Source organism: Silvimonas soli, from assembly GCF_030035605.1.
GTDB lineage: Bacteria > Pseudomonadota > Gammaproteobacteria > Burkholderiales > Chitinibacteraceae > Silvimonas > Silvimonas soli.
On the sequence record NZ_CP106736.1, the window covers coordinates 57,672 to 173,014 of the forward strand.

The following is a 115,343-nucleotide window of genomic DNA, read 5'->3' on the forward strand; positions in this document are numbered from 1 at the left end:
CATGCCCAGACAAATACCCAGATACGGGATATTGTTTTCGCGAGCGTATTTCACTGCGCGAATCTTGCCTTCCACGCCACGCTTGCCAAAGCCGCCCGGTACCAGAATTGCGTCCACGTTCTTGAGCGCGTCCAGCGATTCGGTTTCCAGATTTTCGGAATCGATAAACTGGATCTTCACTTCGCTACCGGTATGAATACCAGCGTGCTTGAGCGCTTCAATCAGCGATTTGTACGATTCGGTCAGATCGACATATTTGCCAACCATGGCGATATTGACGGTCTGCGTCGGATTCTGGATTGCATTGACGATTTTGTCCCACACCGCCAGATTGGCTGGTGGCAAAGTCAATTCCAGTTGCTTGCAGATAATGTCGTCAATACCCTGATTGCACAGCACGCGTGGAATCTGGTAAATCGACGGCACGTCCGGACACGACACAACTGCCTTGAGCGACACATTGGTGAACAAGGCAATTTTTTTGCGTTCTTCTTCCGGCACGACGCGATCAGCGCGGCAAATCAGCACATCTGGCTGAATACCGATTTCACGCAATTCTTTCACGCTGTGCTGGGTTGGCTTGGTTTTGATTTCACCGGCCGCGGCAATGTATGGCACGTAAGACAAGTGCACAAAGCAGGTGTTTTCTTTGCCCAGCGTCACGCCCATCTGGCGGATAGCTTCAAGGAACGGCAAAGACTCGATATCACCGACGGTGCCACCGACTTCAATCACGGCCAGTTCAGCATCGCCCGCACCTTGTTCGACGAAATGACGGATTTCATCGGTAATGTGAGGAATAACCTGAACGGTTTTGCCGAGGTAGTCGCCACGGCGTTCTTTTTTGATCACCGAGTCATAAATCTGACCGGTGGTGAAGTTATTGCGCTTGTTCATCTTCGAATGGATGAAGCGCTCGTAATGACCCAGGTCCAGGTCGGTTTCTGCACCGTCTTCGGTAACAAAAACTTCGCCGTGCTGCATGGGGCTCATGGTGCCCGGATCCACATTGATGTATGGATCGAGCTTCATCATGGTGACTTTAAGGCCGCGAGACTCAAGAATTGCGGCCAGTGACGCGGCGGCGATGCCCTTCCCCAAAGAGGAGACAACGCCACCGGTTACGAAGATGTACTTGGTCATGGCAGTGGGTACAGATTGGAATTCCGTATTCTATACGAACACCCCCTTCCCCTCAATTCTGGACAAGCACAACAACTTGTGATTTCAGCGCCAAATACCTGCCACCACAGGATTTATTTATTTTTCCGACCGTAGGCATACCCAGGTTCGTCTCCGCCGGCCTTCAATAGAATCCGGTCCAGCAAGGCTGTCGGTAGCAGGCGTTTGAGATACCAGAATACCTTGGCCGGCACGGTTACCTGATAGCGAGCCAACGGGGTGTCGGCGGCCAGTACCTGTTCGACCACTGTCAGCACCGCTTCAGCTGGCAGCGTAAACGGCGCCGCCGGGCCGGGTTTGGCCAGACGCTTTTGCATGGCCTCATATGCCGGGCGATGAAAGCTGCCCGCTGCGTCTATCCAGCGTGTGAATTGCTGCTGGGCATTGGGGCGAAAACGACTGGTGATTGGCCCCGGCTGTACCAGGACCACTTGCACACCACTGCCATGCAATTCCTGGCGCAAGGTATCGGCAAAACCTTCGAGCGCAAATTTGCTCGCGTTATAGGCGCCGCGATACGGCATGGCAGCGTACCCCAGGACCGAACTGTTAATAACGATTCGCCCGTTGCCTTGGCGGCGCATGGCGGGCAAAACCGCATTGGTCAGTTCAATGGTGCCAAAGACATTGGTTTCAAACTGATGTCTTAGCGCATCCCGACTCAGATCCTCCACTGCGCCCGGCACCGCAAAACCGGCATTATTGAACACCGCATCCAGCGTGCCGCCCGTGCGCAGCAAGACCTCCGCCACACAGTGACGAATGGATTCGCCATCTGCTATATCCAGCTGCAAAGCTTCCAGCCCCTCTTGCTCCAGCCGGGCCACGTCGTCGGCCTGGCGTGCGGTGGCAAACACCCGCCAACCCTTGCGAGCCAGCCCGTGTGCCACGGTGTAGCCAATGCCGGTTGAGGAGCCACTCACCAGAATCGTGCGAATTTTTTTAGACAATTCACTACCTTGGATCATTCAACATGTCCTTTGCGCCAAGAGGGTCTTATTATGAGATTGGTTGCCCGCGACAAACGAAGCAACCAGACCGGAACAGGATTGTGCCGGAATCCGCGAGGTGATTCCGAGCTTAAAACAATGAGGAGAACATCATTATGGCCAAAGTCGCACTGGTAACTGGCGGCATGGGCGGGATTGGCACCGCCATTTGCAAGGCACTCGCCGACGCCGATTTTACCGTGGTTACTACCTACTCACGCCCAGGAAAAGAACAGCAATGGCTGGAAGAAACGCGCGCGGCGGGCTATCAATTTCACGCTTTTGAGTGCGATGTCACCAGCTTTGACGCCAGCGTCCGGCTGGCGGCGCAAGTTCGCGATACCGTCGGCGAGGTTGATGTGCTGGTCAATAACGCCGGCATCACGCGCGACGCCAGCTTTCGCAAGCTGACTCAAGTGGATTGGGACGCCGTTATGTCGACCAATCTGGACTCGGTTTTCAATGTCACCAAACAGTTTGTCGATGGCATGAGCGAACGCAATTGGGGACGAGTCATCAATATCTCGTCGATCAACGGGCAGAAAGGTCAATTTGGCCAGACCAACTACTCTGCGGCCAAGGCCGGCATGCACGGCTTTACCATGGCTCTGGCGCAAGAAGTGGCCCGTAAAGGCGTAACCGTTAACACCATCAGCCCCGGTTATATCGCGACCGAAATGGTTATGGCGGTGCCGGAAGAAGTGCGCGGCAAGATCGTGGCGCAGATTCCGGTTGGGCGGCTGGGCAAGCCTGAAGAAGTGGCAGGATTGGTGACTTATCTGGCTTCTGATTTGGCCGGATTCGTCACCGGCGCCAACATCGCCATCAATGGTGGGCAGCACACGGGCTGAGGTCTGCCCGAGTCGTTCATCAAATGTAAAAAACGGCGTGATGATCTCACGCCGTTTTTTATTGGGTCATCAAAGTAACCGTTTCAAGCCAGATGCATTGCTCGCAGGAAGAAATCCACCACTTCGCTTACTGCCACACTCTCATTGGCGGGGTCGGGCGCATCGTCGCCAAACATCATGCCCAGACGCTCCTGACTGGCCAGTAAATCCAGCAACATGCTGGCCGTACGCAGCGGGTTTTCACGACGCAGCTCGCCACGTTGCATGGCTTGCTCCAGTTCTTGCGCCAACTGGCTGGCGCAGCGCTGGATGCAGTTTTGATAAAAGTGCCGGGCCAGCTCCGGAAAGCGCGGCGCTTCGCTGGTCAATACGCGATGCAGGCTCACCGATTCTGGCGTCAGTACGCGAGCGCGAAACCCCGTACCGAAGGCAACCAGTCGATCACGCAAGCTGGCATTGCCATCCTCCAGCACCGACAGCATCTCCGCCACTTTGGCCGATAGTGCCGACTCAAATAGCGTCTGTTTGCTGCCAAAGCGGTTGTACACCGTTTGCCGCGCCACGCCCGCCCGGCTGGCTACCAGATCAATACTGGCGCGATAGCCCGACTCGCAAAAGACCTGCATGGCAGCCTCGAGCACGCGCTCGGCGCAATCGTGAGTGGGTGTTTCTGACGACATGAACAAGATGGGCGCTCGATACAAATAATTGCTTGTGGATTAGACGATCCAGTCCATTTTAGCCCGCTTATCTGTCCGCTTCACCTATTTTGATATACCAGGTTGATCAATTACGAGATTCACGACAAACCGCCCCGCAACATGGCCGGTTACCCGTCAAACGGTTTGCGCCGCGTATTCACTTCCCACCATCAAGCGCACGATTTCTTCACCGTGGGTATCGCGAGTCAGTCGCTCACCCGCCGCCTCGCCCCGGCGCAAGACAAAAATGCGGTCAGCCACGGCAAAAATGTCGTGCAGATTATGCGAGATCAGCAATACCGCTACGCCCTGCGCTTTAAGTGTCTGGATCAACTCCATGACTTTGCGTTGCTCCGGCACGCCCAGCGCGGCGGTGGGTTCGTCCATGATCAAGACGCGGGCGTTCCAGTAAATGGCGCGGCCGATGGCGATGGCCTGGCGTTGTCCACCCGACAACATCTGCACTGGCCCCGCCAGTTTGCGCTCTGGAATCACGATATCCAGTCGATCCAGCACCTCGCGCGCCACTTTGCGCATGCGTTCGCGATCGATTACCGGCAAGCCCAGCTTGCGCCGCATGGGTTCGCGGCCCAGAAAAATATTGCCGCCCACATCAAGGTTGTCGGCCAGCGCCAGGTCCTGATAAATGGTTTCGATACCTTTGCTGCGCGCATCTTGCGGGTCTTGCATCGACAACGGCTTGCCATCAAAAAACAGCTCGCCTTCTTGCGCCCGGTAAACGCCGGAAATGATTTTGATCAGTGTTGATTTACCAGCGCCATTGTCGCCCGCCAAGGCGAGCACCTCACCCGGAAACAAGGCCAGCGAAATGTTTTTAAGCGCCTGCACACCGCCAAAGCGGATGGAGATATTGCGCACTTCCAGAATCGGCACCAACGTCATCAGCCTTCCCTCCCCAGTCGCTCTTTGTACTGGTCGATCAGCACCGAAAGAATGATGACCACGCCCACCGCGATAAATTGCCAGAACGCGTTCACGTCGATAAAAATCAGCCCAAACTGGATGACCGCGATGATCAGCGCGCCAATCAAAGTGCCGATGACATTGCCGGTGCCACCAAACAGGCTCGCTCCGCCAATGACCACCGCCGCAATCGAATCGAGCAGCATGGACTCGCCCGCGTTAGCGGCACCTGCAGCAAAACGGGCGGTATAGATGATTCCGCCAATCGCCGCAAACAGTGAAGCCAGCATGTACACCACGGTGAGATGGCGCTTGACGTTGATCCCGGCCCGGGCGGCGGACTGCAAGTTACCGCCGATGGCATAGGTGTATTGGCCAAACCGAGTGCTGGACAACACAAAATGCATGACCAACAGCAATACCACGGTGATGATCACTGGCACCCATCCTGTGCCGAGCCAAACCAGGCCGGCGTGGTTAACCGAAACGGTCATGCCGCTGCCCGCTGCCAGAAACCCGGCGCCTCGCGCTACGCCGTACATGCCGAGCGTGCCAATAAACGCAGGCACACCCATGCGGGCAATCAGCACACCATTTACATATCCAGGAATAAGACACACTAGCATCGACAGCGCCGACGCCCCCACCAGCGAGGCTACGGAACCGCCGCCGAGCAAGGTGAATTGCGCAACGCACACCGCGGACAAACCCATTACAAAACCCACGGAGAGATCAATCCCGGCCGTGATGATGACAAAAGTCTGGCCAATGGCCAGCAACAACGGCGCACTGGCGGCCAGAGAAATCGACTGCAGATTGTAGGCATTGAACAAGAACGAGCGCTTGGCCACGATTTGCGCCCATATCTCAAAAAACACCAGCAACGCCCCCAAGAACAACCACGGCCAGACCTTGGTGATCAGGGCCAACCTATCCATTCGCTTGCCGGATTCATCCATTTACCGATTCCATCAGAGGTGAGTCGGGTGATCTGACGCAATCCACCGTGATTTGCCGCACCGGCACCAGGCAAATTGCGTCAGAAGAACAGCGGGCGGTGGCTTAGTTGGAATAGATGTACTGCTTGCCCTCGCCATCGATATTGCTCTTGTCCAGCACCACAAATCCGGTGCCCTTGATGGCCGGAATCTTCTTGCCACGTGCCGCATCAGCGCCGTATTTCACGCCGAAATAACCCATTTCTGCTGGCTTCTGGGCGATTGCAATATCAACCAGACCACTCTTGATGTCTTGATCAATACCCGGCACGGCATCAAACACCACTACTTTCACCTTGCCTTGCTTGCCCGCTTTTTTCACGCCCTCTGCGGCGCCTTTGCCTGAGAACGTATTGGCGCCAAATACGCCGGCCAGATCGGGGTTACGCGCCAGAATGGCGGCAATATGCGCTGCGGCTTTATTGGCATCGTCCTCGTTGTATTGGGTATCCAGCACCTTGATGTTGGGGTGCTTTTTCATTTCATCCAGAAAACCCTCTACCCGCGCGTCGGTACTGGAAATGCCCGGCTTGTTGTCTTCGCAATAAACCTCGCCTTTGTCACCAATGGCTTTGGCCAGCGCCCGCGCGGCAATGCGCCCGCCTTCGGCGTTGTCCGAGGCAATATAAGACAGGGGGAAGTCGGCATCGCCTTTGCCTGTTTGATATTTGCCGTCACCGATATAGGTATCGACGGTAATCACTTTGATGCCGGCAGCAACCGCCTCTTTCAGCGGCTGGATCAACTGCTGTTTATCGACTGGGGAAATCAACAATACATCGGGTTTTTTGGCGATAAAGGCCTTCAGGATCGGTACTTGCTCGGTGGTATTCCAGGCTTTGGGCACCTGAAACAGCAACTCCACGCCCTCTTCTTTAGCGGCCTTCTCGGCTCCGCGGTGCATGGTGAAATAAAACGGATCAACCACGCCAGGCAACAACGCAATCACCGGTTTATTGGCGTCAGCCCACGCTTGCGCTGACAACATGCCGCCAAACAGCGCGGCCAAGGTTAATTTCAGAACAGTTCTACGCGTATTCATACCGATATCACTCCACAAATGGGTTAACCCGTGAGCGAACAAGGCATGGAAAAGCGGTATCAATACCGACAACGCAGTCGCGTGCTGAAAGCAAGCCATAAGTGCGGATTGCCCATTTGTGCGCAGTGTCGTACACCGGATTTCCAGTGTCTTTTTATAAAGATGGCTTTTATTTTCAAGCGCATCCAATGCCGGCAAAAACGCTTCAAGCAACAAAGCATTTCGCCGGGCGTGTTCTTATCTATATGCAGTTAAATCAGGCAGGTCAATTCTGCAGTGCAATATCGCCAGCCCTTGGAAAACAGCGCAAGACAGCAACAGCGCGACCTGCGGCCACGTTGTAATCGTCGGGGAAAATAAAAATAAACTGCCGCCACTTAATAACAACCCGGCGCAAAGCAAAAACCGGCCGGATTCTCGAGGATTCCGGCCGGTCTCTGGTTGATGTAAATGAAACGAACAACTACACAGCAACTTACATCGGTTACTTCACGCCAGCCTGCACTGCCACCGGCAGATCTCGACTGCGGTAATGCCTGGCTACAGCGCTGAGTAACAAAATCAGCATCAGGCAAAACTCCGCACCCAGTCCGGCCAGCGTTGCGTCCAGATAGTGCCCGGAATAATGCAGTGTTTGCGCAAACACCGCGCCCAGCAGCGCCGAACCCAAGCCAAAGGACGCCTGTTGCAAAGTCGCCAGCATGGCGCTGCCCGCGCCCGCCTGTTCCGCTGGCACATCGGCCAGACCAATCCGGAAGAAACAGCTCACGATAAAGGCCTGGCCAAAACCCATCAGTAACGTGGCGGGGGCAAGATTGAGAATGCCCGGGTGTGGCCAGACCCGGTTAAAGGTGGCCATAACCAGTAGCAAACCACTCATCTGGATCAGACAACCGAGAATCAAGGTGGGAGTACGCCCCAGTTTGGCCACGACGCGAGTGCTCAGTAACGAACCGGCGAAATACGAAGCGCCCAACACGATAAAGGCGTTGCCGGAATGCACCGGCGACAGGCCGGCGCCCGATTGCAGGGCCAGCGCCACCACAAACATGAAACCGCTCCAGCAAGAGAAAAACAGAATGGCAATCAGCAAGCCAAACCGCACGCTGGGCAGACGCAGCAGCGACGGCGGCAACAGTGGAAAAGCACCCCGCTGCTCTTGCCGCAATTCAGCATTCCAAAGCATTCGCAACAACGGCACGGCTGCCGCCAGCAAGGCGAAGCACGGCCACGACCAGTGCAAGGATGGTCCGAGCGAAATCGGCAGCAGGATGCAAAGCACTACGGCGGTCAGCAGTAACGTACCGGGCCAGTCGATATGCGCGGCATGCTCCCGACGGGTATCGGGCACCCAACGGCGAGAGCAAGCCAGGATGGCGGCACACACCGGCAGATTGATCAGAAACACGCTACGCCAGCCGGTACCCGCAATGTCTGCCGACACCAGGAATCCGCCCAGTACTTGCCCGACAATGAAGGCCAGCCCACCAATCGCCCCGTAGAAACCCAGCGCGCGGGAATGGGCGTGCCCGGTCAGGCTGACGTGAATCGTCGCCAGAATCTGCGGCACCAGCAACGCAGCCGCAATGCCTTGCAATGCGCGGGCGGCCAACAAAAACCAGATTGATGTGGCCAATCCGCATAACAACGAAGCCACACCAAACAACAGCACGCCAAAATTGAATAACTTCAGTCGGCCAAAATTGTCGCCCAGACGCCCGCCCATCGCCAGGCACACCGCAAACGCCACACCATAAACCGCGACCAGTAATTCCAGTTCGGTTTCTGTGGCATGCAGTGAATGTGCGATGGCATCCAGCGCGACGTTAACGATAGAGAAATCGATCTGCGGCAACAGTTGCCCGGCCAGCAGCACATAGAGCCCGAACTTGCCCAGACGCGAATGATTAACGGACGTTGTCATCACAAATCCTATTCATGAATAAACATAAAATATGCCAAATGGGAGGCAACGGAGGGGAGTATGCTGGCCCTTTTAGACTGGTACCAGCGTCTGTTTAGCCTGGTATAAAATGTGCCAGTCTATGAAGGAGAAGCGTCGTGACCACCAGTTCGAATACCGGCCAGAATCAGGAAACCAGCGGTAAAGAGTTTGCGGAAAGCAGTAGCGCCCACGCCTTAGGCACTTTTCTGCGCGTTCGGCGTGAAAGCCTTGATCCGACTCGTCTGGGCTTGCCTCGCACCGGTCGCCGCCGCACGCCTGGCCTGCGGCGGGATGACGTCGCCATGCTGGCAGATATCGGTATTACCTGGTACACCAAGCTGGAACAAGGTCGACCGATTCGCGTGTCCGCCAAGGTATTGAGCGCGATTGCCGTCGCCTTGCAATGTAGCGATGCTGAAACACGCCACTTGTTTGCCCTGGCTGGCATCGCCAAACCTGCTGCGGACACCGTTACCGCTGTCTATTGCGAAGCCCTTTCCGCCACCAGCCAGTTAATTCTGGATCAACTCGACCCGATTCCCGCGCTTATCCAGAACGCCCGCTTCGACATCATTGGCTTTAACCAGTCATTCTGCCGCCTGGTTGGCGTAGATCTGCAGCAGATTGCGCTGGAAGACCGCAATTGCATTTATCTCGCCATTACCAACCCAGCATGGCGCGCCAGTCTGGCGCAGAGCGTGGATTCGTTGCCGCGCATGGTGGCATTGTTCCGGGCCGCCATGGCCGAGCATTTGCATGAGCCGGTGTGGGAGCAAAAACTGCAGCGGTTTCTGTCCGCTTCGCCCGAATTTCGCGAGGCATGGCAGCGTTACGAAGTACGTGGCATCGAAAACCAGATCAAGCGCTTTTGCAATCCACTTGTTGGAACCATCGATTTACAGCAGACCAACTGGTGGTCTGCGCCCAAAAATGGCGACCGCTTGATGGTGTACGCGCCAGCAGACGAGCACGCCAAACAGGCGTTGCTGCGTCTGGCGGAGCAGTAAACCCCGTTGCGACGGTTAGTGCACGTCGACCGTGCTGTCGCCAGTGGTGCTTTCTGCCTCGTGTTGCTGCATGGCCCACAGCCGCGCGTAGGCACCGTTGGCGGTCAGCAGGCTGCGATGATTGCCGCGCTCGATAATGCGTCCGCCTTCCATCACCAGAATCTCGTCAGCATCGGCGATGGTGGACAAGCGGTGAGCAATCACCAAAGTGGTGCGGTTGGCGGAAATTTCTTTCAATTCAGCCTGAATGCCGCGTTCGGTTCTGGAGTCCAGCGCCGAGGTGGCTTCGTCAAAAATCAGAATGGGCGGGTTTTTGAGAATGGTGCGAGCGATGGCTACGCGCTGTTTCTCGCCGCCGGACAACTTCAGGCCGCGCTCGCCCACTTTGGTATCAAAGCCGTCCGGCAAGCCCATGACGAAATCGTAAATGTGCGCTGACCGGGCGGCGTCGATCACTTCCTCGCGGCTGGCTTCCGGTCGACCGTAGGCGATGTTGTAGTAAATGCTGTCGTTAAACAGCACCGTATCCTGCGGCACGATGCCGATATGCTGGCGTAGCGAAGCCTGGGTGATTCCGCGCAAATCCTGGCCATTGATGGTGATCTTGCCCGCGTTCACGTCGTAGAACCGGTAAAGCAAACGCGACAAGGTCGATTTTCCCGCGCCCGAACTGCCTACTACCGCCACCGTATGGCCCGCAGGCACGGCAAAGCTCACCGAGTGCAAAATCTGCCGATTGCTTTCATAGCCGAAATCTACAGCTTCAAAGCGGATATCTGCGCGCTGGGTAATGAGCGGCACAGCGTCGTGCTGGTCTTTGATTTCCGCGTTCTGACCCAAGAGCTTGAACATTTTTTCCATGTCAGCCAGCGAGTTCTTGATTTCGCGGTACACAAAACCCAGAAAGTTAAGCGGTGCATACAACTGCAGCAAAAAGGCGTTCACCAGCACCAGATCGCCCAAGGTCATTTTGCCGTCGACGACTTCTTGCGCGGCCAGTCCAACCAGCGCCGTGACGCCCAGTGCAATAATCCCTGCCTGCCCGGCATTCAGGAATGACAACGACACCTGATTTTTGACCGAGGCTTCTTCCCATTTCACCAGACTTTTGTCATAGCGCTCAGATTCCCAGCGCTCATTACCAAAGTATTTAACCGTCTCGTAGTTAAGCAAGCTGTCCACGGCGCGGGTACTGGCTTCGGAATCCATATTGTTCATGGTGCGGCGAAACACCATGCGCCATTCGGTAATGCCCAGCGTAAAGCTGATGTAGATAACAATCGTGCCAAAGGTAATGGCGGCGAAATACCAGTCGTATTTCTTCAGCAAAATACCGGCGACCAGAACGATTTCCACCAGCGTTGGCAGGATATTGAACAGCGTAAAATTAAGTAGAAACGCAATGCCTTTAGAGCCACGATCAATATCCCGACTCATGCCGCCGGTTTGCCGCTCCAGATGAAAGCGCAAAGACAAAGCGTGTAAATGATCAAACACTTGCAGCGCTACGCGACGAATTGCGCCTTGCGTCACTTTGGCAAACACGGCGTCGCGCATTTCCCCAAATACCGACGCACACAGTCGCAGCAAGCCATACGCGGCAACCAGTGCCAGCGGCAATACCACCACACCTTTGTTGCCATCCAGATGATCGACAATGCCTTTGAGCACCAATGGCACGCCAACGTTGGCGACCTTGGCCGCAATCAGCAGCACCATGGCCAGGATTACGCGGTTTTTGTACTGCCACAGATAAGGCAGCAAGGTGCGCAGCGTTTGCAGGTCGTTGCGGCGGGCGGGCGTTGAGTCGGAGGGATTCATGAGTTGGGCACTTGTCTGGACTTGCCAATAATGAGGCCGCGAATGCAAATAACAAGCAACCGCAGCAAACATTGGATTGTAGGCGCTTTGCGCTTTACCTATGTCGTTCCCATGCAATCCGGTTGATGGACGAATGGCATGGTCAAATAAAAACGACCCGCGATTTGCCGGGTCGTTTTTATTGCAAAGGATGCGCAAGAGCCGGAATTAGAAGTCTACGCTGGCGCTCACGGAGAACGTGCGTGGCATCCCGACCGTCAAGTAGCCATAACCAGGGTAACCGCCAACCGAAGACCAGTAGTCGCGGTTAAACACGTTATCGACTCGGGCGCGCAGCGTGACCGGACGGTTATTGATATCCATCAGGTAGCGTACACCCAAGTCCAGCCGTGTCCAGCTTGGCACTTCCAGCGTGTTCAGATCATCGGCATAGCTGGACCCGGTGTAAACCACGCGGGCATTCAGGGCCAGACCTTCCAGTTGCTGGACTTCCCATTCCATGCCCAGGTTGCCCTGAAAGCGCGGCACACCGATCACGCGGTTGCCATTGGTCAAATCAGAGCCCGTGTTCTTCTGTGTGGCGTTCAGCCAGGTTACGCCGCCCAATACGCGCAGGCCGGGTGCGGCCAGACCAAAGAAATTCAGCTCCGCCCCACGATGCTGGTCTTCGCCGGAATCAGAGAAATGATTGTCTGAATCCACAACGCCGCGTGGTTTGTCGGTACTAAACAGCGCCAGACCGGCGCCCAGACGGCCGCCGTCATACTTTACGCCCACTTCTTTTTGCCTGGAAACATATGGGGCCAGCATTTCGCCAGGGTTGGTTACGTTGGCTGGCGCGGTATCGCCCTGCGCCAGGCCTTCAATGTAATTGGCGTAAACCGAAACCTGTTTCACCGGCTTGTAGACAATGCCGACCGCCGGACTGGTACGACCCTTGGTGTAGGCCGCGCTCGCGATGCCGGTATCGTAGGCGTAGTTGGTAATGTCAAAGTGCTGGTAGCGAGCACCCACCGTCAGCAGCAGCGACTTGTCGAACATCGACAGCGTATCGCCCACCGCCACGCTGGTCAGGCGGATAACGCCATTCAAAGCCGGGCTATCCAGGTCATTGCCAGTAAACGCTGTTGCGGAAATCGCCGGTTGCGCGTAGGACGTCGGGTGATACAGGTTGGTATCAAACGTGTTGAAGAAGTCCATCGCATAAGCATTGCTCTTCTTCAGTTCGAAGAAGTCGCCCGCCAAGACCCACTCGTGACCAACCGGGCCGGTTTGCAGCTTGCCGCGTACGCCGACTTCGCCGGTATCCACCTTGTCGTCACGCGTATTGTCAAAGCGATAGAAATTGCCATCGCCGTTGTCACTGGTTACCGTTAGGTTGGCCAGCGAGTTGGATTCATGACTGCGACGCAAGCCGTAGGCCGCCCAACCTGTGATGTCCTGGGTGAAGTCATATTCAGCGCGCAGCGTGCCAAACACATCGCGTTCGTTGGAATACGACCATGGTTGCGCAAAGTTTTTGCTGGCATCGGGTGCATCTGGAACGCGTGTTACGCCTGCGCCGAGCGTGACTTCCGGGCGCGTTGCATTGAGGCGGTTGTCTTGCGCGCCAATATCGGCCGAGACGCGGGCGTTTTCGCCGCGCCAGTCCAGTCCCACCGAACCCACGCTGGTTTGGGATTTTTCATCATCCACACCGGTGCCGCCATCGCGATAACCCGCATTCAGACGCAGGCCAAAACTCTTGTCCGGACCAAACCGGCGCGATACGTCGGCAGATGCGTTGCCACTGCCACCGCTATCCACACCGACGGTGACGCGGTTCAGGTCTTCGTTGGTGGCGCGCTTGGGCACAAGATTGATCGAACCACCGATACCGCCGCCGTTAGGCGCCGCGCCCATCAAGAAGCCAGTCGCGCCCTGCAGCACTTCAACGCGCTCGAACAGTTCGGTGGCAATGTACTGGCGTGGCAGCAAGCTATACAAGCCGTTGTAGGCAACATCGTCCGAGCTCAGCACAAAGCCGCGAATGAAGTACGACTCCTGAAAATTGCCGAACCCCTTGGCTACACGCACGCCGGAATCATTCTGCAATACGTCACCCACGCCATGGGCTTGCTGATCCTGGATCAAATCGTTGGTGTAGCTGGTGATGCTGAACGGGGTATCCATATTGTTTTTGGTGCCCAAAATGCCGGCGCGACCGCCCTTCGCCACCTGGCCGCCCGCATAGGCTGGCTGCAGACCGTCTTTGGATGCATCGGCACTCGCAGTAACAGTTACGGTGCCCAGATCGGTAATTTGCGAATTTGCGGCGGATGGTGTGGAGGCGGCAACGGGAGCGGGCTCGGCGGCATAGGCCTGCGGCAAGGAGCAAGCCATGGCGATTGCCAGGGCCATCGGGGTCATTTTTTTCATTTGAATTCCGGGCAGATAAAAATCTGCCACCGCGTCAACCTGCGGTGGCAAGCACTAAAGCGTTTTCTTATTAGTAATAAGAATTATACTCATTAACATGTAGAAAAAGTTGCTTTAACGTAAGATTCATCAAGAACGCCGGAAAACTGTGGCTAAACCCGGGAATTTCTTACTGAAATTCGCCTGATTTGCCGGAACATTCAGAAAATTCACCACCATCCGTTATTGATTCGTAAGTATTTACACCACAACACAAGACCAAAAAGTCAGTCAGCGCCATTTGGGATGGTTAACAAAAAGGCCCGCACCCGGATTTGTTGTCTGGGTGCGGGCCTTTTCAGGTCGCCATATCGGCGAATGGACATGCCGGGCTAATTGACGCTTGCAGGCGCCTGTATGGTGCTTTGAGTGTCGTCCACCTGGGGCTGTGTGGTGGATTGATCCTGGCGGATGATCACGTCATCGCTGTTGTCTTTGTTGTACGGTGTCATCGCCGACTGACTGGTATCCCAAGTGTTCAGCCGTGGGGCATTATTATAAAGCCCGTTGCGATACCCGCGTTCACCCGTGGCACCTGCAGATGCCAGTGCCGAACCGGCAACAAGCGTAGTGGCAACAGTACAAAGTGTGATGAGTGCCTTTTTCATGACAGTCTCCTGTAGTGGTTAAGCATGAATATGGCCCTGAAGGTCATGCCTTCACTCTACCAAAGACTGATTTGCGCCTATGTCGGTCAGGCAGGCGGATTGGCGTCAGTCAGGCGCTACCGGGCTGTCGGCCTTCGCTGAGGGCGGCTTCCCACAAAAAAACCCGCCAGCAGGCGGGTTTTTGATGTTACAGGGCACGTAGGCCGCCATCTGTTAAAGACGTAGTTCGCGCCGCAAAAACTGGTGAAAGTGCTGCATGCCGTCTTCCATCGGCGACTGGTACGGCCCTACTTCATTGCGGCCAGCCGCGTGTAGCGCCTCGCGACCCAATTCCATGCGTCGGATGATTTCGCCATCTTCTACCGCGGTTTCCATATAAGCCGCTTGTTCGGCAGCGATGAATTCCGGCTCGAAATAAGCGATGTCTTCCGGGTAATAGAATTCGACCACGTTTTTGTAACTGCGCGGCCCGGTCGGAATCAGTGTGGAAATCACCAGCGTATGCGGATACCACTCCACCATAACGTTGGGATAGTAAGTCAGCCAGATCGCGCCATAAGGCGGCTGCTCGCCGCGATTGTACTCAAGCACCTGCTTGTGCCAATGCTCATAGGTCTTTGAGCCGGGCTTGGAGAGCGCGTTGTGTACACCCACCGTCTGCACCGAATACCAGTCGGCGAACTCCCACTTCAGATCGTCGCAAGTCACAAACTTGCCCAAGCCTGGGTGGAATGGCTCGACGTGATAGTCCTCCAGATAAACCTCAATAAAGGTTTTCCAGTTGCCTTCGTATTCATCCACGCTAACGCTATGAAAGACGTAGTTGGAGAAATCGAGATCTTTGGCTACGCCGAGATTTTTGAGGTCACCTTCGATGTCGCGACCATTTTTCTCAAACAACAACCCGTTCCAGTTCTGCAGTTGGGTTTCTGGCAGATGCAGGCACGGGTTGTCGTCAAAATGCGGTGCACCGAGCAAATGACCGTCATTGTTGTACGTCCAGCGATGCAATGGGCAAACGGTGTGTGAGCCATTGCCGCGCCCTTCCAGCATCAAAGCCTGGCGATGCCGGCAGACGTTGGAAAGCGCTTTGACGCCAGAGGCGGAACGTTTCAGGTAGCGAGCGCCGTTGGTGGCTTCAAGGACGTGGTAATCACCGACCTCTGGCACCATCAGTTCATGACCAATATATTTGGGGCCATGCTCGAACAGGAGTTCAAGTTCACGCTGATACAGGGCTTCGTCGAAGTATGCCGAAATCGGCAACTGGGTGGACATGTCCAGCTGCATGGACGCAGCCGTAGCCAGAATATTCATAGTATCCCACACCCCCTGGGCTAGAAGGTCTAAGACGTCTTGCCACTTTGCTGACGCAAAGTGCGCAGCGGATGGGTGGGCAAGCCATCAAGCATTAATCAAATTCGGAGCGCAAAACCCCGAGCCACGAGAGGCCGAATTCTGCCCGCAACGGGGGCTTTACGCAAGTGTCATGGGATTGGAAAGCTTCTAAAAATCAGGAATTTGATAACAGAAGTGAGTCTGCGCGCCTGCGAAAACAGGGGTTGGCGTGGCCGTTTTCAGTCTTCAGAGTGCGGGCTGACTGCAGGTCGGTTGGCGCAATTTCCAGTCAGAAAAGCAATGCCTGACGCCGCACTGTACAATGCTCTATTGAGTTGCACATTGCGCGCCCGGTTTTCCAGGGCAAAACAGTCCGCAGCACCCTATTCTTTGGTCGTGATCAGAACGGATATATCTATTTGTTTTGTCACGGCCTTTCCCGGCAACGCCGCGCAATGCCTTGCCGGGCAAGAACGACACAGGAACACACCATGATCAATAACGACGTAATGCGCAGCGTGCGCTACATGCTGGATCTGAGCGACAAGCGCATTGTCGACATCCTCAAGCTGGCCGACTTTGAGGCACAAAAAGAAGACGTGGCCGCATGGCTGAAGAAAGATGAAGAAGAAGGCTACGCGGAGTGCGACGACAAAACCATGGCGCACTTTCTGAATGGTCTGGTGATTTTCAAGCGTGGTAAAGACGACACCCGCGCGCCGCAGCCTACCGTCTGGCCAGTCACCAACAACACAGTTCTGAAAAAACTGCGTGTGGCTTTTGAACTGAAAGAAGACGACATGCACACCATTCTGGCGGCATCGGGATTCGAGGTATCCAAGCCAGAATTGAGCGCACTGTTTCGCAAAGAGGGTCAGAAAAACTACCGCGCCTGTGGCGATCAGTTGCTGCGCAACTTCCTCAAGGGTTTGACGCTGCGGGTGCGTGGTCCGAATTAAGTCGGGCCGCAGGCCATATGACTGTGTGCCAACTTGATGGTTGTGTTGGCACCAGCAAAAAAATAGCCCGCACATTGATGCGGGCTATTTTTTGCATGCATTCAGTGAATGGCTGTCAGTCTTCCTGCTCGCGCATATTGCGACCCAGCGGACTGGGCTGATTGCGGGCCTTGGCCAGTTCAATCTGCTTTTGCCGCTCACGCGCACCGGCGCGGGTTTTCTCGCTGAGACTGTTCCAGCAATGCGGGCAGCTAATGCCGGGCACATAATGTGGCGATTTGCGTTCTTCTACCGACACCGGCTCGCGGCAGGCGTGGCACAACTCAAAATCGCCTTCGCTCAAATCGTGGCGCACGGTGACGCGGTTATCAAACACAAAACAGTCGCCCTTCCAGCGGGATTCTTCCTGCGGCACGGTTTCCAGGTATTTCAGAATCCCGCCTTTCAGGTGGAAGACCTCTTCAAAACCTTCACCCAACATATAACTGGATGCTTTCTCGCAACGAATGCCGCCGGTGCAGAACATGGCGACTTTCTTGTGTTTGGCCGGGTCGAAATGTTCTTTGATGTACTCGGGAAACTCGCTGAAGCTGGTGGTTTGCGGGTCAACGGCGCGCTCGAAAGTACCAATCGCCACTTCATAATCGTTGCGGGTATCGATCACTAGTACTTCCGGATCGGCAATCAGCGCATTCCAGTCTTGCGGCTCAACGTAAGTGCCAACTTTTTTGTTGGGGTCCACGCCGGGCACGCCCAAGGTGACGATCTCTTTTTTGAGTTTGACCTTGGTGCGATAGAAAGGCTGCTCGTCGCAATACGATTCTTTGTGATCGATATCGAGCATGCGCGGATCGTTCTTGAGCCAGGTCAGCAAGCCATCAATCGCCTCACGCGTGCCAGACACGGTGCCATTGATGCCCTCTTGGGCCAGCAGCAGCGTGCCCTTCACGCCCAGGTCTTTCATGCATTGCTGCAGCGGCTCACGCAGTTCAACGTAATCAGTCAGCGTGACGAACTTGTATAGCGCAGCCACCACGATGGGATGCGCGGTATTTTGAGTCATTCAGAAAATCTCCAGGTGGTCGTCCACGTAAAGGACGGACCCGATAAAAAGGCCGGCCAGCGCCGGAAGCCGGAATGTACCCGCGTCGCAAAATTGATTCAACCGACTTTCACGTAAAGCAAACATGAAATGCGATGCGCGGCTAATGGCAAATACGATTCGTCTATTCACCGCATTTACCTTGGTATCCCGTGAAAACTCCCCGACGATGCGTTTCTCGCAACGCAGGGAGTATTTCAATCATGAAAAAACATATTTCGTTGTCCGCCTTGGTTCTGTCTGCCGCCTTCACCATTCAAGCTGCTCCCGCTTTCAGTGCCGACGCTGCTTCTACCGTAATCGGCTCTGGTGCCATGTCGGTCGCTTATGCGCCTGTGCTATCTGTAACCGGACATCCATTTGAAGCTTCAGCAGCTGCGGGCGGAGGCAGTGCCATGATCGTTGCCGGTCTGGTTATCGGCACGGGCGACGTGATTGAAGTATCGGTGCAGAAAGTTGCCGATGGCAGCAAAGCAACCGTGGCTGTCTCTGCCGACGTCGTCAAAAAACTGGGGGTTGCGGTTGGCCAGACCGTGACCGCAGTTTCTGAGGCTACCGGTTATTCCTTGATCTATTCCGGTCAGATTCTGGCTTTTGTACCCAACGCCGCCGGCCAATCCTTGCTGGAACACAGCCGCGTTAGCGATGCGAGCGCCCCCGCTGCCGCGGCAGGTCACTAAAGATGGCGAATCGCAAATTCCCCCGCATTTGCGCACTGATTTGTGCAATGGTGCTTGGTATATCCAGTACGGCGTGGGCGGGTCAGACCTGCAGCGACGCACCCATTGACGGCACCGTTGTCCGCAACGCCCTGGAAGCGGGCTTGCAGGCCTCCCGGGCTCTTGATGAGCTGCAACCCAAAGTGGCCTTGATTGCACGCATTGGCTCGGACCTTTCCGAGTACGGCCTGCGTTATTCGCACCTCGGGTTCATCTCACGTGAAGCACCGGGACAGCCTTGGCGCATGACCCATTTGCTCAATGAGTGTGGCTCGGCCACGTCAGAGTTGTGGCATGAAGGTTTGGGTAATTTCTTCATGGATGACATGTTCTCGTTTGATTCCTTGATCATGATCCCTGATGCAAAAACCCAGGAGGTACTGTGGGGCTTGTTGCACAATCCCGTTGCGCTGGAGCAGATGCATTCGACCAGCTATAGCGTTGTAGCCTACCCGTTTTCAACGCTGCACCAGAATTCAAACCAATGGGTGCTGGAGGTGCTGGCTGAGGCACAAGGCGGCAAGGTCATCAATGGCCGTGAGCGTGCTCAAGCCTGGCTCAAGGCTAATGGGTATCAGCCCAGCACGCTTAAGATCGGCATGTTCAAGCGCCTGGGTGGGCGAATGTTCAAGGCCAATGTTGCGTTTGACGGGCAACCGGGCGATCGGCGGGCTGCTGGCCTGATTGATGTGGTCACGGTGGATTCCATTCGCCAGTTCATGAAGTCGCTGGAGATCGAGCAATCCGAACGTGAGGTAATTGCCAAGGGTATTGTCGTTGTACCAGCAACAAAGGGCCGCTGACCTTCGGTATTTCGCAGGCAAAGGGAATGAAAAAAGCCGACTGGATACAGTCGGCTTTTTTGTTACTACATTGTTCGTCCAGAATCAGACGGTCGCTTTATCCGCTTGCGCCTGGTAGGTATCGATCTCATTAAAGTTGAGGTAGCGATACACTTCTTTGCTCTTGGAAGCCAGCACGCCTACATCGGTCATATATTCCTCAACTGTCGGAATACGACCCAGGCGCGAAGCAATTGCGGCCAGTTCGGCGGAGCTCAGGAACACGTTGGTGTTCTTGCCCAGACGGTTCGGGAAGTTACGGGTGGAAGTCGAAACCACGGTCGCGCCTTCACGTACTTGCGCCTGGTTACCCATGCACAGCGAGCAGCCTGGCATTTCGGTACGAGCGCCAGCAGTGCCAAAGGTGCCGTAGTAGCCTTCTTCGGTCAGTTGCTGTGCATCCATCTTGGTCGGCGGTGCAATCCACAGTTTGACCGGGATATCGCGCTTGCCTTCCAGTAATTTGCCTGCGGCACGGAAGTGGCCGATGTTGGTCATGCAAGAGCCGATGAATACTTCGTCGATCTTGGTGCCAGCAACTTCGGACAACACTTTCACATCATCCGGATCGTTCGGGCAAGCCAGGATCGGCTCTTTCACGTCGGCCAGATCAATCTCGATTACGGCGGCGTATTCTGCGTCGGCATCCGGCTCGATCAGGTTCGGGTTGGCCAGCCAAGCTTCCATGGCCTTCACGCGACGAGCGATGGTCTTGGCATCGCCGTAACCGTTGGTGATCATGGACTTCAACAGCACGATGTTCGAATTGAGATATTCGATGATCGGGGCTTTATCCAGACGCACCGAACAACCGGCGGCCGAACGCTCGGCCGAAGCATCAGTCAGTTCAAATGCTTGCTCAACCTTCAGGTTAGGCAGGCCTTCGATTTCCAGAATGCGACCGGAGAAGATGTTCTTCTTGCCAGCCTTCGCGACGGTCAGCAAACCTGCCTTGATGGCGTACAGCGGAATGGCGTTGACCAGATCACGCAGGGTGATGCCAGGCTGCAGTTCGCCCTTGAAGCGCACCAGTACGGATTCCGGCATGTCCAGCGGCATTACGCCGGTGGCAGCACCGAACGCGACCAAGCCAGAGCCAGCCGGGAACGAAATACCGATCGGGAAACGGGTGTGGCTGTCGCCGCCGGTACCAACGGTATCGGGCAGCAGCATACGGTTCAGCCAGGAGTGGATCACGCCATCGCCAGGTTGCAGCGACACGCCGCCACGGTTGCGGATAAATTCTGGCAGTTCGTGGTGGGTTTTGACGTCCACTGGCTTCGGATAGGCCGCAGTGTGGCAGAACGATTGCATGACCAGATCAGCCGAGAAACCCAGGCAAGCCAGGTCTTTCAGTTCGTCGCGAGTCATCGGGCCGGTGGTATCTTGCGAGCCAACCGAAGTCATGCGTGGTTCGCAGTAGGTGCCCGGACGCACGCCCTGACCTTCCGGCAGGCCAACTGCGCGGCCAACCATTTTCTGTGCCTGGGTGAAACCCTTGGTCGAAACGACTGGAGCGGTCGGCAGGCGGAACAGTGTGGATGCGGGCAAGCCCAGCGACTCACGCGCCTTGGCAGTCAGGCCACGGCCAATAATCAGGTTGATACGGCCACCGGCACGCACTTCATCAAACAGCACATCAGACTTGAGAGCGAACTCGGTCACGACTTCGCCGTTCTTCAATACTTTGCCTTCGTACGGGCGCAATTCAATCACGTCGCCCATGTTCAGACTGGATACGTCCACTTCAATTGGCAGCGCGCCGGAGTCTTCTTGCGTGTTGAAGAAGATCGGAGCGATCTTGCCGCCGAGGCAGTAGCCGCCAAAACGCTTGTTCGGCACGAACGGGATGTCATCGCCAGTCCACCACAGCACGGAGTTGGTTGCGGACTTGCGGCTGGAGCCGGTGCCGACCACATCGCCAACGTAGGCAATCAGATTGCCTTTTTTGGCCAGATCCTGAATGAACTGGATTGGGCCGCGTTTGCCGTCTTCTTCCGGCGTAATGCCAGGACGGGCGTTTTTGAGCATGGCCAGGGCGTGCAACGGAATATCCGGGCGCGACCAGGCATCCGGCGCGGGCGACAGATCATCGGTATTGGTTTCGCCGGTGACCTTGAATACGGTCAGCGTTACCGATTGCGGTACTTCCGGACGGCTGGTGAACCATTCAGCATCGGCCCAGCTCTGGATCACTTCTTTGGCGTTGGCATTGCCCGCGTCAGACAACTCTTTGACGTCGTGGAAGTAATCAAACATCAACAGGGTTTTCTTCAGGCCGGCAGCGGCCACGGCGCCGACTTCGGCATCGCCCAGCAGATCAATCATCGGCTTGATATTGAAGCCACCCAGCATGGTGCCCAGCAACTCAACCGCTTTGGCGCGGGAGATCAGCGTACAGGTATCTTTGCCTTGCGCAACGGCAGCGAGGAACGCCGCTTTGACCTTGGCGGCATCGTCCACGCCAGGCGGTACGCGATGGGTGATCAGATCAAGCAGGAATGCCTCTTCGCCGGCGGGCGGGTTTTGCAGCAATGCGACCAGATCAGCAGTTTGCTGGGCGGTCAGAGGCAGCGGAGGAATGCCGAGAGCGGCGCGTTCTGCGACGTGCTGGCGATAGGCTTCAAGCATGAGAATTGTCCTGTATGGAAGCTGTAAAACAAAACCGACCTGATTGATCGTTCCTGACGGGGTAAAACGGGCCTGTGGCAGCACTTGCCGACCACAACGACCTGCCTTTCTGTAGCGCAGAATACGCGGATTACACAGCGTCTTCAAACGAGTAATTGCTACAGTAGCTGTGAGGTATACTCACAGGATGAGCCAGTCACTTCCACCACTGAACGCATTGCGCGCATTCGAGTCTGCCGCTCGTCTGGAGAGCTTTTCTGCCGCCGCACACGAACTTTTCGTGACGCATGGCGCTGTGAGTAAGCAGATCAAGCAGTTAGAAGAATGGCTTAACGTCAAACTGTTTGAACGCGCCGGTGGTCGGGTCAAGCTGACCGACGCCGGCTGGCGCTATCTGGTGCAGGTGCAAGACGGGCTGGACTTGATCTCGAGCGCCACGGCGCAACTACTGCAGCCAGATCGTCAGCGTCGCCTGGTGATCAACTCCACACCCACTTTGGCGTTGCATTGGCTACTGCCGCGACTGGCCGGTTTTCGTACGCAGCACCCGGATATTGATCTGCGCATCATGACGTCCGACCGCGACATCAGCCGGATTGATACGCCGTTTGATCTCGCCATTCGCCGTGGCCCGGGCGACTGGCCCGGCCATGTTGCCAAGCCTTTTCTGGAAGAGCGCGAAGTTTTGTTGTGCAGCCCGGAGCTACTACAACGTATTGCACTGGATAAACCGGCCGACCTGGCTCGGCACACGCTGCTGTATGCCGATACTCGCCCTACGGCGTGGCAGCGCTGGCTGACCCTGGCTGGCGTGCCCGACCTAAAACCAGCCGCCACACTGCAGTTTGACCACTTCCACTTCACCTTGCAGGCAGCCATGGACGGGCTTGGCGTCACGCTCGGGCCGCTGCCAATGATGCAAGGTGAACTGGATCGCGGCGGTCTGGTCATCGCCCTGCCCGCGCCTGTGGTTCCCGTGCGTGACTACTACTGGGTGGTGCCGCGATTATTAATGGATGATCCGGCGATTGGGGCATTTTGCCAGTGGCTGGAAAGCGCAGGCTGAACCAGCCCGAACCCGGTAACCGCCACAAATCATAAGGAAAAATGCGATGGGTAAAGTTAGTCGGGCTTTGCTCCTGCAGGCCATCAAAGCCATCGTTCTGGTTGGCGGGTTATGCCAGAGCTCTGTCGCCCATGCCGATTATCCCGAGCAAGTGATTGACGTAAAAACCCGCCCCGACGTGACCCAGCGCTTCTTGTATATCGAACCGCCATCACCCAAGGCCGTGGTTGTGCTCTATGCCGGAGGTAATGGCGGTCTGCGCATAGACACCAGCGGACACCTTGGCTCAGGCAACAATAATTTTCTGGTGCGTACTCGCCAGCAATTTGCGAGCTCGGGATTTGCAGTAGCCGTGATTGACGCCCCGAGTGACCGACAAGACCCGCCTTATCTGAACGGTTTCCGGCAAAGCGCCGAGCACGCCACTGACAGCGCGGCGGTGATTGCATGGATACACGAACACACCAAGACCCCGGTCTGGCTGATCGGCACCAGCAGAGGCACGCAATCGGTCGCCGCCGCGGCCATTCGCCTCGCTGGCAGTGGCGGGCCGGACGGCATCGTGCTCACCTCAACCATTCTGACCGATGACCGCAGCACGCCGGTTCCGGCCATGGACCTGACCAGTCTGCGCATTCCGGTGCTGGTTGTGCATCACCAGCAAGACGGCTGCATGCATTGCCCGGCCAGCGCTTTGCCCGGCTTCATGGACAAGCTCGTGAACACGCCGCGCAAAATGTTGATTATGGAAACCGGCGGTCAGGATAAGGGCGATGCCTGTGAGGCGCTGGCGCACCACGGCTTCAATGGCATTGAAGCCAAAGTTGTGCAGGATATTGCAGACTGGATCAGTCCTCACTAGCTCGACAAGTGATGACGGCGCTCTGCCGCAAAACTCAATCCAGCTCTTGCGCCATCACTTCCATGATTTGCTCGCGCAGCCAACGCAGACCTGGGTCTGCCTGATTTCGCGGGTGCCAGCCCATCTCCATCGAAAACCGGGGCACTTCGCAGGGCGGCGCCAATATAGCCACGCGCCCCTGCCAGGTCGCTGCCATATGTGCAGGCACAGTGGCGATCAAATCACTCGCGGCCACCAATGACGGAACCAACAAAAAGCTGGGCACCGACACCAGCACCGTGCGCGAGCGCCCTAGCGCCGCGAGCGTCTCGTCGACAATGCCGTAGAAGCCACCGCCCACCGGCGATGTCAGCAAGTGAAACATACTGCAGAACCGATCCAGGTCAAGTGGTTCACGCGCAGCCGGGTGATCCAGGCGCAATACGCAGACATAGTTTTCCCGGTACAGCTCGCGGGTTTTGAGTTGTTCCGGCATGGATGGATGCGAGGCGATAACCAGATCGATTTCACCGGTACTCGTCAATTCCGGCAAAGCCGCCAGCGGCGGCTGCAACAAAGACAACTGACAGCCCGGCGCTCGCTCGCGCAAACGGCGCAACAAACCCGGCACCACTACTGAGTGCATGGCATCCGACGCGCTGATCCGCCAGGTGCGCTGGGCGCTGAGCGGATCAAACCCCTGCTGTTCCGCCACCAGCGCCAGCAACTGCGCCAGATAGTCACGCAACGGTTCTTGCAGCGCCTGCGCTCGTGGCGTTGGTAGCATGCCGCGCGCGCCACCCGGAATCAGCAGCGGATCATCAAACAAGGCACGCAACTGCTTGAGCTGGCTGGACACCGCTGGCTGCGACAGATTCAGCCGCGCCGCAGCGCGGGTTACGTTGCGCTCGGCCAGTAGTACGTCCAGCGACTTCAGTAGATTCAAATCAAGTCGGTTCAGATTCATGACTATTCAACGGTTAAATACCTTGAATAAGGATAATCCATTTCACGAATAACTCAGCAAAACTTAAGCTGGCTTCACGTTTTCAACAACCCGAATCGTGGAGCACATCATGAAAAACCTGCAGCAACAACGCGTTCTGATTATTGGCGGCAACACCGGCATGGGTCTGGCCACTGCGCAACGGCTGGCTCTGGCTGGCGCAGAAGTCATCATTGCCGGGCGCTCGCAAGCCAAGCTTGATGCGGCACTGGCCACCATCAAAGGCATCGCCAGTGCCTATACCGTGGACTTTTCCAGCGAAGAATCGCTGCAAAACCTGTTTGCCCGAGTGGGTCATATCGATCACCTGGTGGTAACGGCCTCCAGCAGCGCCGCTTGGGGTTCGATCCGCGATATCGATGGCGCCGCATTGCTGAAGGCATTTGAGCAAAAGGCCGTCGGTTACTGGCGCTCGATTCGCGCCGCCCTGCCTATGCTACGCAAAGATGGCTCCATCACCCTGCTAAGCGGCGCCGCATCGCGCACGGCCATTGCCAATACGGCTGGGCTAGCGGCGGTTAATGGCGCAATCACCCAGATGGCGCAAACGCTGTCGCATGAGCTGGCACCGCTACGCGTCAACGTCATTTCGCCGGGGCTGATCGACACCCCGGCCTACGACGATTTACCCGCCGATGCCAAAGCCGGGTTGTTTGCCGATATTGCAAAAAACCTCCTGGTTGGGCGTACGGGTCATTCGGATGAAGTGGTCGACGCCATTGAATTTGTGATCAGCAACGGCTTTACCACCAATGCGCTGATTGACGTTGATGGCGGTGCGCGCTGAACCGGCGCTCGCCAACAGGAGAACCCATCATGAAAGTATTACTGGTCTACGCCCACCCTGAACCCAATAGCTTTAACGGCGCCCTACGCGACATAACGGTACAGGCGCTGCTCGCCGCCGGACATGAAGTACGGGTAAGCGACCTTTACGCCATGCAGTTCGATCCGGTTTCTGATCGCCGCAACTTCAAGACCGTGAAGAACCCGGCGTTCCTGAAGCCGCAAGCCGAAGAAGTTTATGCCACCGAACAGGACGGCTTCGCTCCCGAGCTGGAGGCAGAAATCCAGAAGATATTGTGGTGCGATCTGATGATCTGGCAGTTCCCATTATGGTGGTTTGGCTTGCCCGCCATCCTCAAGGGCTGGGTGGATCGGGTTTTTGCCATGGGTCGCGTTTATGGTTATGGCCATGTTTATGAAACCGGCCTGCTGCGCGGCAAGCGGGCGTTGCTGTCGCTCACCACGGGCGGGCCGCAGGACAACTACATCGCCGGGGGTTTGAATGGCGATATGAACGGCATCCTGCGCCCCATTCATCGCGGCATGCTGCAGTTCACCGGCATGGAAGTGCTACGCCCGGAAATCCACCACAGCGCAGCACGCGTCGATGAAGACCAGCGCCGTCGCTGGCTGGATGAATGGGCCGCTCGCCTGGCCGGCATCCACAACGAAACTGCCATCGACCCCGGACAATACTGAACGACGGCGTACTTCACATGCAAGCAGACGGGCTGACCAATAATGGCGGCTCGTTACCCAATCCGCCCTTGGGTTTTTGGCGAGCATCGGCAAAGATGATGAGTAGCCATTGCAACCTGGCGCGAACCAGCATCCGCCAATGCGGTCGCACCCATACCCGCGCCAGCGCCTGCCGCCACCCCAAGGAGTTCATGATGTCGCACGACCTTTATCATTCACTCAAAACACTCAAAACGGCGGATGGCCGCCAGTTGCAGTACTACAGCCTGCCCGCTCTGGAAAGCGCCGGCATTGGCCGCATTAGTCGTTTGCCGGTATCGATCCGCATTGTGCTGGAATCGGTCCTGCGCAATTGCGACGGCAAAAAAGTGACCGATGCGCACATCAAGCAACTGGCCAATTGGGGCGCCAATGCGTCGCGCACAGATGAGATTCCGTTTGTGGTGGCGCGGGTGGTACTGCAGGATTTTACCGGTGTGCCGCTGCTGGCCGATCTGGCCGCCATGCGTAATGTCGCCGACAAACTGGGCAAGAACCCGAAGGTAATCGAGCCATTGGTGCCGGTTGATCTGGTGGTCGATCACTCGGTACAGGTGGACTACTACGGCACGCCCGACGCCCTGCGCAAAAACATGGAAATGGAATTCAAGCGCAATACCGAGCGCTACCAGTTCATGAAATGGGGTATGCAGGCGTTTGACACCTTCAAGGTGGTGCCGCCCGGCGTGGGCATCGTGCATCAGGTGAATCTGGAATATCTGTTCCGCGGCGTACAAGTGCGTGACGGCGTGGCTTTTCCCGACACATTGGTCGGCACCGATAGCCACACCACCATGATCAACGGCGTTGGTGTGGTTGGATGGGGCGTGGGCGGTATCGAGGCCGAAGCGGGCATGCTGGGTCAACCAGTGTACTTTCTCACGCCGGATGTCATTGGCGTGGAGCTCTCCGGCAAATTGCACGAAGGCATCACGGCCACTGATCTAGTCCTCACCGTGACCGAATTGCTGCGCAAAGAAAAAGTAGTCGGCAAGTTTGTTGAATTTTTTGGCGAAGGCGCGGCCAGCCTTTCGGTGGTAGATCGCGCCACCATCGGCAATATGGCACCGGAATACGGCGCCACCATGGGCTTCTTCCCGGTTGACGAAAAGACCGTGGCTTATCTCAAGGGCACTGGCCGACAAGACGATGAAATCGCCGCGTTTGAAGCGTACTTCAAAGCGCAAGGGCTGTTTGGTGTGCCCAACGCGGGCGAGATCGACTACACCCGCGTGGTTAAACTGGATTTGTGCAGCATCGTACCCAGTCTGGCTGGGCCGAAACGTCCGCAAGACCGCATCCCCTTGCCCGATATGCGCAAGAATTTTGAGGCGTTGTTCGTTGCGCCCGCAGCCGAAAATGGCTTCGCCAAAACTGCGGCAGACCTTGCGCGTCGGGTTGTAGTGAGCTTCGTTGCCAGTAGCCCGACCACCGAGATTCTGCAGGCGGAACATGGCGCAGCGCTGAACAAGGCGGAAATGGTCGATAACCGCCCGACGCCAGACCAGGTTTCGCCCGGCCATGCCAACGCCAGCCTGGGTAACGGCGACATTCTGATTGCCGCCATTACCAGTTGCACCAATACATCCAACCCGGGCGTATTGCTTGCCGCTGGCTTGCTGGCGAAAAAGGCGGTCGAAAAAGGTTTGTCGGTGAGCCCGCATATCAAAACCAGTCTGGCGCCCGGCTCGCGTGTGGTGACTGAATATCTGACAAAAACAGGTCTGCTGGAACCGCTGGCACAACTGGGCTTTGCTTTGGCGGGCTACGGCTGCACCACCTGTATCGGCAATGCGGGCGATCTGGCACCCGAGTTCAACGAAGCCATCACCAAAAATGATCTGATTGCCGCTGCCGTACTCTCGGGCAACCGCAACTTTGAGGCGCGCATACACCCGAACATCCGCGCCAATTATCTGGCCAGTCCTCCGCTGGTGGTCGCCTTTGCCATTGCCGGTCGCGCCAATATTGACCTCACCCAGGAGCCGCTGGGTAACGACCGGCATGGCCAGCCGGTTTTTCTCAAGGACATCTGGCCCGCCAGTGAAGAAATCAGCGCCCTTCTCAAATACGCCATGGATCCGGACACCTTCCGCCGCCTGTACAGCGATCTGACCAAAGATCTGGATTTGTGGAACGCCATTCCCGCGCCAGTCGGTCAGGTCTATAGCTGGCCGGACTCCACCTACATCGCCAAGCCGCCGTTTTTTGACGATTTTTCCATGAAGCCAGGCAGCATTGGCGAGATCAAAGGCGCGAAGGCTCTGCTGATCATGGGTGATTCGGTCACTACCGATCACATTAGCCCAGCCGGTTCATTTGGCGAGAAAACGCCCGCCGGCCAGTATTTGCTGGCGCATAACGTGCAGCGACCCAACTTCAATAGCTACGGCTCGCGTCGTGGCAATCATGACGTAATGATTCGCGGCACCTTTGCCAATGTGCGGGTCAAGAATCTGATGCTGCCCGCCAAAGCCGACGGCACACGCATTGAAGGTGGATTTACCTTGCTCGACGGCCAGCAAACCACCGTCTACGACGCGGCGCAGGTGTATATCCAGCGCGGCATTCCCACCATTGTTTTTGCGGGCGAAGAATATGGCACTGGCTCCAGTCGGGATTGGGCAGCCAAGGGCACCGCATTACTCGGTGCCAAAGCTGTGGTCGCCCGCAGTTTTGAGCGGATACATCGCAGCAATCTGGTGGGCATGGGCGTGTTGCCGCTGCAGTTCAAAGGTAGCGACAGCGCAGTCAGCCTGGGACTAAAGGGAGATGAAACATTTGATGTGCTGGGCGTAGATGAAAATCTGAAACCGCAACAGGATTTAACGCTGGTGATTACTCGCACTGACGGCAGCAAGCAGAACGTAACAGTGCTGTGCCGGATCGACACGCCAATTGAGGTGGACTACTTCAAGCATGGCGGCATCTTGCCGTTTGTATTGCGCGGACTACTGCAGTAGCGGGTTCGGATTGCATATCCAGGGGAGAGAAATATCTGCAGCCCGGATGAAGCCCGCGGGGCGGGAATCCGGGATGCCGTGTTGGCTGGTTCAAATACAAGCGGCGTATTGATATGTTGCGATCCCGGACCCCCGCTTCGCTTCATCCGGGCTACGAACTGCAATAAATATTTGCGACTAGTCACAAAATGGGTGATGTCACGAAAACATAGCGTGCAGCAGTGCGATTAAAACCCTCTCAAATAACATCAAAAACAATCCATAACAACATGAATATTATGATAAATAATAATGAAAATTCCAAAGACACACTGAAAGGAAGTTGCCTGTGCCAGGCCGTTGTTTATGAGCTAACGCAACTGGATATGCCCATCTGGATTTGCCACTGCCAAACTTGCCGCAAAGCTAATGCCGCCCGTGAAGTCGCTACGGCCGGTGTGCAACGCAGTCATTTCCGTCTGTTGTGCGGCGAAGAAAAGCTCACGGCGTTTGAATCGTCTCCGGGCAAGCGCCGTTACTTTTGCTCCGTGTGTGGATCGCATTTGTTCGCCGCAAGAGACGGGCAAACCCACGTGATTTTGCGGGTCGCCACCCTCGATACTGATCCAGGTCTGCGCCCGCTTGGGCATATCTGGACCAGTCAAGATCAACCCTGGCTGGATGGCTCTACCCAACCCTGTTTTGCCGAGCGGTCGTCTTGAGATGTCGGGTCGAGCAAGCCGCTCAGCCAGCAAGGTAAATATGCCTCTGTCCTGCCATTGATATCGCCGCTAAGGTGGATCCAACTCACACCCAGGAGCGCAACATGTTTCATCGCAAGTTGAAAGACTTTCCCGAAGGTTTCTTGTGGGGCGCTGCCTCGGCGGCTTACCAGGTAGAAGGCGCCTGGAATGTTGACGGCAAAGGTCCGTCGGTTTGGGATTCTTTTACCAAGATTCCTGGCAAGACATTTCAGGGTAGCAATGGCGATGTGGCGGTCGATCACTATCACCGCTTTGCTGAAGATGTCGCGCTCATGGCGCAAATGGGCATGAAGGCGTATCGCTTCTCGGTGAGCTGGCCACGCATTTATCCGCAAGGGCGCGGCGCGGTTAACGAGGCTGGCCTGGCCTTTTACGAACGCCTGATCGATGAGTTGATCGCTCACGGCATTGAACCCGTGCTCACGCTGTATCACTGGGATTTGCCCCAAGCCTTGCAGGACGAATACGGCGGCTGGGAAAGCCGCGAGATCATTGCGGATTTCGAACGCTATTGCGTCACCTTGTTTCAGCGCTTTGGCGGCAAGGTTAAATATTGGGTTTCTCTGAACGAGCAGAACTTCAACTTCACCAACGCTTTTCAATTGGGCACACATCCACCTGGCGTAGAAGACCGCAAGCGCTTCTTTGCCGCCAATCACCTGGCTTTTCTGGCTAATGCCACGGTCATTGCCGCATTCCGCAAGCACGTGCCCACCGGTCAGATTGGCCCGAGCTTTGCCTATTCACCCGCCTACCCGGCATCCAGCGCACCCGCTGACATCCTGGCCTTTGAAAACGCCGATGAATTCACCAATTACTGGTGGCTGGACGTCTATTGCTTTGGTCGCTATCCGCAAGCGGCGCTGCATTATTTGCAGCAAACCGGCGAAGCACCGCAGATTGAGCCGGGCGATCTGGAAATCTTCCAGCGCGGCCTGCCTGATTTTGTGGGCGTGAACTACTACTACACCACCACCTTTACCGAAAACCCGCTGGATGGCGTGGGCATGAAACGCATCAACACCACCGGCCAGAAAGGCACCACGCCATCCAGTGGCGTGCCCGGCCTGTATCGCACCGCGGCCAATCCCAATCTGGAAACATCCAACTGGGACTGGGCAATCGATCCGACTGGTTTGCGCATCGCTTTGCGCCGCATCTCCAGTCGTTACGCGTTGCCGATGATGATCACCGAAAATGGTCTGGGCGAGTTCGATACGCTACAAGCAGACGACACCATTCACGATGCCTATCGCATTGCTTATCTGAAAGGTCACCTTGAAGCCTGCCAGCAAGCGATTAGCGACGGCGTGCAGCTGCTGGGGTATTGCGCCTGGTCGTTTACCGACATCTTGAGCTGGCTGAACGGTTATCAAAAACGCTATGGCTTTGTGTATGTCGATCGCGATGAAACGCACGAAAAAAATTTACGACGAATTCCGAAAGACAGTTTTTACTGGTATCGCGATGTCATTGCCAGTAATGGCAAAAAGCTTTAAGAAAAACCAATAACATCATGATTTTTATAAACAAAATTCAAACATTGTTTTGCTGAGAAATACGTTTTTGGGGTGTCCAGTGGCTCGCTTTGGCGAGCCACTTTTTATTGCTTCGCCGCCGCAGTGGCAGATGCAGTGATGTGCTGCAGACGTTGATGAATCGGCTCAAACATCGAGTTGCTGCGGCGAATCACCGGGTCTGGTGCGTTCAGTTTGATGGCGGTCCAATACACGTCAGGTACTTTGAAATGACCTAGCTCGTAATCCATGCCATCCCAGACATCTTCCCGGAAACTGTAAAACGCCCAGTGGATTTTTGCCTGATCCAGCGCGCTCAATACATCCTGCAAATACGCGGCGCAACCCGACCACATACGCATGCAGCCAAACTCACCCGCCACCATCCGTTGCGGCGGAATATTGCGTGCTTTGGCCCAGTCCAGCGGCACCTGCATCCAGCGCGCAACCTGCTGTGCATCCCAATGCAGGGTCTTGCCCGCCACCGGCACGTCGCTAGGATAGGTGTATTGCGGCTGACGTGTGAGATTGTCCGGGCTGGTGGCTTCATACGGCTCATACATGTGAAAGCTGTACAGCACGCGTGAATCGGCCAGCGCACCAGGCCAATAGCTAAACATATCGGCGGCGCCATACCAGCCTGAATCCACCATGATTGGCGTGAGCGGGTCGACCTCACGAATGGCCTTGATGACCGCGTTATAAAACGCGGGCAAATCACGCGGGCCGCCGCGTTGCTGTTGATACCAGGCTTGTTGGGCGGCAATGTCGGCATGCCCGGCCAGACCACCGTTTTGTTCGGGAACCGGTTCGTTCAGCAGGTTGTAGGCAGCCACGGCGGGATGATCTTTCAATTCGCGCGCCAGATCGCGCCAGAAAGCCGCTGCTTGTTGCGCATATTTGGGATCGTGCCAAAGCCGGTCATCCAGCTGGCCACGATTGTTTTGTCTCCAGCGAGCGCCCGGCAAAGACAGCGGCGCAATCACCACTTTCAAACCTGCAGCCTGGGCTCGATCCAGCGTGGCTTTAAGTGTGGCCAGATCAGTTGGTTGCAGGCCGCGATAATCGCCAGCATTGCCGATCAGGAAGTCATGCTGCTGGCCCTGCCATTTGTCATAAGCTAGCCGCACCCACGTGGCGCCATAGGCATGCAGTGCGTCGAAGTAGGGCTTGGTGGGCGGCAGGCGATTAAAGCTGTTGCCGCCATATTGTGGCGTTTCCCAAAAGCTCATCAGATCCGCAGCATGGGTGAACGGCGCGGCCGATAAATACACGGTAGTGGCAAGCAATAAACGGACAAATCGGCGCAGCATTGCGAATCCTTGAACGATGGCTTGTGAGCAACCGCGCTAGCTTATAGTGATCGCCCTCTTTCAGGCATGGCCAGCTCGTTCGCAGCAATCCGGGTGTGTTGTTTACAGCAACCGGGAGATCTATCCGGCAGTTTCTTTCAGTACTTCCAGAAACTTTGCCGCCGCTGGCGACAGTGACCGGTCCGGGCGGCGATATACCGAAACTTCCCGGCTTAATTGCGGGCCGGTGAGTCGCACGCAGCGCAAATTAAACGCCTGCGCCATCGGCGCGACATAAGTCGGAGCGATCACCGCACCTAAGCCAGCGCCAGCCATCCCGAGTCCGGTGCTGACAAAACCGACCGTATATGACGGAGTCAGCGTCAAAGTCGGGTCTTGCGTTTGTAGCTCGGGCAACAGCCGTGTGCTGAAATCGCTTTCCATGATGATGATTGAATGCGCAGCCAGTTGTGACCACGCCACGCTTGCGCAACTGGCCAGCGGGTGATCCGACCGGCACCACAGCGCAAACGGGCTCTGAAACAACGGCGTGCGCAAGAGATGAGCGTCATTTTTGCGATCGGGGCCGACGGCAAAATCCACCTCACCCGCCACTACCGCATCGAGCATATTCCCCAGAAGCGTATCGACCAGTTTGAGTTCCACTTTGGGGTGGTCGGCGTGATAGCGCGCCATGGCTGGCGCAACCAGGGTGCAAGCCAGCATTTGCGGCGCACAGATGCGCACGCGCCCTTTTTCCAATGTCGCCAGGTCTGACGCGCTGCGCACCGCGCTTTGCAGGTCATCAAAAATCTGCCGCGCAGCAGGCAAAAACTCCGCGCCTGGCTGCGACAGAACTACCCGGCGGGTGGTGCGATCAAACAATCTGAAGCCGATTTCAGCCTCCAGGTCTTTTACCAGCAAACTTAGCGCTGATTGCGTCAGGTTGAGTTCGCGTGCGGCCTCAGTAAAACCGCCGCCCCGCGCCACTGCCAGAAACGCCCGCAATTGCCGCAAAGTGATATTCATGAGTTTTTCTTGATAATGGATTGAAATTATTCGTTTGAATGATAGGCGCGAAAAGGTTGAAATGCGAAGCATCCACTGCTGGCCGATCAAATAAGGACAGCCGCCGCGAGCCACAAGCTTGCAGGCGCGCGCCCGGCCGGAGAACAGACCACCAAGGAGGCGTTTGCGATGTGGGACAACCCGCTGGGTACCGATGGTTTTGAGTTTGTTGAGTATTCGTCTGCCAATCCGGCCGAACTGGCCGCGCTGTTTGAGCGACTGGGTTTTGTGGCGATTGCCCGCCACCGCCGCAAAAACGTCACGTTGTATCGCCAGGGTGATATCAATTTCATTCTGAATGCCGAACCCAACAGCCAGGCCGCACAGTTCACCGCCACGCATGGCCCGAGCGCCAATGCCTTTGCCTTGCGCGTGAAAGATGCCGCGTTTGCCGTCGAAGAGCTGAAAAAGAAAGGCGCCAAACTGGTCGAATCTGGCGCGGGCCCGATGGAATTGCAGATTCCAGCCATTGAGGGCATTGGCGGCGCGTTGGTGTATCTGGTGGATCGCTACGGCCAGCAGAGTATTTATGACGTGGACTTCCGCCCTATTCCCGGCGTGGATCAGCACCCTGCGGGCGTGGGACTAAGTTATATCGATCACCTGACCCACAATGTCGAACGCGGCCACATGGATTTGTGGGCGAACTTCTACACGGATTTCTTCAATTTCCGCGAGATTCGTTACTTCGATATCAAGGGCAAATCCACAGGATTATTCTCCCGGGCCATGACTAGCCCCTGTGGCAAGATCCGCATCCCCATCAATGAATCCGCCGACGACAAAAGCCAGATTGCCGAATACCTGCGCATTCATCACGGCGAAGGCATTCAGCACATCGCGCTGGCTACCGCGGACATTTACGGTGCCGTAGAGGCCTTGCGCCGCAACGAGATCCATTTTCTGGATACGCCCGACACCTATTACGAACAACTGCCAAAGCGCCTGCCCGATCACCATCAGGACATGGCGCGCCTGCAGCGTAACCGCATTCTGGTCGATGGCGAGCCACAAGATAAAACCGGCAAAGAAGACCTGCTGCTGCAAATCTTCACGGATACGGTCATCGGTCCGCTGTTCTTTGAAATCATCCAGCGCAAAGGTAACGAGGGCTTTGGCGAAGGTAATTTCAAGGCGCTATTTGATTCCATTGAAGAAGACCAGCGCCGACGCGGCGTGCTGTAACTACTCTGTAGCCCGGATGAAACGTAGTGAGAGTCCGGGGTTGCATTGCGTGGCACGGACGTAGGGTGCGCACTGGCGCGCGCCCGTAAACGGCTTGAACGCGTTCGCACCTTCCGGGTGCAAACCCTACACGAGATCGCATCATGCATGCTGCTGGCAAGTTGATTTATCAATCCGGCTTTGGCAATGAATTCGCCTCCGAGGCGCTTCCAGGCGCGTTGCCGCAAGGGCGCAATTCGCCGCAGCATTGCCCATACGACCTCTACGCCGAACAAATTTCCGGCACCGCTTTTACCGCGCCGCGGGCCAGTAATCGACGTAGCTGGTTGTATCGGCTGCGACCCACCGCCGGGCAAGTCACCAACCAGCGACTGGAGCACCCTGGTTTTCCGGCGCAACTGGAATCCGCCCCCGCGCCTGAACCCTTGCGCTGGAGCCCGCTCGGCGTGCCGGATGCACCCACCGACTTTATTGACGGTTTGCAGCTTTACGTAGGCAACGGCGACCCCGCTTTGCATGCTGGTTTTGGCATCTATCTCTATGCGGCCAACCGCAGCATGGTTGATCGAACTTTCTGCAATGCCGATGGCGAAATGCTGATCGTGCCGCAAGCAGGACGGCTGCAACTGGTCACCGAATTGGGCATTCTGGAAGTTGAACCGCAAGAGATAGTGGTGATACCGCGTGGTGTGCGCCTCAGCGTGCAACTTCTGGATGAATCGGCACGTGGGTATGTGTGCGAGAACTTTGGCACGCCATTTCGCCTGCCTGATCTCGGAGTGATCGGCTCCAATGGGCTCGCTGCAGCACGAGACTTTCTCTACCCGCAGGCGTGGTTTGAAGATCGGGACGTTCCCACTCAGCTGGTCAGCAAATATCTGGGTCACTTGTGGGCTGGCGTGCTGGATCACTCGCCGTTTGATGTGGTGGCGTGGCATGGCAATTACGCACCGTATAAATACGACTTACGCCGCTTTAACACACTGGGATCAGTGAGTTTTGACCATCCGGATCCATCCATATTTCTGGTGCTGCAGTCGATCTCGGAAACACCGGGCGTGGACAACCTGGACTTCGTGGTTTTTCCGCCGCGCGTACTGGTCATGCAAGACACTTTTCGCCCGCCGTGGTTTCACCGCAATGTCGCCAGTGAATTCATGGGTCTCATTCATGGCGCGTATGACGCCAAAGCCGATGGCTTTTTGCCTGGCGGCGCCAGCCTGCACCCGAGCATGACTGGCCACGGACCGGATGCCGCCACGGTGGAGCGCGCATTGCAGGCCGATACGCACAAAGCAGATTATCTACAGAACACCATGGCGTTCATGTTTGAAAGCCGTTTGCCCATGCGCCCCAGCGTAGCGGCGCTGCAAAGCCCAGAACGCCAGCGCGATTACGCGGATTGCTGGTCCAGCATTGCCAAGCGTTTCAAACCACAAGCATGAACCCGCCAGACCAAACGATTGAGGCTTTGCCATGTACGTATTGAATGAAACCCATGATCCGGCACAGCGCAGTTGGGTTGCCAGCGCCAACGACGGCGCAACGGACTTTCCGATCCAGAATCTGCCGTTTGCGGTGTTCCGGCGTGCGGCGACGGCCGAAGTGCTGCGAATTGGTGTGGCGATTGGCGATCAAGTACTGGATTTATCCGCCGCGCTTGATCTGGTTTTACCTGCCGAAGAAAAAAACGCTCCAACGGCGTTACGTTCTGCCTGCCAATCGACCAATCTGAATGCGTTGATGGCGCTCGATCACACGGCGTGGTCTGCGTTGCGGCTGGTATTGTCGCGCGCACTGCGGGTTGGATCGCCCGTTGCGCAGCAACTTGCGGCAATGCTCATCCCACAACTTCAGGTTGAGTTCGCCCTGCCCGCGCGCATTGGCGATTACACCGACTTTTATACGTCGATTCATCACGCCACCAACGTCGGCAAGTTATTCCGGCCAGATCAGCCACTGATGCCCAATTACAAATGGGTGCCCATTGGCTATCACGGACGGGCATCATCGATTGGCGTTTCCGGGCAGCGCTTTGCCCGGCCAACGGGTCAGACGCTGGCGCCGGGCGCGGTCGCACCGGATTTCGGCCCGGCGAAGCGCATGGATTTTGAGCTGGAATTAGGCGTTTTTATTGGTACCGGTAACGGTTTGGGCCAACGCATTGCGCTAGATGAGGCCGAAAGTCAGGCATTTGGCCTGTGCCTGCTCAACGACTGGTCAGCGCGTGATCTGCAAGCGTGGGAATACCAGCCGTTGGGGCCGTTTCTGGCCAAGAACTTTGCCAGCACCATTTCGCCATGGGTTATCACCACCCAAGCGCTGGTGCCGTATCGCCAAGCCTGGTCGCGCCCGGTGGATGATCCGCAGCCGCTGCCTTATCTTGATTCGCCCGCTCACCGCGCTCAAGGTGCATATGATATCGCCATGGAAGCGTTGATTTGTACTCCTGCCATGCGTGATGCGGGCTCGTCACCCGAGCGGCTGGGCCTGAGCAACTTTGGCTATGCCTACTGGAGCGTGGCGCAGATGATTGCGCATCACACCGTTAATGGCTGCAATCTGCAGCCGGGCGATTTGCTGGGTACGGGCACGCAGTCCGGGCCATCATCACATGAGGCCGGATCGCTACTGGAAATGACCCAGGGCGGCAAAGCGCCAATTACTTTGGCCAATGGCGAAACGCGTACTTTTCTGCAAGACGGCGATGAAGTCATCCTGCGCGCCTGGTGCGCCAAACCCGGCACGGTTCGCATCGGCTTTGGTGAATGCAGCGGACAAATCCTGCCTGCGCTGCCTCTAGGCTGATGTGTGGTTAGTACTGATCCAGCCAGCAAGGATCAACAAGGAGAAAACCATGTCCCGAGCCACACCACAGCCCTTGGTGCTTTACAGCTACTTTCGCAGCTCGGCGGCGTATCGCGTGCGCATTGCGCTCAATTTGAAAGGGCTGGATTACCGCACAGTTCCGATCCACCTGGTCAATAACGGTGGTGAACAGCATTCCCCCGGATACCTGGCCGTAAATCCGACCGGACTGGTGCCGGCGCTGGTGGCCGACCATGTGGTGCTGACCCAGTCGCTGGCGATTATCGAATATCTGGAAGAAACCGCCCCCAAACCTACGCTACTGCCCGGCACTGCGATGGATAGAGCCAAAATCAGGGCGCTGGCACTGACTATCGGCTGTGAGATTCATCCACTCAACAATCTGCGCGTATTGCAGTATCTAACCGGGCCACTTGGGCTCAGCGAACAAGCGCGGCAGGAGTGGTATCGGCATTGGGTTGACGCGGGATTAACAGCCGTCGAAGCCATGTTGGCGGATTCATCCAATGACCTGTTTTGTCATGGCGAAACACCAACTCTGGCCGACTGCTTTTTGATCCCGCAAGTATTCAACGCCCTGCGTTTTGGTGGTTCACTGGCCAACCTGCCGCGCATTCGGGCCATTTACGAGCATTGCACAGAACTTGAAGCCTTCCGGCTGGCTGCGCCCGCAGCGCAGCCAGATGCGGCTTGAACTAGTGATATCAGACCACCAACGCTTCTTCTGCCTGCAGCACCAGCAGGTTTTGCCCTGCCGCCACTGCGGTGCCGGACTGGCATAGCACCTTCAGTATCCGGCCACTGGCTGGGGCTGTGACGCTGATCTCCATTTTCATGGATTCGACGACCACAATCACATCGCCCGCTTGCACCAGATCGCCCTCCGCCACCGGCACCTGCCAGACGTTCCCGGCCACCTGGCTGGGAACATGGCGCGCGCCTTCCGGCAGTTCTGCAGGTTCGTCGGCTGCGTCATGCGCTGCGCTTTGCTCAAGGCTGTAGACATTGGCGCCGGTCGCCTCCCAATGCGCCCGCTCTGCATCAAACGCGGCTTGCTGGACACCCTTGAATTGCGCAATGGATTCAGCGTGTTCTTGCAAAAAGCGGTTGTAGTCACCGAGCTTGAATGTGGTGTGTTCCACCTTGAGGGCAAAGCGCCCTTGCAAAAAGTCTTCGCGCATTTGCAGCAGCTCGGCCTCGCCAACCGGATAAAACCGGATCTGGTCGAAAAAGCGCAGTAACCACGGTTTGCCCGCGACAAAATCCTGCGTGGTTTTGTGGCGATTCCACATCTGGATGGTGCGGCCAACAAACTGGTAGCCGCCCGGACCTTCCATGCCGTAAACGCACATATAGGCACCGCCGATGCCGACGGCGTTTTCCGGTGTCCAGGTGCGGGCGGGGTTGTATTTAGTGGTCACCAGCCGATGCCGTGGGTCCAGCGGCGTCGCCACCGGCGCACCGAGGTAAACGTCGCCCAGACCCATGACCAGATAGCTGGCGTCGAACACGATACGTTTTACTTCATCAATGTCTTTCAAGCCATTGATACGACGGATGAATTCGATATTACTTGGGCACCACGGTGCATCCGGACGTACCGACTGCATATACTTTTCAATCGCCAGCCGCGTGGCGGCATCGTCCCAACTCAAGGGCAAATGCACGATGCGTGATGGCACTTCCATCTCGTCAATCGGCGGCAATTCGGTTTCGGCTTGTTCCAGTAGCGCCAGCAACCGCGCCAGCGGCAACACGCGGCTTTCGTAGTGGAACTGCAGCGAGCGAATGCCCGGCGTCAGATCAATCATCCCCGGCACTTGCGCGGCTTCGAACCAGTTGTACAGCGCCTGCACCCGCAAGCGCAGATTCAAATCCAGTTCCAGCGGGCCATATTCGGCCAACAGATATTTGTCGCCAGCCTGGCGGCACACAATCGGCGGGCAATCGGCGCGCGCGGCGATGCGATGCACTACCGGCGATGTTTCAAAGCCGCCAGACAGTGTCACCGGGAGCGGCGCGGCCATGGTGGCGATCAACTGTTCGGTGGCAACTTCCAGTGCGGCAGCATCGGCCTGACTCACCCGTTTGAAGCGCACGGTATTGCCGGGGCGTAATTGGCCCATCTTCCATAACTCGGCATTCACAATCACCGCCGGGCAAACGAAACCGCCCAGACTCGGGCCATCTGGGCCAAGAATCACCGGCATGTCGCCCGTGAAATCAATCGCGCCAATGGCGTAGGCGTTGTCGTGGATGTTGGATGGGTGCAGGCCCGCCTCGCCGCCATCGGTGCGGGCCCACTCAGGTTTGGGGCCGATCAAGCGCACACCGGTGCGGCTGGAGTTGTAATGCACCTCCCAATCGGTGGCGAAGAACATCTCGACATCCGCGTCGGTAAAGAAATCAGGTGCGCCGTGCGGGCCGTATAGCACGGCGATTTCCCATTGCTGCGGATATTGGGGGATGGCTTCGGCTGCCAGCCGCAAGGGCGCGCCATGGGTTGCCCCGAGATGCAGCACATCGCCTGCCCGCAAGGTACGCCCGCCATGACCGCCGAATTGGCCCAAGGTAAACGTGGCTTTGCTGCCCAGGTAATCGGGCACATCGAAACCGCCAGCGATGGCCAGATAACTGCGGCAGCCCGCGCCATCAATCACGCCGATTTGCAGGATGCTGCCTGCAGCTACTTCCACCGCTTGCCACAGTGGCAGCTTTTCACCATCCAGCGTCGCCCGCATGGCCGCGCCGGTCAGCGCGATCGTTGTGGCGCAATTGAACTTGAGCGTCGGCCCGGCGATGGTCAATTCCAGCGCAGCGGCAGAGGCTACGTTACCGACCAGTTGATTGGCCAGACGCATCGCCAGGCTATCCATCGGCCCAGACGGCGGTACGCCGATGCCCCAGTAGCCGGTGCGGCCAGGGAAGTCCTGAATGCTGCTTTGCACGCCTGCTTCCAGCACATCCACCGTGGCAGGTGCGTAAACAAAGCTAGCCAGATAACGGGTGATTTGCCGACCTTGGGCAAAAACGTCGTCAGCCAGAATCTGCCGCAAATAATCCAGATTGGTTTCAATGCCGTCCAGCCGCGTGGCGGCCAGTGCGCTTTGCATTTGGCCCAAAGCCGCAGCGCGATCTGCGCCGTGGGTAAGTATCTTGGCGACCAGCGGGTCATAAAACGCCGGGACATCTGTGCCCCGCTCCACCCAGCTATCGACGCGGGCCTGGGTGGGGAAAACCACCTCAGTCAGCAAGCCGGATGAAGGCTGGAATTGCTTGTTGGCATCCTCGGCGTACACACGCACCTGCATCGCCGCGCCTTGTGGCTGATGGCGATACGCGGCCAGATCCGGGCCTTCGCCAGCGGCGGTGAGCAGCATCCACTCGATCAGATCGACGCCAGTAACCAGTTCGGTAACGCCGTGCTCTACCTGCAGCCGGGTGTTGACCTCCAGAAAATAAAACTGGCCCGATTGCGTGTCGTAAACAAACTCGACTGTTCCCGCAGATTGATAACCCACGGCGCCCACCAGTTGCACGGCGGTGTCGCACAGGTTTTGCCGTTGCGCATCGCTCAGATGCGGCGCGGGCGTTTCTTCGATGACTTTCTGATTGCGGCGCTGGGTGGAGCAATCGCGCTCACCCAAGTGGATGACATTGCCAGCGCTGTCGCCAAAGATTTGCACTTCAATATGGCGAGCATGTTCAACAAACTTCTCCAGATAAATGCCGCCATCTTTGAAGTTGTTTTTAGAAAGCCGTTCCACCGTTTGCCAGGCATCCGCCAGTTGCGTTTCGTCGCGACACAACTGCATGCCAATGCCGCCGCCACCGGCTGTACTTTTGAGCATGACTGGATAACCAATCTCTAGCGCGCGCCGGATTGCTTCATCTGCACCAGACAACAGGCCAGTACCCGGTAGCAGTGGCACGCCATTTTGTTCGGCCAGTTCGCGGGCGGTGTGCTTCAGCCCGAAGGCGCGCATGTGTTCGGGCTTGGGGCCAATGAAGACGATGCCAGCGACGGCGCAGGCTTCAGCAAATGCGGCGTTTTCAGACAAGAAACCATAGCCAGGATGGATGGCCTCGGCGCCGCATTGTTTGGCGGCAGCCAGAATGGTATCGACCAGCAAATAACTCTGCGCGGCCGGGGCCGGGCCGACACAAATCGCTTCGTCGGCCATTTGCACATGTTGCGCATGGCGATCGGCTTCGGAATACACCGCGACGGAGGCGATACCGAGTTTTTTTAGGGTGCGGATTACGCGGCAGGCGATTTCTCCGCGATTGGCGATCAAGACTTTCTTGAACATATGGGTGGCCTTTTACGGCGTGCGGGTCGTCCCGCTTTTGTTCTGGGCAGCGCCAGGTCGTCCTGACGTGCTATGCACTATTTTGCAGAGCGTAGGGTTTGCACGCACCGCGTGCGAACGCGTTCAGATCAGTTCCACACCAGCAATCGCACCGGCGTCGGATTGTAGGCGTTGCAGGGATTGTTCAGCTGCGGGCAATTGGAGATCAACACCCAAACATCCATTTCGGCGCGCAGTTCCACGTATTTGCCCGGAGCGGACACGCCATCGGCAAAGCTCAGGCCGCCGTCGGCAGTGACCGGCACGTTCATGAAGAAGTTGATGTTGGGCACCAGATCACGCTTGGTGATGCCGACATCGGCATGCTGAATGGCCAGCAAATAGTTATCGCGGCAGGAGTGCATGAACTTCTTTTGCAGCGCATAACGCACGGTGTTGCTTTCCGCCGCGCAAGCACCGCCCAAAGTGTCATGGCGACCGCAGGTATCGGCGACGATGGTCAGCATGGCATTGCCATCGTTGGAGTACAGCACCGTGCCAGTGGTCAGGTAGATGCCGCCCTGTTGCAGCATAGTGTTGCTGGCGCTGTAGTGCTCGCTCACATCCTGGCTGTTGTAGAAGATAACATCGGCGGCCTGGTTGCCTTCCAGATCAACAATGCGCAGGGTCTGGCCTTTTTTGACTTCATGCAGCCACGGCTCGCCAGCGGGCTGGTAGTGATCCAGCGTGGCGGCAGCGGGTTGTAGCGAGCTTTCAAAAATGCGGATGGCGGCAGCGGTCATCTTGGGTTTCCTCGATCAAGCCAGGTATTGCATGTCGGCGTTATGCAGCGCACGGGCGTTTTCCGGGCGGAACTGGCGGCAGAAATCGTCTTTGGCGGCGACGCCGGAGCGCCATGCAGCCAGACCAATTTTCCTGGGCGCATATTCGGGGTTCGGGTCTAGCGGATGCGGCGCGCTGGAGTACGCAATCAGCGTGTCCATATCAAAGCGCAACTCGACGAAATCCCCGGCAGCACTATGGTTATGGGCGAAGGCAAAGCGCCCTTCTTCATCCACGGCGACTTTGCTGAACAAATTGACCGGCGCGATCAGGTCGCGTTTGGTAAGGCCGTATTTACCAATCTCAATCAACAAGCCGTCTTTGCCGTTGCGATACATGGCGTTGCGGGCCGCTTCAAAATTGCGCTGACCATATTTGCGCGCGCAAGTGGCGGCATCCAGTAATGCACCCATCGGGTCATGCCAGCCGACCGAATCTGCGGTGAAAGACGCCAGCGAACGGCCCATATCGCTCATCAGTACATGGCCACGACTGTAATGCGCGGTGTGCTGGGCTTTGAGCGAATCGGGCATGCTGTAGCGTTCCAGTTTCTCGCGGGCGCTGTACAACACCAGCGACAGATTCGCGCCGCCTTCCAGATCCACAATGCGCAGGCTGCTGCCGCGCGGCATGATGCAAGACCAATGCGCACCACCGGGCATGATCTCTGACCACAACACTTGATCGGCGGGTAAATCTGGTGCGAAACGCGCCCAGAAAGCCGGGGCATCGACCGGATCAGTCGCTGGCGGGTTGGCTGGCGTATCCAGAAAGTGTTCCATGCAGGCGCTCCTTCTTACTGCAAATCAATCATCAAAAATCAGAAGCTCAGGCAACCAGACCCGACAGCTTTTGCAGCTGCTCCAGGTCGGTTTTCATGCCAGAGGTATCACGAATCCGGTTGAGGATTTCGCGCTTGAGCTGCGTGAATTCCGGCGCGAGTTTCATGTCCTGATTGCGCGCGGCGGGCAACGGCACGTCGTAAATGGTGTCGATACGGCCAGGGCGCGGCGCCATCAGCACTACCCGGTCACCCAGATAAATGGCTTCTTCCACGTCGTGCGTCACAAATACGATGGTGACGTCTTCGAGTCGCCGCACGTGGCAGATCAGGTCATGCATCACTTCACGGGTTTGCGCATCCAGCGCGCCAAACGGTTCATCCATCAGCAGAATGCGTGGTTTGCTCATCAAGGCGCGGGCGATGGCCACGCGTTGCTGCATGCCGCCAGACAATTGCGCCGGATATTTTTTCGCAGCGGCGGTCAGGCCCATCAGGCTCAACAAGGCATCGGCGCGGCCACTGGCTTGTTCCACATCCGCCGAGGTGCGATCGCGGTGGTTGATGCTGAGTTGGCGGCTAAACTTGATGTTGTCGACCACGTTCAGCCACGGATACAGGCTGTAGTGCTGAAACACCATGGCCCGATCCGCGCCGGGGCCGTCAATACTGGCGCCATCGACCAGGATGTCACCGCTGGTTTGTGTTTCCAGTCCACCCAGCATGCGCAATAGCGTGGATTTGCCACAGCCCGACGCCCCCACAAAGGTGATGAACTCGTTACTGGCGATATCCAGATTGGCATTTTGCAAGGCTTGCACCGCGTGGGTGCCCTCGCCAAACACCTTGCTCACTCCGCGAATTGCGATTTTTTCAGTCATGGCAAATTACCTCTTGGCCAGCCACGGAAAGGCTTTGCGGTGTAACAGGCGGAAGGCTTGATCAATCACCAGCCCCATCGCGCCGATTAGCAAAATCCCGGCAAAAATCTTGTCGGTCTGCAAAAAGCGCTGCGCTTTCAGAATGGAGAAACCCACGCCGGAGTTGGCCGCAACCAGCTCAGCCACTACCAGATACGTCCACGCCCAGCCCATGGTGATGCGCAGGGTGTCCAGCAAAGCCGGTTTGGCCGAAGGCACGATCACCAGTTTGATGATCTCGCCACGAGTTGCGCCCATGGTTTGGGCGGCCTCGATCTGGGTGTCTGGCACACGGCGGACGTCTTCGGCCACCATCAGTACCATCTGGAAAAACGTACCGATAAAGATCACCGCCACTTTGGCACCTTCATCAATCCCCACCCACAGCATCACCAGTGGCACAAATGCCACGGCAGGCATGTAGCGAATAAAGTCGGTGAGCGGCTCCAGCAAGGCTTGCACCGGGCGGAACGTGCCAATCAGCAAGCCAATTGGCAGCGCAAACACCAGCGACAGCGCCCAGCCGCCAATGACCCGCCACGCGCTAATGCTCATGTCGGCGGCCAGATCGTCTTCAGTCCACCACTGCACCAGCCGTTGCAATACCTTGAGCGGCGTCGGCAAAAACACAGGAGAGACCAGCTCTGCGGCAGACATTCCCCACCAGACCAGCAGCGGCAACAGCAGGCCAATCAAGGCAATGGCGGCGTATTCATGGCGGTTTAGCTGGCCGCGAATGACCCAGAAGCGACTGCGGCGGCGCAATGGTGTGGCAAGTTTGCCGGGCGGTATGGTTTCAGGGGCAGACATGAAATTTCCTTGTTTGCTGAAGTGCAGTTCGACTCGCTCGGGTTCAGGTGTCACCGCCGACCAGCCTTAGCCAGTCGGCACAAGATGGCACCGGCTTAGCGAGTGGCCTCTTTCACCAGCGAGCCATCCAGACCTTTGGCAAAGTCTGGCTTGCCATCGACCAGCTTGTTTTCCAGCAGGAACTTGTTAATGGTTGGTGCAACGGCCATCAGCGAAGTCGGGCTGGCCGGGTTGAACGCATCTGCATTGTCTTTGGCGTTAAAGAAACGCGTACCAGGCAGGAAGGATTTGTATTCAGCCGGTTTCATGCTGACGACTTTGGACATGATCTTGGCCGACTCATCCGGATGTGCCGCGATATAGGCCTGCGCGTCGTACCAGGCCTTTATCATGCCAACCAGGTCTTTGCGCTTGCTGGCAATGGCTTTGTCTTGCGCCACCAGCAAATCGGGGATCAAACCAGGCATGTCTTTGGAAGTGAACAGCGCATGGCCGGTGCCGGAGGTTTCGATGCTGTTAACCCACGGATTCCACACCACGGCGGCATCGACCCGGCCCGCCATAAAGGCGGCTGCGGCATCACCGGCAGCCAGGTTGGTGATCTTCACATCTTTGAGCGACATGCCGTGTTTTTCCAGCGCAGTCACCAGCACAAAGTGCGAGATGCTGAACTGTTCCAGCGCGATGGTTTTGCCCTTCAGATCAGCAAACGTCTTGATCTTGGCGTTGACCATCAAGGCATCGTTGCCAAACGAGTTGTCGTTAACCAGCACGGCTTTGACTGGTACGCCCTTGGCTAGCGGCGCCATGGTGTCGGACCAGGTTTGCGAGTTGGCATCGAGCTGCCCGCTCGACAGCGCGGAAATAGAGTCGGTGTAGTTGGCAAACCAGACCAGTTTGACGTCGGCGCCATATTTCTTGAAGTAGCCGTTTTGCTCGGCCACATACCAAGCCACCCAGCCCGGCCAGTCGGAAACACCGACTTTGACTTCGGCGCGTGCCAGCGGTGACCACGCAGAAAACAGCGTGAACGAAACAGCAGCGATGCTACAGAGGATGCGACGAGATACGTGACGTACTGACATGGCAAGGCTCCTGGTGGACAAATTTTGCGCACGAGAGGCGGGCAGACACCGTTCAACAGAACAGCTGTATCTGTCGCGACCTCCCGGGCTTTTGTCCCGCCGTGGAGCCCCCAAACGATGGAGGCCGGAACGCTCTCGGACCAGTTGGAACTACCAACAGCCTTGCGACATATGCGCCGCAGTATGGGTTGGCAATTCTTGTTCATCCCGTAAACGGGACCGGAACCCTAGCTTTCCTGTAAGACGATGCGAACGTGTCGCACCTCTCGTGCTGTTATCTATGCAAAGGGCATGCCTGACCGAGCCTGCCAGATGTCGGACTCTAAAAATAACCATCCAACCTGCTGTTTTTGTTTCTATTTTTTAATGAGCCGACTTGCCGTTCACGAAGAAAACCTCATGCAAGCCACAAATTTGACTAGCGTTATTTTGGTGCAATAGATCATGTCCATGTCATTTATTGGTGCACGTGCCAATCCCGAATGACGGATATCTTTCCAGTCCTTTCCAATCAGGAGATTCAATATGTCTACGGTCAAACCCATCCCCGATGGCTATCAAGCCATTACGCCTTACCTCATCAGCGGTGATGCCTCTGCGGCAATCGAGTTTTATAAAAATGCATTTGGCGCAGTTGAACGCCTGCGCGTGCATGGCAAGGACGGCAAGATCATGCATGCGGAAATAGAAATCGACGGTGCAGTGTTCATGTTGACCAGTGAAAACCCGCAATGGAATGCGCGCAGCCCGAAAACCATCGGCGGCTCACCGGTGAGCATGGTGCTGTATGTGACGGATGTGGATGCCAGGGTGGCTCAGGCGACGCAGGCCGGGGCCAAATTACAGCGCGCGGTGGCGAACCAGTTTTACGGCGACCGCTCTGGCTCGGTGGAAGATCCGGATGGCTATTCCTGGCATATATCCACGCATGTGGAAGATGTTTCGCCGGAAGAACTGGCTCGCCGCTCCGCCGAGATGTGCTGATTAGCAGGGCTGGCGGCACACTTTGGGGTGGAAGGCTATTTTTGGTGCCCCCTGCGTCGGGCGCGGTGAGTTGCGTGCAGAAACCCCGCAACATCATCAATATTTACTATTGATGATGCGCAAGAATTTACAGAAAAATCAAGGAGAAAGCTCCGATAATTGACGTTACACAACCGGAGCGCTCCCATGATCGAACTACGTGGCAGCGGCATCGCGGCTGCCATCGTGGGCTCGGCAGCTGTTCACGCCAAAACCAACACACCGCAAGCGCGACTGAATTCGTCGGGCTCTAAAGCAAACTATGCCCGCAGCAGTGACGCGGCCAATGCAGAGGATCCAGCCAATGGTCTGCCAGCAGCAGCGCCTGAACCTTTGCTGCTGGCGCTGCCCGAGCGCTCCACCCAAGACTGGCTGCGGCAAATGAAGGTGGAAAACCGCATTGCCAATCGTTCTGGCGGTGGCGCACAGGGTTCGCCTGTTGCCTCTCCGTCCAGCGTTTACGGGCAAGTGGCGCACTCGACGCCAGCCAACAGCGAAGGCTTTCGCGAGCTTGGCTAATCCGCCGCCCGATTAAGGCGCGCGATTAGTTGCCGTAACGGTCGCCAATCTGGGCCGTGGCATACCAGGCCATCAGCGCCACTACGCCAGGCTCGCCTTCGGCTGGCGACCAGGATGTATAGTCCTGCTCAGCAATGGCTTGATACGGGCCGTGCTTGACCTCAAAGATCACCCCGCCCTCATCCAGCGACAACACCGCATGCCACTGCCCGGCTGGCGTTTCCAGAATGGCAGCGCCTTCGCCCAGGATGGCGCGATCAATCACCTTTCCCGCTTCATCAAAATGCAGCACCAGAAAACGCCCTTGCAGCGGAAACAATAATTCCCAGGTGTGCGGGTGGCGATGCGGGCGCACGTAGGTGCCCGGTTCCATGGCAATGGCCAGACGCTGAATCGGATCAGCAAGTTCTGGGTGCAGATTGAAATTGGCACGCAGACGCGGTGAGGCCGCGGCGGTGGATGCCAGTTCGCTGAGTTTTTGCCGATTAATTTGCTTCATGTTGTGGCCGCTGCCCTTCTGGTTGTTTTGTGGCCTTCCGCTGACGGAGCGTGACTGCGCATCTCCAACAGGCTCTGGCCTTTATGGTTTGGTTTACTTATTGCCGGACCCGTGCTTTTCGCTTTCACGCGGCTCTTTATAGTGTTGCTGCTGGCTCGTCCCGTGATGCTTGTTGGGATTGCCGCTTTCAGGCGAGCCTGGCGCAAAATACGGCTCGCCTGGATGCCATTTTCCGTGCTGTAGCCGTGACTGCATGGCGGACTCGGGTGCTGCCTGGCGCCCGGCAGATTGCAACAGGCCACGACGCGCGGCCTCATCCGGATGGCGATCAAGATAACGCTGGACCTGGTCACGACCACGATTGAGTTTTTGCAGATTCAGCGTGTAGCCGCCGTTGATGCGCTGATGCAGGTCATCGAGCACACCGGAAATCTTCTCTTTAAAATCGAAGTTGCCAATGTCGGTCCAGACGCTGCGCTGGCGGGCCTGCATGCGGCGCGGGTGGGGAGAGCCGCTACCGGTAAATACATCCTGACTCGGCTTGACGTTGATGGACTGGCCATCCTGGCCTTTGAACACCGTGCCGCCGGCATGTACCGTGTGATAGGTGCCGGGCGCAAAGCCTTCGCTATTGCCGGCCGGAACGACGTCAACATCGTAATCGGTGCCCCGTATTCCGATAGTGGCCGTAGGGGTGGTGAGTTGGTAGCTGGCGTGATTGAGCTTGCCGATCGCCCCGGTCACTGAGCGCAATGCGCCTTGCAACAAGGTGAGCCAGCTGCGGCCATTTTGAGGATTGTCCGGATCATACACATAATCGACGATCCGCAGCTTGGCCTTGGGGCGCAAGGTCAGGCTCGCGCCGTCTTCCATGCTCAAGACCACCCAGCTATTGGCGTCTGTGGTAATGACATCCCCTTTGTTGACCGCGTCCCCCTTGTGTAAAACGACGGTCTGGCCGCTGCTGCCGGCGGCTGTAACCAGCCCGCCCAGAGCGGCAACCCGACCCGACGCTGCAAATGCAGCCAGTGGTAGACAGGTAAGCAGAACGGCAGTGAGTAATAGTTTAGCAATGGACATCAATGGCCTCCTCCGGCGCGGGCACCGGAACTCCTTATTCTGGATAGTCTGGCAGAGGTCGTGCCAGCCGTATGTAACAAGCAAATGCGTATCGTTGCAGTTCGCTGCGCAACGTGCGGGTTGTTGGTGTGCTCTAAATCGGCGCTAATACCGGGTTTGGCGACTACTTGCGGCACCGCACATCATCAACCAGGCGTCAATGAGCGATCGATTTTGAAAACACGTTAATGACGACCACACCTGCAATAATCAAAGTCAGGCCCAATATTGCAGGCCAATCCAGACTTTGCCGATAAGCGAAATACCCAACCACCGAGATCAGCACGATGCCCACGCCTGACCAGATGGCGTAGACCAGACCGACCGGAATGCTGCGCAAAGTGAGCGACAGGCAATAAAACGCGATCACGTAGCCGATCACCACAATGATGGACGGCCACAGCCGGGTGAATCCCTCTGCCGCCTTCAGCGCGGAGGTGGCAATCACTTCGGCCACAATGGCAATGGCAAGCCAGCCCCAATTCATCGCGTTATTTCCTTGTCATGCGGTGCGACCGGCCATTCCAGCAAGCTGGCCCCTGTCCGTCAAGTTTTGTGGTTGTCAGCTTTTGGCTTGACGTATATCAAATACAAGCACCGCCAAGGTGCGCGACAAGGTCATCTGGATGGCCTGCTACAATGGCCTGATTGCCTTGCCTCTGACTGAATATGATCAAAGATTTACTCAACGCTACCACCGACGTCGCTTTCTTGCGTGATTTGATCATCTCGCTAGTATTGATTGCCGTGCTGTTCCTGGCGCACTCCATGATCCGCCGCGCCATTCTGGGTCGTGACAAACTTCGCCCCGAAGACAAGCGCCGATTGATGGTTTACTCCCGCAATGCGGCGCTGGTGCTGTTTGTGTTGGGTACGGTGGTGATCTGGGGGCACGAGATCGAAGCCTTTGCCGTTTCGCTGGTCGCCATTGCGGCAGCCATTGTGATCGGCACCAAAGAAATCATCATGTGTATCCTGGGCTCGATCTACCGCACCACCAGTCGCGCGTTTGAAGTGGGTGACCGCATCGAGATCGGCGGCATTCGCGGCCGGGTAATAGATATGAATCTGCTGAACACCACGGTGATTGAGTCTAGCGCCGCCGTTCCGCACAAAGGCACAGTTGGTCGTGGCGTGGTCATTCCCAATTCGCTGTTTTTGTCGCAGGCCGTTTACAACGAAACCATGCTGGGCGCCTATGTGCTGCAAACCGTGCATGTCGCCATCAACCGCGAACAAGACTGGGCGCAGGCGGAGGCGGCCTTGTTGCAAGCTGGCGCGCACGCCATTGCCGACTACGCGCCCGATCTGGCTAACCATGTCCGCGAACTGGAACGCAACTACGCCGTCGACACGCCGCCTACCGAACCACGCGTGCGCGTGTCGCTGGATGACCGCGAGGCAATCAACCTGCAATTGCAATTGCCGGTGCCATTGGGGCAGCGCGCCCGTATTGAACAAGCAATTTTGCGAGACTTTTTACGGCATATGTCGCCTTTACCCATCACTCCCGATGAAAGTCTGCCAACCCGCAAAAGCGCAGACAAACCCAGAGTCAACAAGGCTTGAAGAACAGCGGGTGTACTGACATGCCTGGCGCGCATTTCACCCATTTATAAGATTTTTCCCAATTTACCTTGCATCATCAGTCGTTTATAGGTATATTCCGGCCCTTCGCCCAGGGATGGCACGGCCAGCCCTTTGAAATATTTCATCGCCCCCTGACCTGTTTGCCGCCCTGCGTTCGATTTTGATTGCGGTTGTCTCTTTGGTTAGGTCGATGCCCGCCAGCACAGTTTTGTAGCTGGCCAACCGTAACCAGGAAATAATCATGTCGCACGCAGCCCATGATCCGGCTCAGGATCAGGACCTCTCTTTCTCGTCGCTCGGACTCGCCACTGAAATCGTTCAGGAACTGACCGCTCAAGGCCTGACCGCACCGACTCCAGTTCAAGCTTCCGCCATTCCTGTTTTGCTGGAAGGCCACGATTTGATGGCATCCGCCCAGACTGGTACCGGCAAGACCGCAGCTTTCTTGCTGCCAGCATTGAATCGTCTGGCACGTCCGCCAAAACATCACGGTAAAGGCCCACGCGTTCTGGTGCTGACCCCTACTCGTGAACTGGCAGAACAAGTTTCCAAGGTTGCTACCGCTTTTGCTCGCCGCATTCCGCGTTGCAAAGTAGTTAGCCTGGTGGGTGGTGTTCCTTACCCGCTGCAACACAAACAACTGGCTCAGCCGGTTGAAATCGTCGTGGCTACCCCAGGTCGCCTGATGGATCTGATGCGCAGTGGTCGTATCGACTTCCGTCGCCTGGAAATGCTGGTACTGGACGAAGCCGACCGTATGCTGGACATGGGCTTCATTGACGATATCGAAACCATCGTTGCTGAACTGCCTCCAGAACGTCAGACCGCCCTGTTCTCCGCTACTTTGTCGGAAACAGTGCAAGACTTCGCTCGTCCAATGCTGCGTGACCCACGCAAGATTGAACTGGCACCGCAAGGTCTGCCGACTGCCAACGTCGAACAATCCGTGCATTACGCTGACGGCTACGAGCACAAGCTCAAGCTGACCGCTGCACTGGCTGAATCGCTGGCTGGTTCGCAATCCATTGTCTTTACTGCTACCAAAGCAGACGCCGATGGCATCGCTGACTGGTTGCGCATTGCTGGTCTGCGCGCTGATGCAATGCACGGCGATCTGCCGCAACGCAGCCGTCGTAAAGTGCTGGATCGTCTGCACCGCGGCGAAATTGACCTGCTGGTTGCCACCGACGTTGCCGCTCGCGGTATTGACGTTGCCGGTATCGGCCAGGTGATCAACTTTGATCTGCCACGTTTCTCGGAAGACTACATCCACCGCATTGGCCGTACCGGTCGTGCCGGTCGTAGTGGCCGCGCTGTGTCGCTGGTTACCCGTAACGACTTCGTTCTGCTGACTCGCATCAAAAAGCGTTATCAGATCGATTTCGGCACCATGGTCATGGAAGGCCTGGAAGCTCGCTTCCAGCCGGGCGCTCGCCGCACTGATGAGCGTCGTCCTGCTGGTGGTGGTGCTGGTCGTCCGCACGGTGATCGTCCGCGCCACGGCGGCGGTGATCGCCCAGGTTACGCTGGCAACAAGCCACGCGAAGCCGGCGCCCGTTTCGGTGATGCTCGCGAACATGCTCCGCGTGACAACAGCTTTGCTCCACGCCCGGATCGTGGCGGTTACGAAGGTCGTCCACGCAGTGCTGAAGGCGGCTATCGTGGCAACTCGAATGCCCCGCGTGAAGGTGGTTTCAACCGTGATTCCGCACCGCGCGAAGGCGGTTTCAACCGTGACTCCGCTCCGCGTGAAGGTGGCTACAACCGCGACAACAATCGTGGTGGTTATGCTGGTCAGAAACGTGAAGGCGGTTTCTCTGGCGAAAAGCGTGAGTTCAACAATGCACCACGCCCAGCTGGCGCTGCTCCACGTGATGGCGCTCGCAAGGAAGGCGGCTTCGGTGGCCAACGTCGTGACGACCGTTTCGGTAGCGAACCACGTCGTCCGCGTAGCAACTTCGCTCCGCGTGGTGATCGTTCGGGCGAATAAACCAACACTGGTTTACGTCTCGTAAAAATGCCTCCCTCGGGAGGCATTTTTTATGGGTAAACCTCGGCAAACAATTCAAACAGCTAGAGCAAGCGGCAATATTGCGGCTTGTTTGCCTGCTGCCAAACTGTCAGCCTGATTGACCGGATGGCCGCCCGTTGTCGCCAGACCAGGCCTCGCATCAAACCGCTCGCACCAGACCCGCACTCAACAACCCAATAACAATCACCCATGTTCAAGCATCCGACGACTGCGGCCCAGCTGCATATTCGCCCGATTCGGCACTCCGACTTGCCCGCAATTGATCGCATCCAGCGCGCTTGCTATGCGCCGGATTTGCACGAGTCACTCGAAGCCTTTGCCGCCAAATTGCACCTTTCACCGGACTCGAGCTGGCTGGCCGAGCATGAAAATGAGGTGGTCGGCTATTTCTTCACGCATCCGTGGGCGGGCGATGAACCACCACCGTTGGGCGAGCCATTGCAACAGCTCCCTGATGCGGCAGATACCCACTTTTTGCATGACCTGGCGGTGCACCCTCAAGCTCGCGGCGCAGGTGTAGCGCCCCGACTCATCGAAACCGCCCTGAACTGGGGTCGTCGACGTGGACTCAAGTGCAGCCGACTGGTGGCGATCTCTGGTGCCGCGCCCTTCTGGCAGCGCTGGGGTTTTCATCCAGTGGCCACCGCGCCTGGTTATGGCGATAGCGCAGCAATAATGGTCTTGCACAATTTTCCAGCCAAATAATGCCCAAGGCTGGTTCATGTCGGCCACCTATACTGAGGCGACGGTTAGCAAACAACCGACTTCACATATATTCAAGCAAAGCCAGGTGCAAACCTGGCTTTGCTACTTTTGCTTTTGCCCGGAGCTCACCATGTCCAATTCGCCGAACATTGTTTTGTCTCATCTTGATCTGGCTCGCCTGGAAAAATTGATCGAACGCAGCGATGCCGATCTGTCCGCGCTAGAGGGCGAACTGGCCCGCGCCGACGTAGTTGACGCCGCTCAGGTGCCAGCCAATGTGATCACCATGAATAGCACAGCGCGGTTTGTAGACGAAGCCAGCGGCACGGAGCACCAGTACACGCTGGTTTATCCGCAGGATGCTGACATTGGCGCCGGTAAAGTTTCGATCCTGGCGCCAGTCGGCTCGGCGCTGTTGGGGTTAACGCCCGGGCAAGCCATCGACTGGCCCGGGCCAGGTGGTCGCCAATTAAGACTGCGAGTACTTGAGGTGATTCAGCAACCCCTGGCGTAAGGGCATCACCGGGTTTGAGACAAAGCGCTAGAATGGCCGATACGCCCTCCCGGAGTCTTTTCTGAATGATGAAGCGCAATCGCCCCTCCCGCCGTGGCCGCAGCCCGGCCGATGAAGTTGAACTGATACGTCTGGCTGAGGGCATGGCCGCATCTACCAGTCGGCTGGAAGACCTGTTCTGGCAGCAGCGGCTATTCACGCTGGTCGAAAAGCTGTTGCAGGATCGCGACGAAGACACCGTCAATAGCGCACTCGATCAGCTCAGCGAGAGCGACGTAGAAGCCTACAACGCTCTCGCCGACAGTATCGAGAGCAACTGTGAGTCATTCACCCTGGAAGTGGATGGCAAGCGCTGGGACACCCTGTTGTTCATTGCACCGCTACTCACGTGGTCACGCTGGCACATTGCCTCCGGCAACATCCCGGCCGAAACCTTGCGCAACACTCAAACGCAACTCAAAGCGCATGTCTTTGCCAAGCACGCCAAGATGGGCCTGGCTGACTTTCTGTTCAGTCCGGACCAGTTGCCGCGTGGTTTTGTGCCGACACTCGAATTGCTGCAAGAGTTAACCCAGGCAGCTTTCGGCAACGGCGTGTTGAAAGTGGATGCGCAAGCCTTGCCGGAAACCCGCGCATTTTTATCCGACACACGCTACGTCATTGGGGCGGTTGCCATTCCGACCGGACACGCCGTCTTTCGCTGGCAAGAAGATGATGGCGATCGCGAAGAGGCGACTACGCAGTGGCAACGACAAGGCGGCGCGGCATTGCATCCGCTGCTACCAGGCGCTGCGTCCGAGGCACTGCTGCCTGGCGCATATCACGCCACCTGGCGTGAGGCGGATCGTGCCTCGCGCGCCTACGCATTGCGAGCCACTGTCTCTTTCCTTCTCCTCACCCTCAATATCACCGCGCGTGACCTGCAAGCAGTGATTGGCCCTTTCCAGGGCAAACGACTCGAAGAATACCGGGTTGGCTTTTTGCGTCGCGGCGGCGACAAAATCATTCAAGGTGTGGTCTGGCCGCTACTGGATGGCGAGGATGAGCACGCCGACAGCGTGGCAGAAATGGAAGCCGTGCTTAAAGATATCGGGATCGTCGACATCCTGGTGCATGAGCATGACTTCCCGCTCGACTACTGTGACGACTGCGGCGCCCCGCTCTATCCAACGCCAGATAGCGAGCTATTGCACGCCGAGCCACCCGAAGAAGAAACCCAAGCTGAAGTGCCACGACATCTGCACTAAGCAGCGGCGCGGCACCGCTCTCAGAGTCGTGCCGCTTACTGCTCTTCTTTGCCCGAAACCCAGATCGAGAAAATCAGCCACAAAGTGTTGAAAAACGCGATCAGAAAACCCAGAAAACCAAATGCCGGTAAGCCGAACAACATCGGTCCAGCCTTTACGGTCATCACAATCGACGAACCAATAATCAAACAGCCGGTGACGATGCCCATCGTAAGCCGATTGGCGCTGCGGGCCAGTTGTGTGCCAAAGCGATCCAGCCGCTTGAGATCCAGATCCACCCGGAAATTGCCACGCCGCGCCTGGCGCACCAGTTTGGCAATGTCCCGCGGCAAGCCGGAGATCAGGTCAAACGCGTCGGCCAGCCCTTCTTTGCCGCGCTTGAACACCGCCTGCGGCTTGTAGCGCTGCACCAGCACCTCACGCACAAACGGCGTCAGCTGCTCGATCATCTGAAAATCCGGATTCAACTGCCGCCCCAAGCCTTCCAGTGTGATCAATGCCTTGAATAGCAGAGTCAGATCGGCAGGTAGCGTAATTTCGTGCTCACGCATGATCACCGCCACCTCGCTGAGCAAAGTGCCGAACTGAATGTCTTTGAGCGGCAGGTTCTCGTAGTTGAAGATAAACCCGGCAATGTCGCTGGATAGCGCTTCTTCGTCCACCACCGTTTCGCCGGTCCACTCCATTAGCACATCCATGATGCCGTGTTCATCACGGCGAGCCAGCGCGGCCAGCAAATCCACAATCTGGTCACGGCGCTGATGCGGCAGGCGGCCGACCATGCCGAAGTCGAGAAAGGCTATCCGGTTACCTGGCAGATATTTAACGTTGCCCGGATGCGGATCAGCATGAAAATAACCATCAATCAGCACCATCTTCAGTACTGCATCCGCACCACGCGCCGCCAGGATTTTCCGGTCGTAACCGCCTTCACTTAACGCGTTCAGATCATTGCCAGCAATGCCCCCAACCCAGCTCTGCACGTTGATGAATTCGTTGGTGTGTTCCCAATGAATCTTCGGAATTTCAATTTCGGCGTGATCAACAAAGTTCTGGGCAAAGCGTTCCAGGTTGCGCGCTTCCGCCGATAAATTCAGTTCGCGGCGCAATGATTTGGAAAATTCTTCAACAATTTTGACCGGCTGATAGCGGCGCGATTCCGGAAATTCAAACTCCATCAGCACGCCAATCTGCCGCAAGATGCGCAGATCAGAGTCAATTTTGGCCGCAATCCCGGGGCGGCGAATTTTCAGCACCACTTCTTCGCCCGTCACCAACCTGGCGCGATGGACCTGAGCAATCGATGCCGAACCCACAGGCATCGGATCAAGCTCAAGGAACACCTCGTGCGGATCACGCCCTAGAATCAAAGTGAGTTCAGGCAGCAAGTCTTCGAACGGCACAGGTGGCACGTGCGACTGCAGCTTTTCAAACTCGGTAATCCACTCCGGCGGAAATACGTCTACCCGCGTCGCCAGCACCTGGCCGAGCTTGATAAACGTTGGCCCCAATTCTTCCAGCGCACGCCGCACCCGTACCGGTGGATCGAGTTGCTCAATGCCGTGATCGCCCGGCAGGCGCAGCAAATCACTAGCCCTCTCCAGCCCCTTGGCCAAGCCGAGCCGCTGGACCAGATTACCCAACCCATGCCGCATCAAGACGGCGATGATTTCGCGCACGCGCGGCAGGTCGCGCATTACGGTAAACGTTTCCTTGAGCATACTTGGCCTGATGTTCTCGCTGTTCTGGATGCACCGTGCAAGATAACCCATTTCACGCCCGGATTCAGCGTTTGTACGCGGCCTGTTTTACCCGCATGTAATATTTTCATATGCGCAGGAACCAATTGACCTTGCCAGCCTCGAACCGCGTCCCGTGTGTGTTTCCTGACTGTTTTTCCAGTGATTCGTACGATTTCGTCAACCCTGTGTGAGCCAGTTGCAAACGTTGTCAAAGCTACCGCTTTCGGGCGAAGTTTTGGCTTTACAGCATCAGGACTCATCGTTACAGTTTGCCCCCATGAAATGTGAACGGTTGATTCTTGCCCTCCTGGTGGGCTTTACGATGTACGGGGCGCAGGCGGACGACCTTCCCAATGCTGGTACCAACGCGGCCTCGGCGCCAGCGAGTTCCAGCTGGTTTTCCGGTGGTTCCAGCAGCAAAAGCGCCAAGCCAGCGCGCGCGTCCAGTACAGATCGCACTACGAAGACACCTACCGACCAGTCAACTGAGGCTGATCCCGGCCCAGACCCGGCTCAGCCTGCCCAGCAATTGCTGCTACAGGCCATGAGCCTGATTGGTGTTAAATACAAATGGGGCGGCAAAACCCCTGAATCCGGTCTGGATTGCAGTGGCTTCGTGCGTTACGTATTCCAGAATTCGCTCAACATCACCCTGCCCCACAACGCACTGGCCATGAGCCAGGCGGGGCAAGACGTCGACAAGAGCGAATTGAAACCCGGCGATCTGGTGTTCTTCAACACGCTGCGCCGGCGCTTTTCGCACGTCGGTATTTATCTGGGCGATAACCGTTTTGTACATGCGCCACGAACCGGACGCGATATTGAAGTCGCCAACATGTCGCAAAGCTACTGGACCAGCCGCTTTGATGGCGCTCGTCGGGTCACCGAAGTTGGTGATCAGGCGCCCAATATTGCCAGCCTGCTGGCAATGGCAGGTTCATCCCGCGAAAACAATAAAGCTGAATCTGCAGCCGCTTCGGGCCAAAATGACTCGGGCGATGCGCAACAAGGTGCCAGAAGCTGCCGTAAGGTGACCAAAGGCAAGGGCCGCCATAAACACGTAGAAACCGTGTGCAGCAAACCCAAAACGACCAAAACGAAAGCGGACAGCAAGACTTCTGCCAAAACTGCGACCAAAAGCAGTGCCAAAAAGGCCCCGGCGAAGACCACCAAAAAGAAAACAACTCACTAGTCAGTCGTTTTAATCGCACTATAAGCAACGCCCGCGTGTGCGGGCGTTGTCGTTTCTGCTGGTTCTGGCCGGGCTTTTGGTCGTTGCGATCAGTCAACCTCACGGCGCCAGTTTGACGGCACGTACGCTATCCCCGTCGGCAATCTCCAGTCGCTGCAGTACGGCAGCGCGTAACGGCAAGCTGCCTTCCAGTGGGTGAGTCATTGCCAGGGTACAACGGAAGTCGGCCAGCTTGCGATTGCTGATCAACCACGATTCGCCATCTTGTACTTCCGCAGCAACCGCCAGAGCATTAAACACGCGGCTATCCCGAACGGCGCGGATATCAGTCAACGCGCATTCCAGGCTCGGCCCAGCGTCGAAAATGTCAACGTAGCCTCGATAGCGAAAACCTTCAGCCTCCAGCAACTTGCGCGCAGGTCGCGTCGCCGGATGAACCTCGGCGACTGCGGCTTGTGCCTCTTCCGACAATAAACAGGTGTAGATCGGGTAACTGGGCATCAGCTCGGCAATAAACGACTTGTTGCCGACATATGAAAGAAAGTCGGCCCGCGCAAAATCCATTTTAAAGAAATGCCGCCCCAGGCTTTCCCAGAATGGCGAGCGTCCATTCTCATCCGAAACGCCACGCATCTCGGCAATGACCTTTTCGGAAAAACGCTGCGGAAACTCCGCCATAAACAAAAACCGCGACCTCGACAGCAAGCCACCGTTGCCGGAACCACGCTGATCAGGCAGCAAGAAAAGCGAACACAATTCTGATGATCCGGTTAGATCCGAACTTAAAAACAGCGTGGTGAGTTTTTTATAGATATCCAGCTCACGCGACGTATGCACAGCCAGCCCCACCCGATAGTTGTACCAGGTATCGTTCATGCCCACCGCAGCCTCAATGCCAGACGTCCCTACCAGTTGCCCTGTCGTTTCATCTTCCAGTACAAAGAAATAACTGGCATCCCCCAGCTCCCGCTCTCTGGAAACCGCCGCCACACTGGAGGTAATGCGCGCCTGCAAGCGTTCGGCATTGGGCTGCAAAGTGGTCACCCCCACACCGGCCTTGTTGGCCAAATCCAGCAGAGCATGAAAGTCACTGTGCCGCAGAAAGCGGATACGCATGGATGGATTCCTTTTCGATTTTTCGATGAACCAGGCCGGTTATAGAAGATCTTTCCAGGTCATCATTCATTGGCGCCACAGGCATGACAGCCAAGGCAGCCCGGGTACGGGTGGGGTGTTCAGATGCAAATGTAGATAGTAAAGCCAAAAGCAAGCCCCCGGATGTGAGCGACAAATTTCAATTTATTTGCCAAAAACAAAAGGGCAAGCCTCGCTTGCCGTTTCCGTACGCCAATCTGGCGGTATTTTCGCGCGAATTATTTCATCTGCATGGTCAATCCATCGTGCTCACCCCAGTGCATTAGCACTTCTGCAGGCGCAGCCCCATTTGCTACCTGCCATTGCAGCAATGATTGCGAAACCACCGGCAGAATTTGCTGATTCAGCAAATGATCGATATTACGGGCGCCCGTATCAGGCAAAAGGCAGCTTTGTGCAATGAAATCAGAGAGTGACTCATCAAACGACAGCGCCGAGCGATAATGCTGTGCCATCCGCTGAGCAACCTTGGTCAGCTTCATCTGCACGATGGTACGGATGGCGGTGATGTCCAAGGGGCGGTAAATCACCGTTTGAAAGCGAGCCAGTAGCGCTGGCTGGAAATGTTCGACCAACAGAGGGCGGATCGCTTCGTGGGCCGCAGCAAGCTCACAATCGGCATTGATGTCATGCAACGCCATGAGTTCAGCACTACCCAGATTCGAAGTCATCAAAATCACGGTATTGCGAAAATCAATTTCCCGCCCTTCTCCATCGCGCATAAAACCGCGATCAAATACTTGATAGAACAGATTAAGCACATCCCGATGTGCTTTTTCGACCTCATCCAGCAGGACAATAGAGTACGGGCGTTGCCGCACAGCCTCGGTCAACACACCACCCTGGCCGTAGCCCACATATCCGGGCGGCGATCCTTTGAGCTGAGAAACCGTATGAGCTTCCTGGTACTCAGACAGGTTAATGGTGACCACCGCACGCTCGCCCCCGAACAACGCATCAGACAGCGCCAGGGCTGTCTCAGTTTTGCCAATGCCGGACGGACCAACCAGCAGAAATACGCCCAGCGGGCCGTCACTGGTTTTCATGCCCGTTTTTGCAGCCCGCAGACTGCTGGCAATACTCGATAGCGCATCCGGTTGCCCAACTACACGGCAAGACAATTGGTTTTCCAAAGCCAACAGGCTGGCTTGTTCATTTTTGAGCAAGCTGGCCAATGGGATACCAGTCCAGTCTGCAATCACCGCAGCGACGACAGCAGCATCGACCTCGGTATGGACTAGCACGGATTGGTTCTGCTGCAAGGCACTTAGTTGTGTGCGAAGCGTCTGTACAAGCTTGGCGGTTTCGGTATCTGGGGCTTTTACATCCGACTTTAAGGCCTCATGCAATTGCCTGACCAGGGACAGTGCTTGCTCGTGCGTTTGCCGTAACGCCATGAGCTGGCGATCTGCTTCGGATATCTCATGCTCTAGCTCCACCAAGCGAGCAGTGCCATCAGCATGGCCAGCGTGGGCATCCTCTTGCAGTGCGTGCATCTCGGTTTGCAAAGCGGTCAGCCGCGCCATCAGACGTTCCAGCTCAGCCGGTGTAGCGTCAAGACTCATGCGCACCCGTGCAGCCGCGGTGTCAATCAGATCGACAGCTTTGTCGGGCAACTGGCGGCCGGTGAGATATCGGCGAGATAACTGGACGGCGGCGGTCACTGCTTCATCCCTGATATGCACGCCGTGGTGGACGGCATAGCGAGACTGCAAGCCGCGCAGCATCAGGCAAGCGGCGGCATCATCAGGTTCGTCTACCTTGACCATCTGGAAGCGCCGCTCCAGCGCTGCATCACGCTCAAAGTATTGCTTGTATTCAGACCAGGTGGTGGCGGCAATGGTACGCAACTCTCCGCGGGCAAGTGCAGGCTTGAGCAAGTTGGCGGCATCAGCCTCACCGGCGCTATTCCCCGCGCCAATCAGGGTGTGCGCCTCGTCGATGAACAGCAGGATGGGTGCAGGGGACGACTGCACCGCATCGATCACATTTTTAAGGCGCTGCTCAAACTCGCCTTTTACCCCTGCCCCCGCCTGCAGCAACCCGAGATCAAGTACCAGAACCAGCACCGGCTTCAAGTTCTCCGGTACGTCGCCTTCGGCTATTTTCAGCGCCAGCCCTTCTACCAACGCCGTTTTACCAACGCCCGGATCGCCAACCAGAATGGGATTGTTCTTGCGGCGACGCGCCAGGATGTCAATCATCTGGCGAATTTCAATATCGCGCCCAAAAACCGGGTCGATCTGGCCAGCCCGGGCTTTTTCAGTCAGATCAATGGTAAAGCGCTGTAGTGCTTCAGGCCGGGCTTGCAGCTGCGGCGAGACGGCCTTTGTAACCGTGCTTTGAGGTGCTCCGGAGGTATCAGCCTCTTTTGCGCTAAATACTGGACTTGTCGATGCAGCAGGAGCGGGAGCTTCTGCGGAAACGGGATCAAGCTCTGGCAACAACCGCCGAATTTGTGATGCCGAAAGACTCAACAGCGGCCAGGCTTCGTGAGCACGCAATAAATGGGGGTTGTCCTGCAGCGCCTGCAATAAGTGAGCCGAACGTATTTGCTCGCTGTTTTGTTCCAGCGAGGCGATCAGCCACGCACTTTCCAGCCACTCCCCCAGCGAGCGGGATAGACCAGGTTTGCCCCGTAAATCGTGCGGGCTTCGCTCAAGTGCGGTTAGCAGACCCTGCCAGATGACATCCATATCCAGCTCGTAACGACGGACAATTACCGGAATATCTCCGTCCCCGGGCTCCAGCAATTTCACGAGCCAATGCTCGGGAGTAATGTCAGTGTGGGCGCGTGTTTGGGCAAGACCGGCAGCGGCCTCCAGCGCACGGGTGCAATAATCATTGAGGCGGCGCAGCAATTGGGCAGGATCGCGAAGTGACATGGTGGCGTGGCCTGGTAGCAAAAAGCAGGGGGAGAGATAAAACATGAACCGGCCCGCCGGACGACGGGCCGAGCAATAGCAGACTTGGTTAAAACCGCCTTAGCGGCCTTCAGTCCAGCTATCGGAGTGGATGATGTTGCCATCTTTGTACGCCCACGTGATTTTCTCGTAGCGCATTTCGACCTTTTCCGGATGGTTGTATTTCTCTTTGCCCGGCTCTTTGATGTTATGCATTACCGGGGAAACGCCTACGACCTTGACGTTATCCAGTTTGGTATTGAAGTACTCCACTTCGTTACCGGCATCATCAATCTTGTACCACTTGATTTCGACGCTTTTCAGGGTCTGACCGCTGGTCACAGCCTTGTACAGGTACGGCGAAGATGCATCGGTTTCCTTGAAGAACACCAGCGGCTCATGCACGCGAGTGCCGGTCAGTTTGCCGGTATTGCCGTCGGTAGGAATACGCACGCCGTGCGTGAACTCGACGACTTCAACGCTGCCTTCACGCCCTTGTACAGTCACGGAGCCCTTGATGTCGGCGCCGCCGTCATCCTTTAGCCACATATATGCTGGAATTGCCATGAGTCATTTCTCCTTGGGGTAGTTGATGCTGCCTTGCAGGCAGCGCGGGTTACATCAATGCGCCGGGATATCCGGCACAAGCGTAATTTCGACGCGCCGGTTGCGTGCCTTGTTGGCGACGCTGTCATTTGGCGCAAGCGGCGTGCTGCCACCAAAACCTTTAACGGCAAAGTGCGAAGGTGGCAGGCTGGACATATTGATGAACCAGTCCCGTACGGCAATGGCGCGGGCCTCGGATAATTTCTGGTTGATAGCAGGGTTGCCGGTGTTATCGGTATGCCCTGCAATCAGGGCTTGTTTTTCCGGATTGGCGGTGATGCTCATCAGGGCGGTCATCAAAACGCGGTTTGCGTCCGGCTTAAGGGTTGCCTTGCCGCTGTCAAATAACGACAAGCTATCCAGGCTAATCATGGCTGGTGGAGGTGGAGGCGGCGCGTATCCGCGGATTTCGCGCTCAAGCAAAGGCAAAAGGCCCTCACCGCGATACATTCCCCAGCTCAGACGCCAAGGGACGCCTGTACGAGCAAATGACAGCAACTGATCGCGGTCAGCTTGAAGTTGCCTCAGCGCGCCAAGCTTGGCGCCCGGCATCTGATAACCTGTCAACCGATAGCTGCCAATGTCGTCACGAATCTGCTGGATCAGGCGTTCGTTACCCAAGTACGATGCCGCCATGGCTGCGGCGACCGCTAACGCCGTGAAGCTCATCGCATCCAACAGCCCACGCAACCAGCCTGCGCAACGCCAGGAGTGAGGCAAATGTGGCACGATGGGCAACGGCAGAGGAGCGCCTGCCGGCAGGCCAGCGTGCGAGGCTGGCACCAGTGCGGCACGATCTTTGAGCCATTGCGCCCACAGATGTTGCGGTACGCTGGCCTCCAAAGTGTTGCTCACCAATACACCCTGCAGTTTCAAGGGCGCTAATCCATTGACGGTTGTACCCAGCATTGGCAGTGCCTGCTCTTGTGTCCATGCCAGGAGAGCCTGGGTTCGCGCGTTGTAACGGTGCACCAGCGAAGGCGCTCCGCAGACACTGTCCAGCGAGCAGGTATCCAGTCGCTGCAGGAGTGCCGGGATTTGAGTCGCCGCAGGTTGCGGCCGGCCCAGCGCGGAAATCAGAGTGCCGCGCCAATCCAGCTGGGTGCCAGTTCCTTCATCCAACCGTGCAAATAAGGTGAGATAAGCCGGAATGCGTTGCGCAACGCGGCGTTGCAATCCGGCTATGGCATAACGCCAGCCCACGAGATCGCCTTGCAACCTGGCAAGATCAGTACTTTGCTCCGGGGCCACACCAAGTACGACCGCATCGGGTGCTCGCGAACGCCAGTACTGCAACCGTTGGGAGACGGGAAGCAACATTGACGATTCCGGCACATCAATCCAGACCGCGTTGCCATCATGTACGGTAGTTGGCTGATGTCCCCGGTTGCCACCGGCTCGGCATACCAGAATTACCGGTGTGTCGTCACGCAGATCTCGAGGTAAATCCTGCAAGACCGGGCCAGATGCAAACTGGATTTGCTGGGTCTGTTGTTGCCGGCAGCGGCGCTGCCGATAAACCAGGACAATGCAAATCCCGACAAGAACCGCGGCACTGGTACCCCATTTCCAAGCGGGACTGAACGGCAAGCTGAACTGGCACAATGCGAGTAACAGGTAACCCAGCCAGAGGGTCACAGGAATAAAAGGATAGCGACGAAACACGATGGCTAGCCTTTGACCGAAGTCGTTAGCGCGGCTACCTGGGCATCAAGCAGATGCATCAACATCAGGCCCAATATCACGGTCAGCGCACTAATCAACAACAACCACATCAAGGGCGAGAGACCACGCCAGTTACTTAGCCACGCCCCCTGCCCGGCCTTGACCAACAGAGACGGGGTTGGCTGGTTGCTCTGATCCAGGCTTTTCAACGCGTTAAAGGTATTCATACGCGCTGGATCAGTTTCGCTGGGGTAACGCCCGCAAAAGCCAAGGCCAAGCACGATCACATAGGTTTCGATCAGGGTAGTATCTGGAACACTCTGCCTGAGCAAGGCATTAATCTGCTCATAAACCGTCTCGCCAGCGTTATAACTATTGAAAAAGCGGACTTGTAGCGGTTCCGCTTCCCATTCGCTGCGCATTTCTTCCGGCAATGAGCGCAATGCACTTTCATCCAGCAGTGCGCACTGGGCGTGGCTAATCTCTTCTATAACTGCGGATGAAAGCCCAGCATCCTGCAGCTGCAACCGCATGGTTTGCGCAAGTTCAATGCAACGGGCACGCCAACGACCAGGATCGGGAATGTCTGGCTTCTCGGCGAGCAAAGATACCTGTAAAGCAGTATCGCGAAACAAAGGACGGATCAGAGAGGCTGAGGGAGTGGGCATCATGTACGCAGGACTGCAAAGAGTTCGACAGTGACTTCAGGAATGGAAGCCGGGATGTAAATACTGCAAGAACGCGTCTGCAACATCCGGGCAAATGCGGGATCGCGGCCATCCAGCGAGAAATATTGGTTTTCCAGCCGCAACGGTACGGCAGACGGCACCCGCTGCAGCGCCGTGAGTGGCACCCCGGCAACTGCAGAGTTAAGGATGCGTTCCACTTCTTCCGGTGCGCCCAACTTGCAAACCATCGGCAGTTGCTGCTGCAACTGATGGCCGGGGATGGTGGCGTGGATGGACAGAAAGAAATCAGCATCCGCCAGCAGGCGCTCGTCGTTAAGATGCGCGCGCCACAATGTGGGTCGCACACGTTCAAGTGCAATTGGAATAACTGGCGACGGAATAACTGTATCCAGCAAATCCCGAATCAATTGCTCAAGTTGCCCGAACACCAGTTGTAACTGGTCATGCCGATAGGCCGGGATACGGTCCAGATCGTTTTCCAGCGAGAATGCACTTAGCGAGCCCGCAAGTCGCGCCAGCGCCAGCCATAGTTGCTCAGGATGCTGATCGGGATGGGTACTCAGGTGCATCAACTCGGGCCACGTCGTGTTAATACAATTCAGTAGCCAGAACAGAGAGACATCAGAGACTGAATAATCCGCTACGTTCTGGTTACGCTCACCGCGGCGGGCAGCCAGTTGGCCGCCGCGTGCCCGCAAGATATCGGTCAAACGTTCAACTAGTCCTGTCAGGCAGGGACTGGCACTTAAAGTCAGGCACGGTGGAATCCAGTCAGCATCCAGGCGAAAGCGCCCTCCCGTATCTCGTTTGAGACGGGCGACTGGGCAACTAATTAGATCTGAGTGAATTTCAAAATCAAAGACCAAAAATAAATTAAGTCGCTCCACGCCCATTTCAGCAACAGCATCACCAAACAAATCATTCACTTGAGCATATTCAGTGCGAAACCTTCTGGCACGTGCATTTTGTCGCGATTCATTAACGCAATTACTGCCATTTACATCGTAAAGCGGCAATGCAACCGAAACCACTATCAGCTGGATATCGGCGGGGATATCGGTCAAATCCCGAGCAGCGGGCAGCCATTCACCCAGTCTGGCGTCAATAATCGTTCCATCCGCCAAACGCATATCAATTTCTCGTAATTTTATTTTATTTAAATCGAGAATTGATTCATCCCATGCGATGCGTTGAATGCCCCAGTTATGGATAGTGGCGAGTTTGGCGGCAGCAGCGGTCTGAGCTTGATGAAACAGCCCTTGCTGCTGGAAGTGCTGAGGCAGCAGCAATGCGCCCTCTGACCATAAAGGCTTGAAGATTTTCATGCGTTATATACAGACCGGTTAACTTGCCATCCAGCAAAAGCCATGCATTGAGCAATTCAAAAGACTGGCAAGAATTATGATAATTACAAGAATTGGCGCTTCCAACTTGTTCCGTAGCAGAATTGCCATGCTGGTGTTGCGCAGTTCAAAAATATTACAGTACTATTCAGCGCAACTCAATCCACAAATAATCGTCATTCAATTTCTCATTATTAGAATAATAAGTAATTGATATCTGGATATTTGGCTTTAAGAGTTTTCCTACGGAAAATACAGAAATTACACACAGTTCAATCGGTACGGAGCAAGAAACCTGGTTTTATGCAAAACGGAAATTGCAATTCCGTTAATCTCAAGGAGCAATTAAAAGTGGCAGACAGTTTTCAGAACGAAGTCCCGGCGGCCCGGATCAACATCAAGCTTGACCTGCACACAGGGGGCGCACAGAAGAAGGTAGAGCTACCGCTCAAGCTGATGGTGATGGGCGATTTCAGCAATGGCCAAGACACCCGCCCAGTAGCAGAACGCCCCAAGGTATCCATCAACAAGAACAACTTTGATTCCGTTCTGGCTGAACTCAATCCGTCGGCCCGGATCGCGGCCCCGAACTTGCTCGGAGGTGACGCGGAAGAGGTGCTGGTTGATCTTGACTTCAAATCCATGAAGGACTTTCACCCCGAACAGGTGGCCAAGAATATCCCGCAACTACGCGCACTGCTGGCCATGCGCAATTTGTTGCGCGACCTCAAATCAAATTTGCTCGACAACGCTTCATTCCGTCGTGAGCTCGAAAAAATCCTCAAAGACCCGTCGCTGTCCGCCAACTTGCGCACAGAACTGGAAAAAGTTGCCCCCGTAGATAGCGACGCTGTCTGAACCCGGAGAAGTGAATATGTCGATGCAAGAAACCCAGGCTAGCAATGCAACACAGACCCGCACAGTGGACGCGCCAGACGGGCCGTCAAATGTGTACGAGACATTGTGCGCCAAGATCAAACTGACGCCGGTTACTCACACGCAACCGTTTGAAACTTTCCAGAGCAACGATGCCTTGTCCGAGTCATCAATTGATGAACGCGTTGCGGTGGCAGTGAACGTGTTCCTGAAGATGATCCAGGCCTCGTCACAGCAAGTTGACCGGCTCGACAAAAGCCTGCTGGATTTTCACATCGCTGCCATTGATGAAAAAATCAGCCGTCAACTGGATGCAGTCATGCACCACGAAACCTTCCAGCAAATTGAAGGCGCATGGCGTGGTCTGAAATTCCTGGTAGACCGCACCGATTTTCGCAAAAACGTGAAAATTGAAATTCTGGACGTAGCCAAAGACGCACTACGCCAGGATTTCGAAGACACACCCGAAGTCATTCAGAGTGGTTTGTACCGCCATACTTATATCCAGGAATACGACACTCCTGGCGGCGAGCCAATCGGCTCCATCATCTCCAACTACGAGTTCGACCGCAGCGCCCAGGATATTGCCCTGCTGCGCAACATATCCAAAGTCTCCGCTGCCGCTCACATGCCTTTCGTGGGGGCTATTGGAGCGGCTTTCTTTGGCAAAGATTCGATGGAAGAAGTCGCCGCCATCCAGGATATCGGAAACTATTTTGACCGCGCCGAATACATCAAATGGAAGAGCTTCCGGGACACCGATGATGGTCGTCACCAAAAATGATGATCTCGCGATCTTCGGTTTGGCGAAAAAAATAGAACAAGCCACATTCTTCACACAGTCGGCGAATAAAGGTCAGCCCATCTTCGCGGTAGCGGGTGACGTGTTCTTTAACCGGGTAAGTGCCGGTGAGCTGGAAGACGAAGTCATTGCCTATCAAGCCGGCATCGCTACGCAGCGTGGCTTCGATAACGCCGGGCAAATCCAGGTTCTGGTGTAACACCGTATCGACATGGTTTTTCAAGCGGGCGAGCCGTGGCTCTAGCGTGAACTCGTAGACGGTTTCATCAATGGAGCTGGAAAGCCGGGCACTACCGGTAATAACGCCATGCCATTGCCTTGTTGGCTTGGTTGCGGCCAACGCGGAGAGGCTGTTATCCGGGTCTAGCGGTGTTATGGAAAAACTGGCAGGTTGATCCAGCAGCTTGAGCAGCGGTAACGCTTCGTCCGGGCTGGTAAGACGGATCACCGCTTTATAGGGCCTACCTAGCGATTCTGTGAGCTCAAAGGATTTAACAGATAACGCGGACTTAACTACAGGAACATCCAGCACATAGGCTTGGTGTGTTGCTGCAGAGGGCAAGAAGGGCGTAGACATCTTTAACCTTTAAATAACCTTAACCAGAGCCGCTGTTGGCACGCAGTGACAGGAAAACATGCGCCTGAGTGGGTTACAGGCGTACCGGGAAATGCCAGACATGATCAAGCCGACCCGGCATGGACCGGGCCGGCGGGTGCATCAGTTTTTGGCTTTGGGCATTTGTGAAACCAGCGACAGGTTGATATCCAACCCTTCGATCTGGAAGTGCGGCACCACGAACAACTTGACGCGGAAGAAGCCGGGGTTGTCCTCAATGTCTTCCACCATTACGCGGGCTTCGCGCAACGGGTGCGACGCCTGTAGCTCGTCGCCCGGGTCGGTCATTTCGGTAACCAAAGTCTTGATCCAGGTGTTGAGTTCAAGCTCCAGCACGCGACGGTCTTTGGTGGTGCCGATGTTTTCGCGCTGGATCAACTTGAGGTAATGCGCCAGGCGCGACAACAAGAAGATATATGGCAAGCGGGCATTGATACGGCTGTTGGCTGGGGTGCTGTCCGGTCCGGCAAGGGGCTGTTTCTAAGTGCCGATGAGCAAGGTCGTGCCGGCGGCAAGCAACTGGACATGCAGCCCGCCCTAGAGCAGTTGCAACGGGCATTGCAACAGGCCCAGGCCCTGTCGGAAGCCAATGGCGTCGCAGAAGCGGACTTGCTGGACGTGTCCACACAGCAAACGCAGATGGATTCGGTGCTGAAAGCGCTGCAGGATGCCGCAATCCTGCTTTCGGCCCCGGCTGGCATTCGGGAGGCTTTCCTGTCCCCGCTCGCCGACCTGCATTACCGGACCCATGAAAGCGAGTGGCAACAAATCGTGGGCTATAACCGGCCGCGCCAGCCGTTCCTGCCCCGAATCACGCTCACACAAGCGCAGGAAGACCAGTTGATAGAGCATGCCCAACCGGCAGACATGCTTTATCGCTTTGCCAAAGGCGGCTTTATCGATGCCCGCCTACCTTACGCACAGCGCCATGCACAACTGGAACGCTATGCGAAACGTGCTCGCGCATGGGGATTCAGCAATACGCGGGACGTTGAAATTTTCTGCAGATATTGCTGCTGCAATGGTGAGGACTTTGACCGGACGCCCGAAACGACGGCCGTCTTGCACAGCCTGCTGGCTGAGCAAACCTCGCTTAAAGCACTTCCTGGTCTGATTGTACTGAACCTGCCTCCTTATCTGGCAATCACTGGATTGTTGGAGTGACATTAGACATGACAAAAAATGAAAAAGAATCTGCCCTTCCCCGTCTGGAAGTAGAAAAGAAGGGGTTTAGCCTGTTTGGCGGCTTGCTTGGTGTCCTCCTTGCTGTATCGGCATGCGCGGTTGTTGCTTTTGCTGCCGTTAACTACATGTCCAGCTCAAATTCACAAACTGCTTGGCTACTCATGTATATAGGCATACCTGCAATGTTTGTTATACCGCCAATTTCAGCGGTAATTGGCTTTATTTTTGGTGGATATTTTTTTTACAAAAGACTTCTTCGTGTTTCTCTGAAAAAGAAATCGTGGATTACCGGTGTCGTTGCCTTCTTCTTTGTCTTGAATTATGGCTATCCATTGCTAATGCATTGGCATTATGAAAATAAAAGCGCAAAAGAAGAAAAAATACTTGAACAAGAAAATCAGCTGAAATCTACTGCAGAAAATAGCATTGAAGAGGCGCTTGAATCTCAAAATCCAGATGAATTGATAAGCCTCCTGGATTCAAATAAAAGTCTAAACATACTCACTATTTTTTGTGACCGGACAGACTACTACAACGATTTTATTGGATACAAATCTCCTGCAGATACGCAGGTGGATCGCGATTTTGAAAAAGAACTTGGAAAAATAAAAACCCTAGAACAGGCATCTGAAATATCCAGTCAAACGATATCTGCCGACATGGTTCTTAAGGCCAAACAGATTATTGTTAATAAATATGCGTTTTGGGGTGACTGGAAACACGTGGATGCTTTGGCTTCTGCGGGAATAACCATCGATGGAGTATGGATAGCCAATAACAGAAAAAATTTGCCGGCAACGTTTGAAGATACTCATTCCTATTGCAAAAGCCATTCCATGACATCCCCTACGGTAATGACGGCTTATTGGGGCTCCTATTTCAGGCAGGAGTCGCGCAATGATTCTGTAAAAAACGCTTTGTTGCATGGGGCTCGCGCAGATGTAGTTGATGATTGGCATCAATCTCTCTTGTTTGAGTGTCCTAGCCAAAAGACAGTCAAGTTATTTATAGGAAAAGGTGGAAATGTCAATCAACAAAATGGAGAAGGATATACGGGATTACATGCGGCAATAGCTTTTCAAAGAGAAAAAGATAAAACCGATATGGAAACGTTGAAGTGCATACAGGCATTGTTGCAGTTTGGCGCAGATCCGGCAATACGCAGTAAAAATGGAAAAACCATATGGAATCTGCTCGAAAAAACCGATCCCCACGATCAGGATCAATCAAGCCGTGAGCAATTTTATGTACAAGTAAAAAAACTGCTGGAGTCAAAAAATCCATCCACGGTGGTTTTGAAATGATTCCCTTCCAAAAGATCATTTCCAGCCTACTGACAAACCGTGTTGCCTCAGCCGTCAAGGAAAGACTGTCATGCGTAACGTTCTGATGATCCTTCTATGCATCCTTGGCCTCACTGCCTGCGACGCCCACTCCGGTTCCGATACGGATGGGGGTGACGCCACCGGAGTCAACTACACCCAGTACCCGGTCAACTGGGTGCAGATCAACAACAGCTATGACGTCCACCTGGGTGAACTGGGTGGCATGAACGGCGTTTACGAAAGTGAAGCGGGCAAACGTTATACCGGCACCGGCGGGGAATGCTGTATCCGCTTCCCCCGAAACTGGACGCCCGGCCTGAAGTTCATCATCCACTGGGAACGGGAACGCTGTGCCATGTATGCCAAGCCCAATAGCTGCGGGGTGAATGTGTACCGGGCAGAAGTGCCGATTCCTGAATATGGCGGTGGTACCTATGATTTGGTCGTGACCTTCCTGCCTGACGATCGGGTGCGCGTTTATGTCAATAGCGAAATTTTTATTGACGACATGAACAAGAAATACGGGGAGAAACACTGGAAAACACCCGGCCTGACCGACAAGGAGGATGGTTTTACCGGTCAGGGCGAACTGGACAAGGCGGCAACGGCGGAGCGGCAAAAAGACTTTGATGCAGCCCAGGCGGCAGATGCCTCGGCTGCAGCTGCGGAAGCCGCTTTGACTCCAGCTCAGCGCAAAGCCAGGGATGAAGCAGATAGCGATAGGGAAGAACGGTGGGACATATCGGATAAAGCAAAGAAGGTCATTAGCAATTGTATGCAGCCACTGCATGAGCGCGGCATTGATCAATCAAAGGCAGAGAAGCTTTGCGAAGCTGCCGCAGCCCAATGCAAAAAATTGATAGGTGCTGGGGCTGACGTTCCGGAAGGCCCTTGCGATATACGCTACTACTGAATAGGTGTTGGTCATGAGCAAATTTAAGCGAATGGGGAAGTTCCCTACGAATACCAATGGAGAAGGCTTCTTTCCTCATGCCAATGGTTTCAAATCCAGCAACCAGAAAGAGCCGAAGGTTTGTGACACCTGCCCGCAGATGATTTTCGTCAATCTGTTTTTTGACGGCACGGCAAACCATCGCAGCTTTGATCGGCGAGGTGGCTCGTATACCAATGTGGCTCGGTTGTTCGAGGCCAGTGAGGGGTTGTCTCCAGGCGCAGCTCTGGCTGAACAAAATGCAAGTGCGGCGCTGACAGGTGAGGAACGCCGCTACAAGTTCTATCTGCAGGGGGTAGGCACGCAGTTTCGGGAGCTGGGAGAAGACGCGTACTCCACCCTGGGCAAGGGCACTGCGGTGGGCTTTGGCATGCGGGTGGGCTGGGCGTACTCCCGGGTGCTCAATGCGGTCTATCACGCCATTACCCGCAGTACCAACCCGTTGTTCAGCAATGATGAGGCCAGAACTGCGGCCACCTGGTGGGATGTGCAGCGCACCGGCATGTCGGTACGCCGGGCCTTGAGTGGCCCGCTCTTGATTGCCTATGACTATGCGGCAGGCCGTAACCTGATTGCAGACAAGCTGGCCAAGCTGGCCAAGACCCAGCAGCAAGCGCCCAAAAACAAGCAGGTTGGCAAGGTGTGGATCAGCGCGTTTGGTTTTTCCCGCGGGGCGGCTGGGGCTCGGGTATTTGTGTCACAGCTGATGAAAGAGTGGGGCACAAGCCAGAAACTTGCCGGAGTGATCGACTATGAGGTGAGTTTTCTGGGCATTTTTGACACCGTTGCGTCGGTTGGCGGGGTAGATGGTCTGCGCACGGTACTGGGTGCAGAAGGGTTCGATGGTCATTGGGCGTGGTGCAACAAGGGGGCTCTGAATGTACCGCCAAATGTCCCTTGTCTGCATATGGTGGCGATCAATGAGCAACGCCGCAGTTTTCCGCTCGATACCATCCGTATGGGCAAGGAATATGCCGCCAAGCATCAGGAAATTGGCTGCCCCGGTGTGCACTCGGATGTCGGCGGCGGGTATCCGCCCGGTGACCAGGGCAAAGCCCGCAAATCCCTACTTTCAACTGGCGCGCCGAACTCTCCCCTGGGGAGGAACCTGAGTCTGAAGATGGGGCAGATCCCCTTGCATTACATGTATAAAGCCGCGCTGGAGGCGGGCGTGCCGTTGCGCCTTAAAGAACAGATGTCCGCCGAATTGCAGGCGGACTTCCGGGTGGACGAGAACCTGGTAAAAGCAGTAAACGACTGGATTAGTCAGACCCCTGACTTTTCAGATATTGAAGCTGCCCTGACATATGGCTTCAAACAAAGCATGGCCTGGCACACCTTGCGGGCACAGAAGTCTGATTACATCACCGGGAAGGATTTTTACAAAAACGCACCGGAATCTGGTGCTCAGCGACCCGTGCTCCAGAAACAGTACGAGGACAAAATCCGGTCGCTGGAAAAGCAGCAGGTGAAGCTGAGTCAACAGGCCCAGAATCAGATGGGTGGCGTGTTTGTGGACCAAAGCACTCAAAGTGGCAAAGAGATCTGGGCACAACGTTCACAAACCCGGGCAGAACTGGACAAGCTGACCAATCTCCTGCAAACCCCCGACGGGCGCGCCAAAGTGATGGACGGTGTCGCAGGAAAGCCCGAAGGCAGCATGCCCCCTGGCGGGGACGTCGGCGATATCCTTCCCCAGGATAAAAAGGATCTGCTTGAGGGCAACGAAGAATTCCAGCTGTTGCTTGGCTATCTGTATCCCGAACAGCAGCCGGGTTTGGGCGTCATCCACTCCACTACGACGGAGACAATCAGGGTAGATCTGACCCCCACGAAAATGGCCCAGACCATTGAAAGATGGAGCATCCGGCATGCTGATCCACTTCACCCCGACAACGTGCCCCCTGCCAGTGCCAAGTTACTGATCATGACGCAATCCGGCCTCGAAGCAATGGCATTAGACGGCATCGTGATGCCGGAGCCAGACTTTGTGCCGTTTTTGAAAGAGTGCACCAGCAAAACAGCATGGCAGGCCATGAAGGCGAACGAAGCCGCGTGCACGCTCTTCGATGATTACATGCATGACTCACGTGCATGGTTCCGTACCCCCACTTTCCACGAACCCACCCCGGGCGGCTACGGCTGGCCACGTGCGTTCTATATCGGCAGCGATACCCGGGTGGAATATCTTGGCCGTAAAGTGGCAAGCGGCCAAGCCACACAAGTGTCCCGCAAGATCGTCATGCCACCTTCCCCGCCAAAACCACCACCCGCTCCACCCACTGCAGATATTTATACCCCTCCAGTTGTTGATATGAATGCTTTATTCAACGCTAGATGGTAGCTGTTGGTGCGACCATTTTTTATCCAACTTCAAGGAGGAAGCAATGCAATACGTAATCTGCGTCGGTGATGGCACCAGCCACGGCGGTAAAGTGCTGAATGGCTCAAACCGGATGAGCATCGATGGTCGTCCGGTGGCCCGCAAGGGCGACATGGTGTCCTGCCCCAAAGAGGGCCACGGCACCAATCCGATTATTGAGGGTTCTCCTACGCTGACTGATGACGGTGTGCCGGTGGCATTGCACGGCCATAAAACGGCCTGCGGCTGCACGTTGATTGCCAGCGGGACAGGGGCCGGGGTGCACTGATGGCGTTTGATGTCCGGCAGATCAAGCCCGAATACACCATCCCCGCCATCAAGCCCGCGTGGGTGTGGTATGTCGTGCTGTTTTTGCTTATTGTCGGTGGCGGTGCGGCGCTGGCCATTTACCTGTGGCCCAAAGGCGAACCAACCCAAACCGACTGGTTCTGGACCCGGGTGGTGGTGTTCCCGGTCATGGCGTGGCTTGCCCTGGTGCTGCTGGATCTGGGCGTACAACAAAATGCTCAAGACAAGGCGCGGGACCGCAATCGTGCCCGCCAACAGAAACTAGCAACGACCTGTGCTGAAGGTGGCCGTTCGTTGCCAGTGCTGGCTAGCGCGTTTGTGTTCTCCTGCCAGCCGGAGGAGAACACTGCTGCGGCAGTGGTTGGACGGACATTGCGCCTGGTACCAAGGCAGCGTGTTCCCGAAGACCGCGCCGAGATCAAAGCCCGCTGGCTGGAACACCCGGAGCGGGTCTACCCCGGTCGAGATGCCGAGGCGGATATCGCCCGGCAAAAAGACCTGCTCAGTTGGGTGTTCGCACATCTGATCCAGCCTGTGGCAGGTGCAGTCGAGCAACTGCCGGCGCATATTCCGTTGCACATCACGTTGGCCACCTCTCCCGTTTTTGAAACAGCGTGGGTCGAGGCAGAGTGGCAAAAAGCCTGGCAAGCGCAGGGGCTGCGCGATACCGCCAAACCGGTGATTGAACCGAAACCGCCAGAACTGGCAGAGGTTGACCTGTGGCTGGACGGCAAAGGCCAGCTTGCCACGGATGGCGCCACATTGTTGTGCGTGGTGCAGCTCAATGCACTGCTGGACGCCGCCCCCGCTGAAGGCTCGGCAGAAGCCGGGGTCGCTGTATTGTTGCTGCCCTTTGCCATGGCGCAGACACACCAGGTTGTGCCCATGGCCTATCTGCACCGGCCCGAAACACCGTCCGAGGCCGATCTGTCGCATGGGCTGTACCAGACCTTGCTGTGGGGCCACGCCAAAGGTGCAGATATCGCGAGCCAGTGGCTCACCGGCGGTGCTCAGTCGCCCCTGCAGCGTGCACTGGTCAGCAGCTTCGAAGATCAAAAAGTTGAAATCATGAATACGCCCGAACTGGCGGGTCAGCACGATATTGATCAAGCGGTGGGCCAGAGCGGTATCGCTTCGCAATGGCTGGCAGTTGCCCTTGCAGCTGACCATGCCGGCAGCACCACCCGCAAACAGTTACTCAGCCTTTCCACTCCAGACCATATGACGCTGGCCATTGTCGCGCCGCACGCCTGATCTTTACGGATTCCCTGCCTTATGTTTAACCGTATCAACTTCCGTCTTGCCGCACTGCTTGTGGTCTTTGCAAGTATCTCCCTCTACGTTCTGAACAAAGGTGCCGGATTGGGTCTGGCCACACCGGAACAACGCTGGCTTGCCGTAGCTGGTATCGCGCTGCTGTACTTGTTGAGCCTGGTGATCTGGTTAGCCTTCGTCCGGCGCAAGAAAGAAAAAGAGGCGGACAAGGACGTGGGCAGTGCTGCGGTGGTGACCATCAACAAGACACCTGCCCCCGAGGTTAAAACGCCGTTCGACCTTTTGCATGATGACCAAAAAAGCCGCTATGGCTGGTTCGAACGCCGTTTCAAGCCATGGCTGCTGGTCACCGGCGCAGAGTCGCTGGTCAGGCCCCATTTCCCGGGTCTGCTTGATCAGAAGTGGCTGGATACACCACGGGCTGTGCTGGTGTGGGCAGGTGACGGTGTTACCGCCCCTGCCAAAGGCTGGCGCTACTTGCGTGGGCGCTTGCGTAAACCTGCTGACGGAGTCGTACTGGTAACCGATGGAGCATCGCAGCAAGGCTCTGTCCTGGCCAATCTGACCCGCGACTGCGGCTACGCCTTACCAGTCCAGCTCGTGCTGTCGCCCGCAGTACCCGGCGAACGCGGAGAGGAAAGTCCAGCTATATTGCTCCAAACACATCACAAAGTGGCAAATGACACAGGTCAGATCAGTGCAGCTCTACAGCAATTGGTGGATCCGCTCTCGCAAACCGGCCTTTGGGCTTTGCTCAAAAATCGGAAGGCATATTTCGACGCCGGATTGTCCGCTTTTCTGGAGCAACGTCACGACACATTAGGCAAATGGATTGGCCAGTTGGCCAGAAACCTGCAGCGACGGCAGGTGCTGGCAGGTATATGGTTCACACCTGCCCCAGCTTTGGTCAGTGACCCGCAAGCCTTGACTGGGGCCGATGATGCCGCCCATGTGGAGCTGGCCCAAGTGGCAGGTGATAACATCACCTTGCCAGGCCCATGGCTGCAGGCCTTCCGCCGCGCACGCAAACCCAAACTGCATTTCAGCGGCTTTGACTGGTTCTGGAGTGTGCTCGCTGTTTGTGTAGGGCTGTGGTGTGCCGGTACCGTGGTGTCGTACCTGCAAAATCGAGCCTTGGCGGAGGAAATCCGCGCTGACATCGCAACGCTGCAATCCGCCCCAAAACTGAAGCAGGCCTTCCCTGCCCTGTTGGCGGTACAGAACGACATGGCGTTGCTAGAGGCGCGGGAGAAAAACGGCGCGCCATGGACTACCCGTTTCGGGCTAAACCATAACGCTGAGCTGCTGGCAGCCACGTGGCAACCTTATGGGCTCGCCGCCAACAAATGGCTAATGCGGCCGGTGCAGACACAACTGGCCTCGCACCTTAAAGTACTCAATGCCGTGCCGCTAGATGGCATGGATGCGGCCAGAAATGATGACGAAAATGAAGGTACCGGTAACGACACAAACTCGGGTGCGACATCCCGGGACGCCATCGGCCAGATGGGGTATGACACCCTTAAAACCTGGTTGATGTTGTCACAACCCAAACACACCGATGCTCCGTTCCTGGCTCCGCGTCTGGCGCAAACCGGCAAAGCCGTATGGCCGTCACTCAGTGTGGATGGTGTTGAACAGGTAACAAAGTTCTACGCTAACCACCTTGCCGACCACCCGGAATGGAAGCTGGCCGAAAATGATGACGTGCTGTTTGCCGCTCGGCAGACGCTTTCCGGCTTGATCGACCTCAAGCAGGCAGACGACACGCTGTATCGCCAATTGCTCGACAATACAAAATCCCGCTATCCCGATCCGACCATGGGTATGTTACTGGGAGGACGGGATTCCCGCGGGCTGTGGTCCGTGCAGGGGCGCTTGCCGGGTACGTTCACCCGTCAGGCTTATGAAGGCTACGTGCGTGATGCCATCGCGCAGATGTCCAGGCAGGCGGTCACCAATGGCGATTGGGTACTGGGCCAGCAGTCCACCCCAAACGCGGTCAAACCGGAAGACTTGCAGGCCAGCCTGACCAAACGATATTTCACGGACTTCGGTTACGCTTGGCAGAACTTCCTCAACCGGCTGAACTGGGTGCCAGAGGCCAATTTGTCTGGTACAGCAGAACAATTGCGTGTTTATGCCGATGCCCAGCAATCGCCGCTTTCGGCTTTGATGAAAACCATTGCCTGGCAAGCCCAGGCGGGTGCCCAGCAACACAGCTTGGCCGATTCACTGGTGGAAAAAGCCCAGAACGTGTTCAAGGGTAAGGATGGGTATCCGGCAACTACCGCTACTCCGCAGGACAGCCCAAAATCCGGCGCCCCGCTCGCCGAGGCTTTCGGCCCGCTGTTACGGCTGGTTGACAATGCGGATGGGAGTAGCAATGCCGCCAGCGGGGCTGCCTCAGGCGGCGCCAGTGCCGATACCACGCTTAGTTTGCAACGTTATCTGGATCGCGTCAGCGTTACCCGCCTCAAGCTGGATCAAGTCAATGCCGCAGCAGACCCGGATGCATTTGCCCTGCAACTGGCTCAGTCGCTGTTCCAGGGGCAGGCGAATGATCTGGTCGATGCGCGCAATTATGCCGAACTGGTGGCCGCCAGCTTGGGCAGCGGTTATGCGGGTATGGGCCAGAATCTGTTCCTCAAGCCGTTCGATCAGTCCTGGCGCACGCTCATGCAACCGGCTTCGGCCAGCCTGAACAGCCTGTGGACCACCCGCGTCTGGCTGCCTTTCAACAGTGCGGTGGGTGGACGCTTTCCGTTCAACGATACCGACAACGAAGTCGGTCTGCCGGAGCTGGCCAGGTTCATTTCGCCGCAAGGGATTGTCCCTCAATTTGCCAAGACCCAGCTCGGTGGCATCCTGGTGTTGCAGGGCGATCAGTGGGTGCCCAATCCGCGCTATGCCCAATCGCTCAAGTTTGATACCGAGTTTCTTAACGGGCTTAACCAGCTGTCGCGTCTGGCCAGCCGCATGTATGCCGAAGGCGATACCCGCTACCGTTTCGACATCATGGCCATGGGCCATCCAAAACTCATAGACAGTGTGTTGTCCATCGACGGCCAGTCGCTGGATTACTTCAATCAGAAACAGCAGTGGGAACACTTCACCTGGCCTGGTACGCCAGAAAAAGCGGGAGCCCACCTGACCTGGAGTACGTTGCAAGCCGGCCTGCAGAAAAAAGAGGATTTCAACAGCGTATGGGGCTTTGTGCGGCTGTTGGCCAAAGCCAAAGTTGAACAAATTGATCGGGCCAGCTACCGGGTTGAGTGGACGCTGGATGACGATATCCGCCTGCGTTACGCAGTGCGCACTCAGGCTGGAGCCGGGCCGCTGGAATTGTTGCAGCTTAAGGGGTTCAAGTTGCCAGAGCGGGTATTTGTGACGGGACGAGAAATTGCCGCCCCCAAACCTGAGAGCGCGCCAACGGGGATCAAGAGCCCCGCAGCGAAACCGTCCTGATGCCCATTACTCCTGATTCTGAGTTAACCCAAAGAGACCGTATGTCCCTGCCCTCGTTTCTCAAAAAACTGTTTGGTCAGTCCGAACCCGCAGACCTGGCGCGTAACCGGCTGGCTACGTGGCAAGATTGGTTGAGCCCTATTCCTGGGGCATCCGAGGTCGGAGACGACCCAGGTTACGACGATGACTTTCTTGCGCTGCGCGAAGAGGTGGCCAAGCTGGGCGGTCTGGATGATGCGCTGATCCTGAACACCAGTGAGGCGCTGCTGCGCAATCATTGCAAAGACTTGCGTCCTGCCGGGTATTACGCGTTTTCTCGTCTGCGCACGGACGGCGCTGCGGGCCTGGCCGATGGTCTGGAGCTCATTGCCGCCCTGCTGGTCCGCTACCCGGAAACCATCCTTCCCCATCGCCCGGAAAGCCGTAAAGCGGCGCTGGAATGGCTCAATGGCGAGCGATTCCAGGTTTTTCTGGAGCGTAGTAGCGGTGCTCGTACCGATCTGGAACGCGCCTGTTCGGCGCTGGCCCTGATTGAACAGTTGGTAGGAGAGTGGGATGCCGCCTTCCGGCCTTCTGTTCAACCTCTCATTCATCGCTTCGAAGCGTTGATCGAAGCCAATGACGCCAGCGAGCAACCCGGCTCAAGCAACCGCTTGGGTACTGCAAATAGCCAGGAGCAGACCTCTGGTACGTCCACTTTGGTGCCCACGCGTGGTGAAATAGCCTCAGCGCGTGAACTGCTGGATCGGGCACGGGAAATGGCGGTGCATTTGCGACGCCAGGCTGCCGGTTACCTGCCGGCGTACCGGCTGTTGCGTTGTATCCGCTGGGATACCGTAACCAACGCGCCGCCGCATGATCCCCAAGGCAAAACCCGCCTTCCGCCGCCGCGCAGCGAGTTGCACCAACACTTGAAACGTCTGGTTTTACAACAGCAATGGCACGAACTACTGGAACGTGTCGAACTGGCGTTTGCCGAAGGTGCGAATCACTTCTGGCTGGATTTGCAATACTACGCTTGGCAAGCCCAGGGCCAGGCAGGGCCTGAATATCTGGCCTGCCGCGACATGTTATTGACCGACTTTGCACAAATGCTGGATCGGCTGACTGGTCTGGAGCGACTTTGTTTCAGCGACGGCACGCCATTTGCACAAGATGCCACTCTGGAGTGGATCGCCACCCATGCCGTGATCCGTAACCTGGATGCGGGCGAAACCGTACTTGCCCCAACGCCGAGCGGTGGCGATGTCGACTGGCAGGAAACCGAGCGGCAAGCGATAGAACTGGCAGCCAGTGCGGGTCTGGAAAATGCCTTTCAATGGCTACGCGATTTACCCGTCATACCGGGCGAACGTAACCGGCTCATGCGTCAGTTGTTGCTGGCCAGCCTGGCCGAAAACCATGGTCGTGCGGATATGGCAATGCACCTGCTGGTCACACTGGATCGGGATATCGACGTTTACCAGCTAGGCCGCTGGGAGCCTGGCCTGGCCTTCGAAATCAAGGTGCGTCAGTTACGCCTGTTGCGGCAGCGATATCAACGCAAGGATGTAGACAAAATCACTCTTGCGAGCCGTATGGATGGTCTAGTTGAAAGTATGACCGCGCTGGACCCATTGCGCACATTAGCTTTGAGTGCGCCTTCATGAATGGACACTTTATCCCGTTCCTTCTCCATCCCGGATGCTTCTTGCTCTTCCCTGTGATGGCATCAGAAATGAACACCTCTAGACACTTTCAACAACCTACACCGCTGGAGCACAGGGCTTTTTATGGATGACCAGGTTCTCAAATATTACGAAGCAGAAATGCGCTATCTGCGAGAGGCCGGTAAAGAATTTGCCCAAGCCCATCCCGATCGCGCAGCGTTGTTGAATCTTGATCGGGTTGGCGATCGCGACCCTTATGTTGAAAGACTGTTTGAGGGGTTTGCCTTTCTCACCGGTCGTTTGCGGCAAAAACTGGACGACGATCTGCCCGAGCTAACGGAAGGATTGATGAGTCTGCTCTGGCCTCACTACCTGCGCATGATTCCGTCGCTTACCATCGTCGAACTCACGCCGCAAATGGACGCACTACAGCATGCCGAAGCCGTTCCTGCCGGGCTGGTACTGCGCAGCAGCCCGATTGGCCCCGAACAAGCTCGCTGCTTGTATCGCACGACACAGGCGGTGCCGCTATTACCGCTACGGCTGGTCGAGGCCTCTGCGCCTGTTCGTAACGATGGCCGCTCTGCGATCCGCTTGCGTTTTCATATCGAAACCCAAGTCAAACGCCAGCAACTGGATTTTTCACAGATCCGGCTGTTTATCAATGCAGATACACCCGTCGCCTCGGCTTTGCATCTAGCACTGACTCGGCAAGTGTTGCAGATTGAAGTACGCACACCCAGTGGTGAAACCAGTGCGCCAACGTTAGTGCCCGCAGCGAAGCTGCATTTTGACCAGGTTGGTTTTTCTGCAACAGATCGGCTCTGGCCCAAAGCGGACAATGCTTTCGGTGGTTATCAAATGCTGCTGGAATACTTCACGTTCCGCGATAAATTCATGTTTGTGGATCTATGCGGGCTGGATATCAACGCCCTGCCCGAAACCACGCCATGGTTTGAAATCGACGTAGTGTTGGACCAGCGCTATCCCGCTGACATGCCGTTTTCCGCCGACAACGTCCGGCTGCATTGTTCGCCCGCAATCAACTTGTTTAACCTGGAGGCAGAACCAATCCGGGTCGACCATCTGGAGCCGGAATATCGGGTTGTACCGATGCTGCATCAAGGCATGCAGGTGGAGGCTTATTCGGTGGATGAAGTCGTGGCGTTTGAGCACGGCAATAGCAGTCGCCACCAATATTTACCCTTCTCTACCTTCCGGCATCGCGGCGGCATGCTGCGTCACGACGCGCCAGAACGTTACTTCCATACCCGCATGCGGCGCGGTGCTTCAGGGCTGTTTGAGACGTGGCTGGTACTCGGTGGCCATGCATGGGCAGACCGCGATGATTTACCGCTGGAAACCCTTTCGTTACGGGTGACTGGCACAAACGGTTTGTTGCCGCGCAAAGGTCTGCGCGAGGCGCAGATTCTGGAGATGATTTCCGGGTATCCGTGTGTGGCCAACGTCAAAAATGTGACTGCGCCGACGCTACCGGTCTATCCGCCAATGGAAGATCGCTTTCATTGGCGCGTGTTATCGCACCTGTCACCCAACTATCTGTCACTGATGGATGCCGAGGTGTTGCGCGGCACCCTGGCGTTGTACGACTGGACCGAAGATGAGCTGAATCAGCGGCGCTTGCAGGGCATTCAGCAGGTTTCCCATCGTCCGCTGTCGCGAATGGAACAAGGCTGCGTGATGCGCGGGGTGGAGATTTCCGTCACGCTCGATAGCCAGCGCTTTGCAGGCGATGGCGATATTTTTCTGTTTGGCGAGTTGCTGCATCGCTTCTTCACCGCCTATGCCGACATGAATCTGTTTACCCAATTGGTTGTGATTGTGCAGCCAATCGGGCGCAAGCTGAATTGGCAGGCCAGCAAATCCACTCAGGCGACACTATGAGCCAGCCCGCAGCGCCCCCCTCAGAAGCACCACTTGCTGGACCCGCCTTCAATCGGGAGCAGATCAACGCCGGCAAAGGCTTGATGCGGGATATTTTCCGGCGAGCCCCTCAGTTCAATTTCTATCAGTTCTGCGCGTTACTCGATGCCACCAGGCCTGACGTCCCGGGTTTAGCTACGCAAAATTCGCCAGCACAAGAGCCCGTTCGCTTTCGGCCCATTGCGTCGCTGGGTTTTCCTGGTGGCGAACTGGCGCGAGTGGAACTAGACACAGAAGACGAAAACCTTCCCCCTACCATCCGTACCACGTTTCTGGGGCTGTACGGCGTTGATGCGCGCATGCCGTGGCATGTGCTCGATGACATTGCCACGCGCCGGGATGGCCATGAGTCGCTTGCAGCGTTTCTGGATATTTTCAATCATCGCATCGTCACGCTGTATTACCGCATCTGGCAGAAATATCGCTATCCGGTCACTTTCCGGGCGGGTGCGACAGACCGGGTTTCCCAATCCTTGTTATGTCTCGCCGGGTTGGGTATTGGCAATGTCGCGCAGCGCACGCAGTTGCCCACTGCCCGTTTCATGGCGTTTCTGGGGTTGGGCGGTCAGCGCACCCGCCCGGCCGAAGGTCTGGTGGCGGTCATCAAGCTGCTTCTGCCGCAGGCAAGTATTAAGGTTGAGGAGTTTTTCCCGGTATTGCGACACCTGGAAAATCCGGCAGCACTTGGGCAACAGCCCGTGGCATTGAGAGCCGGTTCGCTGGTGTTGGGGCAAACGGTGATGGATCGGAACAGCACGGTGCGAGTGATCATCTCCCTCCCGGCCAGCGAGCGATTGCGGGCGCTCTTGCCCGGTGGTCGGGATCATCACGATTTACTACAGATGCTCAAGATCTACCTGGGTTACAAGCTGGACGCCGAATTGACCCTGCGTATCTCGCGTGAACAACTGCCCCCGTTGCAGCTTGGTAGCAGCCCCGCATTCCTGGGGTTGACCAGCCTGCTGGGTGGCGAAAACCAGAATACGCCGGTTGATATCCGCCTTGGTCGTTATTGCGGTCTGGAACTGGAACAGGCGCATGACAGCCCTGCCCGCGCATCAGCAATTCACTGATCCGGTCAGATTTCATCCATTTTTCATAAAGCCATGATCATGTCTATCTTATTCTTGAAACAAAACAGCACCCGACTGGCCGGCTTGGGTTTGCTCACATTTTTGATGGTTCACTTGGCCGGATGCGGTGCAATGCAAACCGTCAAAGAGGCCACCATCAATACCACCAAGGCGATCTTTATCGCAGACACACTGACGCTCAAAATCGATTTATTGGCGCGTGAAGGCATGAACGCCGACGATAAAGATCAGGCAACGCCGGTGGTAATCCGTATTTATCAACTCAAAGATGCCAAAACCTTCGCTGCGGGTGCTTACACCAGCATGCTGGATAACGATACCAGCATCATCAAAGACGATTTGCTACAGCGCAAAGACCTGGTTTTACGCCCGGGCGCCAGCATCAGCCTTGACGAGCCATTAGAGAAAAATGCCAAAGCGGTCGGGGTTGCCGCATTTTTCCGCACTGAAAGCAGGGAAAGACGCTGGCAAATCGTGGTGCCACGCGACGCTCTTTCGGATGATCATGCGCTAAAGATCGAAGTCATCGGTTCCGAACTCAAACTTGCTGTTCCGGCCAAAGGCTAGCCCGATGACTGGTCCCGCACTCTACGAATTGCTTACCGGACATTTTGCAGACGGCACTGCAATTGACGCTTTTGACGAAAAAACCCAAACCATCATCAGTGTCATGGACAGCATGCAGCGCATTTTGAATAGCCGCGCGGGCAGTCTGTCCCATTTGCCCGACTACGGGCTGCCTGACTTGACCACCATTTACCGGGAGCTTCCCGCCAGCGCGCACAAGTTGAAGCGAACCATCGAAGCAACTTTGATCAAGTACGAACCGCGTTTGCGCAGTATTGAAATTGAATTGCAGCCGATGGATGAAGAAGCAATCCTGAGTTATACGCTGGTGTGCCATCTGCGACGGGCCGGGCTAGTGCGCTTTGGTACCTGGTTCTCGCCAGAAGGTCAGGTTCGATTGAGTCGTTATCGCTAACATGGGCTAGCCCAGCTTTTCCGCCGCAAAGCCCGGTTGGCAGGTGCCAGCGTACGGTTCGGGCCAGAATTCGGTATTTGGCGAATTTGGTCAACCCTTGCAGTAAAGTAGGAAATGGCCCGAGCCAGCGGCATTCCCTCCGTGTGATGGAAGGGCTCACATCTCTTCCTCTGGCAGTAGCGTGCCAGCCACCGCCAGCGGCACAGGCTGTTCTGATGATGGCTCTTCCAGCCGCACCTGTTCAATCTCTTCAAAGCGGCGGGAAATTTTTTCGCTGGTGATCGCAACATTCTGTGCGTCTTCATGCGCCTGGCGGATATGCGTGGCTAGTTTCTTCATGCGATCGTCAAAGCGGGCGAACTCGGAGCCGAGGCGGCCCAGCGCTTCTTTGATGATGTGTACCTGCTTGCGCGTTTCTACATCCTTAATCACGGCGCGGGCGGTGTTGAGTACGGCCATCAAGGTGGTCGGCGAAACAATCCACACCCGTTGTTTCATGGCGTAGTTCACCAACTCGCCATGGTATGCGTGGATTTCGGCAAACACGGCTTCAGCCGGGATGAACATCACAGCGCCATCGGCGGTTTCGTTGGGGATGATGTATTTGCTGGAAATATCGTCGATATGCTTTTTGATATCGGCGCGGAAGGCGCGTTGGGCGACGGTGCGGTCTTCACCCGCTTCAAACATACGGTGATAGTTTTCCAGCGGGAACTTGGCATCGACGGCCACCATGCCCGTGGGCTCTGGCAATTTCAGCAAGCAATCAGCTCGTGTACCGTTGGAAAGCGTGGCCTGCATCTCGTAAACCTGCGCTGGCAAGACATTACGCACCAGACTTTCCAGTTGTACTTCGCCGAAGGCGCCGCGGGAGCGTTTATCGCCCAGCAGTTCTTGCAAGCTGACCACGTTGGTGGTCAGGCCATCTATTTTCTTCTGGGCTTCATCAATGGTTGCCAGGCGCGCCATGACGTTGGCGAAGGTTTCGTTCGTTTTCTTGAAGCCTTCATCCAGCCGCTCGCTGACCTTGCCGGAGATTTCGGATAATTTGTTGTCAGCAGTCTGCGTCAATTGCGCGACCGATTGCGTCAGTTGCATGCTGGTAGTGGCCAGCGCGTCGCGCAGTTGTTCCATCTCGCGCCTGGATTGCTCGGCCAGCATTTGCGAGAGCTTGACCAGCACTTCTTCACGCAAGGTGTCTTGTTTGGTTTGCAGTGCGGCAGAAATCTCGCCCAGTTGGGTCATCATCTGCTGGCGGCTTTCACTCAGTGATTCGGTCAAAGACAGGCGCAATGCGGATAAAGATTCGGACTGGGAAATTTGCAGTTTTTCCAGTACCGCACGGGTCTGGTTCAGTTCGGTAGAAACACCTGCACGCAGCCGGTCAAACGCCTCACTCATGCTGCCCCGTAATTGCTCGCTGGAGCGGCCGATGGCATCGTTCAACAAGGCGCCGTGCTGGGCAAAGGCATTGTGTGACGCTTCGTTCTGACGGGCGAAGCCGCTCTGGACCTGGTGGACTACTTCCTTCTGGCTGGCATGCAGTTCCGACGCCAGCGCCTCCATCATTTGCTCTTGCGTTCGCGCCAGTTGCTGCAACTTGATCACGACCAGTACACCGGCCAACAAGGCCACCAAAGTTGTTACGCCAAACAGAAGATCGATCATTACCGGACTTACCCATAAACAGAACATCAAGTGAACGGATTGTAGGCGTGTCACAACGGCATCACCAGCGACAGCGGACACGCGCCGTACATCGCACGTTATAATCTTGCGATGCGCACCTTTCTGGCTTCTCTCATTTTATTGGTCTGTCTGCCCGCCGCTGCGGCCGGGCAAACCGATCTCGCTACCATTCAACGCGCCGCAGCCTCGTGGCTGGATCAGCAACTGGCCCAATATCAAGGCGGCAGCAGTTATACCTTCGGCAAGCTGGATAATCGCTTGCGCCTGGAGCCCTGCAACGCCATGGATGTGCAGGCTGCACCGGGATATCGACTGGCTGGCAACAGCATGCTGCGGGTGCGTTGTGCCGATGGCGCGACCTGGGCCGTCAACCTGCCCGTTAAAATCAGTGTGCAGGCCACCTATTACGTTGCCGCAAGACCACTCCCATCGGGCCATGTACTGGCGGATGGCGACCTGATTCCGCAGCAAGGCGATCTGGGGCAACTGCAAGGTAGCGTGATTCTTGATCCGAACGACGCCTTGGGTCGCACGCTGAGCAGTGCGGTGGCTGCTGGCGGTGCAGTCCGGTCGGAAATGTTGCGGGCGCCAATGGTGGTGCAGCAAGGGCAGAAGGTGCGGGTGGTTATGCGCGCCGGTGGGGTCGAAGTCAGTAATGACGGCTTTGCGCTGAACAACGCCGCCGAAGGCCAGAACGTGCGAGTACGCGTGGGTAACAACACGATTGTGCAAGGCGTTGCCCGCAGTGGCGGCGTAGTCGAAGTGACTGACTAAGCCAGTCGCGCCAGCCCGTATTTACGGTGCCTGCAGTTGGTGTAATGCTGCAGCGCGATCTTTCACTATCCAGATGTCCTGACAAACTGGCGCCCAGCCGGTAAAATTGTTGGTTTTTGAATGCCATACTGCGACCAATGCGCATAATTCGCGGCGTACACGCTGCCGCCCTTCCCCCGACGGCCCTTACAATTGGCAACTTCGACGGCCTGCATCTGGGCCATCGCGCCATGCTGGCGGAGCTACGTCAGGAAGCCGCGCAGCGCGGGCTGGCCAGTGCCCTGCTCACGTTTGAGCCGCATCCGCGCGAACTGTTTACACCCGAGACCGCGCCGACCCGTTTAACCAGCCTGCGCGAGAAGCTGGAATTTCTGGCGGCCGAGGGGCTGGATTACGTGATCCTGCAGCGTTTCAACCGCCGTTTTTCCGGTATTGACGCCACGGCGTTTCGGGATGACATCATTGCCGGCAAGCTGAATGCGCGGTTCATGCTGATTGGCCATGATTTTCGCTTCGGCAAACAGCGCGCAGGTGATTTCGAGTTGTTGCAGCAAAATCCGCAACTCACAGTGCGTTCCATGCCCGCGGTGATGCTGGATGAGCAGCGTATTTCGTCCACTTCCGTGCGCAACGCTTTGGCCGCAGGCGATATGCAATTGGCCGAGCGCTTGCTTGGCAGGCCGTATTCGATTTCTGGGCGCGTTGTGGGTGGCGACAAACTTGGTCGTGAGCTGGGATTTCCCACCGCCAATATCCGCATCCGCCACAATCGTCCGCCGACCATGGGGATTTTCGTGGTCGAGATCGCGGGGCTGGATCGGGTCTACCAAGGCGTGGCCAGTCTGGGCGTGCGCCCTACGGTCAAAGGCGCGGGCGCGGCGCCGGTGCTTGAGGTGTTCATTTTTGACTTCAAGCGCGAGATTTACGGCGAGCATTTACGTATCAACTTTCTCGCCAAACTACGCGATGAAGCCAAATTTACCGGGCTGGATGCATTGATTGCCCAGATTCAGAAAGATTGTGACAACGCGCGCGAATGGTTTGCCATTCATCGTTGAGCACGGCGGCCTTCGCCCCCATATAGATTGATCACGTTGATCGCCCCATTACAGAATCACGACCCAAGAGATTGCAACCATGAGTGACAAGCCGTCGAACAAGTACCCCGTCAACCTGCTCGACACACCGTTCCCGATGCGTGGCGATCTGGCCAAGCGCGAACCGGGCTTTCTGAAAGCCTGGCAGGATCAGCAGCTCTATAAAAAGCTGCGTGAGAAATCCAAAGCGCAAGGTCGGCCTAAATTCATCCTGCATGATGGCCCGCCCTACGCGAACGCCAAGATTCACTTGGGTCATGCGGTCAACAAGATTCTGAAAGACATCATCGTCAAGTCCAAATCACTGGCGGGTTTTGACGCGCCCTACGTGCCGGGCTGGGATTGCCACGGCTTGCCGATTGAGCATCAGATCGAAAAACTGGCCAAGGGCGACAAAAAAGCCATTCAGGCCAATCCGGACATCCACGCGCGCATTGTGCAGTTCCGCAAAGACAACGGGCTGGACCCAAAGTCTTATGACTTGCCACCGGCGTTTATCCGCGAGTTGTGCCGCGCTTATGCTGCCGCGCAGATCGAAATCCAGAAGGCCGACTTTATCCGCCTGGGCGTGATGGGCGACTGGGATCACCCATATCGCACCATGGACTTCAAAACCGAAGCCGATATCGTGCGCACACTGGGCAAGATCCACGCCAACGGTTATATGGTCAAAGGCCAGAAGCCAGTGCATTGGTGTGTCGACTGTGGCTCCGCGCTGGCTGAAGCTGAAGTTGAATACGAAGACAAAACCTCGCCAGCTATCGACGTCGCCTTCAAGGTGCTCGATGGCGCCGCCGTGGCCAAAGCATTCGATCTGCCATCGTTGAATGGCAAAGACGCCTACGCCGTCATCTGGACTACTACACCGTGGACGCTGCCTGCCAACCAAGCGGTGGCAGTGCACCCAGAACTCAATTACGACCTGTTCGACACGCCCAAGGGTTTGCTGATTCTGGTGCGCGAACTGGCTGAAAGCGCGCTCAAGCGTTATGGCGCAGAAGGCAGCAAGTCGATTGGTCACGCCAAGGGCGCGGCACTGGAAGGATTGCAGCTCCAGCACCCTTTCTACGCTGAGCGTCAGGGCCAGATCATTCTGGGTGATCACGTCACTACCGACGCGGGTACTGGCCTGGTACACACCGCACCGGCGCACGGCCTTGAAGACTGGCAAGTCGGCCTGAAGTACGACTTGTCCAAAGAAAACCCGGTCGGCGACGATGGTCGTTACAAATCCACCGTGGCGCTGTTTGCCGGCAAAACAGTGTGGGAAGCCAATCCGCTGATCGTTGAACTACTGGGCGGAAAAGGCGCGTTGCTAGCCAGCGAAAAGCTGCTGCACAGCTACCCGCATTGCTGGCGTCACAAAACCCCAATCATTTTCCGCGCCACTGCCCAATGGTTTATCGCCATGGAAAAAGCGGGCGTGGACGGCACTACTTTGCGCGCCAAAGCCAACGCAGCAGTCGAAGCCACCGAGTTCTTCCCGGCCTGGGGTCGCGCACGGCTGGAATCCATGATTGGCAATCGCCCGGACTGGTGTATTTCGCGTCAGCGCAACTGGGGCGTGCCGATGACGTTCTTTGTGCACAAAGAAACCGGCGAACTGCACCCGAATTCTCTGGAATTGCTGGAAGAAGCGGCCAAGCGTATCGAACAAGAAGGCATTGAAGCCTGGTTCAAGCTGGACCCGGCTGAGCTATTAGGCGCCGATGCCGCGCACTACAACAAGCTGCGCGATACGCTGGACGTATGGTTTGACTCCGGTTCTACCCACTACGCCGTGCTGCGTCAGCGTGAAGAACTGGCGTGGCCAGCCGACCTGTATCTGGAAGGCTCGGACCAACACCGTGGCTGGTTCCAGTCGTCCCTGCTGACCGGCTGCGCGACTGAAGGTCAAGCCCCGTACAAGCAATTGCTCACCCACGGTTTCACAGTGGACGAGCATGGCCGCAAGATGTCCAAGTCCATGGGCAACGGCATCGAGCCGCAAGAAATCTTCAACACGCTGGGCGCGGATATGCTGCGCCTGTGGATTGCCAGTGCCGATTATTCTGGCGAAATGTCGCTGTCGCAAGAAATTCTCAAGCGCACGTCAGATGCCTATCGCCGCATCCGTAACACCTTGCGGTTCTTGCTGGCCAATATCTCGGACTTCACCGCCGTCGACGTATTGCCAGTGGGCGATTTGATCGAGCTGGATCGTTACGCCCTGGCGCGTTATAACGCGTTCCAGAGCAAGGTCACCGGCTTGTACGATCGCTACGAGTTCCACTCTGCCGTGCAGGAAATCCACGGTTATTGCTCGGAAGAACTCGGTTCGTTCTATCTGGATATCCTGAAAGACCGCCTGTACACCATGAAGGCCGACAGTGCCGGTCGCCGCTCCGCCCAAACCGCGTTGTGGCATATCACGCAAGGTCTGGTGCGTTTACTGGCGCCAATTCTGTCGTTCACTTCGCATGAAGTCTGGGAAGTGCTGGGTAACGAAGAAAACGTATTCTTCGCCACGCTTTATCAGGCGCCACAAGCTGCCGACGCTGACGCACTGGAAACTCGCTTTGCCCTGATCCGCGAGATGCGTACCCAAGTGCAAAAAGAAATCGAAGTGCAGCGTGCTGAAGGCAAACTGGGCTCCTCATTGCAGGCTGAGGTCACAGTCACCGTTGATGGCGATACATTCAGTGCCTTGAATGACCTGGGTGACGATCTGAAGTTTGTGCTGATCGTGTCAAAAGCCACGCTGGTTCGCGGTGCAGAAGCCGGCATCGTGGTCGGCAGCTCAAACGAACAGAAATGCGAGCGCTGCTGGCATTACACCCCAACCACCGGCAGCCATGCTGAGCATCCAGGCCTGTGCGCACGTTGCGTAGATAATCTGTTTGGCAATGGCGAGGTTCGCGCACATGCGTAAGTGGCTTCTGATCGCGCTAGCGGTCATCGTGCTGGACCAGATCACCAAATTGCTCATTCAGTCGCATCTGCAATTTGGCGAGATGGTCTCGCTTATTCCTGGCTGTTTCAGCTTTACACTGACCTATAACATGGGCGCGGCGTTTTCGTTTCTGGCTAATGCTGGCGGCTGGCAACGGCATTTCTTTACCGTGCTGGCGCTGGCTGTGTCGGTATTCATTATCGTCACACTGAAAAAACATCATCAGCAAACGCGTTTTTCAATGGCACTGGCGCTGATTCTGGGTGGCGCACTGGGCAACGTGATTGATCGCGTGTCTTATGGCCATGTAATTGATTTTATTCTGGTTTACTGGAAGAACTGGTATTACCCAGCTTTCAATATCGCCGATTCTGCGATTTGCATTGGCGCAGTATTGCTGGTGCTCGATTCGATTGCGCGCCCGCAAACCTCCAGGGAAAAGCCGCTATGACCATGCAAATCATTCTTGCCAATCCGCGCGGGTTTTGTGCGGGTGTGGACCGGGCCATTGCCATTGTCGAACGAGCGCTGGAGAAATACGGCGCGCCGATTTACGTGCGGCACGAAGTGGTTCACAACAAATACGTCATTGAAGACCTGAAAAAGAAAGGCGCGATTTTTGTTGAAGAACTGGCCGAAGTACCTTCGGGCAACACGGTGATCTTCTCGGCTCACGGCGTTTCGCAGGCCGTGCGCCGCGAGGCGGAAAGCCGCGGCTTGAACGTGTACGACGCCACCTGCCCGCTGGTGACCAAGGTCCATCTGGAGGTCAAACGCCTGCGCGAGCAGGACTATGAAATCGTCATGATCGGCCACAAAGGTCACCCGGAAGTGGAAGGCACCATGGGCCAATCCGGCGGCGGCATGTATCTGGTGGAAGATCCGCAAGACGTGGCCGAGTTGCAGGTGGCTGCTCCGGAAAAACTGGCCTACGTCACCCAGACCACGCTGTCGGTGGATGACGCGCAAGTGGTCATCAACGCCCTGCGCACACGCTTCCCGCAGATCGTCGGCCCGAAGAAAGACGACATCTGTTACGCCACGCAAAACCGCCAGGATGCAGTCAAGCAACTGGCGCGGGATGTGGATGTGCTGATCGTGGTTGGCTCGCCCAATAGTTCGAACTCCAACCGCTTGCGCGAAGTTGGCACCACATTGGGCATTGATGCCTACATGGTCGACAACGAAAGCGAACTCAAACAAGAATGGTTCGACAACAAGACTCGCGTGGGTTTGACCGCTGGGGCATCGGCACCGGAGGTGTTGGTGCAGCAAGTGGTCAGTCGCATCCAGGCATTTGGCGCTGAGTCGGTCGTGCCCATGGACGGACTGGAAGAAAACATCGTCTTCTCGCTACCCAAAGGTTTGGCCTGACACAGGCTGGCGCTCACCATAATCCAGAAAAACGCCGCTCACCCGGCGTTTTTTTGTTGGCTAGCCAGGCGGGCCTATTTTCATTTGTAAGAAACCGGGCGTTTTCGAGCCCGAATCGGTACAATTGCCGCCACCATGAATGATATTGCCAGCGCGCCCTGCTTTCATTGCGGCGAGCCCGTTCCCCGTAATCTGGATCTACCCATTCTCTATCGGGAAATCCCGCGCCCCGCCTGTTGCGCTGGCTGCCAGGCTGTCGCGCAAAGCATTATCGACGCCGGCTTGGGTGACTATTACGAACAACGTGAAAAACCCGCCGATCGCGCCCAGCCTCTGCCGACCGAAATGCAGGAACGCCTGCGGCTATATGACGATCCGGATCTGCAACATGGCTTTGTCATCAACCAGCCGGGCGAAATCCGTGAGGCTTCCCTGCTGATCGACGGCATCACCTGTGCCGCCTGCGTCTGGCTCAACGAACGGCAGATCGGCAAGCTGCCCGGCGTACAAGATGTTGCCATCAACTACACCACCCACCGTGCCCGAGTGACTTGGGATAACAGCAAGGTCAAGCTCTCGCAGATTCTTCAAGCTGTTGCCGGGATAGGCTATCGCGCCCAGCCATATGATCGCTCCCGCCAGGAAGCCGCTGCTGACAAGGCGCGCAAATCGGCCCTGTTCCGGCTCTGGGTGGCGGGCCTCTCTATGATGCAGGTCATGATGTTTACCGTGCCGGTGTACATCAACGGCACTGCCGATATAGCGCCGCAATGGTTATCGCTGCTGTATTGGGCCGAGTTTCTGATGACAATGCCGGTTGTGCTGTATTCCAGCTGGCCGTTTTACGTATCAAGTTGGCGCGATCTGCGCCGTGGTCGCGCGGGGATGGATTTGCCCATTACCATCGGCGTGCTGGCTGCCTTTGCCGCAAGTACGCTCGCGCTGTTGACCAGGCGCGGCGATGTCTATTTTGATTCAGTGTCGATGTTTGTGTTCTTGCTGCTGACTGGGCGTTACCTGGAAAGCCGTGCGCGCAGTCGCGCCAGCGCCGCGCTGGATGAGCTTGCGGGCATGTTGCCGGCCTTTGCTCATCGCCAGGTCGCACCGGGTTATACGCAGCTCGAAGAGGTCGCCGTAGTTCACGTGCGTGCGGGTGACCGTATTCTGGTTAAGCCGGGCGAAACCATTCCGGCTGACGGGGTGGTACTGGATGGGCGCAGCGATGTAAACGAGTCGCTACTGACTGGCGAAAGCGCGCCCATTGGCAAAGCACCGGCGCAAATGGTCACTGCCGGTACCGTTAACCTGACTTCCCCTCTGCTCATCGAAGCAACCCGCGTCGGGGAAGGTACCAGGCTAGCGGGAATCGTCCGCCTGCTTGATCGCGCGCTAGCCGAAAAACCCCGAGTTGCCCGCATAGCCGACCGCGTTGCGGGTATTTTTGTGACGCTGCTGCTGCTGGCTGCGTTGGGTGCCTGGTGGTATTGGCACGTACATGATCCGGTACATGCCCTGCCCATCGCCATTGCCGTACTGGTTATCTCTTGCCCCTGTGCACTATCCCTGGCAACGCCAGCGGCCTTGACGGCAACGACCGGCCATCTAGCGCGGCGCGGCCTGCTGATCACCCGTGGTCACACGCTGGAGGCGATGGTGGGCATCACTGATATCGTGTTTGATAAAACCGGCACGCTGACGCTCGGCCAACCCAAGGTGGTGGCAATGGAGGCTTACTCCGGCGACGCAGTTTCGGCTCAACACATTGCAGCAGCGCTGGAAGCCCAATCCGAACACCCGCTGGCCCGCGCCCTTATCGCTGCTACCCCCCTTCACGCCACCAATGTCGCCAATCATCCCGGCGGCGGTTTGACCGGCAATATCGAGGGCATCCGGTATGCGATCGGCAATCGGGAATTTGCTGCAACCCAATGCAACGCAGTGCCTCCCTCGCCTGCCGGCAATCCAGGGCGCGGAACTGAAATCTGGCTAGTCAGCGAACAAGCCTGGTTGGCGCGTTTTGAGTTGGCCGATAGTGCACGCGCTGAGGCCGCCGACACCATCAAGTCTTTGCTCGCCCGCGGCTATCAGCTACATCTATTGAGTGGCGACAACGAAGTCGCTGCGGGCCGCTTGGCCGGCGAATTGTCTATTATGCAATGGCGAGCAAATGCCTCGCCCGAAGACAAATTGACTTATATCCGTGATCTGCAACAACAAGGTCGCAAGGTTTTGATGGTGGGCGATGGCGTAAACGATGCGCCGGTTCTAGCGCTAGCCAATGTTTCAGTCGCAATGGGGTCCGGCGTTGATGTGGCCCAAGCTACCGGCGATGCCGTTCTTTATGATTGCCGACTTGATCACCTGCCATTCGCCTTGTCGCTGGCGCTGAAAACGCGCAGCATCATCCGGCAGAATCTGACTTGGGCACTGGTTTATAACGTTGTGGCTTTACCGCTGGCGATTTGCGGCTTGGTAACGCCTTGGCTGGCCAGCTTGGGAATGGCGCTCAGTTCATTGCTGGTGGTGGCCAACGCGATTCGACTGGCCGCACCTTTCTCTTTGCAGCGCAACAAGAAACGGGTTTCAAACCAGGGAATTAACTAATGGAAAGCCTGTATCTGTTAATCCCGCTTTCCGTTGTACTGGTGTTCTTGATCGGCATTCTGTTTTGGTGGTGCATGCGCAATGGCCAGTTTGATGATCTGGAAGGTCCAGCACACCGTATTTTGCAAGATGACGACAGCCCGGATGCCGCATCGCCGCAAAATAAGGTTGAAAACCAAAAAAACAACTGACTGATTGACTGGCGGCGCGCTAAAATACCGCCCGACCAAGGCTGGGTTTGATACGCGTCAATGCTGCGTATACATCCCGCCAGCTACATTTCAGAATCACTACTAATACGCATAATGCATAAAACAGGTTTTAACCTGTTCGCCCTGCTTTCATGGGCACGCATTCAAAGATTTACCTTTGCTGTTTTGGAGCTTTCTCGGAGCGCTTTATGGAAAACCAAGCCACATACAATTACAAAGTGGTGCGGCAATTTGCCATCATGACCGTCGTGTGGGGTATCGTCGGTATGTTGGTAGGTGTCGTCATTGCATCTCAGCTTGCATGGCCGGAGTTGAATTTCGGTCCTTACTTCCACTTCGGGCGCTTGCGAGCGCTCCACACCAGCGCGGTGATTTTCGCGTTTGGCGGCAGTGGCCTTTTTGCTACTTCGTATTACGTGGTTCAGCGCACCTGTAACGTGCGGCTGTTCAGCGACAAGCTGGCCGCCTTTACTTTCTGGGGCTGGCAAGTCGTCATCGTGGCTTGTGCCATCACCTACCCGCTCGGCATTACTTTCAACAAGGAATATGCCGAGATGGAATGGCCTATCAAGCTGTTGATCGCCGTGGTCTGGGTTACCTATGCCGTGGTGTTCTTCGGCACACTGGCCAAGCGCAAGGTCAAGCATATTTACGTGGCAAACTGGTTCTACGGTGGCTTCATTCTGGCCGTAGCGCTGCTGCACATTGTGAATAGCGCGTTTGTACCGGTCAGCATGTGGAAGTCCTACTCGGTGTACGCCGGTGCTGTGGATGCCATGGTGCAATGGTGGTACGGCCACAACGCCGTGGGCTTTTTCCTGACCGCAGGCTTCCTGGGCATGATGTATTACTTTGTGCCTAAACAAGCCGGTCGCCCGATCTACTCGTATCGCCTGTCAGTGGTTCACTTCTGGGCGCTGATCTTCACCTATATGTGGGCTGGCCCTCACCATCTGCATTACACCGCTCTGCCAGACTGGACCCAGTCGCTGGGTATGGTGTTCTCGCTGATTCTGCTGGCGCCAAGCTGGGGTGGCATGATCAACGGCATCATGACGCTGTCCGGTGCGTGGCACAAACTGCGTACTGATCCTATCCTGAAGTTCCTGATCACAGCCCTGTCGTTCTACGGTATGTCCACCTTCGAAGGCCCGATGATGGCCATCAAGACGGTAAATGCGCTTTCGCACTACACCGACTGGACCATCGGTCACGTGCACTCCGGCGCTCTGGGCTGGGTGGCGATGATCACGATCGGCTCGATCTACTACCTGATCCCGCGCCTGTTCAACAAAGAAGAAATGTGGTCGGTGAAGCTGATTGAGGTTCACTTCTGGGTCGCGACGCTGGGTACCGTGCTGTATATCGCTTCCATGTGGATTGCCGGCGTAACCGAAGGCCTGATGTGGCGTGCGGTGAATCCGGATGGCACGCTGACCTACGCATTTATTGATGCGGTAAAAGCAACCCACCCGTACTACATCATCCGCTTCCTGGGTGGCGTATTGTTCCTCTCCGGCATGGTGCTGATGCTTTACAACACGCTGCGTACCGCTTTCTCCGGCACTCCGGTCAATGCGCAAATCCCAGCAGTGCACGCACACGCCTGATTGCCGAAGACGGAGAAGAGATTAAATGGAAAGAATTCAAAAACTGATCGAACAGAACGTCTTCTGGCTGATTTTGCTGACCATCCTGACCATTAGCGTCGCGATGATGGTGGAAATCCTGCCACTGGCGTTCTCCAAGTCCACCACGCAGCCAATTGAAGGCGTCAAACCCTACACCGCGCTGCAACTGGCTGGTCGTGATATTTATCTGCGCGAAGGCTGTTACAACTGCCACTCGCAAATGATTCGCCCGTTCCGCGCAGAAACCGAACGCTACGGCCATTATTCGGTGGGCGGCGAGTCGGTTTACGATCACCCGTTCCTGTGGGGCTCCAAGCGTACTGGTCCGGACCTGGCTCGTGTTGGCGGTCGTTACTCGGATGAGTGGCATCGCGCCCACTTGACCAATCCGCGTGATGTGGTGCCTGAGTCGATCATGCCAGCGTTCCCGTGGCTGGCCGCAAACAAGGTGGATGCAGAAAGCCTGCCTGCCAAAATGCGCGCCCTGCGTCGTGTTGGTGTGCCATACACCGATCAAGACATCGCTAACGCGACCAAAGATGCTGAAGGCAAATCCGAAATGGAAGCTGTCATTGCCTATCTGCAAGGCTTGGGTCTGGCGCTGAAAAACAAGAGGTAACAGACATGGCTTGGCAGGATTTGTTGCGCATCAGCGTCACCGTTCTGGGTTTCCTGTGCTTTGTTGCCCTGATTATCTGGGCATTCAGCAAGGGCACAAAGGATGAAATGGAGGAAGCGGGCCGCGCGCCCCTTCTCGACGATGACCTGCCTGCGTCTTCGTCTGGGCAAAAATAAAAGCAGTTCACCGCGCGGAGTCATAAATGACTGATTTTTATAGTAGTTTTTGGGGCGTTTACATCACCGTAATCGTCATCGTTTCGCTGATCGGCTTGGGCTATCTGCTCAAGAGCCAAAGCGTGATCAAGGTCAAGAAGGGCGAAAAAGTCCAGACCCTGGATCACGTCTGGGACGGCGACTTGCAGGAATATAACAATCCGCTGCCGGGTTGGTGGGTCGGTCTGTTTGTGCTGACCCTTTGCTTTGCTGTTGGCTATCTGGCGCTTTACCCCGGTGTGGCCATTGGTAACCTCAAGCACTGGAGCGCAACTGGCCAGTACAAAGAAGAAACCGCCAAAGCTGATGCCAAGTACGGTCCGCTGTATGATCAGTTCCTGAAGATGCCAGTTGAGCAAGTTGCGCAGAATCCACAAGCGCAAGAAATGGGCAAGCGTCTGTTCCTGACCTACTGTCTGCAGTGTCACGGTGCGGATGCTCGCGGTGCGAAGGGCTTCCCGAATCTGGTTCATCATGACTGGATGTACGGCGGTACACCGGATCGTATCGTGCAAACCATCAGCTTTGGTCGTCACGGCCAGATGCCGGCGTTCGGTGCTGCATTTGGTGAAGAAAAAGTGCGTGACGTTGCCAACTATGTGCTGAAGATTTCCGGCAACAAGTTTGATGATGAACGCGCCGGTCGAGGCGAAGCCACCTTCAAGCAAGTTTGCGCAGCCTGTCATGGCCCGGATGGTCACGGTAATATTGATGTTGGTGCCCCGAATCTGACCCATCCAAGCGGCGTTTGGCTGTATGGCAAGTCTGAATCCACCATCATCGAAACCGTTACTAACGGCCGTAACAACCAGATGCCGGCATGGAAAGACTTCCTGGGCGATGCCAAGGTGCATGTGCTGGCAGGTTATGTATACGGTTTGTCGCACAACTCGCAGAACGCCCAGTAACCCGGTGCGTCATGCTTGAAAGCTGTTAAAAGCGAAAAAAAAACGGGCGGCTTATTCCGCCCGTTTTTCATTTCGCCCTTGAATGAGCGAAATCTACCACCCGCATTTGCGTGCAAGCGTGGCAGCAACAGGATTCCCGATCATGAGCAAGAAACTGCAAGATATTCCCGTCACCGTCGTCGAGGTTAACGATCAAGGTGAGTATGAAGAAGTCAGGCTCTATGCCAAGCACAAAAAGATCTATCCGCGCTGGATCAATGGCGTCTTCAATAAATGGCGAATTTTCTTTGTGGTGGCCACGCAGTTGTTTTTCTACGGTATGCCGTGGATCAACATCAATGATCGGCAAGCGCTTCTGTTTGATCTGGCTAATCGCAAATTCTTTATTTTTAACATTGTTTTCCTGCCGCAAGACTTTATCTACCTGACCGCCCTGCTGCTGCTTTGCGCCTTCGGCCTGTTTGCCTGGACCACCATTGCCGGGCGCATCTGGTGCGGCTACTCCTGTCCGCAAACGGTCTACACCGAAATTTTCTTGTGGATAGAAAAATGGGTGGAAGGTGATCGCATGGCGCGCCTGAAGCTGGATAACGGCCCGCTGAATGTGCGCAAATTACGCCTGAAGCTAACCAAGCATGCGATCTGGATCCTGTTTGCGTTGTGGACCGGTTTTACTTTTGTTGGCTATTTCATGCCCATTCGCGAACTGTGGATGGAATTGACCACGCTGACATTGGGTACTCTTGAGCTGTTCTGGGTGCTGTTCTACGGTTTTGCAACTTATGGCAACGCTGGTTGGCTACGCGAGCAGGTCTGCAAGTATATGTGCCCGTATGCACGCTTTCAGAGCGCCATGTTTGATGCCGACACGCTCATTGTTTCGTACGACCCGGAGCGAGGCGAGCAACGCGGTAGCCGCAAAAAAGGCAGTGATTACAAGGCAGATGGCCTGGGTGACTGCATTGACTGCAAGATGTGCGTGCAGGTATGCCCCGTCGGCATTGATATCCGGGACGGGTTGCAATACGAATGTATCGGTTGCGCGGCATGTATCGACGCCTGCGATGAGGTCATGGATAAAATGAGCTATCCGCGTGGCCTGATTCGCTACACCACGGAAAACGCACTCAATCACGTTTATCCAGAGTCGCAATTCTGGTCCCGACTGAAGCGTCCCCGCGTCTTGATGTACGGTGTCGTCCTGTTCATTGTGGCTGCCGTAACCATTGTTTCGCTGGTTCAGCATCAACCGGTCAAGGTGAACATAGCCCGGGATCGAGTTGCGCTGGTACGTGAAGCAGAAGACGGCATGCTGGAAAACAGTTATCGCCTGCAAATCGAAAACGCTGACGAACAGAACCATAGCTACTCGATCGGGGTCGAAGGTTTGCCGGGCATGAAGATTCTGGTCGACGGTGGGAATAAGGTTCTGGTGAAATCAACTGACCAGGAAGACGTCGGCGTGCGTGTGCATGTTGATGCCGCGAATGCGAAAGCAGGCAGTCACCCCATTGTCTTTATCATTCAGGCAGTGGATAACCCGAAGATTCAAGTGCGCGAGAAGTCGAGCTTTATCGGGCAAAACCAGTAATCCACGACGACACAAGCTGGGCCAGCGGATTCGGGTATTTCGTCTGCTGGCCCAATGCTTTTGATTTACTTTATATATCTATCTATTTATCGAGCAAAGTAAAGACCGCACGTATGCAGCAACAAAAGAAGCCTTGGTACAAATCGCCGTGGGCATGGTTCATCCTGATGTTTCCGATAGCCGCCATTCTGGGTTGCATCAACATGATCTGGATCGCCGCCAAATCCAACGATGGCACGGTGGTTGACGATTATGCCAAGCAAGGCGAAGAGGTCACCAAAGTCGTGGCGCGTGATCAGGCGGCAGCGCGCTTGGGCTTGAACGCTCATTTCACGATGGATGCCGATCGGCAGACCATTCATCTCGTTCTGAACAAGCCGGTCGGTGATGTACTGCGCCTGCAGTTCGTCCACCCTACCCGTTCTGAACTGGACCAGAAAGTTCAGCTAAAAGCGCAGTCTGCTACTGACTTTATCGGCAAATTGCCTGGCTCTCTTGGCAATGCACGATGGGGGCTGGATCTAGCTGACAATGCCAACCAGTGGCGTTTGCAGGGTAGCTTCAAGCCAGAGCAATCGCTGTCTGCGCCACTGCGCCCGGCGGGCCAATAGCGCCAAAATATCCGTTCTTGGCACCAAAAACATAAAGCCCTGATATCGCAGGGCTTTATGTTTTTTGACTGGTGCAGCGGCTATCGGATTCATTCAGATGCCGCAGCACAAGCCAGAATCAAACCAGATCAGTTTTCCGCCGGCGCGACGGTTTGCACCGTGGGTTTGACACCCACGGTATCACCGGTTTTTGCCGCATCCCATTCGCCTTCCATGCGCCACAATTCCTGATTCTGAATCGAGATATGCCAGCGTGTAGCTTTGGTCGGCTCGATATTGGCCAGGTAATGACCGCCATCCACCTTGCTTAGCAACACATGCTGATCCAGCTTTTCTTGTGTCGGGTGTGCCAGATCCATCTGTAATACTGGCGGTAATTGCTGATTTTTGGGATTGTCCAACAACAACTCAACGTGACCGCGCACCACGTCCAGCGTCAGCTTGCCATCCAGCCCGAGCAACTTGGCTTGTTCGTCCTCGTGCATGCGCTGGTTTATGGCCTGGCCAGCCTGATAATAATTCTGCGTAACCAGATCGTCTTCACGCGAGAATGCCAGGTAGACGCAGAACAAGCTGCCTACAACCACCACCGCTGGACCCGCCATCACCAGCCACGGCCCGGGCTCTTTGTACCAGGGTTTGCGGCTGTGATTGTTTTCAGTCGTGGATACCATGTTTGTTCCTTATGCCAATTTCACTGCCAGACCCAGGATACCCACGGCAATGCAGTACCAGCCAAAGGGTCGCAAGGCTTTGATTTCATGCGTTTTGAAGTATCGCATCAGCAGCCATGTGCTCAGATAAGCGCAGACACCGGCGATCACGCCGCAAATAAGCATGAGTGACAATGGCAGTGGACCGGCTTCGTGTATGGCTTTAGGCAATTCCAGAATGCCCGCCGCCAAGATGATCGGCGTTGCCAGCAGAAACGAAAAACGCGCGGATGCTTCGTAATCCAGGCCCTGCGACAAGCCGCCCAGCAAGGTGCTGCCCGAACGGGAAATACCGGGAATCAGCGCCAGGCTTTGCGCAAAGCCGATTTTGATTGCCTCAAAAAAGGTCAGGCTTTCCAGCTTGCGGCCACTAGAGCGGCGACGGGCAAAGCGGTCTCCGGCAATCAGCATGACGCCATTCACGATCAGAAACGCCAATACGATGGTGCTGCTGGCAAACAGCATGCGGATTTTCTTTTCCAGCAACAAACCCAGCAAGCCGGCGGGAATGGTACCAGCGACGACCAGCCACAGTGGTCGCGCTGCGGAATTACCCGGCATACAGCCGCCGCGAAAGAAGTCGGCAATCAACGAGATCCAGTCTTTACGGAAATACAGCAGCAAAGCCAGTGCAGTGCCTAAATGCAAAACCACCATGAACGGCAGAAATTGCGGGGAACGCGGGTCCAGTTGCCAATGCAGCAAATCGGGGACAATGACGCCGTGCCCCAGACTACTCACCGGAAACAACTCGCTCACACCTTGCATTACGGCAAAAAGAATACTTTCCAGCTGCAGCGCCATAAAGGCGTCTCCTTGAACGTCAAATTATATTTGTTGATAACCGCAAATCATGACAACTCGTCGCGGGTAGGCCAATCTCAGACCAAAACAGCGGCTTCAGCCTGCATGGAGGCAAGCATTAACGCCACGAGATCTTTGCCTTCTTGCAACGCCCTGCCCTCGATAAAAACAGCATCAGCTTGCGGATATGTACGGCGCAAATAACCCAGCCACTGCTTGGCGCGGCCGGCCTGGTATTTGGGAAGAATGCGCGATTCCACGTTATGCCAAAACAGCTGCACCAACGGGGCCAGATCGGACCAGGCCAAACCAGCGTGGCCGAGCGCTTGCAATGCCAAGCCGGGGTTGGCCACCATGCCGCGCCCGATCATGACATCTTCGCAGCCGGATACTTCGCGGCAGCGATGAAAGTCCGCAGCAGTCCAGATTTCGCCATTGGCAATTACCGGAATCGAAAGTGCCTCACGAATGGCCGGGAGTTTTTCCCAATAGGCGGGCGGGCGATAACCGTCTGTCTTGGTTCGCGCATGTACGACCAGTTCGGCCGAGCCCCCGTCTTGCATGGCGTGCGCGCATTCCAGCGTCAGACTTTGGTCTTCGTAACCCAAGCGCATCTTGGTGGTTACAGGAATATGTGCCGGCACCGCTCGCCGCACCGCGCTAACAACCTCATGGATCACTTCTGGCGTCTTGAGCAATAACGCCCCGCCGCCATGTCGGTTGACGGTTTTAGCCGGACAACCAAAGTTCAGATCGATACCAGGGGGACTGAGCGATGCCAGACGTTCCGCGTTTTCGGCCATGCAGGCGGGGTCTGATCCCAGCAACTGAACGCGCACTGGCACACCCGCTGGCGTTTTCCCGCCATTCAGCAGCTCAGGGACGAAACGATAGAAGATGCGTTTGGGCAGCAACGAGCCAGAAACCCGAATGAATTCGCTGACACAAAGATCAACACCACCTGCACGAGTCAAAACATCGCGCAAAACGTGATCAAGCAGCCCTTCCATCGGGGCCAGATAAATACGCAAAGCCGGTAGCCAGTCAAAATAACAGCCGCCATTGTACCCTGGCCCGGCTTGTTTGCTTAAGGCCGCCAGGCTGGCAACAGTCGAGGTCCTATGCATTTGACAACAGAACGTTCGTTCACATACCCTATGTTGAACGAATGTTCTGTGAGCGCATCATGGGCAACCCCAATCGCGATACCGAGTACCTGGGCAAACTTCAGGATTATTATTCTAACTACCGCAGTTTGCCGTCCTATGCCGTCATCGGCGAAATGCTGGGTATGGCATCCAAGTCTGCCGTTTCAGCGCTGGTCAAGCGCCTGATGCTGGCCGGTTATATCGAAATGACGCCCGATAAACGCCTGGCGCCCACCAAACGCTTCTTTGAACGTGAGTTGGCGGACTTTCCGGTGCCAGCGGGTTTGCCCGCCGCCGCGAACGACGCCATGAGCGAAGCGCTCTCTATTGACGACTATCTGGTCAATCGCCCCTCTGCCACCATCATGGTGCGCGTTCGCGGCGAGTCGATGATTGAGGCTGGCATTCATGATGGTGATATCGCCATCGTCGAAAAACGCCCTGCCGCCAGCGTTGGCGATATTGTCGTGGCCATCATAGATGACGAATACACGCTCAAAGAACTTGGGCGCGACAAGCAAGGTTTCATGTTGTTGCCGCGTAACCCGGAGTTCTCGCCAATCCGCCCGCAAGAAGGATTGGAGATTTACGGCGTGATGGTGGGGCTGGTGCGCAAGTACCGCTAACGGTTGGTTTCGGGCTGGCGCCGTTGGCCGCGTGCCCCTCTGGCCAGACAAACAAGACGCGTTGGGCTGGTATCCGCTGGACGCTTTGCCGCAGAATATCGTCCCATATACCCGGCAAGGGCTTGAAGGTGCGCGGATTGGGCGCATCTATTCAACCTTCCCGACCATCTAGTCCACGCCTCCTGGAACACGCATGAGCGAAGCTGAATTCTCACCCCTTGGCAAAGCGGTGAGCTACAAGACTGAATACGATCCATCATTGCTGTTTCCGATTCCCCGCCAAGGCAAGCGTGATGAAATCGGTGTAACCGGCACGCTGCCATTTATGGGTGTCGATATCTGGAACGCCTTTGAACTGAGCTGGCTCAATGCCCGCGGCAAGCCGCAAGTGGCGATGGCAACGTTTCATATTCCGGCCGAAAGCCCGAATATTGTTGAGTCCAAATCATTCAAGCTCTACCTGAACAGTTTCAACCAAACCCGTCTGGCTGACATCGAAGCATTGCAATCGTTATTGCAAGCCGATATTTCCGCCGCTGCTGGCGCGCCAGTAATCGTGCAGCTGTTTGAGCCTGAAGCTTTTGCAGCGCAGAAAATGGCCGATCTGGCCGGCTATTGCATCGACAATCTGGATATCGAAGTCGACAACTACGAACCCACACCGGGTCTGTTGCGTTGTGACCAACTGGATAGCCCGGTCGATGAAGTGCTGACTTCCAATCTGTTGAAGTCCAACTGCCTCGTTACCGGCCAGCCAGACTGGGCCAGCGTACAGATTCGTTATGTCGGCGCGCCGATCAATCGCGAAAGCCTCCTACGTTATCTGATCTCGTTTCGCAACCACAACGAGTTTCACGAGCAGTGCGTCGAGCGCATTTTTGTCGACATCATGCGTGACTGCAAACCCATGAAACTGGCCGTCTACGCGCGCTATACGCGTCGTGGTGGTCTGGACATCAATCCTTACCGTTGTAATTTCAGCGGCCCGCAGCCGACCAATATCCGGACGGCGCGACAGTAAGCCTGATCTGCTGGCCCACAACAAGGCGTGAACGCGCCAAATCACAAATCCCACAAGGAGAAATCAATGACCACTGAAGTTGCGATCCTGGCTGGTGGATGTTTCTGGTGCATGGAAGCGGTTTTTCAACGCCTGCGCGGTATTACCGCTGTGCAATCGGGCTATATGGGCGGTCATGTGCAGCACCCAACCTACAAGGCCGTGTGCACCGGAGAAACCGGCCACGCCGAAATTCTGAAGATTTCCTTCAATACGGATGAAATCAGCTACGAAGATGTGCTGGATGTATATTTCACGATTCACGACCCAACGACGTTGAATCGCCAAGGCGATGACATTGGCACCCAATATCGCTCGGAAATCTTTTATCTGAATGGCGAACAAGAGTCTGTTGCCCGCACCAAAATTGCGGAGTTGAGCGCAGCGGGAACCTATCCGGACCCAATCGTTACCAAACTGACGCCTGCGCAGGAGTTCTGGCCAGCTGAGGACTACCACAACAACTACTTCAATCAGCATGGCGAACAGCCGTATTGCTCGTTGGTAGTGGCCTCCAAAGTGCACAAGCTGCTGAAATACTTTCCGCAGCAAGCCAAAGAAAGCCTGTAAAACCAGTCATTTGTGACCGTTAACGCGATGCCTGCCTTTATCGGGCGGCATCGCGTTTTTCATTTGGCCTGACATTCGCGTTAATCAGCGGGTGTTAGCATGATGCCAACGCCGGTATAATCGCCGTTTTCCCTAAGGCCCAGCTGCGACATGTCACCCCGGCTCGACGACCTGCATCCCTACCCGTTCCAGAAGTTGAAATCGCTGTTTGCCGGTGTTACGCCCAACCCGGTGTTCAAGCACATCAACTTGTCGATCGGGGAGCCCAAGCACGCCACGCCGGAGCTGATCAAAGCCGCGCTCGTCAACAATCTGGACGGTCTGGCTGCATATCCGGCCACGCTGGGCTCGGAAGCACTGCGTGAGTCGATCAGTCATTGGCTTGCTCGTCGTTACGATCTACCTGCGCCCAATCCGGCCACCGAAATCATCCCGGTCAACGGCAGCCGCGAGGCGTTGTTTTCGTTCGCCCAAGCCGTGATCAACACCGAAACCGGCAACAAGCCGGTGGTGATCTCCCCTAATCCGTTTTATCAGATTTATGAAGGCGCCGCGCTGCTGGCCGGGGCTGAACCGTTTTATGTGAACTGCCTGGCGCAGAACCGCTTTCAACCCGATTGGGATAGCGTGCCGGAAGATGTCTGGCAACGCACCCAGCTGGTGTTTGTATGCTCGCCCGGCAATCCGACCGGTGCGGTAGCCTCGCTGGATGACTGGAAAAAACTGTTTGCGCTGGCAGATCGCTACGGCTTTGTTATTGCCAGCGATGAATGTTATTCCGAGATTTACTTTGACGATGCCAAGCCGCTGGGTGGGCTCGAAGCAGCCCACAAGCTGGGGCGCGATTATCGCGGGCTGGTGGTGTTTTCGTCGCTGTCCAAACGCTCTAACGTGCCAGGCTTGCGTTCGGGCTTTGTCGCTGGCGACGCGGCTATTCTGGCAAAATTTTTGCTGTACCGGACTTACCACGGCTGCGCCATGAGCCCTTCCATTCAGGCGGCCAGTATTGCCGGCTGGAACGATGAGGCTCATGTTGTCGAGAACCGCAGTCTTTATGGCGCCAAATTTGCCGCTGTGACACCAGAACTGGCGACAGTGCTGGACGTGGCCATGCCCGATGCCTCGTTCTATCTGTGGGCCAGCACGCCCATTGCCGACACCGAATTTGCCCGACGCCTGTATGCCGAACAGCACGTTACCGTTTTGCCGGGCTCCTATCTGGCGCGCGATGCGCACGGCGTGAATCCGGGAGCGAATCGCGTGCGGATTGCGCTGGTGGCACCGCTGGAAGATTGCATTGCCGCCGCCAAACGCATCGTTCATTTCTGCCAGACGCTTTAATCGGGTTTTAAGCCCAAGCGTCTACATTTGAATTTATCCGATTAATCAGCAAGCCATATCAACCTGAACAGGAACCGCCATGAGCAACCTGCAAGCCGTTATCGAAACCGCATTTGAAAATCGCGCCGAGATCAACCCAGGCAACGTAACCGCCGAACTGCGTGATGCCATCAACGAAACCATCAACGGTCTGGATAAAGGTCTGTGGCGCGTCGCTGAAAAAGTGGACGGCCAATGGCAAACCAATCAGTGGCTCAAGAAAGCCGTTCTGCTGTCGTTCCGCATTAACGACAACGTCTTGCTGGATGGCGGTTGCACTCAGTACTTCGACAAAGTCCCTAGCAAGTTTGCCGACTACAGCGAGGCTGACTTCCGCGCTGGTGGTTTCCGTGTTGTGCCCAACGCCGTGGCGCGTCGCGGCTCGTTTATTGGCAAGAACGTGGTGCTGATGCCTTCGTACGTCAACATCGGTGCTTATGTTGATGAAGGCACTATGGTCGACACTTGGGCCACCGTCGGTTCTTGCGCGCAGATTGGCAAGAACGTTCACTTGTCCGGCGGCGTGGGTATTGGTGGTGTATTGGAGCCGCTGCAAGCCGGCCCGACCATCATTGAAGACAACTGCTTTATCGGTGCGCGCTCGGAAGTGGTTGAAGGCGTGATCGTGGAAGAAGGCTCGGTGATTTCGATGGGCGTTTACATCGGCCAATCCACCAAGATCTATGACCGCGAAACCGGCGAAGTGACTTATGGCCGCATCCCGGCCGGTTCGGTGGTGGTATCGGGCAATCTGCCTTCCAAAGATGGCTCCTACAGCCTGTACTGCGCTGTAATCGTGAAGAAGGTCGATGCCAAGACTCGCGGCAAGGTCGGCATTAACGAACTTCTGCGCGGCATCTGATTCAAATCTGCCTGAGCCGGCCGGGATATTCACGCCCCGGCCGGCGTCATGGCCCGCTTTGTGCGCCTTTCCTGGCGCGCGGTGCACAAAACCGGTCCCCGCTCGTTATTTGAATACCCCAATAACAAGAGTGGCTGGCAATTGCGTTCTGGTGCACCTTGGGCTGGCATGCCAACAAATGGCATGCCGTGTCGCGGATAGGTCGCCAGAGCACCGTTGTCATCGTCACTCTAAAGACTCGGTGTCAATTCATGCCCCTTATCCGCAAGCTTCTTGTTGCCTCACTGTTGTCTGTGGGCTTGCTCGCCACAGCTGCTCAGGCCAAACCCGGTTTCCCGCAAGACCAAAGTGACATCAAGCCCGATCCCGCCGCCACATGGGGTGTGCTCGATAACGGCGTGCGCTATGTCGTTCTGCCCAATAGCGAGCCTAAAGGTCGTGCCAGCCTGCGCTTGCTGGTCAAAGCCGGTTCGTTGAACGAAACCGATGACCAACAAGGCCTGGCCCACTTTCTGGAGCACATGGCGTTCAAGGGCAGTACGCATTACAAGCCGGATACGCTGGTGAACTACTTCCAGCGCCTGGGTATGGGCATGGGCAGCGACGCCAACGCCAACACCGGTCAGGATCGCACGGTGTACCAGCTGGAGCTGCCTGACACCAAAGAACATACGTTGACTGAAGGCCTGCAGGTGTTCGCTGATTTCTCGGGCGGATTGCTGCTGCAACAAGATCAAATCAACAGTGAACGCGGCGTTATCCTCAGCGAAAAACGCGCCCGTGATTCGGTAGCCTTCCGCAACTACGTAGCGGAAATCAACTTCCTGCTGCCCGGCTCATTGCCTGCTCAGCGCATGCCCATTGGCCAGGAAAGTGTCATCAATGCGGCCAATCGTGATCGCTTTGCTGACCTTTACAACACCTGGTATCGGCCGGACCGCCTGACCATCATTGCGGTGGGTGACTTGAATGTTGTCAAAACCGTCGCGCTGATTAACAAGGAATTCGGCGGATTAACCGCTCGCGCGCCAGAACGCGCTGCGCCCGATCTGCGGATTCAGTCGACAGTAAAAGACGTGCAGGTGGGATATCACTACGAGGCCGACGCCCCGAATACCAATATCAGCATTCAAACGCTGCAGCCTTTCCCTGGAGAAGACAAAGCGCAAATCCGCCTGAGCGACCAAACGTTGCAACTGGCGCTGGATATGTTGTCGCGGCGGCTGGACATGCTGGCACACCAGGAAAATTCGCCGCTCAATGGCGCGTATACCGGTGTCTACGACATGTTCAAGCAAGTGCGTATCAGCACCATCGGCGCTTCGGCCAAGCCGGAACAATGGCAAACGGCCTTGGGCTTGGTCGAGCAACAATTGCGCGGCGCACTGGAACACGGTTTTACTGCTGCCGAACTCAAGGTCGCCACCGCCAATATGCGCACGGATTTGCAGCAATCAGTATCCAGCGCCGCAACGCGCCGTTCTGATCGCTTGGCGGGTTCGATAGCCGACTCGCTCAATGACGACAATGTATTTACGTCGCCGCAGCAAGATCTCGCCCTGCTCGGCCCGTTGCTGGATAAAGTCACGCCACAAGATTGCCTGGACGCACTGCGCAAAGCCTGGTCGGGTGGCCGAAAAGTGTTTGTTGCCGGTAACGTCAAACTGGATCAGCCGCAAACACAAATCCTAGCGGCTTATCAGCAAGGCCAGACTCAGGCCGTAAAAGCCCCGGATGCTGATAAAACGACCGAGTTTCCATACAAGGATTTTGGCCCTGCTGGCGCGGTAGCCAAACAGAAGCAGATTGATGATTTGGGGATCACCCAAGTGCAGTTTGCCAATGGCGTCCGCCTGAATCTGAAGAAAACCCCGTTTCAGGCCAACACCGTGAGCGTGATTTTGCGCGTGGGCAGCGGCTTGCTGACCGAACCTGCAGCCACTCAACCTGGTTTGGCCTACCTGGCCAATCTTGGATTCAAAACCGGCGGGTTGGACAAGCTGGGCATTGATGACCTGCAAACCGCATTGGCTGGCAAGCAAGTCGGGCTCAACTTTGGTGTCGGCAGCGATGCCCTGACCTTCTCGGCCAATACCAACCAGGACAATCTGCAGCTGCAATTGCAATTGCTGGCCGCTTATCTAGCACATCCTGGCTACCGGCCAGAAGCGCTGTCTATGGCCCGCAAAGCCATCGTAGAGAACCAGACGGAGCTGGCGCATACGCCGGAAGGCTTGTTGCAGACGCGCATTGCCAGCGAGCTGGCCGACCACGATCCGCGCTTTGGCATTCCCGATCAGAAAGTGGCTTTGTCGCGCAATCTGGACGAACTGAAAACGTGGCTGCAACCGCAACTGAGCAGCGGACCGCTGGAAGTATCGATTGTCGGTGATATCGACATCCCGCAAACCATAGCTGCGGTATCGCAAACGCTGGGTGCCCTGCCACAACGCGATGCCAAGCCGGATTACACCGCGCAACGCGTCGTCAACTTCCCGGCTCAAGCGGTGAACCAGCGGTACACGGTGGCCACCGAGATCAATCGCGGGTTGGTGTTTATTGTGTGGCCAGCCACCGATGGCAAAGACATTCATCTGACTCGCCGTTTCAATCTGCTGGCCGAAGTCCTGAAGAACCGCTTGTGGGACACCATCCGCATGCAGATGGGCAGTTCGTACAGCCCGCAGGCCTTCTCGCAGCTGAGCGAGGTGTTCACCAATTACGGCTCGATTGGCGTATTGATTACGGTGGAACCGGAACAAGCCGACAAGGTGGCCAATGCAGTGCGCAAGATTGCTGCTGACCTGCAAAGCAAAGGCATTACCGACGATGAACTGGAACGCGCCAAAGCACCGATCCTCACCGGGATTCGCGACTCCGAGCGCACTAACGGCTACTGGCTGGGCACTGTCATGAATGGTTCGCAAGAAGTACCAGCCCGGCTAGATTGGGCGCGTTCGCGGGCCAGCGACTATCAGAGCATCAGCAAGGCCGACCTGGACTCACTGGCGCGCCATTATCTGGTCGCCAACAAGACCTACAGCTTTATCGTGGTGCCCGATCACAAGATCAGCAGCAAATAGTCATAGCGTAGCGTCAATGGTGGTGCCACGCGGCGGTGAATTCATCGCAGCGTGGCACCCCCAGGCAAGTAGTCATGCGTAGTGCCAATAAAAAACGGCTAAATGAGATTGATCATTTAGCCGTTTTTTATTGTCGGTAATGGCCGACGAAATTTAACCCAGACTCGTTAAAGCACCACATCGCGGGTTACCCCGTAGCGACGCAAGATGCGGCGCAGTTGTTCCAGTGCTTCAATCTGGATCTGCCGTACTCTTTCGCGGGTCAGATTCAGGCTCGCCGCCAAGTCTTCCAGCGTGCAGATTTCATAACCATTCAAGCCATAACGGCGCTCGATTACCATGCGTTGCTTGTCGTTCAGTTGCTTGAGCCAGTCGCGCACATAGCGTTCGATTTCCATGTTCTGCAACAGCGTTTCCGGACCATCATGCTGGTCATCGGGGATGGACTCACCGATGGTCAACATTGGATCGATATCCAGCGGCGCGTCCAGCGAAGCAACTCGCTCGTTCAGACCCATGATCCGGCGTACATCTTCCACTGGTTTGCCCACCAGCGCGGCAATTTCTTCTACCGTTGGCTCGTGCCCCATGCGCGCTTCCAGATGGCGTTGCGCACGCAGATACACATTGAGTTCTTTGATGATGTGCACAGGCAGTCGAATGGTGCGCGACTGATTCATGATGGCGCGCTCGATGCTTTGGCGAATCCACCACGTGGCATAAGTCGAAAAACGGAATCCACGCTCTGGATCAAACTTTTCCAGTGCATGCATCAGGCCGATATTTCCTTCCTCGATCAGATCAAGCAAGGTCATACCGCGGTTGATGTAGTGCTTGGCGATGTTCACCACCAAACGCAGGTTGTGCTCGATCATTTTCTGGCGGGCAGGAAAATCGCCTTGAACCACGCGCCGTGCCAGTGCCCGTTCTTCATCCGGAGTAAGTAGCGGGCTGTGACCGATTTCATTTAGATAAATCTGGGTAACGTCGCCAGTGCTCTCATAGACAGGCGCGTCGGCCTCTTCTGCAGCCGCAGCTTCTGTCTCGGTTTCCCCTTCTGCTTCGTTATCAATTGACTCGAGTTCTTCTTCCTCGAGTAACGCTTCGTCTTCCAGGATATCGATTTGATCGTTCATGATTTATCTGAGTGGATGTATTTGGCTGGATCGACTGGTTTACCAAATCTGCGAATTTCAAAGTGCAGTTTGACCTGGTCGGCATCGGTGTTGCCCATCTCCGCGATCTTTTCACCCTTCTTGACGATGTCGCCCTCCTTGACCAGCAATTTGCTGTTATGCGCGTATGCGCTCAGGAATTCGTTACTGTGCTTGATGATGATCATTTTGCCGTAGCCACGTAAGCCACTGCCCGCGTAAACGACCTTACCAGACGCTGACGCAATAACAGACTGCCCCATTTTTCCGACAATATCAATACCTCTACTTTCATCAGTGAAAGGTTTTGTCGGTTGGCCCGTGGTTGGCCACATCCAGTCCACCTCACTTGCCGCAGCAGAAGCGGCCTCAGATACCGGTTGCGAGGCTGATTTATCGTTACTTTTTGTAACGGCATCGGCAGTTGCGGCCATTTCCGAAGCTGTCGCAGCCTTGGCCGGTCTCGCAATGTCCTGCTGTGGTTTTGATACAACTGCCGGGCCTTCTGCCAGTGCCGCGATCCCGCTGGCGTTTTGCGCGCTATATGGCAACTTCATGGCTTTGGGATAGCTTTTGTTCGCTGCCACCACCGGTGCGGTGGCAGGCGTTGCCGCGGTGGCTGCAGGTGCGGCATCTTTCAAGGGTCGCACTTCTACGCCACCTGCATCCGCTGCGGCGGCGGGTGTAGAACCCGGTGCGGTCAGCCGCAATACCTGGCCGACCTTGATCGAATTCACGTCATCCAGATTATTCCAGGCTGCCAGATCACGATATGCCACGCCATGATCCATGGCGATCCGGTACAAGCCATCCCCTTTCTGGACAACATAGGTATCACCTGTCGCACCCGAGGCCACGATCGGGCCGTGGTTACCAGCAGGCGCAGTCGGGGCCGGGGTTGGTGCGGTGCTGCCCTGTTGATAGCGATCAACAATCGGCGCCGGTTGGTTCGGCTGATTGGCACATGCAGTCAGCAACAGCAATGCGGCGGGGACGATGAGGCGCTGCCAGTTCACTAATTTCTCCTTGGACTTTCTGATTTTGTGTAGTTATGTAACATCCGGGACGGCTCCCGGCAATGTGGCGCAGGCGTGCTAATTCACGCCATACCAGGCAAGAGCGGCACAAAGCGGACTTTCTCCAGCCGTTGCTCCACCGGACCGTCGGTCGTGAGTTCGATCATACGCAATTCCTGAATTTCGCCCCCAACCGGGAAAATCATGCGCCCGCCGGGTTTCAATTGCGCGATCAACGCTTCAGGGACGACCGGCGCGGCGGCCGTGAGCATGATGACGTCGTAGGGAGCGCCATCCGGCAGGCCCCGGCTGCCATCGCCATGCCTTAGACGTGTATTGAGAACACCCAAAGTGGATAAACGTTCCCGAGCCTGTTTGGCCAGGCCGCCAATACGTTCAATCGAATA

General features: G+C 56.1%; 100 protein-coding genes and 1 riboswitch (2 of these 101 cut by a window edge). Of the genes, 59 read left to right on the forward strand and 41 right to left on the reverse strand.

The window, feature by feature from the left end; all coding sequences use genetic code 11:
* Both N7220_RS00215 and N7220_RS00220 read right to left on the reverse strand, forming a co-directional pair.
* Positions 1-1,143: the 5' portion of a CTP synthase gene (locus N7220_RS00215; RefSeq protein ID WP_283149458.1), read on the reverse strand. It extends 510 nt beyond the left edge of the window; only the first 1,143 of its 1,653 coding nucleotides appear in the window; it begins with the start codon at positions 1,141-1,143; its stop codon lies off the left edge, out of view.
* A gap of 113 nt (positions 1,144-1,256) precedes the next feature.
* Positions 1,257-2,150, reverse strand: a complete 894-nt coding sequence (locus N7220_RS00220; RefSeq protein WP_283149459.1) for an SDR family NAD(P)-dependent oxidoreductase — start codon at positions 2,148-2,150, stop codon at positions 1,257-1,259.
* Between the two features lie 137 nt (positions 2,151-2,287).
* Here N7220_RS00220 and phbB point away from each other — a divergent pair, with 137 nt between their 5' ends.
* The gene (gene phbB / locus N7220_RS00225; protein WP_283149460.1) at positions 2,288-3,022 is read left to right on the forward strand and encodes an acetoacetyl-CoA reductase; all 735 of its coding nucleotides are present in this window, start codon (positions 2,288-2,290) and stop codon (positions 3,020-3,022) included.
* 83 nt (positions 3,023-3,105) lie between these two features.
* On the opposite strand, the gene N7220_RS00230 is transcribed toward phbB, so the two are convergent.
* The 4 genes from N7220_RS00230 to N7220_RS00245 all read right to left on the reverse strand — a co-directional run bounded on the left by N7220_RS00230 (position 3,106) and on the right by N7220_RS00245 (position 6,687).
* Positions 3,106-3,702: a TetR/AcrR family transcriptional regulator gene (locus tag N7220_RS00230; RefSeq protein ID WP_283151459.1), complete on the reverse strand. Its 597-nt coding sequence runs from the start codon at positions 3,700-3,702 to the stop codon at positions 3,106-3,108.
* Between the two features lie 156 nt (positions 3,703-3,858).
* A complete protein-coding gene (locus N7220_RS00235) occupies positions 3,859-4,626 on the reverse strand; it encodes an ATP-binding cassette domain-containing protein (protein ID WP_283149461.1) in 768 nt (255 codons plus the stop codon).
* Complete coding sequence (locus tag N7220_RS00240; RefSeq protein ID WP_283149462.1) at positions 4,626-5,585, reverse strand: ABC transporter permease subunit; 960 nt, start codon at positions 5,583-5,585, stop codon at positions 4,626-4,628. Before N7220_RS00240 ends, N7220_RS00235 begins: the two co-directional genes overlap by 1 nt.
* Positions 5,586-5,709: 124 nt before the next feature.
* A complete protein-coding gene (locus N7220_RS00245; RefSeq protein ID WP_283149463.1) occupies positions 5,710-6,687 on the reverse strand; it encodes an ABC transporter substrate-binding protein in 978 nt (325 codons plus the stop codon).
* A 146-nt stretch (positions 6,688-6,833) separates the two neighbouring features.
* On the opposite strand from N7220_RS00245, the gene N7220_RS00250 reads away from it, so the two are divergent.
* Positions 6,834-7,031, forward strand: a complete 198-nt coding sequence (locus tag N7220_RS00250) for a hypothetical protein (protein WP_283149464.1) — start codon at positions 6,834-6,836, stop codon at positions 7,029-7,031.
* Positions 7,032-7,171: 140 nt separating this feature from the next.
* Here the strand turns inward: N7220_RS00250 and N7220_RS00255 are convergent, their stop codons facing one another.
* Positions 7,172-8,611 (reverse strand): MFS transporter, encoded by a 1,440-nt coding sequence (locus N7220_RS00255; protein ID WP_283149465.1) that lies wholly within the window; start codon positions 8,609-8,611, stop codon positions 7,172-7,174.
* Positions 8,612-8,748: 137 nt separating this feature from the next.
* Here N7220_RS00255 and N7220_RS00260 point away from each other — a divergent pair, with 137 nt between their 5' ends.
* Positions 8,749-9,639 carry a helix-turn-helix transcriptional regulator gene (locus tag N7220_RS00260; protein WP_283149466.1) on the forward strand — a complete coding sequence of 297 codons (891 nt, stop codon included), beginning with the start codon at positions 8,749-8,751 and terminating at the stop codon, positions 9,637-9,639.
* 15 nt (positions 9,640-9,654) lie between these two features.
* Here the strand turns inward: N7220_RS00260 and N7220_RS00265 are convergent, their stop codons facing one another.
* The 4 genes from N7220_RS00265 to N7220_RS00280 form a co-directional block, all read right to left on the reverse strand.
* Entirely contained in the window at positions 9,655-11,460 is a 1,806-nt protein-coding gene (locus tag N7220_RS00265; protein WP_283149467.1) for an ABCB family ABC transporter ATP-binding protein/permease, read from the reverse strand.
* A gap of 207 nt (positions 11,461-11,667) precedes the next feature.
* Positions 11,668-13,878: a TonB-dependent receptor gene (locus tag N7220_RS00270; RefSeq protein WP_283149468.1), complete on the reverse strand. Its 2,211-nt coding sequence runs from the start codon at positions 13,876-13,878 to the stop codon at positions 11,668-11,670.
* Between the two features lie 371 nt (positions 13,879-14,249).
* Positions 14,250-14,525: a hypothetical protein gene (locus tag N7220_RS00275; RefSeq protein WP_283149469.1), complete on the reverse strand. Its 276-nt coding sequence runs from the start codon at positions 14,523-14,525 to the stop codon at positions 14,250-14,252.
* Between the two features lie 213 nt (positions 14,526-14,738).
* Positions 14,739-15,842, reverse strand: a complete 1,104-nt coding sequence (locus tag N7220_RS00280; RefSeq protein WP_283149470.1) for an aromatic ring-hydroxylating oxygenase subunit alpha — start codon at positions 15,840-15,842, stop codon at positions 14,739-14,741.
* Positions 15,843-16,354: 512 nt separating this feature from the next.
* Between N7220_RS00280 and N7220_RS00285 the strand changes: the two genes are divergently transcribed.
* Positions 16,355-16,822 carry a YehS family protein gene (locus N7220_RS00285; protein WP_283149471.1) on the forward strand — a complete coding sequence of 156 codons (468 nt, stop codon included), beginning with the start codon at positions 16,355-16,357 and terminating at the stop codon, positions 16,820-16,822.
* Between the two features lie 115 nt (positions 16,823-16,937).
* On the opposite strand, the gene trhO is transcribed toward N7220_RS00285, so the two are convergent.
* A complete protein-coding gene (gene trhO / locus N7220_RS00290; protein ID WP_283149472.1) occupies positions 16,938-17,885 on the reverse strand; it encodes an oxygen-dependent tRNA uridine(34) hydroxylase TrhO in 948 nt (315 codons plus the stop codon).
* 242 nt (positions 17,886-18,127) lie between these two features.
* Here trhO and N7220_RS00295 point away from each other — a divergent pair, with 242 nt between their 5' ends.
* Together N7220_RS00295 and N7220_RS00300 are read left to right on the forward strand one after the other, a co-directional pair.
* The gene (locus tag N7220_RS00295; RefSeq protein WP_283149473.1) at positions 18,128-18,604 is read left to right on the forward strand and encodes a hypothetical protein; all 477 of its coding nucleotides are present in this window, start codon (positions 18,128-18,130) and stop codon (positions 18,602-18,604) included.
* A 2-nt stretch (positions 18,605-18,606) separates the two neighbouring features.
* Positions 18,607-19,446 (forward strand): DUF2145 domain-containing protein, encoded by an 840-nt coding sequence (locus N7220_RS00300; RefSeq protein ID WP_283149474.1) that lies wholly within the window; start codon positions 18,607-18,609, stop codon positions 19,444-19,446.
* 84 nt (positions 19,447-19,530) lie between these two features.
* Here the strand turns inward: N7220_RS00300 and acnB are convergent, their stop codons facing one another.
* A complete protein-coding gene (acnB, locus tag N7220_RS00305; RefSeq protein ID WP_283149475.1) occupies positions 19,531-22,116 on the reverse strand; it encodes a bifunctional aconitate hydratase 2/2-methylisocitrate dehydratase in 2,586 nt (861 codons plus the stop codon).
* A 187-nt stretch (positions 22,117-22,303) separates the two neighbouring features.
* Between acnB and gcvA the strand changes: the two genes are divergently transcribed.
* Entirely contained in the window at positions 22,304-23,182 is an 879-nt protein-coding gene (gene gcvA, locus N7220_RS00310; protein ID WP_283149476.1) for a transcriptional regulator GcvA, read from the forward strand.
* Positions 23,183-23,228: 46 nt separating this feature from the next.
* Positions 23,229-24,044 carry an alpha/beta hydrolase gene (locus N7220_RS00315; RefSeq protein ID WP_283149477.1) on the forward strand — a complete coding sequence of 272 codons (816 nt, stop codon included), beginning with the start codon at positions 23,229-23,231 and terminating at the stop codon, positions 24,042-24,044.
* A gap of 34 nt (positions 24,045-24,078) precedes the next feature.
* Here N7220_RS00315 and N7220_RS00320 read toward each other — a convergent pair whose 3' ends face one another.
* Positions 24,079-24,990, reverse strand: coding sequence for a LysR family transcriptional regulator (locus N7220_RS00320; protein ID WP_283149478.1), 912 nt, complete (start codon positions 24,988-24,990; stop codon positions 24,079-24,081).
* Between the two features lie 109 nt (positions 24,991-25,099).
* Between N7220_RS00320 and N7220_RS00325 the strand changes: the two genes are divergently transcribed.
* The 5 genes from N7220_RS00325 to N7220_RS00345 all read left to right on the forward strand — a co-directional run bounded on the left by N7220_RS00325 (position 25,100) and on the right by N7220_RS00345 (position 31,758).
* Entirely contained in the window at positions 25,100-25,816 is a 717-nt protein-coding gene (locus N7220_RS00325) for an SDR family oxidoreductase (RefSeq protein WP_283149479.1), read from the forward strand.
* A gap of 29 nt (positions 25,817-25,845) precedes the next feature.
* Positions 25,846-26,514: an NAD(P)H-dependent oxidoreductase gene (locus tag N7220_RS00330; protein ID WP_283149480.1), complete on the forward strand. Its 669-nt coding sequence runs from the start codon at positions 25,846-25,848 to the stop codon at positions 26,512-26,514.
* A gap of 194 nt (positions 26,515-26,708) precedes the next feature.
* On the forward strand, positions 26,709-29,516 hold the full coding sequence (gene acnA / locus N7220_RS00335; protein WP_390901593.1) for an aconitate hydratase AcnA: 2,808 nt from the start codon (positions 26,709-26,711) through the stop codon (positions 29,514-29,516).
* A 278-nt stretch (positions 29,517-29,794) separates the two neighbouring features.
* Complete coding sequence (locus tag N7220_RS00340) at positions 29,795-30,217, forward strand: GFA family protein (protein WP_483409576.1); 423 nt, start codon at positions 29,795-29,797, stop codon at positions 30,215-30,217.
* A gap of 104 nt (positions 30,218-30,321) precedes the next feature.
* Positions 30,322-31,758, forward strand: a complete 1,437-nt coding sequence (locus tag N7220_RS00345; protein ID WP_283149483.1) for a glycoside hydrolase family 1 protein — start codon at positions 30,322-30,324, stop codon at positions 31,756-31,758.
* Positions 31,759-31,862: 104 nt separating this feature from the next.
* Here the strand turns inward: N7220_RS00345 and N7220_RS00350 are convergent, their stop codons facing one another.
* Positions 31,863-33,089 carry a glycoside hydrolase family 5 protein gene (locus tag N7220_RS00350; RefSeq protein ID WP_283149484.1) on the reverse strand — a complete coding sequence of 409 codons (1,227 nt, stop codon included), beginning with the start codon at positions 33,087-33,089 and terminating at the stop codon, positions 31,863-31,865.
* Positions 33,090-33,209: 120 nt separating this feature from the next.
* Positions 33,210-34,097, reverse strand: a complete 888-nt coding sequence (locus N7220_RS00355) for a LysR family transcriptional regulator (protein ID WP_283149485.1) — start codon at positions 34,095-34,097, stop codon at positions 33,210-33,212.
* 168 nt (positions 34,098-34,265) lie between these two features.
* Here N7220_RS00355 and hppD point away from each other — a divergent pair, with 168 nt between their 5' ends.
* From hppD to maiA, 4 genes are all read left to right on the forward strand, one after another.
* Positions 34,266-35,321, forward strand: coding sequence for a 4-hydroxyphenylpyruvate dioxygenase (hppD, locus tag N7220_RS00360; protein WP_283149486.1), 1,056 nt, complete (start codon positions 34,266-34,268; stop codon positions 35,319-35,321).
* Between the two features lie 143 nt (positions 35,322-35,464).
* The gene (gene hmgA / locus N7220_RS00365) at positions 35,465-36,766 is read left to right on the forward strand and encodes a homogentisate 1,2-dioxygenase (RefSeq protein WP_283149487.1); all 1,302 of its coding nucleotides are present in this window, start codon (positions 35,465-35,467) and stop codon (positions 36,764-36,766) included.
* A gap of 31 nt (positions 36,767-36,797) precedes the next feature.
* A complete protein-coding gene (gene fahA, locus N7220_RS00370) occupies positions 36,798-38,129 on the forward strand; it encodes a fumarylacetoacetase (RefSeq protein ID WP_283149488.1) in 1,332 nt (443 codons plus the stop codon).
* A 49-nt stretch (positions 38,130-38,178) separates the two neighbouring features.
* Positions 38,179-38,844, forward strand: coding sequence for a maleylacetoacetate isomerase (maiA, locus tag N7220_RS00375; protein WP_283149489.1), 666 nt, complete (start codon positions 38,179-38,181; stop codon positions 38,842-38,844).
* Between the two features lie 10 nt (positions 38,845-38,854).
* Here maiA and uca read toward each other — a convergent pair whose 3' ends face one another.
* The 6 genes from uca to N7220_RS00405 all read right to left on the reverse strand — a co-directional run bounded on the left by uca (position 38,855) and on the right by N7220_RS00405 (position 46,881).
* Positions 38,855-42,463 carry an urea carboxylase gene (gene uca / locus N7220_RS00380; protein ID WP_283149490.1) on the reverse strand — a complete coding sequence of 1,203 codons (3,609 nt, stop codon included), beginning with the start codon at positions 42,461-42,463 and terminating at the stop codon, positions 38,855-38,857.
* A 128-nt stretch (positions 42,464-42,591) separates the two neighbouring features.
* Entirely contained in the window at positions 42,592-43,245 is a 654-nt protein-coding gene (locus N7220_RS00385) for an urea amidolyase associated protein UAAP2 (RefSeq protein WP_283149491.1), read from the reverse strand.
* Between the two features lie 15 nt (positions 43,246-43,260).
* A complete protein-coding gene (locus N7220_RS00390; RefSeq protein WP_283149492.1) occupies positions 43,261-44,067 on the reverse strand; it encodes an urea amidolyase associated protein UAAP1 in 807 nt (268 codons plus the stop codon).
* A 46-nt stretch (positions 44,068-44,113) separates the two neighbouring features.
* A complete protein-coding gene (locus N7220_RS00395) occupies positions 44,114-44,947 on the reverse strand; it encodes an ABC transporter ATP-binding protein (RefSeq protein ID WP_283149493.1) in 834 nt (277 codons plus the stop codon).
* A 6-nt stretch (positions 44,948-44,953) separates the two neighbouring features.
* Positions 44,954-45,796, reverse strand: a complete 843-nt coding sequence (locus N7220_RS00400) for an ABC transporter permease (RefSeq protein WP_283149494.1) — start codon at positions 45,794-45,796, stop codon at positions 44,954-44,956.
* Positions 45,797-45,891: 95 nt separating this feature from the next.
* A complete protein-coding gene (locus N7220_RS00405) occupies positions 45,892-46,881 on the reverse strand; it encodes an ABC transporter substrate-binding protein (RefSeq protein ID WP_283149495.1) in 990 nt (329 codons plus the stop codon).
* Positions 46,882-46,959: 78 nt separating this feature from the next.
* A riboswitch (guanidine-I (ykkC/yxkD leader) is annotated at positions 46,960-47,123 on the reverse strand.
* Between the two features lie 283 nt (positions 47,124-47,406).
* On the opposite strand from N7220_RS00405, the gene N7220_RS00410 reads away from it, so the two are divergent.
* Both N7220_RS00410 and N7220_RS00415 read left to right on the forward strand, forming a co-directional pair.
* Positions 47,407-47,865, forward strand: coding sequence for a VOC family protein (locus N7220_RS00410; RefSeq protein WP_283149496.1), 459 nt, complete (start codon positions 47,407-47,409; stop codon positions 47,863-47,865).
* Between the two features lie 186 nt (positions 47,866-48,051).
* Positions 48,052-48,423 carry a hypothetical protein gene (locus N7220_RS00415; protein ID WP_283149497.1) on the forward strand — a complete coding sequence of 124 codons (372 nt, stop codon included), beginning with the start codon at positions 48,052-48,054 and terminating at the stop codon, positions 48,421-48,423.
* Between the two features lie 25 nt (positions 48,424-48,448).
* On the opposite strand, the gene N7220_RS00420 is transcribed toward N7220_RS00415, so the two are convergent.
* From N7220_RS00420 to N7220_RS00430, 3 genes are all read right to left on the reverse strand, one after another.
* Positions 48,449-48,922: a WbuC family cupin fold metalloprotein gene (locus N7220_RS00420; RefSeq protein WP_283149498.1), complete on the reverse strand. Its 474-nt coding sequence runs from the start codon at positions 48,920-48,922 to the stop codon at positions 48,449-48,451.
* Positions 48,923-49,015: 93 nt separating this feature from the next.
* Complete coding sequence (locus tag N7220_RS00425) at positions 49,016-50,002, reverse strand: FecR family protein (protein WP_283149499.1); 987 nt, start codon at positions 50,000-50,002, stop codon at positions 49,016-49,018.
* 196 nt (positions 50,003-50,198) lie between these two features.
* Positions 50,199-50,528, reverse strand: a complete 330-nt coding sequence (locus N7220_RS00430) for a DMT family transporter (RefSeq protein ID WP_283149500.1) — start codon at positions 50,526-50,528, stop codon at positions 50,199-50,201.
* 182 nt (positions 50,529-50,710) lie between these two features.
* Between N7220_RS00430 and N7220_RS00435 the strand changes: the two genes are divergently transcribed.
* From N7220_RS00435 to N7220_RS00455, 5 genes are all read left to right on the forward strand, one after another.
* Complete coding sequence (locus tag N7220_RS00435; protein ID WP_283149501.1) at positions 50,711-51,610, forward strand: mechanosensitive ion channel family protein; 900 nt, start codon at positions 50,711-50,713, stop codon at positions 51,608-51,610.
* A 262-nt stretch (positions 51,611-51,872) separates the two neighbouring features.
* A complete protein-coding gene (locus N7220_RS00440; protein ID WP_283149502.1) occupies positions 51,873-53,621 on the forward strand; it encodes a DEAD/DEAH box helicase in 1,749 nt (582 codons plus the stop codon).
* 231 nt (positions 53,622-53,852) lie between these two features.
* A complete protein-coding gene (locus N7220_RS00445) occupies positions 53,853-54,368 on the forward strand; it encodes a GNAT family N-acetyltransferase (RefSeq protein ID WP_283149503.1) in 516 nt (171 codons plus the stop codon).
* Between the two features lie 130 nt (positions 54,369-54,498).
* Positions 54,499-54,882, forward strand: coding sequence for a nucleoside diphosphate kinase regulator (gene rnk, locus N7220_RS00450; protein WP_283149504.1), 384 nt, complete (start codon positions 54,499-54,501; stop codon positions 54,880-54,882).
* A 65-nt stretch (positions 54,883-54,947) separates the two neighbouring features.
* The gene (locus tag N7220_RS00455) at positions 54,948-56,129 is read left to right on the forward strand and encodes a DUF2863 family protein (protein WP_283149505.1); all 1,182 of its coding nucleotides are present in this window, start codon (positions 54,948-54,950) and stop codon (positions 56,127-56,129) included.
* A 35-nt stretch (positions 56,130-56,164) separates the two neighbouring features.
* On the opposite strand, the gene N7220_RS00460 is transcribed toward N7220_RS00455, so the two are convergent.
* Positions 56,165-57,826: an ABC1 kinase family protein gene (locus N7220_RS00460; protein WP_308446562.1), complete on the reverse strand. Its 1,662-nt coding sequence runs from the start codon at positions 57,824-57,826 to the stop codon at positions 56,165-56,167.
* Positions 57,827-58,163: 337 nt separating this feature from the next.
* Between N7220_RS00460 and N7220_RS00465 the strand changes: the two genes are divergently transcribed.
* A complete protein-coding gene (locus tag N7220_RS00465) occupies positions 58,164-59,063 on the forward strand; it encodes a C40 family peptidase (RefSeq protein WP_283149507.1) in 900 nt (299 codons plus the stop codon).
* A 99-nt stretch (positions 59,064-59,162) separates the two neighbouring features.
* Here the strand turns inward: N7220_RS00465 and astA are convergent, their stop codons facing one another.
* The 6 genes from astA to tssK all read right to left on the reverse strand — a co-directional run bounded on the left by astA (position 59,163) and on the right by tssK (position 67,406).
* On the reverse strand, positions 59,163-60,179 hold the full coding sequence (gene astA, locus N7220_RS00470; RefSeq protein ID WP_283149508.1) for an arginine N-succinyltransferase: 1,017 nt from the start codon (positions 60,177-60,179) through the stop codon (positions 59,163-59,165).
* A 257-nt stretch (positions 60,180-60,436) separates the two neighbouring features.
* Positions 60,437-63,103 carry a type VI secretion system ATPase TssH gene (tssH, locus tag N7220_RS00475; protein WP_283149509.1) on the reverse strand — a complete coding sequence of 889 codons (2,667 nt, stop codon included), beginning with the start codon at positions 63,101-63,103 and terminating at the stop codon, positions 60,437-60,439.
* 99 nt (positions 63,104-63,202) lie between these two features.
* A complete protein-coding gene (locus tag N7220_RS00480; protein ID WP_283149510.1) occupies positions 63,203-63,688 on the reverse strand; it encodes an Hcp family type VI secretion system effector in 486 nt (161 codons plus the stop codon).
* Between the two features lie 54 nt (positions 63,689-63,742).
* Complete coding sequence (locus tag N7220_RS00485) at positions 63,743-64,396, reverse strand: OmpA family protein (RefSeq protein ID WP_283151460.1); 654 nt, start codon at positions 64,394-64,396, stop codon at positions 63,743-63,745.
* Between the two features lie 1,001 nt (positions 64,397-65,397).
* Positions 65,398-66,063, reverse strand: coding sequence for a DotU/TssL family secretion system protein (locus N7220_RS00490; protein ID WP_308446563.1), 666 nt, complete (start codon positions 66,061-66,063; stop codon positions 65,398-65,400).
* Positions 66,060-67,406, reverse strand: coding sequence for a type VI secretion system baseplate subunit TssK (gene tssK, locus N7220_RS00495; protein WP_283149512.1), 1,347 nt, complete (start codon positions 67,404-67,406; stop codon positions 66,060-66,062). Before tssK ends, N7220_RS00490 begins: the two co-directional genes overlap by 4 nt.
* 369 nt (positions 67,407-67,775) lie before the next feature.
* Between tssK and tssB the strand changes: the two genes are divergently transcribed.
* Together tssB and N7220_RS00505 are read left to right on the forward strand one after the other, a co-directional pair.
* On the forward strand, positions 67,776-68,282 hold the full coding sequence (gene tssB / locus N7220_RS00500) for a type VI secretion system contractile sheath small subunit (protein ID WP_283149513.1): 507 nt from the start codon (positions 67,776-67,778) through the stop codon (positions 68,280-68,282).
* Between the two features lie 16 nt (positions 68,283-68,298).
* Positions 68,299-69,084 (forward strand): type VI secretion system contractile sheath domain-containing protein, encoded by a 786-nt coding sequence (locus N7220_RS00505; RefSeq protein ID WP_283149514.1) that lies wholly within the window; start codon positions 68,299-68,301, stop codon positions 69,082-69,084.
* Here the strand turns inward: N7220_RS00505 and N7220_RS00510 are convergent.
* Entirely contained in the window at positions 69,035-69,550 is a 516-nt protein-coding gene (locus N7220_RS00510; RefSeq protein WP_283149515.1) for a contractile injection system protein, VgrG/Pvc8 family, read from the reverse strand. The two genes, N7220_RS00505 and N7220_RS00510, sit on opposite strands and share 50 nt — an antisense overlap.
* Before the next feature lie 270 nt (positions 69,551-69,820).
* A complete protein-coding gene (locus N7220_RS00515) occupies positions 69,821-70,141 on the reverse strand; it encodes a hypothetical protein (protein ID WP_283149516.1) in 321 nt (106 codons plus the stop codon).
* Here N7220_RS00515 and N7220_RS00520 point away from each other — a divergent pair.
* From N7220_RS00520 to tssE, 12 genes are all read left to right on the forward strand, one after another.
* Entirely contained in the window at positions 70,106-70,882 is a 777-nt protein-coding gene (locus tag N7220_RS00520; protein ID WP_283149517.1) for a type VI secretion system Vgr family protein, read from the forward strand. The two genes, N7220_RS00515 and N7220_RS00520, sit on opposite strands and share 36 nt — an antisense overlap.
* Before the next feature lie 8 nt (positions 70,883-70,890).
* On the forward strand, positions 70,891-72,207 hold the full coding sequence (locus N7220_RS00525) for an ankyrin repeat domain-containing protein (protein ID WP_283149518.1): 1,317 nt from the start codon (positions 70,891-70,893) through the stop codon (positions 72,205-72,207).
* A gap of 70 nt (positions 72,208-72,277) precedes the next feature.
* A complete protein-coding gene (locus N7220_RS00530) occupies positions 72,278-73,141 on the forward strand; it encodes a DUF3304 domain-containing protein (RefSeq protein WP_283149519.1) in 864 nt (287 codons plus the stop codon).
* Positions 73,142-73,154: 13 nt separating this feature from the next.
* Positions 73,155-75,524 (forward strand): T6SS phospholipase effector Tle1-like catalytic domain-containing protein, encoded by a 2,370-nt coding sequence (locus tag N7220_RS00535; RefSeq protein WP_283149520.1) that lies wholly within the window; start codon positions 73,155-73,157, stop codon positions 75,522-75,524.
* A 43-nt stretch (positions 75,525-75,567) separates the two neighbouring features.
* Entirely contained in the window at positions 75,568-75,831 is a 264-nt protein-coding gene (locus N7220_RS00540; RefSeq protein WP_283149521.1) for a PAAR domain-containing protein, read from the forward strand.
* A complete protein-coding gene (locus N7220_RS00545; RefSeq protein ID WP_283149522.1) occupies positions 75,831-77,105 on the forward strand; it encodes a hypothetical protein in 1,275 nt (424 codons plus the stop codon). Before N7220_RS00540 ends, N7220_RS00545 begins: the two co-directional genes overlap by 1 nt.
* Positions 77,106-77,126: 21 nt before the next feature.
* Entirely contained in the window at positions 77,127-80,594 is a 3,468-nt protein-coding gene (locus N7220_RS00550) for an ImcF-related family protein (RefSeq protein WP_283149523.1), read from the forward strand.
* A 41-nt stretch (positions 80,595-80,635) separates the two neighbouring features.
* Entirely contained in the window at positions 80,636-82,243 is a 1,608-nt protein-coding gene (gene tssA, locus N7220_RS00555) for a type VI secretion system protein TssA (RefSeq protein ID WP_283149524.1), read from the forward strand.
* A gap of 123 nt (positions 82,244-82,366) precedes the next feature.
* Positions 82,367-84,148, forward strand: coding sequence for a type VI secretion system baseplate subunit TssF (gene tssF, locus N7220_RS00560; RefSeq protein WP_283149525.1), 1,782 nt, complete (start codon positions 82,367-82,369; stop codon positions 84,146-84,148).
* Positions 84,145-85,260 (forward strand): type VI secretion system baseplate subunit TssG, encoded by a 1,116-nt coding sequence (gene tssG, locus N7220_RS00565; protein ID WP_283149526.1) that lies wholly within the window; start codon positions 84,145-84,147, stop codon positions 85,258-85,260. Before tssF ends, tssG begins: the two co-directional genes overlap by 4 nt.
* Positions 85,261-85,365: 105 nt before the next feature.
* Entirely contained in the window at positions 85,366-85,848 is a 483-nt protein-coding gene (tssJ, locus tag N7220_RS00570) for a type VI secretion system lipoprotein TssJ (protein ID WP_283151461.1), read from the forward strand.
* A 4-nt stretch (positions 85,849-85,852) separates the two neighbouring features.
* Positions 85,853-86,263: a type VI secretion system baseplate subunit TssE gene (gene tssE, locus N7220_RS00575; protein WP_283149527.1), complete on the forward strand. Its 411-nt coding sequence runs from the start codon at positions 85,853-85,855 to the stop codon at positions 86,261-86,263.
* 156 nt (positions 86,264-86,419) lie between these two features.
* Here tssE and N7220_RS00580 read toward each other — a convergent pair whose 3' ends face one another.
* A complete protein-coding gene (locus N7220_RS00580; protein WP_283149528.1) occupies positions 86,420-87,931 on the reverse strand; it encodes a DNA recombination protein RmuC in 1,512 nt (503 codons plus the stop codon).
* 111 nt (positions 87,932-88,042) lie between these two features.
* Between N7220_RS00580 and flgA the strand changes: the two genes are divergently transcribed.
* The 13 genes from flgA to N7220_RS00645 all read left to right on the forward strand — a co-directional run bounded on the left by flgA (position 88,043) and on the right by N7220_RS00645 (position 102,520).
* Positions 88,043-88,726 (forward strand): flagellar basal body P-ring formation chaperone FlgA, encoded by a 684-nt coding sequence (gene flgA / locus N7220_RS00585; protein ID WP_283149529.1) that lies wholly within the window; start codon positions 88,043-88,045, stop codon positions 88,724-88,726.
* A gap of 137 nt (positions 88,727-88,863) precedes the next feature.
* Complete coding sequence (locus N7220_RS00590) at positions 88,864-89,784, forward strand: bifunctional riboflavin kinase/FAD synthetase (protein WP_283149530.1); 921 nt, start codon at positions 88,864-88,866, stop codon at positions 89,782-89,784.
* 79 nt (positions 89,785-89,863) lie between these two features.
* Entirely contained in the window at positions 89,864-92,734 is a 2,871-nt protein-coding gene (gene ileS / locus N7220_RS00595) for an isoleucine--tRNA ligase (protein WP_283149531.1), read from the forward strand.
* The gene (gene lspA / locus N7220_RS00600) at positions 92,727-93,206 is read left to right on the forward strand and encodes a signal peptidase II (RefSeq protein WP_283149532.1); all 480 of its coding nucleotides are present in this window, start codon (positions 92,727-92,729) and stop codon (positions 93,204-93,206) included. The genes ileS and lspA overlap by 8 nt, the downstream gene beginning before the upstream one ends.
* Positions 93,203-94,129: a 4-hydroxy-3-methylbut-2-enyl diphosphate reductase gene (ispH, locus tag N7220_RS00605; RefSeq protein WP_283149533.1), complete on the forward strand. Its 927-nt coding sequence runs from the start codon at positions 93,203-93,205 to the stop codon at positions 94,127-94,129. Before lspA ends, ispH begins: the two co-directional genes overlap by 4 nt.
* 135 nt (positions 94,130-94,264) lie before the next feature.
* Positions 94,265-96,733 (forward strand): heavy metal translocating P-type ATPase, encoded by a 2,469-nt coding sequence (locus N7220_RS00610; protein WP_283149534.1) that lies wholly within the window; start codon positions 94,265-94,267, stop codon positions 96,731-96,733.
* Positions 96,733-96,924 (forward strand): cbb3-type cytochrome oxidase assembly protein CcoS, encoded by a 192-nt coding sequence (ccoS, locus tag N7220_RS00615; protein ID WP_283149535.1) that lies wholly within the window; start codon positions 96,733-96,735, stop codon positions 96,922-96,924. Before N7220_RS00610 ends, ccoS begins: the two co-directional genes overlap by 1 nt.
* Positions 96,925-97,133: 209 nt before the next feature.
* Entirely contained in the window at positions 97,134-98,555 is a 1,422-nt protein-coding gene (gene ccoN, locus N7220_RS00620) for a cytochrome-c oxidase, cbb3-type subunit I (RefSeq protein WP_283149536.1), read from the forward strand.
* Positions 98,556-98,580: 25 nt separating this feature from the next.
* Entirely contained in the window at positions 98,581-99,195 is a 615-nt protein-coding gene (gene ccoO / locus N7220_RS00625; protein ID WP_283149537.1) for a cytochrome-c oxidase, cbb3-type subunit II, read from the forward strand.
* 5 nt (positions 99,196-99,200) lie between these two features.
* Entirely contained in the window at positions 99,201-99,371 is a 171-nt protein-coding gene (locus tag N7220_RS00630; protein ID WP_283149538.1) for a cbb3-type cytochrome oxidase subunit 3, read from the forward strand.
* Between the two features lie 26 nt (positions 99,372-99,397).
* Positions 99,398-100,318: a cytochrome-c oxidase, cbb3-type subunit III gene (gene ccoP, locus N7220_RS00635; RefSeq protein WP_283149539.1), complete on the forward strand. Its 921-nt coding sequence runs from the start codon at positions 99,398-99,400 to the stop codon at positions 100,316-100,318.
* Positions 100,319-100,460: 142 nt separating this feature from the next.
* Positions 100,461-101,909, forward strand: coding sequence for a cytochrome c oxidase accessory protein CcoG (gene ccoG / locus N7220_RS00640; protein ID WP_283149540.1), 1,449 nt, complete (start codon positions 100,461-100,463; stop codon positions 101,907-101,909).
* A 113-nt stretch (positions 101,910-102,022) separates the two neighbouring features.
* Entirely contained in the window at positions 102,023-102,520 is a 498-nt protein-coding gene (locus N7220_RS00645; RefSeq protein WP_283149541.1) for a FixH family protein, read from the forward strand.
* 128 nt (positions 102,521-102,648) lie between these two features.
* Here N7220_RS00645 and N7220_RS00650 read toward each other — a convergent pair whose 3' ends face one another.
* From N7220_RS00650 to N7220_RS00660, 3 genes are all read right to left on the reverse strand, one after another.
* The gene (locus N7220_RS00650) at positions 102,649-103,194 is read right to left on the reverse strand and encodes a FixH family protein (protein WP_283149542.1); all 546 of its coding nucleotides are present in this window, start codon (positions 103,192-103,194) and stop codon (positions 102,649-102,651) included.
* Between the two features lie 9 nt (positions 103,195-103,203).
* Positions 103,204-104,037, reverse strand: a complete 834-nt coding sequence (locus tag N7220_RS00655) for an undecaprenyl-diphosphate phosphatase (RefSeq protein WP_283149543.1) — start codon at positions 104,035-104,037, stop codon at positions 103,204-103,206.
* A gap of 77 nt (positions 104,038-104,114) precedes the next feature.
* The gene (locus N7220_RS00660) at positions 104,115-105,164 is read right to left on the reverse strand and encodes a tRNA dihydrouridine synthase (RefSeq protein WP_283149544.1); all 1,050 of its coding nucleotides are present in this window, start codon (positions 105,162-105,164) and stop codon (positions 104,115-104,117) included.
* 59 nt (positions 105,165-105,223) lie between these two features.
* Between N7220_RS00660 and N7220_RS00665 the strand changes: the two genes are divergently transcribed.
* The 7 genes from N7220_RS00665 (at position 105,224) to N7220_RS00695 (ending at position 112,766) form a co-directional block, all read left to right on the forward strand.
* Positions 105,224-105,811 (forward strand): LexA family protein, encoded by a 588-nt coding sequence (locus tag N7220_RS00665; protein WP_283149545.1) that lies wholly within the window; start codon positions 105,224-105,226, stop codon positions 105,809-105,811.
* Between the two features lie 31 nt (positions 105,812-105,842).
* Positions 105,843-105,983 (forward strand): NUDIX hydrolase, encoded by a 141-nt coding sequence (locus N7220_RS00670; protein ID WP_283149546.1) that lies wholly within the window; start codon positions 105,843-105,845, stop codon positions 105,981-105,983.
* A gap of 21 nt (positions 105,984-106,004) precedes the next feature.
* Entirely contained in the window at positions 106,005-106,832 is an 828-nt protein-coding gene (queF, locus tag N7220_RS00675; RefSeq protein WP_283149547.1) for an NADPH-dependent 7-cyano-7-deazaguanine reductase QueF, read from the forward strand.
* Positions 106,833-106,898: 66 nt separating this feature from the next.
* Positions 106,899-107,441: a peptide-methionine (S)-S-oxide reductase MsrA gene (msrA, locus tag N7220_RS00680; protein ID WP_283149548.1), complete on the forward strand. Its 543-nt coding sequence runs from the start codon at positions 106,899-106,901 to the stop codon at positions 107,439-107,441.
* A gap of 150 nt (positions 107,442-107,591) precedes the next feature.
* On the forward strand, positions 107,592-108,782 hold the full coding sequence (gene dapC / locus N7220_RS00685; RefSeq protein WP_283149549.1) for a succinyldiaminopimelate transaminase: 1,191 nt from the start codon (positions 107,592-107,594) through the stop codon (positions 108,780-108,782).
* A 79-nt stretch (positions 108,783-108,861) separates the two neighbouring features.
* Positions 108,862-109,683, forward strand: a complete 822-nt coding sequence (gene dapD, locus N7220_RS00690) for a 2,3,4,5-tetrahydropyridine-2,6-dicarboxylate N-succinyltransferase (RefSeq protein WP_283149550.1) — start codon at positions 108,862-108,864, stop codon at positions 109,681-109,683.
* A 251-nt stretch (positions 109,684-109,934) separates the two neighbouring features.
* Positions 109,935-112,766 (forward strand): M16 family metallopeptidase, encoded by a 2,832-nt coding sequence (locus N7220_RS00695; RefSeq protein ID WP_283149551.1) that lies wholly within the window; start codon positions 109,935-109,937, stop codon positions 112,764-112,766.
* Between the two features lie 167 nt (positions 112,767-112,933).
* Here N7220_RS00695 and rpoS read toward each other — a convergent pair whose 3' ends face one another.
* From rpoS to N7220_RS00710, 3 genes are all read right to left on the reverse strand, one after another.
* Positions 112,934-113,902 carry an RNA polymerase sigma factor RpoS gene (rpoS, locus tag N7220_RS00700; protein ID WP_283149552.1) on the reverse strand — a complete coding sequence of 323 codons (969 nt, stop codon included), beginning with the start codon at positions 113,900-113,902 and terminating at the stop codon, positions 112,934-112,936.
* Positions 113,899-114,936, reverse strand: a complete 1,038-nt coding sequence (locus N7220_RS00705; RefSeq protein WP_283149553.1) for a peptidoglycan DD-metalloendopeptidase family protein — start codon at positions 114,934-114,936, stop codon at positions 113,899-113,901. Before N7220_RS00705 ends, rpoS begins: the two co-directional genes overlap by 4 nt.
* An 83-nt stretch (positions 114,937-115,019) precedes the next feature.
* Positions 115,020-115,343 carry the final stretch of a protein-L-isoaspartate(D-aspartate) O-methyltransferase gene (locus N7220_RS00710; RefSeq protein WP_283149554.1) on the reverse strand. 336 nt of this gene lie beyond the right edge of the window, so 324 of the gene's 660 nt are visible here — the last part of the coding sequence; the start codon falls outside the window, past its right edge; its stop codon occupies positions 115,020-115,022.

Coding starts and splice junctions, on each gene's coding strand:
- N7220_RS00410 (WP_283149496.1), top strand. CDS start 47,407: ATGTCTACGGTCAAACCCATCCCCGATGGCTATCAAGCCATTACGCCT.
- N7220_RS00265 (WP_283149467.1), bottom strand. CDS start 11,460: ATGAATCCCTCCGACTCAACGCCCGCCCGCCGCAACGACCTGCAAACG.
- N7220_RS00645 (WP_283149541.1), top strand. CDS start 102,023: ATGCAGCAACAAAAGAAGCCTTGGTACAAATCGCCGTGGGCATGGTTC.
- N7220_RS00270 (WP_283149468.1), bottom strand. CDS start 13,878: ATGAAAAAAATGACCCCGATGGCCCTGGCAATCGCCATGGCTTGCTCC.
- N7220_RS00445 (WP_283149503.1), top strand. CDS start 53,853: ATGTTCAAGCATCCGACGACTGCGGCCCAGCTGCATATTCGCCCGATT.
- tssK (WP_283149512.1), bottom strand. CDS start 67,406: ATGAAAATCTTCAAGCCTTTATGGTCAGAGGGCGCATTGCTGCTGCCT.
- N7220_RS00255 (WP_283149465.1), bottom strand. CDS start 8,611: ATGACAACGTCCGTTAATCATTCGCGTCTGGGCAAGTTCGGGCTCTAT.
- N7220_RS00245 (WP_283149463.1), bottom strand. CDS start 6,687: ATGAATACGCGTAGAACTGTTCTGAAATTAACCTTGGCCGCGCTGTTT.
- N7220_RS00665 (WP_283149545.1), top strand. CDS start 105,224: ATGGGCAACCCCAATCGCGATACCGAGTACCTGGGCAAACTTCAGGAT.
- flgA (WP_283149529.1), top strand. CDS start 88,043: ATGCGCACCTTTCTGGCTTCTCTCATTTTATTGGTCTGTCTGCCCGCC.
- tssG (WP_283149526.1), top strand. CDS start 84,145: ATGAGCCAGCCCGCAGCGCCCCCCTCAGAAGCACCACTTGCTGGACCC.
- tssH (WP_283149509.1), bottom strand. CDS start 63,103: ATGTCACTTCGCGATCCTGCCCAATTGCTGCGCCGCCTCAATGATTAT.
- msrA (WP_283149548.1), top strand. CDS start 106,899: ATGACCACTGAAGTTGCGATCCTGGCTGGTGGATGTTTCTGGTGCATG.
- N7220_RS00275 (WP_283149469.1), bottom strand. CDS start 14,525: ATGAAAAAGGCACTCATCACACTTTGTACTGTTGCCACTACGCTTGTT.
- tssJ (WP_283151461.1), top strand. CDS start 85,366: ATGGTTCACTTGGCCGGATGCGGTGCAATGCAAACCGTCAAAGAGGCC.
- ccoN (WP_283149536.1), top strand. CDS start 97,134: ATGGAAAACCAAGCCACATACAATTACAAAGTGGTGCGGCAATTTGCC.
- N7220_RS00220 (WP_283149459.1), bottom strand. CDS start 2,150: ATGATCCAAGGTAGTGAATTGTCTAAAAAAATTCGCACGATTCTGGTG.
- N7220_RS00285 (WP_283149471.1), top strand. CDS start 16,355: ATGATCAATAACGACGTAATGCGCAGCGTGCGCTACATGCTGGATCTG.
- N7220_RS00505 (WP_283149514.1), top strand. CDS start 68,299: ATGTCGATGCAAGAAACCCAGGCTAGCAATGCAACACAGACCCGCACA.
- N7220_RS00315 (WP_283149477.1), top strand. CDS start 23,229: ATGGGTAAAGTTAGTCGGGCTTTGCTCCTGCAGGCCATCAAAGCCATC.
- N7220_RS00525 (WP_283149518.1), top strand. CDS start 70,891: ATGACAAAAAATGAAAAAGAATCTGCCCTTCCCCGTCTGGAAGTAGAA.
- N7220_RS00630 (WP_283149538.1), top strand. CDS start 99,201: ATGGCTTGGCAGGATTTGTTGCGCATCAGCGTCACCGTTCTGGGTTTC.
- tssA (WP_283149524.1), top strand. CDS start 80,636: ATGTCCCTGCCCTCGTTTCTCAAAAAACTGTTTGGTCAGTCCGAACCC.
- N7220_RS00435 (WP_283149501.1), top strand. CDS start 50,711: ATGATCAAAGATTTACTCAACGCTACCACCGACGTCGCTTTCTTGCGT.
- N7220_RS00235 (WP_283149461.1), bottom strand. CDS start 4,626: ATGACGTTGGTGCCGATTCTGGAAGTGCGCAATATCTCCATCCGCTTT.
- N7220_RS00485 (WP_283151460.1), bottom strand. CDS start 64,396: ATGAGCTTCACGGCGTTAGCGGTCGCCGCAGCCATGGCGGCATCGTAC.
- tssF (WP_283149525.1), top strand. CDS start 82,367: ATGGATGACCAGGTTCTCAAATATTACGAAGCAGAAATGCGCTATCTG.
- dapC (WP_283149549.1), top strand. CDS start 107,592: ATGTCACCCCGGCTCGACGACCTGCATCCCTACCCGTTCCAGAAGTTG.
- N7220_RS00540 (WP_283149521.1), top strand. CDS start 75,568: ATGCAATACGTAATCTGCGTCGGTGATGGCACCAGCCACGGCGGTAAA.
- N7220_RS00535 (WP_283149520.1), top strand. CDS start 73,155: ATGAGCAAATTTAAGCGAATGGGGAAGTTCCCTACGAATACCAATGGA.
- N7220_RS00590 (WP_283149530.1), top strand. CDS start 88,864: ATGCGCATAATTCGCGGCGTACACGCTGCCGCCCTTCCCCCGACGGCC.
- N7220_RS00655 (WP_283149543.1), bottom strand. CDS start 104,037: ATGGCGCTGCAGCTGGAAAGTATTCTTTTTGCCGTAATGCAAGGTGTG.
- N7220_RS00415 (WP_283149497.1), top strand. CDS start 48,052: ATGATCGAACTACGTGGCAGCGGCATCGCGGCTGCCATCGTGGGCTCG.
- N7220_RS00280 (WP_283149470.1), bottom strand. CDS start 15,842: ATGAATATTCTGGCTACGGCTGCGTCCATGCAGCTGGACATGTCCACC.
- N7220_RS00340 (WP_483409576.1), top strand. CDS start 29,795: ATGATAAATAATAATGAAAATTCCAAAGACACACTGAAAGGAAGTTGC.
- N7220_RS00230 (WP_283151459.1), bottom strand. CDS start 3,702: ATGTCGTCAGAAACACCCACTCACGATTGCGCCGAGCGCGTGCTCGAG.
- N7220_RS00550 (WP_283149523.1), top strand. CDS start 77,127: ATGTTTAACCGTATCAACTTCCGTCTTGCCGCACTGCTTGTGGTCTTT.
- N7220_RS00350 (WP_283149484.1), bottom strand. CDS start 33,089: ATGCTGCGCCGATTTGTCCGTTTATTGCTTGCCACTACCGTGTATTTA.
- ileS (WP_283149531.1), top strand. CDS start 89,864: ATGAGTGACAAGCCGTCGAACAAGTACCCCGTCAACCTGCTCGACACA.
- ccoS (WP_283149535.1), top strand. CDS start 96,733: ATGGAAAGCCTGTATCTGTTAATCCCGCTTTCCGTTGTACTGGTGTTC.
- N7220_RS00395 (WP_283149493.1), bottom strand. CDS start 44,947: ATGACTGAAAAAATCGCAATTCGCGGAGTGAGCAAGGTGTTTGGCGAG.
- ccoO (WP_283149537.1), top strand. CDS start 98,581: ATGGAAAGAATTCAAAAACTGATCGAACAGAACGTCTTCTGGCTGATT.
- N7220_RS00405 (WP_283149495.1), bottom strand. CDS start 46,881: ATGTCAGTACGTCACGTATCTCGTCGCATCCTCTGTAGCATCGCTGCT.
- N7220_RS00530 (WP_283149519.1), top strand. CDS start 72,278: ATGCGTAACGTTCTGATGATCCTTCTATGCATCCTTGGCCTCACTGCC.
- ccoP (WP_283149539.1), top strand. CDS start 99,398: ATGACTGATTTTTATAGTAGTTTTTGGGGCGTTTACATCACCGTAATC.
- N7220_RS00300 (WP_283149474.1), top strand. CDS start 18,607: ATGGCGAATCGCAAATTCCCCCGCATTTGCGCACTGATTTGTGCAATG.
- trhO (WP_283149472.1), bottom strand. CDS start 17,885: ATGACTCAAAATACCGCGCATCCCATCGTGGTGGCTGCGCTATACAAG.
- N7220_RS00430 (WP_283149500.1), bottom strand. CDS start 50,528: ATGAATTGGGGCTGGCTTGCCATTGCCATTGTGGCCGAAGTGATTGCC.
- N7220_RS00295 (WP_283149473.1), top strand. CDS start 18,128: ATGAAAAAACATATTTCGTTGTCCGCCTTGGTTCTGTCTGCCGCCTTC.
- N7220_RS00440 (WP_283149502.1), top strand. CDS start 51,873: ATGTCGCACGCAGCCCATGATCCGGCTCAGGATCAGGACCTCTCTTTC.
- N7220_RS00320 (WP_283149478.1), bottom strand. CDS start 24,990: ATGAATCTGAACCGACTTGATTTGAATCTACTGAAGTCGCTGGACGTA.
- N7220_RS00400 (WP_283149494.1), bottom strand. CDS start 45,796: ATGTCTGCCCCTGAAACCATACCGCCCGGCAAACTTGCCACACCATTG.
- phbB (WP_283149460.1), top strand. CDS start 2,288: ATGGCCAAAGTCGCACTGGTAACTGGCGGCATGGGCGGGATTGGCACC.
- queF (WP_283149547.1), top strand. CDS start 106,005: ATGAGCGAAGCTGAATTCTCACCCCTTGGCAAAGCGGTGAGCTACAAG.
- N7220_RS00425 (WP_283149499.1), bottom strand. CDS start 50,002: ATGTCCATTGCTAAACTATTACTCACTGCCGTTCTGCTTACCTGTCTA.
- N7220_RS00330 (WP_283149480.1), top strand. CDS start 25,846: ATGAAAGTATTACTGGTCTACGCCCACCCTGAACCCAATAGCTTTAAC.
- gcvA (WP_283149476.1), top strand. CDS start 22,304: ATGAGCCAGTCACTTCCACCACTGAACGCATTGCGCGCATTCGAGTCT.
- N7220_RS00695 (WP_283149551.1), top strand. CDS start 109,935: ATGCCCCTTATCCGCAAGCTTCTTGTTGCCTCACTGTTGTCTGTGGGC.
- acnA (WP_390901593.1), top strand. CDS start 26,709: ATGTCGCACGACCTTTATCATTCACTCAAAACACTCAAAACGGCGGAT.
- N7220_RS00325 (WP_283149479.1), top strand. CDS start 25,100: ATGAAAAACCTGCAGCAACAACGCGTTCTGATTATTGGCGGCAACACC.
- N7220_RS00580 (WP_283149528.1), bottom strand. CDS start 87,931: ATGATCGATCTTCTGTTTGGCGTAACAACTTTGGTGGCCTTGTTGGCC.
- dapD (WP_283149550.1), top strand. CDS start 108,862: ATGAGCAACCTGCAAGCCGTTATCGAAACCGCATTTGAAAATCGCGCC.
- N7220_RS00240 (WP_283149462.1), bottom strand. CDS start 5,585: ATGGATAGGTTGGCCCTGATCACCAAGGTCTGGCCGTGGTTGTTCTTG.
- astA (WP_283149508.1), bottom strand. CDS start 60,179: ATGCGTATCCGCTTTCTGCGGCACAGTGACTTTCATGCTCTGCTGGAT.
- N7220_RS00345 (WP_283149483.1), top strand. CDS start 30,322: ATGTTTCATCGCAAGTTGAAAGACTTTCCCGAAGGTTTCTTGTGGGGC.
- ispH (WP_283149533.1), top strand. CDS start 93,203: ATGACCATGCAAATCATTCTTGCCAATCCGCGCGGGTTTTGTGCGGGT.
- hppD (WP_283149486.1), top strand. CDS start 34,266: ATGTGGGACAACCCGCTGGGTACCGATGGTTTTGAGTTTGTTGAGTAT.
- N7220_RS00460 (WP_308446562.1), bottom strand. CDS start 57,826: ATGCGCGACCTGCCGCGCGTGCGCGAAATCATCGCCGTCTTGATGCGG.
- hmgA (WP_283149487.1), top strand. CDS start 35,465: ATGCATGCTGCTGGCAAGTTGATTTATCAATCCGGCTTTGGCAATGAA.
- N7220_RS00650 (WP_283149542.1), bottom strand. CDS start 103,194: ATGGTATCCACGACTGAAAACAATCACAGCCGCAAACCCTGGTACAAA.
- lspA (WP_283149532.1), top strand. CDS start 92,727: ATGCGTAAGTGGCTTCTGATCGCGCTAGCGGTCATCGTGCTGGACCAG.
- N7220_RS00355 (WP_283149485.1), bottom strand. CDS start 34,097: ATGAATATCACTTTGCGGCAATTGCGGGCGTTTCTGGCAGTGGCGCGG.
- N7220_RS00390 (WP_283149492.1), bottom strand. CDS start 44,067: ATGGAACACTTTCTGGATACGCCAGCCAACCCGCCAGCGACTGATCCG.
- N7220_RS00660 (WP_283149544.1), bottom strand. CDS start 105,164: ATGCATAGGACCTCGACTGTTGCCAGCCTGGCGGCCTTAAGCAAACAA.
- N7220_RS00480 (WP_283149510.1), bottom strand. CDS start 63,688: ATGGCAATTCCAGCATATATGTGGCTAAAGGATGACGGCGGCGCCGAC.
- N7220_RS00520 (WP_283149517.1), top strand. CDS start 70,106: ATGCGCCAGGCGCGACAACAAGAAGATATATGGCAAGCGGGCATTGAT.
- rpoS (WP_283149552.1), bottom strand. CDS start 113,902: ATGAACGATCAAATCGATATCCTGGAAGACGAAGCGTTACTCGAGGAA.
- fahA (WP_283149488.1), top strand. CDS start 36,798: ATGTACGTATTGAATGAAACCCATGATCCGGCACAGCGCAGTTGGGTT.
- N7220_RS00490 (WP_308446563.1), bottom strand. CDS start 66,063: ATGATGCCCACTCCCTCAGCCTCTCTGATCCGTCCTTTGTTTCGCGAT.
- N7220_RS00610 (WP_283149534.1), top strand. CDS start 94,265: ATGAATGATATTGCCAGCGCGCCCTGCTTTCATTGCGGCGAGCCCGTT.
- maiA (WP_283149489.1), top strand. CDS start 38,179: ATGTCCCGAGCCACACCACAGCCCTTGGTGCTTTACAGCTACTTTCGC.
- tssE (WP_283149527.1), top strand. CDS start 85,853: ATGACTGGTCCCGCACTCTACGAATTGCTTACCGGACATTTTGCAGAC.
- uca (WP_283149490.1), bottom strand. CDS start 42,463: ATGTTCAAGAAAGTCTTGATCGCCAATCGCGGAGAAATCGCCTGCCGC.
- N7220_RS00420 (WP_283149498.1), bottom strand. CDS start 48,922: ATGAAGCAAATTAATCGGCAAAAACTCAGCGAACTGGCATCCACCGCC.
- rnk (WP_283149504.1), top strand. CDS start 54,499: ATGTCCAATTCGCCGAACATTGTTTTGTCTCATCTTGATCTGGCTCGC.
- ccoG (WP_283149540.1), top strand. CDS start 100,461: ATGAGCAAGAAACTGCAAGATATTCCCGTCACCGTCGTCGAGGTTAAC.
- N7220_RS00455 (WP_283149505.1), top strand. CDS start 54,948: ATGATGAAGCGCAATCGCCCCTCCCGCCGTGGCCGCAGCCCGGCCGAT.
- N7220_RS00545 (WP_283149522.1), top strand. CDS start 75,831: ATGGCGTTTGATGTCCGGCAGATCAAGCCCGAATACACCATCCCCGCC.
- N7220_RS00385 (WP_283149491.1), bottom strand. CDS start 43,245: ATGACCGCTGCCGCCATCCGCATTTTTGAAAGCTCGCTACAACCCGCT.
- acnB (WP_283149475.1), bottom strand. CDS start 22,116: ATGCTTGAAGCCTATCGCCAGCACGTCGCAGAACGCGCCGCTCTCGGC.